Genomic DNA, 115,343 nt, shown 5'->3' with positions numbered 1-115,343 from the left:
CGCCGGGCTGGTTCGTCGTCTGTGCGGCGAGCTGCTCTAAGCGTCAGGCTGGCCGGTTCACCCGTACGGCGACCCGCTTCACCCCTACGGGGGAGGTCCGGTTGGGGCTCTGGGCGCGAGCCTGGAGACATGACACAGAAACAGCTCCACCAACCAGTCCGTCATCCATCTCAACAGACCGACCTCACCGTTCGGGTGGGGCTCGTGGCCACCTCGGCGTGGTCGCTGTTCCTACTCATCATGTCGGTCCTCTGGGGAACGGGAGCCGCCCCGGCTGCCTTCGCCGGAGACGAGGAAGGGGCATTCACCTCGGTGATCGCCTCGCTTCCGGTGCCGATCGTGGCCGGCCTCGTCGGCTTCGTCGCACTGCTCAGCTTCGTCAGCGCGGCCGTCCTGCTCACGGTTCCTCGACTGCGTGCGCAGCTGCGCGAACGTGCCGGGGTCCGGGTGGTCGGCCTCCTCGCGCTCTTCTTCACCATCATCACGACGGTCCTGTTCACCAACACCCTGCTGCTGGCCTACCTCGGCTACGTGCTCAGCATGCAGTTCCCGCCGATCTCAGGACCGGTGATCTGGCAGGCGGTGATGCTCCTCGGGCCGCTGTTGTGGCTCATCGTCTGGGCCGCCGCCGAGCATGCCCATCGGCGCTCCACGAGCCGAGTCGCAGGCGGGCTGCCGGCGGCGGGCGAAGGACAGGGAACGGTCGGGTACGTGCGTGCGACTGCGAGCCTCGACGAAGACCGGGGCGCTGTCCGCGGCGCGGGTCACGACGAAGACCGGTCGGCTGCTGTCTCCACGAGCGCTAAGGTCGCCGTGACTCTCGCCGTCATCGTCCCCGGCTTCTATGCCCTGACCCGGATCCTGTGGGCCATCGGCATCCCGGTCGGGCTGAGCGACACCCTCTACGAGGAAGGCGTGCGGACGGGGCTCTGGCACTCGGGATTGGCGCTTGCCCTGGCTGCGGTGGCGGGGATCCTCCTCACCCTCGGTCTGGTGCAGAAGTGGGGAGAGCGCCTGCCGGCATGGCTCGGTCCCCTGAGCGGTCGGCGCGTACCGATCACGCTGGCAACGATCCCGGCGACGATCGTGACCCTGGCGCTCTTCACCGGCGGCGTCGGGATGATGCGCACCGTGGTCGCCGGGCCGTCCGGGATCTTCGCCGACAGCTGGTGGGCGACGGTCGGACCGACGCTGCTGTTCCCGGTCTGGGCCGTCGCCCTCGGCTGGGCGACCTTCGCCTACCGGCAGCGCCGCCTGGCCACCGAGTCCCGCAGCTGAGGTCTGAGCAGCTCCCGGGCCGACCTCATCGCCTGGCCCAGAGGCTGAGCGCCGCCGCGACGGCTTCGTGCGGTTCAGCGCCCGAGCACCGAAACAACGGCTGAGCGCCGAGACACCTGTGCACGCACAGTGGTCTCGGCGCTCAGGCGTTGTCTCGGCGAGATCGCGTCACGTGAGGCGGGGACCGTACGTGGCGAGCAGGTTGCCTTTGCTTGTGCGCTGCACTTCGCGCAGGTCCAGGCGAGTCGTCGCTCCGCCTGCGAAGAGTGAACGTCCGCTGCCTGCCATGACCGGATGGATGGCCAGCGTCAGCTCATCGACGAGCCCCTCCTCGATGAGCTGACGGACCACCGACATGGATCCTTCGACCGCGATCTTCCCGCCGTCGGCCGCCTTGAGGTCCCTCACGAACTCGACGAGGTCACCGTCGATGAGGCTCGAATTCTCCCACCGGAGATCCTTGGGGGTCAGCGTCGATGAGGCGACGTGCTTGGGCGTCGCGTTGATGAAGTCGGCGAATGGAGCGTCGTCGCCCTCGGTGTGATTGGGCCAGTAGTTCTCCCACTCCTGATACGTGACCCGGCCGAGGAGGCAGTCATCGACTCCGTCGATGGCCGTTGTCATCCATTCGCCCATCTCCTGGTCGAAGGAATCGAACTGGAAGGTGAACGGGTCCGATGCGATGCCGTCGAGAGACTGGAACAGGGCGGCGATGACGGTGCGGCTCATCATGTACTCCTCGTTGAGTGGGGTGCGGATCAGTGCAGAGCAATTCTCGAACAGAGACTCTCTGACAGCGATCCTTTGATGGTTTATAAAGTGAACTGCTATTTCAATAGTGAACCGTCGTGGCTAAACTGTCAATCATGAAATCGTATGGACAGTACTGCGGCCTCGCCCGTGCGGCCGAGTTGCTGGGGGAGAGGTGGTCGCTTATCATCCTCCGCGACCTCCTCGTCGGGGCGAAGCGCTTCAACGAACTGCGTCGGGGAATCCCCGGAATACCGTCGAACCTCTTGACCACCCGCCTGCGAGAACTCGAATCGAGCGAGATCGTCGAACGCAGTCTCGAGGGACGTCACGTCGTCTACCGGCTCAGCGACTACGGGTGCGACCTCGGGCCGGTGCTCATCGAGCTCGGCCGGTGGGGCTCCCGCCGCCTCGGTGCCCCGCGAGAAGGTGAGGCACCGACGCACAGTTCCCTGGCCGCCGCACTGATGACGTCCCGCACCGAGGCTGCGGTTGAGCCGTTCACCGTCGAGGTGACCGCGGGGCCGGCCGTCGCACACGCCGCCGTGTCCGGTACCGGTGTCGACGTGGCCGAAGGCACCGATCCGCACGCGCAGCTCTTCCTCGGCGGAGCGGGACTGCGGGATCTGCTCGCCGAGGGTGATGCTGAGTCGGCGCTTGCGGCCGGAACCGTGACAGTCGCCGGTGATGTGCGCCTGTTGGCCGAGTTCGTACGGGCCTTCCGTGCCCCACTCGACGAGGTCATCAGCAGCTAGACGGCAGAGTGAGGTCCCTGCAGAGTGATCCCGGCTGCGGCGTGAGCCCGCCGAGGCGAGTCACGGCAAGCTTTGGTCGATCCACCGCGGTCTGGCGCGGGCAGAACGCGGTGGATCGACCAAACAATGACGTGTTGCTGGTGCGTCGCGCCCGCAACGCCTTGCTGGACGCCCGCAACGAGGAATCGTGCGCCCGAAGTGTCATACCGTGCGCCCGCGACGACGAATCGAGCGCTGGACCCGTCGGCATGACGGGTCCAGCGCTCGGTTCGGACCTCCGACCGACCGCGCCGGAGCACTCAGCTCCCCGACGCAGTCGCAGCCTCACATCACCCGAAGCGGCCGGAGATGTAGTTCTCGGTCTCTTCCTTGTCCGGGTTGGAGAAGATCGCCGAGGTCTCGTTGAACTCGATGAGCTTGCCCGGCTTGCCGGTGCCGGCGATGTTGAAGAACGCGGTCTTGTCGGACACGCGTGCGGCCTGCTGCATGTTGTGCGTGACGATGACGACCGTGTACTTGTCCTTGAGGTCGTTGATGAGGTCCTCGATCGCCAGCGTCGAAATCGGGTCGAGGGCCGAGCACGGTTCGTCCATGAGCAGGACCTCGGGTTCGACGGCGATCGCGCGGGCGATGCACAGGCGCTGCTGCTGACCGCCGGAGAGTCCGGAACCGGGCAGGTTGAGGCGGTCCTTGACCTCGTTCCAGAGGTTCGCTCCGCGCAGGGCACGCTCGGTGAGGTCGTCGGCCTCGGACTTCGACAGGCGCTTGTTGTTCAGGCGTACCCCGGCGAGCACGTTCTCCTTGATGCTCATGGTCGGGAACGGGTTCGCCCGCTGGAAGACCATGCCGACCTCGCGGCGGACGTTGACGGGGTCGACGCCGGCGCCGTAGATGTCGGTGCCGTCCATGAGGACTTCGCCGGAGACGCTGGCACCGGGAATGACCTCGTGCATGCGGTTGAGTGTGCGCAGCACCGTGGACTTGCCGCAGCCGGAGGGCCCGATGAACGCGGTGACCGAGCGGGGCTTGATCTGCATCTGCACGCTGTCGACGGCCCGGAAGTCACCGTAGAAGATGTCGAGATCCTTGATGTCGATCTGCTTGGACATTGTGTTTCCTATCCGTGGATATTGATGAGTCTAGAGGAACGAAAGCTGCCCATCAGCGTCCGGCCTTCGGAGCCAGCACCTTCGCGATGATGCGGGCGAGGAGGTTGAGCACCATGACCAGCAGGACGAGCACGAGGGCTGCGGCCCAGGCGCGCTCGGAGCTGGCGAGGGCGGCGGCTCCGGGGGAGACGGGGCGCAGCTGCGAATCGTAGATGAACGTCGGCAGTGTCGACATCCAGCCGGAGAAGAGGTTCCAGTTGAGGGTCTTCGCGAAGCCGGCGGTGACCATGATCGGAGCGGTCTCACCGATGACGCGCGCGATGGCGATGGTGACACCCGAGAGGATACCCGACACCGAGGTGGGCAGGACGATCTTCATGATCGTCTTCCACTTCGGCACGCCCAGGGCGTAGGAGGCCTCTCGCAGATCCATCGGCACCAGCCGGAGGATCTCCTCCGTGTTGCGCACGACGATCGGGATCATCAGCACCGACAGGGCTACAGCAGCGGTGAAACCGGTCTTCGCGATTCCTGCTGAGGCGGGCATGATGAGGTTCGCGACCGTCGAGAACAGGGCGAAGGCGAAGAGGCCGGCGACGATCGAGGGGATGCCGGTCATCACGTCGACGAGGAAGGTGATGGCCTTGCCCAGGCGGTTCTTGTTCGCGTACTCGACGAGGTAGATGGCGGTGAGGACGCCGATCGGGATCGAGATGATGCACGCGGCCACGGTGATGAGCACGGTGCCGACGATCGCATGATAGAAGCCGCCGGCCAGAGTGGCCTCTCCAGCGACGTACTGCTGATCGAGCACACCCTTCATGCCGAGCATGGTCCGGGTCAGCAGGTCGCCGCTGATCGCGGCCCCGCCCTTGGACACGGTCAGCCAGAGGAGCGAGACGAGGGGAACGCACGCGAGGATGAACGTCGAGGTGACGACCGTGGTCGCGACCCGGTCGACGGCCTTGCGGCGACCTTCGTAGGAGGCGGAGAGCACGAACACGGCGACCATGTTGATGAGGCCGGCGAGGACGGCGACGACGGGGATGTTGAAGCCGCCGAAGGCGATGAAGCTGATGACGATCGCCGCAAGGATCGAGGCCGCTGCGATGACCCACGGGGTCGCCTTGGGCAGCTGCTTCGACGTCAGCTTCGCGGGCTTGGAGACGACAGTTTCTGCGGTGGTCATTCTTCTCAGCTTCCCTTCACCGAAGTACGGGCGACGATGGCGCGGGCTCCCATGTTCACCAGCAGGGTGATGACGAAGAGCACGAGGCCGACCGTGATGAGCTCGGACAGGCGCAGGCCGGCGGCCTCCGGGAAGTTCTGCGCGATCTCAGAGGCGATGGTCTGGTTGCCGCTGACGACGAGTGAGGCGGTGAGGACGCCGGGGGAGAGGATCATGGCCACGGCCATCGTCTCGCCCAGGGCGCGGCCGAGGCCGAGCATGGTCGCCGAGACGATGCCGGACTTGCCGAACGGCAGCACGGCCATGCGGATCATCTCCCAGCGCGTGGCACCGAGCGCCAGGGCCGCCTCCTCCTGCAGACGTGGGGTCTGGAGGAAGATCTCACGCGTGAGCGAAGTGATGATCGGCAGGATCATGATCGACAGGACGAGCGAGGCGGTGAGGAGAGTGCGCCCCGTCTGCGACACCGAGCCGTCGGCGGCCGGTGCGAAGATCGGGATCCAACCGAACCACTGCGACAGCCACAGGTAGAAGCCGGTGAGGTTGCCGGCCAGGGCGATGCCCCACAGGCCGTAGACGACCGAGGGGATGGCGGCGAGGAGGTCGATGACGTACCCGAGCACAGGGGCGAGCCTGCGCGGCGCCATGTGCGTGGTGAACAGCGCGATGCCCAGGGCGAAGGGGGTCGCCACAACGAGCGCGATCGCCGCGGAGATGAGCGTGCCGACGACCAGCGGCCAGACGTAGGAGAAGAACCCCTTGCCGCCGGTGATCTGCGAGGGATCGGTCAGCTGCGCTTCAATAGTGTCCTTCGACTGCGCGAGCAGGAACAGGGCTACACCGGCGAGGATGACCAGGATCAGGATGCCGGCGATGAGTGTGGCGGCTGAGAAGATGCGGTCACCGGGACGGACGACGGCCTTGGATGCTCGCCCGGCGGGTTTCGAGGCCGGCACCGGCTGCTCGGCCTCGGGTTCGGAGCCCGGCCCTGTTGGGCCTGACTCGGTGGTCTGTGTGCTGGTCGGCACAAGTACTCCTCACGTGACTTGTGGTGGAACCCGGATGGTCCCACAGGCACCGAAGAGCGGCGCAGGGCCTCTGCGCCGCTCCCGGTTGGCTATTCTTCGAGGTCAGAGACCACGTTCATGGAATTCGGAGATGCTCACTCTGCGACCTTGATCGAGTCGATGACCTTCTCGATCTGCGAGCGGAGGTCGTCCGAGAGCGGAGCGGAACCGGCCGAATCGGCGGCCGACTTCTGTCCTTCTTCCGAGACGACGAACTTCTCCCAGGCCTTGACCATGTCCACGGTCTCCTGATCCTTGTAGGAGGAGCAGACGAGGTGGTAGGAGACGAGCACGATCGGGTAGGCGCCGGACTCGGTGGTGTCGCGGGCCAGGTCGAAGGCGAGGTCGCCTTCGCTGCGTCCCTCGACCTTCTCCGAGGAGTCGACGACCTTGGTCGCGGCCTCGGGGGAGAGCTCGACGAACTCGTCGCCGACCTTGACCTTGGCGGTCCCCAGCTCACCGACGGCCGAGGCATCCGCGTAGCCGATGGCTCCGTCGGTGTCCGAGACGGTCTGGATGACGCCGTCGGTGCCCTGAGCGGCTTCGCCGCCGTACTCCTTCGGGAAGTTTCCGTCGACCTCGGCGTCCCAGTCCTTCTCGGCGGTGGCCTTGAGGTACTCGGCGAAGTTCTCGGTGGTTCCCGAGTCGTCGGCGCGGTGGACGGCGGTGATCTTCGTGTCGGGCAGATCGGCGTCCGGGTTGTCCTTCTTGATCGCCTCGTCATTCCACTTCGTGATGTCGCCCTTGAAGATCTTCGCGATGGTCTCGGGGGACAGGTTGAGCTCGTCGACGCCTTCGACGTTGAACGTCACGGCGATCGGGGAGATGTAGACCGGGAACTCGTAGGCTCCGTCGGCACCGCAGGCTTCCTTGCCGGCCTTCACTTCGTCGTCATCGAGGTGCGCGTCGGATCCGGCGAACTGGGCGTTGCCCGCGAGGAACTGCTCACGACCGGCACCCGAACCGTCGGGGGAGTAGTTGACGGTCACGCCGGAGTTCTGTGAGGTGAAGTCGGCGGTCCAAGCATCCATGGCCGCCTTCTGCGAGGAGGCGCCGATGCCGGTGAGGGTGCCCTGCAGGTCACTGTCGCCGCCGCTGGCTTCCTCTCCGGTCGCCGAGGCTCCGCCGCAGGCTGAGAGAGTGAGAGCGCCGACCGCGAGAATCGCTGCGGAGGGGGCGAGATGCTTCATCTTCACGAAGATGCCTTTCATGTTGTGGAGACAGCTCGAGAGTTCTCGATTGTTCGCTGTCCACGCTAAGGATCACGCGTGAAGTGCAAGGAGTTGGAACGTGAATGGAAGATGAATGACGGCTGAAGGATCCGCGCAGTTCCGAGTGCTCGGTCACAGTCCGGGCTGTATTCGTGAAAGGATCGTTGCCGTCAGGACTCTGCCATCGCCGAGGCGGCCCTACCCGGCCGCTCAGCCGTCGATCGGGCGGACGCGTTCGATCTCGACGATGCGCGGCACCGGACCCGGACGCACGTAGGCGATGAGGACCTCGCCGGGTTTGAGGTACGGGTCCTCCTTCGGCAGCTTTTCGACGACCCGTTGCGGGGCGTGCGAGCGGTAGACCTCGAAGATCGTCGGCAGCACCGGACGGTGCGTGCAGAAGATGACGGGCTTGCCCTTCTCGAGGATCTTCTCGACCCACCGCGCGGTCTTCTTCGGGTTCGCCGCCGTGGCCTTCTCGGACAGCGTCGTCACCTTCTTGATCGACCTTCCCGTCGCCGCCGACAACGGAGCCAGGGTCGCCATGCACCGCTTCCACGGGCTGGAGATGAGTTTCTTCGTCTCCCACGCACCGAGCAGTCCGGTCAACGCCATCGCCTGCCGCGTGCCGAGCTTGAGGAGAGGGCGGACATGCTCGGTCTCGTACCACTTCGACCGCGGGAACGCCTTGCCGTGGCGGACGAGGATGAGCGGCCACGCCGACAGCGCGTCCGTCGAATCGTACTTCTCCAGGGCATCGAGCTGATCTCGATCGGCATAGGAGGTCAGCTTCGTCCGCGCCTTCTCGATCGGCAGCCACTGTGCCCGGTCGACCTCGCGTTCGTTCATCGGGGCGAAGGGGAGATCGCCCTTGACCTGGGCGGACCAGTAGAAGACCTTTTTGAGCTTCTTCCCTCCGACCATGTATTCGGCAGTGGGCAAGGGGATGCCCAGGTGGATGTCGAATCCCGTCTCTTCCTTGACCTCGCGCACGGCCGCCTCAGGCAGGGTCTCACCGGGTTCGACCTTGCCCTTGGGCCAGGACCAGTCGTTGTACTTCGGACGGTGGATGAGGACGACCTCGAGGCCGTCGGCCCCGTGCCTCCAGCATACGGCTCCGGCTGCCAGCACATCGGCGTCGACGCGAGACGACGCCTGCGCGGTATCGACCGGAGAGGGACCACTCACGCTTCGTCACCGATCCGCCGACGCTTGCGGTGCCGGCGGATGAGCTCCGTCTGATAGTCGATGAGGACGTTGCCGTCGGCATCGTGGGTGCGTCGGGTCCACTTTCCGTCACCGGCGAGCTCGAACGCCGAGGTGGTGTCCGCGAAGGCGAGATCGAACAGGTCGATGATCTCCTCCCGGTGGTTGTCCTGGACGATCTGCACGAGGGTCTCGACCCGCCGGTCGAGGTTGCGGTGCATCATGTCCGCCGAACCGATGTAGACGATCGGGTCCCCGCCGTTGCCGAAGACGAAGGCACGGGAATGTTCGAGGAACCGACCGAGCACCGAGCGGACGGTGATGTTCTCGCTCAGTCCTTCGATTCCCGGTCGCAGTGCGCAGATGCCGCGGACGAACACCTCGACGCTCACCCCGGCCCTCGAGGCCCGGTAGAGGGCATCGATGATGGCCTCGTCGACGATGGAGTTGACCTTGATCCGCACCTGCCCGGCACCGCCTGCCTCGGCGATGGCGATCTCGGATTCGATGAGTTCGACGAGCCCGGTGCGCACCTGGGTGGGAGCGACGAGGAGGCGTGAGTACTCCGAGCGCGGTGCGTAGCCGGAGAGCTGGTTGAACAGCTTCGTCAGATCATCGGCGACGGCTGTGTCCCTGGTCAGCAGGCCGAAGTCCTCATAGCCGCGTGCGGTCTTCGGGTGGTAGTTGCCGGTCCCGACGTGGCAGTAGCGGGCCAGTCCCTCGGCCTCTTGGCGGACGACGAGGGAGAGCTTCGCATGCGTCTTGAGCCCGACGATGCCGTAGACGACGTGGACGCCGGCGCGTTCGAGCTTGCGCGCCCACGTGATGTTGGCCTCCTCGTCGAAGCGGGCCTTGATCTCGACGACGGCCAGGACCTGGATGCCGGCCTGTGCGGCATCGACGAGGGCATCGATGATCGGCGAATCGCCGGATGTGCGGTAGAGCGTCTGCTTGATCGCGAGCACGTTCTTGTCCGCGGCGGCCTGTTCGAGGAATGCCTGCACGCTCGTGGAGAACGAGTCGTACGGGTGATGGAGCAGGATGTCGCGGCTCGACACGGCCGAGAACACGTCGACCTGATCGCTGGATTCGCGCAGCGAGAGGTCCTTGTTCATCTGCGGGACCATCTTCGGATAGTGCAGATCATCGCGCGGGACGTCGGCGATGTCGGACATGCCCGAGAGGTCGAGCGGCGTCGGCAGGTGGTAGATCTCGGATTCGTGGATGCCCAGTTCGTCCTTGAGCATCTCGAGGACCCGCGGGTGGATGTTCTCCGTGATCTCCATCCGCACGGCCGGTCCGAAGCGGCGGCGCAGCAGCTCCTTCTCCAGGGCTTTGAGCAGATTCTCCGCGTCGTCCTCTTCGACCTCGAGATCTTCGTTGCGAGTGACGCGGAAGGTCGAGTGGTGGATGACCTCCATGCCTTCGAAGAGCGTGCCGAGATGTTCGGCGATGATGTCCTCGAGGGCGACGAAGCGGGCTGGGACGTCGCGTCCGGCGGGTCGGTCGGTCGCCTCGGCGACGTTGAAGAACCGGGGCAGGCGCGGGGGCACCTTGACCCGGGCGAAGAGCTCCTTGCCGGATTCCGGATAGCGCAGGAGCACGCCGAGGTTGAGCGAGAGCCCCGAGATGTAGGGGAACGGGTGGGCGGGATCGACGGCCAGGGGCGTGAGGACGGGGAAGACGTGACCGAAGAAGAATTCGTCGACGCGGGCGCGTTCGTCCCCGGTGAGGTCCTCGACCTGGACCTTCGTGATCGACTCTGCGTCGAGGCGGGGGCCGATGTCGTCCTTGAGCAGGGCCGCGTGCCGGCTCATCAGTTCGTAGGCGCGCACGCCGATGTCATGCATGACCTGCGCGGGCATCCGACCGGTCACACTCGGCACGGCCAGGCCGGTGTTGATGCGACGTTTGAGACCGGCGACGCGGACCATGAAGAATTCGTCGAGGTTGGTCGCGAAGATCGAGAGGAAGCGGACCCGCTCGAGCAGTGGGATCTCCGGGTCGGAGGCGAGGTCGAGGACGCGTTCGTTGAACGCGAGCCAGCTGAGTTCGCGATCGAGGAAGCGGTCGGTCGGGTCGGGCAGACCCAGCTCCTGGCCGGCTGCTGCGATGTCGTACAACGCTCTACTCCTTCTCGCCTGTCGTGCCTGCGGGGGCGTAGGCCACGTGCGCGATCGCGACGTGGAAGCCCAATCGCTCGTACAAGCCTAGCGCCGGAGCGTTGTCCGATTCGACGTAGAGTTCGACGGCCCGGGCGCCGTCGGCGACCATCCGTCGCAGACCTTCGACCGTGAGCGCTTTGCCCACCCCTTTGGCGTGGATGTGCGGGTCGACCCCGACGACATAGACCTCGCCGAGGCGGCCCTGCGATTCCGTGTCCGTGATCTTCGTCTGGTGGAATCCGATGACCTCGCCGTCGCGGACGGCGAGGATGACCGTCTTCGGGTCGAAATCGGGGGCGGTGACGATGGCATCGATATCGGCTCGGGTCTGCGCACCCTGTTCGGGGTGCCAGTCGAAGGCGGCATTGTTCACGGCCAGCCAGCCGTCTTCGTCTCCCGGTGCGAACGAGCGGATCTCCACGCCGTCGGGGGCGTCGGTCTCCGGCAGGTCGGCCAGGCTCAGACCTGCGTCGGTGCGCATCTGGTAGAGCACGCGATCACGGCCGAGCCCGTGTTTCTTCGCGAGGTGCGCGGCGGCCGGGTGGTCGCCGTGGGACCAGCACCAGGCCTCGGGCTGTTCGTCGAGGATCGTTCTCAGCAGCTCCTCGCCGAGGCCGGTGCCGCGGTGTTCGGGAGCGATGAGGAATTCGGCAGCGTGCCGTTCTCCCTGCAGGGCGCGGATGCCGAAGCCGATGAGCTCGGCGTCGGCGTACACGCGCCACACGCTCGAGGTGGTCTGCGCCTCGTGGGAGGTGTCCTCTCCGGTGGCGATGGCGATGAGCCCGCCGGAGATCTCGGCTGCGCCGTCGGCGGCGGCCACGCGGTCGAGGAACGCCTGCTCCGCCTCGGTGAGGGTGTCGATGGGCGTGCCCGTGACCGCTCCGCTGGCCGTCATTGTCATACCTTCACGTCCTCCGTGCTCGTCGTCTCTCCCGTGTCGGCCGTGCCTGATTCCGCGGAGTCGGCCGGGTCGTTCTCCTCGCCCTCATCCTCGTCATCGGTGACGCTGTCGGCGCTGAACCGATAGCCGACGTTGCGCACCGTGTGGATGGCGTTCTCGAGGTCTTTGCCGAGTTTCGCACGGAGGCGTCGGACATGCACGTCGACGGTGCGGGTGCCGCCGAAGTAGTCGTCGCCCCATACGGCCAGGAGGATCTCGTCGCGGGTGAAGACGCGTTCGGGGTGCATCGCGAAGAACTTCAGCAGCGCGAATTCGCGGTAGGTCAGGTCGAGGCTGCGGCCGCCGAGGTCGGCGGTGAACGCGGTCTCGTCGATGCGCAGGGTGCCGGTGACGACGATCATCGGCTCACCATCGGCATTCCACGGACCGCCCTCGACGCCCTCGCCGAAGTACCCCTGCGTACCGGCCTCACGAGAGGTGGCGACCGGTCCGCGCCCGGAATCGAGGGGACCGCGAGCGGTGCGCACCGGTCCTCTGCCGGTGGCGGTGCCAGCGGGGGCACCGGGAAGATACGAGCTGCCGAAGCGCGCCCCACCTGAGTAGGGGCCGGGGGACGGAGCCTGCCGGTGACGGTCACGGGCCACGCGGAGCCGGGCCTCCACCTCGGCGGGGCCGGCGGTCGTGAGGATGAAGTCCGAGACACCCCACTTCGCCGAGGCGGTCGCCAGTCCGCCCTCACCGAGCACGACGATGACGGGAGCGGTGACGCTGCGGTGGGTGAGCACCTCGGCGATCCGCGGGGCCAGGGACAAGTCGATGCAGGCGTCGGCGATGACGACGTCGGCGTCGAGGGACTCGCGATCGGCGGTGGTCAGGGCCTCGGCGCCGAGGCGGCTGACCTGGTGGCCGAGGTACTGCAGCGATTCGGGGGCGACGGGGGATTCGAGGCGAGCCGTGGGGCAGATGTGCAGGATCCGCATGTGCTGCCTCCACCTCCTCGGCGTCTGTCGTCTGAATAGAAGTATAGCGAGTGCGAAATCGCGAAGCCGCGACCGGATGAGGCACGATAGTGCTGTGATCAGATGGATTCGAGTAGCCGTCGCCCTGGTGCTGGTGCTGGCCCTGAGTACCTCCGTGTACTGGGGTTACACGCTGTTCCTGCTGGCGACCGGGCTCATCGTCCTAGGCGTCGCCTACGGGTGGCCGCGCCTGACGGACTCCCCGCAGCCGCGGGCGACGTCGATCATGCTCGCCCTCTTCGGGGTGGCCGGTCTGTTCGCCGCCTGGAACGACGACACCGCGCCCTACCTCGACTGGCTGCCGGTGCTGGCGGGCCTGGGCCTGCTGTGGACGTTCGTGCAGAACCTCACTCGTGGAATCGGTGCCTCGGACGCGGTCGCCAACGTGTCCGCGCAGGTCTCCGGCCTCGTCATCGTCCTGTCCGCGAGCACCTGGGTCGCGGCGATCACGGTGCCCGGCGACAAGGAGGCCATCGTCGTCGGCCTCTACGCTCTGCTCATCGCCCAGTGCATGACCGCACTGCCGTGGCCGGCGATCTACACCTCACCCCTGGCCATCGCCATGGCGACTGCTGTCGCCGGGATCCTCTCCGTGCTCGTGTTCGAACATGCGATCTCATGGCCGACCGCGCTCGTCCTCGGCATCGTCATGGGTCTGCTCGTCGCCGCCGTCGACCGGATGCTCGGACTCGTCGCCTTCGCGAAGTTCCAGGCGGCCAGCCTCGAGGCCTCGCAGAACATCGAACTGAAGAAGAACGTGGAGAAGGCGCGCAGCTTCGCCGTCCAGCTCGCCCTGGGCGCCGCCCCGATCGCCCTCGGCGGTGTCGTCGTCTACGCTCTCGAACGCATCGCTCTCTGAGCACCCATCCAGACGGGACTGTGCCGGTCGTCTGTGCCGGCGGACCGGATGCACATCGAGTTGCCGGGAACTGTAGACTGAGGGCATGGAAAATCTCGTTGCTCTCGAAATCGTCTTCTCCAGCCTCGTCGGCATCGCCGCACTCGGTGCCCTGGGCGTGGGAGTCAAGGTCGTCACCGCGCTGTTCAAAGACAACCGCTGAGACCGATGATCGAACTTGACGCCTCGGTCCATCCGGAGCTCGTCCCCCTGTCCTGGCTGATCGGGTCGTGGGAAGGCGTCGGAGTCGTCGGCTACGCGGATACGCCTGAGAAGCAGTTCGGCCAACGCGTCGACTTCGTCGCCCACGAAGGCACCCCGTACCTGCAGTACACCGCGCATGCGTGGCTGCTGACCGAGGGCGGGGAACTCGAATCGACCCTGACTCTCGAGACCGGCATCTGGCAGCTGGTGCGTCAGCGCGATGAGGGCGACGTCGGCCCGGGCATGATGGTGCCCACCGCCGACCAGAGCTTCACCTCTGCCGCTGCCGTCGAGACGCTGCGCACCAACGACGACGCGTTCGAGCTCGAAGCCGAGATCGTTCACCCGCACGGAGTCATGGAACTCTACGCAGGCACCGTCAAGGGCCCGCGCATCGACCTCGCCACCGATGTCGTCGCCCGCACGAAGACCTCGAAGGAGTACACCGCCTCGACGCGGATGTACGGACTCGTCGGAGGCGAACTGATGTGGGCCTGGGATATGGCGGCCATGGGCCATGAACTCGCCTCCCACTCCTCCGCCAGATTGAAGAAGCTGTCCTGAGATGACCGAACACGCGTCGCCGAATTCCGATCCATCCGATTCGCCGTCGCCGGAGACTCCCGACACCCCCGCCGATGCGGTGCGTCGTTCCTCGCTCGCCCGCGGGCTGAGCTCGACCGCGGTGCTCGGAGCGGGAGATCTGGCACAGACGCCGATCCACTACGGGGCATCGCTGCGTGAGCAGCGCGTCCTGGAAGAGAAGGACGGTCTGGTCGACCTCGCCCATCTGCGGGTGCTGCGCTTGAGCGGACCCGACCGTCTGACGTGGCTGAACTCGATCACCTCGCAGAAGATCGACGCTCTGGCCCCAGGTGTGTCCACCGAGACCCTCGTGCTCGACCCCAACGGCCGCATCGAGGGCTGGCTGAAGATCGTCGACGACGGTGAGGCCCTGTGGGCCATCAGCGACCTCAACACCGACGACACCCTCGACTTCCTCCGCAGGATGGTCTTCATGATGCGGGTCGAGATCGAGGACCTCAGCGACGACTACCAGTGCTTCGGAGCTGTCACCGCGCTGCCGGAGAAGCTGCCCGTGACGAAGCTGTGGTCCGACCCCTGGCCGCACATCGGCACCGGTTCCGCGTCCTACGCCGAGGTCGACCTCGGCCTCGAGGTCGCCGGCACCGACCATCCCGGACTCGAGACCCCGTTCGTCATCGGCATCGTCAGACGCACCGATCTCGCCGGGCTGTCCGCGAACGATTTCGCCATGGCAGGGTTCGACGCGTGGGAGGCGCTGCGGATCGCCGCCTGGCGACCGGGGCGCAATGAGATCGATCACAAGTCCCTCGTCGGTGAGCTCGACCTGCTGCGCACGGCCGTGCACCTGGCCAAGGGCTGCTATCGCGGCCAGGAGGCGGTGGCACGTGTCCACAACCTCGGTCAGCCGCCTCGGCGCTTGGTCTTCGTCCACCTCGACGGGTCCGGGCACATCGCCCCGGACCCCGGCACCGAGGTGCTCGCGGAGGTCCGCGGATCCGAACGGTCCGTGGGAACCCTGACTTCGGTGACCGTGCACTGGGAGCTCGGCCCGATCGGGCTCGCCGTGGTCAAACGCAACCTCTCGCCCGAGGCGCCGCTGAGCTTCGAGATGAGTGACGGCGACCGTGTCGTCGGTGCCCAGGAGACCATCGTGGTCCCCGTGCGCGAGCACGAACAGCAGCTGCCGGGGCGCAATCGCGACGTCGATGCACGCGGTCGCAACCGCTGATTCCCGACTGCCGCGTCGCTGCGGATTCCGCACCTGTCTACGAGCGAATCGTGCTGTTCTGCTCACCCCGCGGACGGCAAGTGACAAAAACCGTCGCGAACCCCTATTCTTCCCTGTATGACAGCTTTGGAAATTGGCGGCGAAGCTCTGCCGCAGGAACGTCAACTCGTCACCGAGATCCCCGGACCGAAGTCCCGTGAACTCGAGGCGCGTCGCAAGTCAGCCGTGGCGACCGGTGTCGGTTCGAGCCTTCCCGCCTATGTGGTGGCGGCCGGAGGTGCGATCCTCAAGGACGTCGACGGCAACCAGCTCATCGACCTCGGCTCGGGCATCGCCGTGACCACGGCCGGCAACTCGAACGCTCGTGTGGTCGAGAATGCGAAGGCCCAGATCGAGGCCTTCACCCATACCTGCTTCATGGTCAACCCGTACGAGAGTTACGTCGAGGTCGCCGAAGCCCTCAACCGTCTCACCCCGGGCGACCACGAGAAGCGCACCGTGCTGCTCAACTCCGGCGCCGAGGCTGTCGAGAACGCCGTGAAGATCGCTCGCGCCCATACCGGCCGCGATGCCGTCGTCGTCTTCGACCACGCCTACCACGGCCGCACCAACCTGACCATGGCGATGACCGCGAAGGCCGCTCCCTACAAGGCCGGCTTCGGTCCCTTCGCCGGTGAGGTCTACCGTGCACCCATGTCCTACCCGTTCCGTGATAACGACGCGGCCGGCACGAAGATCAGCGGTGAGGATGCCGCCAAGCGCGTCATCACGATGATCGAGAAGCAGATCGGCTCCGAGTACGTCGCCGCGATCGTCATCGAACCCATCCAGGGTGAAGGCGGCTTCATCGTCCCGGCCGAGGGCTTCCTGCCCACGCTGGTCGAATACGCCCGCGAGAAGGGCATCGTCTTCGTCGCCGACGAGGTCCAGGCCGGCTTCGCCCGCACCGGCAAGATGTTCGCCTCCGAATGGGAAGACATCGTCCCCGACCTCATCACCACGGCCAAGGGCATCGCCGGTGGCCTGCCGCTGTCGGCTGTGACCGGTCGCGCGGACATCATGGATTCGGTCGGACCGGGCCGCCTCGGCGGAACCTATGGCGGCAACCCCACCGCATGTGCCGCCGCCCTCGGTGCGATCGCCGCCTATGAGGAGGACGGACTGGCCGATCGGGCCGGACACATCGGCGAGATCATCGTCGACCGTCTGACCAAGCTGCAGTCGAAATACCCCGAGGTCGGCGACATCCGCGGCCGCGGAGCCATGATCGCCGCCGAGTTCGTCGAGCACGACTCGATCGAGCCGAACGCGGATCTGGTGAAGAAGATCGCGGACTACTGCGCGAAGAACGGCGTCCTCGTGCTCACCACGGGAACCTTCAGCAACATCCTGCGCTTCCTGCCGCCGCTGACGATCTCGGACGAGCTGCTCCACGACGCCTTCGACGTCATCGAGGCGGGCCTCGCCGAACTCCTCCCCGCCTGACCCTCCGCCCAATTACTACCTGACGGCGGCCCAGCAACCTCGCGCGAGGTTGCTGGGCCGCCGTCAGGTAGTTCGGGAGGGCGTGGTCGGCGCCCTGCAGGTGTAGCACAATAGAGGCCATGACTACAGCGATCGACGGCTCGAGCATGAGCGTTCCGGCCCGCGTGTGGCGGTTCCTCAGAGGACCGCGCTTCATCGACCTGCCGATCCGACTGTTGGCGCTGATCATGGGCCTGACCATCCTCGTGCCCGGGTCGTTCGAGATCGCCGAACCCCGCTACGCCGCGTTCCTCATCCTCGCCTACGGGTTCATCGTCCTCGCCGCATTCCTGCCGCTTTCCATCGTCATCGCGGCGACCGGGCTCGGCATGGTGTTCTCCCAGCTCTACCCGGACCTGGAGAACATGTACCCCGAGGCGCTCATCCTCGCCACGGCGGTCCTCATCAGCCGTCGCCGCTGGATCGGGTTCGCGCTCGGCACCGTGGGGCTGGCCGCCTACCTCTTCGCCTCCACTCAGCTGGGGTCCTATGACGCGGGATTCGAGGGATTGACCGACCTCGGCTACGGCTGGCTGACCTACGCTCTGCTTGGTCTCTCTGCCAGCTTCGTCGAGGTGCGGATCCGGCGCGAGATCGACCGGAGGGAACGTGCCGCAGTCGACCACCAGAAGACTCTCGACGCGATGCGTGCACGGTTCACCAGCGATATGCACGATACGATCTCGCACTCCCTGACCACCGAATCCGCGATCATCCGCACCTTGGCCAAGGAGACCGACTCGGAGAACGCCGCGCGACTGCTCGCCGAGCTCTCGCTCGTCAATGCCGAAGCGACCAAGAGACTGCGCCAGCTGGTGACGAGTCTGAGCACATGGGAAGCCGAAAGCTGCACCGGGGATCGGCGCAGCTCCCGCATCCGCTTCCGCGCCGAGGCCGAGCAGCTGACGACCGCGATCGAAGACGGCTGCACGGCCGGCTCCGTGCCGCTGACGACCAGTCTGTCGCCGCTGCCGGCATATTCCTCGAGCATGCTGGGACACCATTTCCGCGCCGTCATGCTCGAGCTGGCCACGAACGTCATCCGCCACTCCACTCCGGCCACTCCCGCCTCGATCGAGGTCGAGATGCGCGGCGAGGACGGCGACCGGGCTGAGCTGGTCTGCCGCAGCATCAACGAAACCCCCGCCGCACTCACTCAGGCACCGCGATCACTGACCCGACGTGCGACCGCGGTGGGCGGGCGGTGCCGGGTCGCGACCGATGAGGAGGAGCGAGCCGTCGTCGAGGTGGCTCTGCCCGTCCGATTCCTCGCGCCGTCGGCGGGGATCACGTCCGCAGGTCCGTCCGCCGGGTCGGCGTCCGTGACGGCGGCTGGCACCCGTGCGGCGGTGGATTCGGACGCCGTGATGATCGACGTCATCGGTGACGACGTGCTGTCCGCGCCGATGAACGACAGTGGGGCTTCCGCCTCGGCGATGGACGAAGGAGACCAGGAGACAGTGGTCGAACGCGGCCTTGGAGGCGGACCGGGGCATCCCAGCGAGTCGACCAGCGAAGGCGGATCGATCACCCACGGCGGCGATCGGCCCGCCCGCGATGACTCCGCCGGCGATCGGAATACGGTCGACGCGTGACGTCGATCCTCGTCGTCGACGACGATTCCTGGACGACGCGCGCGGTCACCGCGGCGCTGCGGGACGCCGGCGACTTCGCCGTCCTCGACCCGGTCCACTCCGGCGAGGAGGCCGTCGAGTCCTTCACCGCGCACCGTCCCGACCTCGTGCTCATGGACGTCAACATGCCGCCGGGAATGAGCGGCGTCGACGCGACGGGGGCCATCCTCGAGCGCGACCCGGACGCCCGCGTGGTGCTGCTGACCACCGTGGCGCCCGGGCCGGGCATCGCCCGCGGACTCGAGGCCGGTGCACTCGCCGTGGTGAATAAGACGGCCGGCGAGGAAGAACTCGTTTCGGTCGTACGCGCCGCCTCGGCGGGGGAGTCGCCCGAACTGCTCAAAGGCCTGGCCGAGGACATCAGCATCAGCGGCGATCACCTGCCCGAGGCCCCGCTCTCCGCGCCGCAGCTGACCGACCGGGAGCTCGAGCTGCTCACCCTGCTCTGCCAGGGGCACGGCTACGACGAAATCGCCGAGGCGCAGTTCGTCACGATGTACACGGTGAAGTCGCACGCGAAGAACCTGCGCACCAAGCTGGGCGCGAAGAACCTCGCCCAGCTCGTCGTCCGCGCCCTTCAGTTCAAGTACTACTCACCGGAATAGGAATCCCCCGCCGAGGCGGCCGCCCCGTGCCGCGAGCCCGTGAACACGGGGCCCGCCGCCTCGGTGGGCGATCGTCGCCGCCACCCGCAGCCGCCGGCCCGCCTATTAGAGTGGGACCCATGACAGACGCCGCGAGTCCCCGCCTGTCCCACTTGATCCGGGACACCGAGGGCTTCCTCCTGCCACTCACCGAGGCGACCGACGATGTCGTCGTCACCCGGGTCGAGTTCGACTTCGACCTGCACGCCGATACTCCGACGCTGACCGGCACCGTCGTGCTCATCACCGAGGCGGTCGCCGGCTCCGGCCATCTCGACGCGCTGATCGAAACCCACCGCGGGGCGGCGGCGCTGATCCTCTCGCCCGGAACCCACGATCACCTCACCGACGCCCCCGCGAATCGCCAGGGAGAGTCCGCACCGGTGCTCCTCGAACGGTCCCCGGCCGTGACGTGGTCCGAGGTGCTCGTCCATCTCCGCCAGCTCCGCGAGGGGGCCGCGAGCACTCTGGCCTGGCCTGATGTCGATGACCTCAGCGCGCTGGCCGCGGTCATCGCGGAAACGACGGGCGCATCGATCACCATCGAGGACCCGGCCTCCCGCGTCCTCGCCCATGCCAACCTCGGCGACGAGCTCGATGAGATCCGCCGCGAGACGATCCTCTCCGGTGCGATCCCGGGCTGGCGCATCGCCGAACTCGAGGAGTCCGGATTCCTCGACACCGTGCGCCGCTCGACCGACGTCGTCGAGCGTCCCGCCGACGGTGCGACCCCGGCACGGTCGGTGATCGCACTGCGCAGCGAGGGCGAGCTCATCGGCACGATCTGGGCCGCCTATCCGGAGTCCGTGGCTCCCGAATCGCTGCGTGAGGTGCTCCGCGACGCGGCCCGCGCGGCACTTCCGGTCATGCTGCGCACCCTGCGGCGCTCACCGTTCGAGAAGCGCATCCGCCGTGAAGCGCTTGGGTCGATCCTCCTCGGCGCCGCTGACCTGGGGCCGGCCGCGACGCTGCTCGCACTGCCCTTCTCCGGGCACTACGCGGCTCTCGCCTTCGCCGAGGTGGCCCCGGAGCGGGAACCGGCGCTGCGGTTCCATCTGCGTGCGGCCTTCGCCGATGCCGTCCTCGCTCACGACGACCGCACCGGCCGGCTCGCGGTGCTCGTCCACATCGACGGTCACTTCACCGCGGCCGAGGTCAAGACGCGTGTGCTCGCGGCGCTCAAGCGATCGCTGCCGTCGTCCGGGATGCTCCTCTTCGGGGTAGGGTGCACCGTCGAGAGACTCGATCATGTGCACCGGGCGTGGAAGGAGGCAGTCGACATCGTCGATGCGCTGCTCAGCCGCGGCACTCGGGCACGGGGCCGGGCGGCGGACACGAGCCATCCTCCGGAGCGGGGGCCGGCAGCGGAGCGGGGGCACTCACCCTCAGGCAGAGATTCGTCGACCGTCACCGCTCAGGCGATCGGTGCCACGGCCGATGACGTCGCCGCCGAGCTCATCGGACTCACGGCGGCCGACGCCCTCCGCGCCGCGGATTCGCAGCTCCCGACGAGCGGTGTGGGTTCACAGAGTCCGATGTCAGGCACCGCGCCGCATACGGTTCACCCACCGTTCGGGTCGTCTGCCGTGAGCCCGCAGATCTCGGCACCGGCGCGGGCGCTCGCCGCCCACGATGCGGAGCACAACGGGCAGCTGCTCGAGACGCTGCGGGTCTACTTCGCCACCGTCGGCAATTCCGCCGAGGCATCGCGCCGACTGCACGTGCACACGAACTCCCTGCGCCATCGACTCGGCCGGATCGAGGAGATCACCGGACTGTCGACCTCCGAACGTGCCGAAAGACTGTGGCTGGAACTCTCCGTCCTCGTCGTCGACAGGGAGACCGCTCTCGGCAGCGAACGACGCGGCAGCGAACGCAGCGGCAGCGAACGAGGCGGCAGCACACGACCCTGATTGTCGGTTCATCACAACTGTGCCGCGAGAACGTTGGCGCAATAGTGTCCGAACCTTATGGAGCTGGCGTTCTAGAGTGCACTCATACCGCTGACGAAGGACATGATGCACACCAGACACGACGCTTCCTCAATCTCCGCCCGGCGGGCGCGCGCGATCACCACCATCGCCGACACGTCGGACCAAACCGGCGCTCCCGCCCTCAGTGACGCACACCCCGTCATCGGTCTCATCGACCTCGACCACATCGACGCAGCTTTTGCGCAGCTGAGCTCGGCCTTCGCCTCCGACCACGAGGTCCTCCATGCCGTGGCCTGCAAGGCCGTGCCGCTCCGCCCGCTGCTGCGCCTCTACGCCGAGGCGGGGGCCGGCTGCGAGGTCGCCAGTCCCGGCGAGCTCGAACTCGCTCTCGCCGCCGGGTTCACCCCCGACCGGATCGTCTTCGATTCACCCGCGAAGACCTGGACCGAACTGCGTCGAGCCGTCGAACTCGGAGTGTCGATGAACATCGACAACCTCGAGGAACTCGCTCGACTCGACACGCTCCTCGAGGAGCGACACACGACAGCCGCCGCGCCGGGGACGGCAGCCCCCGCCCTTGCCTCGGAGGCGACCCCCGCCCCCGCTTCGGCGGGGACGACGACGTTGACACCGGCCGTGGGTTCCGCGTATCCCGCCCCCACCTCGGCGAGGATCGGCATCCGTATCAACCCGCAGTCGGGCACGGGCACGATCGGCGCGCTGAGCACCGCCACCCAGACGTCGAAGTTCGGCATCGGCCTCACCGACGAAGGATCCCGTGCCGCCGTCATCGAGGCCTATCTCTCCCGGCCGTGGCTGACCCAGGTCCATGTCCATTCGGGGTCGCAGGGCATCGGCCTCGAACAGGCAGCCGAAGGTGTCGCCGTGGCCGTCGAACTCGCGGCAGAGATCAACACCAGAGCAGGCCGACGGCAGGTCACCTGCATCGACATCGGCGGGGGACTGCCCGTGAACTTCGACGGCGAGGAGGTCACCCCGACCTTCGCCGACTACCGCAGCGCTCTCGAGACCCGGATCCCCGAGCTCTTCGACTTCGACATCGTCACCGAATTCGGCCGTGCCCTGCTCGCGAAGGCCGGCACGATCCTCACCCGCGTCGAATACGCGAAGACCACCGGCGGCCGACGCATCGCGATGACCCACGCGGGCGTCCAGGTCGCCACCCGCACCGCCTACGCTCCCGCGGACTGGCCCCTGCGCATCCTGCCCTTCGACCCGCAGGGCCGCCCCAAGATCGCCGAGGCGGTCCCCACCGACGTCGCCGGCCCCGCCTGCTTCGCCGGAGATCTGCTCGCCCGCGATCGGATGCTGCCCGGCCTCGACGCCGGCGACCTCGTCGCCGTGCCCGACACCGGCGCGTACTACTTCTCGAACCCCTTCTCCTACAATCTCCTCCCGCGCGTGCCCGTCTACGGCTACCGCATCACCGCCGCCGGTGGTGGAGCCGACCCGAACCGGCCGGCCCCGACCGGCACTGACCAGACCGGACCCAGCCCATCCCCGGCCGCGGATGAGCGTCGTGCCGGGGGCCGCCTCGGCGAAGGGGCGCCGCAGTTCTTCCTCATCCGGGCCGGGCAGACGATCGACGATGTCCTCGCCGAGGCGGGGGAGCCGGAGCTCACGGCATCGCCCGCGGGCGGGCCCTCCCGCGCTGCAGGGGAGGACGGTGAGTGCCACGCAGACAAACAGGGCGCATTTGTCCGAAGTTGAGGTCACAGCGACTTAGGATGAAGTGTGAGCAGGATCTCACCTGCAGATATCCATAACCGAATCACTGAAAGAACAGAGGGACAGGGATGTTCACCAACCCCACATTGCGCAGAGGGTGGCACCGGTGTCTCGCCGGCGTCGCAGCACTGGCGCTTGCCGGATCGCTGGCCACCGCGCCGGCCCAGGCGGCGACCTCCGAGGCCCCGGGCGATAACGTGCTGCGGATCGCCACCGACGGCTTCATCGACTCTTTCAACCCATTCACCTCCTTCTACCTGCTGCCGACGAACACGTTCCGGTACATGTACGAGAACCTCGTGGCCAACGACGCCAAGGACGGCTCGGTCACCGAGGGCCTCGCGACCGAGTGGAACACGGACGACGACGGACTGGTCTGGACCTATCAGATGCGACCGGACATGAAGTGGTCCGACGGTGAACCGCTGACATCGAAGGACGTCGCCTGGACGTACACCCAGATGATGGAGAAGGACGAGATGGCCGTCGCCAACGGCAGCCTCGTCGAGAACTTCGACAAGGTCGAGGCGCCGGACGACGACACCCTCGTCATCACCCTGAAGAAGCCGCAGGCGAACAACCCGGGCCAGGAGATCCCCATCGTCCCCGAACACGTGTGGTCGAAGATCGACAAGCCCGGCGATTTCAAGAACGATAAGGATTCCGTCGGTTCGGGTCCGTTCCAGCTCGAGAGCTATGAGGCGAACAAGTCGGTCACGCTCAAGGCGAACCCGAACTTCTGGCGCGGCAAGCCGAAGCTCGACGAGATCCAGTACCGCTACTATACGAACTCCGACGCTCAGGTGCAGGCGATCCGCTCCGGCGAGGTCGACTTCATCACGGGCTTGAGCCCCGAACAGTTCTCCGCCCTCGACGGGGCCGAGAACGTCGACCTCAACGACGGCCACGGCCGCCGCTTCAACGGCATCTCGATCAACCCGGGAGTCGCCGATGCCAAGGGCAAGGAGTTCGGCACCGGGGCGAAGGCACTGAAGGACAAGAAGGTCCGGCAGGCGATCCGCGCCGGCATCGACGTCGAGACCCTGCGCAAGCAGGTCATGCAGGACTACGCACAGCCGGCGACGAGCTTCATCCCCGCCGTCTACCCGAACTGGGCGCTCAAATCCGACAACCCGGTCATCAGCGGCTTCGACGTGAAGAAGGCGAAGAAGCTGCTCGACGACGCCGGTTGGAAGGAAGGCGACGACGGCATCCGCGAGAAGGACGGAAAGACGCTCACGCTGCGTTTCCTCACCGACGCCGACGCTCCGATCGAGCAGAGCACTGCGAAGTTCCTGGCTCCGTGGATGAAGGACATCGGCATCGACCTGAAGAACGAATCGACCGACGTCGACACCGTGTCCGAGCGCACCACCAAGGGCGACTACGACATGTACTTCTCCGGCTGGTCGATCAACCCCGATCCGGACTACCAGCTGAGCATCAACACCTGCGGTCAGCGCCCCGACGCCGAAGGCAACGGCGGCACCAGCCAGGACGGCTGGTGCAACAAGGAGTTCGACAAGCTGTATCAGGCCCAGCACGTCGAACTCGACCAGGCCAAGCGCCAGGATCTCGTGCAGAAGGCTCTGGCCATCCACTACGAGGAGGCCCCCTCGGTGACGCTGTGGTACCCGAACCAGCTCGAAGCCTACCGCTCCGACCGGTTCGACAACTTCACCAAGCAGCCCACCGACGGCGGAGCGATTGCCAACCAGGTCGGCTACTGGGGCTACGCCTCGGTCGAACCGGTGAGCGACGAGGACGCCGCGGGCGGCGGCGGAATCGGCACCGGCGGATGGATCGGCATCGTCGCAGGCGCGATCATCGTCCTCGGCGGAGGCGGTTGGCTGCTTAGCCGTCGCAAGAAGTCCGACGACCGCGAGTAGCAGCCCGCGAGCAGCGGCCCGGACGTCGCAGCAGCGGCGTCCGGGACCAGGGCCCCTCGGGACCTAGCCTTTCGGGACACAGGCCCGGACCCTCCCCTTCAGTACCAGGAGCACCGCAGTGAGCACACCCACCCACGACGATCCCCGACCGGGGGACCCGAACCAGGGTCCCACCGGAGCGGGCACGGGCCCCGCGGGCAAGGACACTGGCCCTTTGACCGGGGGAGCAGCCTCGGCGACGGGATCGACCGCCTCCGCGACGGGATCAGCCGGCGCCGCCCAAACCGGCCCCGACCGGGACATGGACGAACCACCGGCGGGCGGATCGTTCACGCGGTACTTCCTGCGCAAGCTCGGCGGGGCGGCGACGTCGATGATCCTCGTCGTGCTCCTCGGCTTCTTCGCATTCCGCCTGCTGCCCGGCGACCCGGTGCTCAAGATCGCCAAGGAACGGCCGATGAGCCCGGCCCAGATCGCGGAGCTGCGCAGTCAGTACGGTCTCGACAAACCCGTCATCGTCCAGTTCTGGGACTACCTCGTCGGCATCGTCACCGGAGACCTCGGCGAGTCCTACGTCTACCGGAAGCCCGTGGCCTCGCTCATCGGCGAATACCTCGGACCGACCCTGCTGCTGACCGCCACCGCCGCCGTCATCGCGATCGCCCTGGGCCTGTGGCTCGGTCAGCTCTCGGCCTGGCGGCGCAATTCGCTCTTCGACAAGGTCGCCTCGTCGACCTCGCTGATCTTCTGGTCCGTGCCGACGTTCTGGCTCGGCCTCATCCTGCTGATGATCTTCGGCGGCACCCTGCAGTGGCTGCCCACCGGCGGCATGGTCACCCCGAGCCTCGAACCGTGGTCGGCAGCCGCGGTCGTCGACGTCATCAAACACCTCATCCTCCCGGTCATCACCCTCGTCGCCGTCGTCTATGCGCAGTTCCTCATGGTCATGCGCGCCTCCCTGCTCGAGGAGATGAGCGAGGACTACCTCACGACCGCCCGTGCGAAAGGCCTGACCGAGGACGAGGTCCGTCGCAAGCACGCGGTGCCCAATGCGCTGCTGCCGACGGTCACCGTCGTCTTCCTCCACATCGGCGGGCTCATCGCCGGCGCCGTCACCGTCGAGGCCGTGTTCTCCTGGCCGGGGCTCGGCAAACTCACCTTCGAGGCGATCCGCGGCCCCGACCTGCCGCTTCTGCAGGGCACGTTCGTCGTGTTCTCGGCGATCATCATCCTCATGAACCTCGCCGCCGACCTCGTCTACCGATTCCTCGATCCCCGCGTCAGGAGGGCCTGATGAGTGCAGATACCCCCGCCGAGGCGGCCCCGAACTCCCCGTCGGACGGCTCGGATCCGCGTGGCTCGGATCCGCGCGGCTCGGATCCGCGTGGCTCGGATCAGCATGGTGCCGCCCCTGCCGTCGACGGAGCGAAGCTCGTGCGCGAACGCCGGCTGAACAACGCGAAGAAGAACTGGGCGCTGTTCCGCTCCGACATCCCCGCGATGGTCGGCGCGGTCGTTCTCCTCTTCTTCGTCATCATCGCCGTCGCCGCCCCGCTCATCGCGCCCGAGTCGATGCTCGACGTCACCAAGCAGCTCGACGTCCCCCGCTACGCCCCGCCGAGCCTCGAACACCCCTTGGGCACCGACGACCTCGGCCGCGAGATGTGGGTGCGCATCCTCTGGGGTGCGCGCGTGTCCATCCTCGTCGGCGTCGCCGCGACCGTGATGTCGATGGTCATCGGCACGATCATGGGCCTGGCCGCCGGTCACTTCACCGGGCTCTTCGGCGGCGTCATCATGCGCATCGTCGACTTCTTCATCGTGCTGCCGTCCCTGCTGCTGGCGATCGTCCTGTCCTCCGTCCTCGAACGCGGGGTGTTCACGATCGCCGTCGCCATCGGACTGACATCGTGGGCCTCGACCGCGCGCATCGTGCGCTCGCAGACGCTCAGCGTCGAATCCCGGCTCTACATCGAAAGGGCGCGCATCCTCGGTGCCGGGCATCGGCACATCCTCTTCCGGCACCTGCTGCCGTCGGTGATGCCGCTCGTGCTCGCGAACACGACGCTGACGGTCGGTGGGGCGATCATCGCGGAATCGACTCTGTCCTTCCTCGGCCTCGGGGACACGAGCAAGGAGTCGTGGGGCACCATCCTGAAGAACTCGATGGACGTGTCGGCTGCGACGTCGGGCTACTGGTGGTACGTGCTCACCCCCGGCGTCGCGATCCTCCTCGTGGTGCTGGCCTTCACCATGGTCGGCCGTGCGCTCGAGGCCATCATCAACCCCGCCCTGAGGAGCCGCTGATGACCGATCTGAGCTTCGAGAACGTTTCGATCACCTACCGGTCGTCGTCCGACCGCGGCGACGTCGTGGCCGTGGAAGACGTCAGCCTCGACCTGCCCGCGGGAGCCACCCTGGGCATCGCCGGGGAGTCCGGATCGGGGAAGTCGACGCTGATCATGTCGGCCCTGCGCCTGCTGCCCAAGTCGGCCCGGCTGGACGGGCGGGTCCTCCTCGGCGGGCAGGATTTGAAGGACCTGAACTTCGGTCAGATCCGCGCGGTCCGGTGGGCGCAGGCGTCGATCGTGTTCCAAGGCGCCCTGCATTCGCTCAACCCCGTCCGTGAGGTCGGCAAACAGATCATCGAGGCCCTCGAACACCATGCGAAGGGCACGTGGACGACCCCGGAGAAGCGCCGGGATCGGATGTTCGAACTCTTAAGCGAGGTCGACCTCGACCGGTCGAAGGCCATCGCCTATCCGCACGAGCTCTCCGGCGGGCAGAAGCAGCGGATCATGATCGCCATGGCGCTCGCATGCGAACCGGACATCATCATCGCCGACGAACCGACCACGGCGCTTGACGTCATCGTGCAGAAGCAGATCCTGTCCGGGCTCGCGGCGCTGGTCGCCGAGCGCGGGATCTCGCTGCTGATGATCAGCCACGACCTGGCCGTGCTCTCTGCGGTGTGTGCGAAGCTCGCGATCATGCGGCACGGGAAGCTCGTCGAGTACGGGCCCAGCGACGACGTGTGCCTGCGACCCCAGGAGGAGTACACGAAGCAGCTCGCCGGTGCGTTCCCGCAGATCGGCGACCCCGAATCCCGGCTGAATCCCAGGACGCTCAAACCCGCCGAGGTGACCCGGGCGGAGCCGTTCACCATGACCGACGAGGTGGTGCTCGAGGCGAAGGACCTCAGCGTCTCCTTCGACACCCGGCATGGCCGGGAGAGAGCCGTCCGCGGCGTGGACCTGGCGCTGCACAAGGCGGAGATCCTCGCCGTCGTCGGCCAGTCCGGTTCGGGGAAGACGACCCTGGCGCGGTCGCTGCTGGGGCTGCAGGACGTGGAGCCGGGTTCGCAGCTGTCGTTCGCGGGCAAGCCGCTGCCGAAGAAGGCGAAGGCGCTGCGGACGTTCCGGCGGCAGGTGCAGATGATCCTGCAGGACCCGTCGGGTTCACTCAACCCCAAACGCAGCGTCTACGAGGCGGTCGTCGAAGGACTGCGCGTGCAGGGGATCAAGGATCGCGAGTACGAGAGGGTCATCGGTGCCCTCGAAGCCGCCGAGCTCACCCCGGCCGCGGACTACCTCGAGTCGATCCCGCAGGAGCTCTCCGGCGGACAGCGGCAGAGGGTCGTCATCGCCGGGGCGCTCGCCTTGGATCCGCAGGTGCTCATCGCCGACGAGCCGGTGGCGTCCCTGGACGCCTCGGTGCGCGGGGAGATCCTGTCCCTGTTCCTCGCGCTGAAGAAGAACCTCGGGATGAGCGCACTCATCATCACCCACGACCTGGGTCTGGCCTGGAACATCGCGGATACAGTGGCAGTGATGAAGAAAGGCGAGATTGTGGAATACGGTGATGTCGACACGGTGCTGAAAGACCCACAGCACGCCTACACGCAGGAGCTGCTCGCCGCGGTTCCGCGACTGGGAAGTCAGAGTCTGGTGAGGAATGAGTAGCCCGGAAACAGTCGAATCTGACGCAGTGGCAGATGGTGCGGGTGTGAAGGTGTCGAGCCCATACCTCGGCACCGCACCCCTGCGGCCCGGTGACACCGTGCGTCTCATCGCGCCGTCCGGGCCCACCGACGAGGAGTCGCTGCTGCGCGCGATCACCCAGCTCGAATCCTGGGGGCTTCGCGTCGTCCCGGGTGAGAACGTCCGCGCCCGGCATCCTCGGGTGAAGTATCTCGCCGGCACCGACGAGCAGCGCCGCAGCGACCTCGTCGACGCCTGGTGCGATCCGGACACCGATGCCGTCATCGCTCTGCGCGGCGGATACGGGGCGATGCGTCTGCTCGACGGCATCGACTTCGACCTCATGCGCCGACATCTGCGACGCCGAGACGGCCGGCCGAAGCTGCTCACCGGGTCCTCGGACATCACCGCCCTCCACCAGGCCTGGGAACACCACCTCGGGGTGGCGACCCTGTTCTGCCCGATGGTCGGCAACGACCCGTTCAAGAGTTCGACCGTGGTCCCAGACGAGGTGGCTTCCTGGCTCTTCCACCCCTGGGGCGGCCGCGAACTCGGTTTCCCGGCGGACCCAGCTGGTGCAGGCGAGGACGTTGCTGGCGCCTCCGCACCCGCCCACCCGTCGCTTAAGTGGGCGAAATGGTCGGATGAATCCGCCGGTGAGCCGACCATTTCGCCCACCCAAGACGGTGCTGCCGCGACCCGCCGGCTGAGCCGGGCGCGGACGTTGGTCCCGGGGACGGCGCAGGGCCGCCTCGGCGGGGGGAACCTCAGCCTCGTGGCGGCCGGGATCGGCAGTCCGGAACTGCTCGGTGCGAGCCGGTGGCGGGAGACGAACGGGCCGACGATTCTCATGCTCGAAGATGTCGACGAGGAGTTGTACCGGCTCGACAACCTCATGGTTCAGCTCGTCCGCGGCGGATGGTTCGCCTCGGCCGAGGCGGTGGTGCTCGGATCGTGGGAGGACTGCGCGCCGGTCGACGAGGTCGAGGCGCTGATGATGGACTACCTCGGCGATGCGGGCATTCCGATCATCAGCGAGATGGGATTCGGGCATGACCCGGATGCCCCGAGCGTGCCGCTCGGCGTCGCTGTCACGCTCGAAGCGCCGGCGGACGGGCAGCCGCGGATGTGGGTGGACCCGGCGGCCCGCACAGGCAGCGCGTGAAGAGCGCGAGCATTTGACTAGTACGACGACCACGAGACTGACAGGAGCGCGATTATGAGCGAACTGGACTTCGACGGACTGCCGGGGGTGCGCTTCAGCGCTGTGGCCTTCGACATCGACAGCGGGGAGAATGTGTTCGCCCACCACGAGCACGACGAACTCGACACCGCCAGCATGGGCAAGGTGTTCCTGCTGCACACGGCGCTGCAGATGTACAAGGACGGCACTCTCGACCTGGAGGAACGTCTGCACCGCCGGCCGTCTGAACGGGTCGACGAGTCCGGGATCTGGTACCTCATGGAGCAGGACGATCTGAGCATCTTCGACGTGGCGCTGCTCATCGGGGCCTTCAGCGACAACTTCGCGACGAATGTGCTCATCCGTCGTGTCGGCCTCGAGAACGTTGCGGCGCAGGTGGAGAAGCTCGGGTACTCGAACTCGAGCCTGCACGACTTCCTGCGCTGGCCGCGACCGGCGAAGGCGCCGCGGACCCTGTCGACCGGTACGGCCGCGGAGATCAGCGATTTCATGGCCCGCCATGCGAAGGACGAGTTCTGGGATGAGTCGACGAACGAGATCTTCCGTCGCTGGTTGGGCGCCGGCGCGGACACGTCGATGGTCGCCTCGGCGTTCGATCTCGATCCCCTGGCCCACTACAACTACCAGCGCGACGTGTGGGTGTGGAACAAGACGGGCACGAACGGGACGATCCGGGCCGATGCCGGAATCGTCATGACGCGGCAGCGGCGCGTGGCCTATGCGGTCTTCGCGAACTGGGAGCCGGGCACCGACCGCGTCGTCGACGTCATGCCGATCATGCGCGAGGCCGGCGAGGCCATCCACCGATTCCTCTAGGTCGCCGGGTCGGGCCGGTCGAGTCGGTCGGGTCTCGAGTCGGTCCGGTCGGGTCCACCATGTCGCGCACCGCCGGTGTCTCGCGCACCCAGTCCGTCTCTGCGTAACGCTCACTTATCGGTACGGTCGAAGAACACGTCTCCACCGACGCGAGTTTTGACCGAAGCGATCAGTGACAGACCGGAGCACGCGATCAGCGCTCCGTCACACCCTGCCGGCACCCGATCAGCACCCCACGAGCGGCACCCCACCAGCAGCACCCCACGAGCAAGGAGAAGCACATGAGCATCGACGTCTTCGACGGACACAACGACCTCGCCTGGTTCCTGCGCGAAGAGCGCGACTACAGCGTCGAGGGCCTCAATGACCCGGCAGTCTCGCCGTTCACCACGATGGATCAGCTGGCGGCCGGGAACGTCTCCGCGCAGTACTGGTCCGTCTACGTCCACTCCTCGATCACCGGGGCGGATGCCGTCAAGGCGACGTGGGAGCAGATCGACGCGGTCAATCGCGTGGTCAGCGCTTATCCCGAACGACTCGCCTACGCCCGCACTGCCGCCGACGTCCGCGCCGCTCGCGCCGCCGGGAAGGTCGCTTCCCTCATGGGTGTCGAGGGCGGCCAGCAGATCGACGAGTCGCTTGCGCTGCTGCGCTCGTACGCCCGCGCCGGTGCCCGGTACATGACGCTGACCTGGTCGACGACGCACTCCTGGGCCGACTCGGCCACGGACGACCCGCACCACGGGGGCCTGAGCGAATTCGGCCGCGAGGTCGTCGCGGAGATGAACCGGATCGGCATGATCGTCGACCTCTCCCACGTCGCGCCGTCCGTGATGCACCAGTCGCTGGATATCAGCACGCTGCCCGTGATCTTCAGTCACTCGTGCGCGTACGGCCTCAACCCGCACCCGCGCAACATCCCCGACGAAGTCCTCGATCGCGTGCCCGGAAACGGGGGAGTGGCGATGATGACGTTCGTGCCCTCGTTCGTCTCGAACGAGCGTCGCGAATGGGTCGAAGCCGGGGAGAACGGCACCGCCCCCGAGGTGACCGTGGCCCAGGTCGCCGACCACTGCGATTACGTACGCGAGAGGATCGGCATCGACCACATCGGGCTCGGCGGCGACATCTGCGGAGTCGATGAGCTGCCGACCGGACTCGGCGACGCGGGTCAGTACCCGAACCTCTTCGCCGAACTCGGCGACCGCGGCTGGTCGGAGGCCGACCTGCGCAAGCTCGGCTTCGACAATGCGCTGCGCGTCCTCGACGCGCACGAGGAGGCGTACACCGCCTTCCTCGGCACGCCGGCACCTACCGGCACGCCCTCAGCCGACGGCACAGCCGCCTCGGCGGGGTGGGAATCATGACCCGGCTGCTCGTCATCGTCAATGACATCGAGTCTCAGCCGGGGCAGCTGACGCGGTGGATGATCAGCGAGAACGTCGAGTTCGACCTGCGCATCGGGGGTGTCTCGCCGCTGCCGGGGCCCGATTCGCTCGGTGAGTATGACGGGCTGGTCATGCTCGGCGGCGGGTATATGCCTGATGAGACGGACCGGGCGCCGTGGCTGGCCGATGAGGCCGCGCTCGTGCGGCGCGCGTTGGAGACGGATCTGCCGCAGTTCGGAATCTGTCTCGGCGGGCAGCTCATCGCGCACGTCATCGGCGGTGACGTGCGCGCACAGACCGGGGCGCCGGAGAAGGGGTACACGAGGATCGATGCTACCGCCGAGGCGGTCGACGACCTCGTGTTCTCCGCGATCCGACCGCGGACGTCGTTCGTCGAAAGCCATGTCGATCGCATCGTCTCGCTGCCGGGGGAAGCGACGCTGCTGGCGCGCAGCGAGGCCTGCGAGTTCCAGGCGTTCCGGGTCGGCCGGGCCTGGGGGACGCAGTTCCATCCCGAGGCGACACGAGAGAACATTCTGCGATGGGATGCGGAGAAACTGCGGACACTCGGGTTCGATAAAGCTACGCTGTTGGATGAAGCGAAGGAGCTTGGGCCTGAGAGCGAACGTGACGCGAAGGCACTGTTCACTGCGTTTCTCGATGTTGTGCGGAGCTGAGGCATACTGGGTCAGGCTCTGACCACCGTCGGAGTTGCCAGGACTGCCAGGACTGCGGTGAACCTGCCGCGGCGAACCGGCTGCGGCGAACCGGCCGCTGACGACACGGAGGAATCATGAGCGACAAGGGATCGACGACCACGGTCGAATCAGGTGAGGGGCGGCAGCCCGAGACCCTCAAGCGGGTCATGGGGCCGAAGCTTCTCCTCCTGTTCATCGTCGGCGACATCCTCGGAACGGGCGTCTACGCGCTCACCGGCCAGGTGGCGGGGCAGGTCGGCGGTGCCGGCTGGGCGCCGGTCATCCTCGCCTTCGCGATCGCCCTCATCACGGCGTTCTCGTATATGGAGCTCGTCACGAAGTACCCGGAGGCCGCGGGCGCCGCGCTGTATACGCACAAGGCGTTCGGGATCCACTTCGTCACCTTCCTCGTTGCCTTCGCCGTCCTCAGTTCGGGCATCACCTCGGCGTCGACGGCCTCGAATGTGTTCGCGGCGAATATGGTCGCCGGCTTCGGCTGGGACATCTCGGGCACCGGCGTGATGTGGATTGCGCTCGGATTCCTCACCCTCGTCGCAGCGATCAACCTCCGCGGTGTCGGCGAGAGTGTCTGGTTCAATGTCTTCCTCACTCTCATCGAACTGACCGGTCTGCTGCTCGTCATCGTCGTCGGCTTCTTCGCGCTGGGGTCCGGCAGCGCCGACTTCTCGCGGGTGATGATCTTCGAGACCGCCGACGACAAGAGCGTGTTCCTCGCGATCACCGGTGCGACGGCGCTCGCCTTCTTCTCGATGGTCGGGTTCGAGGACTCGGTGAACATGGTCGAGGAGACGAAGGACCCGCGGATCTTCCCGAAGATCATGCTCTCGGGACTCTCGATCACCGGTGTGATCTACGTGCTCGTGTCCATCGTCGCGGTCGCGGCGGTTCCGATCGGTCAGCTCTCCGAGAGCGAGACCCCGCTCCTCGACGTCGTCCGGGCCGGTGCGCCCGGGATCCCGATCGACGCGATCTTCCCGTTCATGACGATGTTCGCCGTCGCGAACTCCGCACTCATCAACATGCTCATGGCCAGCCGCCTGCTCTACGGCATGGCGAAGCAGAACGTGCTCCCGCCGGTGTTCGCGAAGGTGCTGGCCGGCCGCCGGTCGCCGTGGGTGTCGATCATCTTCACGACGCTCATCGCCTACGCGCTCATCATCTCGGTGACGACGATCCTGCCCGAATCGGTGACTGCGTCGCTGGGCGGCACCACCTCGCTGCTGCTGCTCGCGGTCTTCGCCGTCGTCAACGTCGCCGTGCTCATCCTGCGCAAGCAGAAGGCTGCGCACGAGCACTTCAAGGCGCCGACCTTCCTGCCGTGGATCGGCGTGTTCAGCTGCGCGTTCCTCGTCGGTCCGTGGGCACGCCTCGATGACCTCATCCAGTATCAGATCGCGGTCGCGCTCGTCGGCATCGGCGTCGTCCTGTGGGTCATCACCTGGCTGTGGAACCGTTCGACGAAGGGCACGAGCACCCGCTTCCGCAATCCCGAGGAACTGACGTGAGGCACACCCTCGCCGAGGTGGGACACAGTCCCATCGCCCGACCGGCACGTACCCCGGCGGGCACGTACCCCGGCGGGCACCGGCAGGTTCCCCACCGGGGGCCAGCGGGCGTTCGCCGAGGTGCGGCACCGTTATCCTGGGAGGCGGGGCCACCGCCCCGCCCACTCCGTTCTGTTCCGTCCTGTCAGCTCAGATCAGCGAAGGTGAATAAATGAGCATTCTCGTCGGTTACGTCAACAATCCCGCCGGTCATGCGGCGCTCGACTCCGGAATCGCGCAGGCGAAGAAGGACGGCAAGGAGCTCGTCGTCGTCAACGCCTCACGGTCGGCGCAGCGGAATGACTCCTACCGCCTCGGCGAGGGCGAACTGAAGTCCGTGAAGGACTACCTGTCCCGCTCAGAGGTCGAATTCCGGGTGCTGACGATGGGCAGCGAATACGATCCGGCCGAACAGATCCTCGACACCGCCGCCGAGGTGGGGGCCGAGCTCATCGTGCTCGGCACCAGGAAGCGCACGCCGGTAGGGAAGTTCCTCCTCGGTTCGACGATCCAGAAGGTCATCCTCGATGCCGAGGTTCCGGTGCTGTGTGTGAAGGCCGCGCACTGAGGTCATTCGCTGAGGGCGCCGGCGCGCCCGACGCCCCGCGCACTGAGGCCATCGGTGGGCTGATCAGCCGACCGAACTCATGATGAGGTCGGCATTGACGTGGGCACCGGCGAGGACGCCGCTCGCGGCACTCGCCACGACCATGGCCGACATATCCGCGCTGTTGCCGATCGCCCACACGCCCGGCACTGCGGTCTGGCCGGCCATCTGCGTGGGTATGTAGGTTCCCATTCCGCTCGGATGATCGTCCACGCCGCCGCCGAGCTGGCCGAACAGCTCGGTGTTCGCACGTGCGTAGCCGCCGACGGCGAGGGCATCGAAGGTGAGGGTTTCGGTACCACCCGCACCACCCGCGCCAGCCGCAGCATCTGCGGACCGTCGCCGCAGCGATAGGACGGTGCCGGCGTCGGTGCGGTCCACCTCGGCGACGTGGGCGTCGATGTACTCGATGCCGAGCGAATCGAGCATCCTGGCTTGATCGGCATCGGGACCGGGAGCATTGTGTCGGATGAGGGTGACATCCTCGCTGAGCTGGGAGAACAGCATCGCTTGGTGGTAGGACATCGCGGTGGTCCCGATGATGCCGAGGCGCTGCCCGCGGACCTCGTATCCGTGGCAGTACGGACAGTGCAGGACGGTGTCGCCCCACCCCTCGGCGAGGCCGGGGATGTCCGGCAGCTCATCGGTCAGTCCGGCGGCGATGATGATCCGCTGGGCGCGGATGACGACCCCCGCCGAGGTGGCCAGTTCGAACCGATGCCCCGGACCCTCCTCGGGGGCCTGGGTTGGGCTTGCGTGAGTGACGGTCGCGTCGAGGAAGGCCACTCCGTAGCCTTCCGCCTCGGCGCGGCCCTTCGCGACGAGCTCGAGAGGATCGATGCCCTCGTTGCCGAGAACGTTGTGCGCATGCGCGCTCGGCGCATTGCGGGGCTGACCAGCGTCGATGACGATGACCGAGCGCAAGGATCGGGCGAGTGCCACCGAGGCGGCCAAACCGGCAACACCGCCGCCGACGATGGCCACCTCGACGGTCCGGGTGTCTGTCGCAGGGGAGTGCGTGTCGGTGGTGATCTGTGCTTCGGTGTCGGTGGGCGATTCAGTGTCGATGGGTGATGCGGGAGCGTTCGGTGATGTGGGGACGGTCGGTGTTGTGGGGGACATAGTTCTCCTGAAGTGTCATTCGTGGCTGCCGCGGATCGGTTGTTGCCATGAATCCGTGGCTGGCGTGGATCGGTGTATGGACAGTCTGACGCTAGGTCGCGCGAATCTGCAAGAGGGTTTGCGGAAATGGCAACATATCCTCTGCTGTTGGCGTGGCCCGCTGGTGTGGGCCGGCTTCCTGAGTCGTTTCGGGGCGCTTCTTGCGATGCCGGGGCGGGTTCCTTCCGGTGCTGCGGAGCTGTGGACGGGTTTCTTCCGGCGGTGCGGAGCGTGTGTCCTGCGACGCCTGGGTGCCCGCCCCGCGCCGCTGCGAACTGTCGCTTCCTGTCGCGCCCAGAAGTCGTGTCAGTGTCGAAATGTAGTCTGAAAGGAGGTATTGGAGACCGTGTCTCCTCGGCTATTCTCTTCCGGGATTCGCTGCGATTTCGCACTTATTCCGCCTGGCGGGCCAGCGCGATGGCGTGATGGCTTTATCGGCTTCGAGGTCTGACGCTTTCGGTGGGGTCAGGGAGCTCTTCACTTCTCGTCGACCCTCAATCTCATGTAAGCCGCACAAAATCGTAAGCGATCGTAGAGAAGAACTTGAAAAGAAGAAAAATAGTACAAAGTATAGACTCAGTTCGAATTCTATATTAGAATATAAGTAGCCGAAGACATCAACGATGATGAACGGACACAGAGAACATGGCTCTCATCCCCGACCGTAGGCACGACGAGCAGAACGACGACGATTCCAGCTCGACTTCGTCGACCCCACTTCACCCAGACTCACCGGCTCCGGACATTTCCGCAGGGTCAGGACCCGCCGCGCCGTCCTATCGAGAACTTCTCGAACGGGCCGGCCTCGATCTCACCGGACATCCCCTGGCCGACCGCTTCGACAGCATCGCCGACGAGGCGGACGACGAAGACGCCGCGGTCACTCCATCGACGCTGCAGGGAAGCGACCTGCGCGACGCAGAAGGGCTGTGGTCGCGCAAGTCCGTTCAGCCCAGCACCGAAGAAGACGTCAAGGCGTGCATTGCGGAGATCGACGCACACCAGACCGCATGGTTGAAGAAGAAGCGCGAAGCAGGCGAGTCACCGGAGCAGCGCGAAGCGCGAGAGTTGCGTGAGGCGCGCGAAGAACGCGAAGCGCAGCAGTTCCGTGAGGACTGCGAACGCGAAAGCGCCGAGCTGGACGCGCGGTTCGAACGGTGGGACGAGGAGAAGCAGAAGGCGCAGGAAGCAGCACGCGCGGCCGAGCTCGAACGTGCCGAGCGCCACCGAGCCGTGGCAGCGAACACCGCTCCGACGACGGACGGGCATCCCCTGCTCGATGAATATCGCTGGTCAGACCTCGAACACATTGCCCCGGAAGTCACCGGCAGCGTCGAACAGCTCCAGCGTCTGCTGGGCGAGCTCAGCGACTTCTCGCGGCCCATGGGGCCCGACGACGCAGTGACGGTGCTCGACGGACTCGAGACACTTGATCGGCTGACCGAGTCTCTGTCAGTCGTCACTCTCTCGGTCTTCGACCGGGTCGGAACACCCCGCGACTACGGAGCCAAGACGACCAAAGCGCTGGTCCAGAATCGCCTGAACCTCTCCTCGCAGGAGGCTCACCGCAGGACTCAGCTCGCGGAACACCTGGGCAAGCGGACCGCCATGAGCGGCGAATCGATCGAACCGCAGTTCGCGACGCTGTCGGCGGCACTGCGCAACGGCACGCTGTCGTCGAACCAGGCGTCGACCATCATCAAGTGCCTGAAGAGCCTTCCGCCGACGGTCTCCGAAGACGACAAGCTCAAAGCCGAACGGCTGCTCGTCGAAAAGGCGCCATCCGTCCGCGTTCGAGACATCCACGCTCTCTTCGAGGAGATCTGCGGTTGGATCGACCCGGACGGTCGGAAGCCGAAAGAGGCGGCCGACCGGGACGACTTCAACGTCAACCTGCGCCAGCTCAAGGACGGAACCTGGACCCTCAAAGGTCGACTCGACGCAGAGACTGGAGGAGTCCTCAACGGGCTGCTCACCTCCCGTATCAAGACCGACGCAGCAGCGGACGAGGAAGACGATGCGCCGCAGGTGGACGGCGGTGCAGATGGAGCAGCCACCACAGGAGGTGGCGTCGACAGCACTGTTGCGCCGGGCACGGAAGGCGCTGCCTGCTACGCGGCAGAAGCCGGGGTGCTCTCCGACATCACCGCTGCGGCCACCTCCGGAGCCACGGCGTCGGACAGCGACCAAGCCATCGTCGACACCTTCGCCGAAGTTCTGCGTGGGGATCGTTCCGACTGCCTCGACCCCTCGCTCGACTTCTCTCAGCCGCAGGTCGGCGAAAACGGCGAGATCCCGCAGGGCGCGGGCGTCAGGGAAGACGGCACCCTGGTCGCGATGGCCGCGCAGCAGCCGAGCGTTCGCCGCCGGATCTACGAACGCTTCTCCAGCCTCGTCGGTGGTATCGAGATGAACCGCATCAAGGCGGGCGCCGCCTACGCGCTGGTCGTCACGGCCAAGGCCGAAGACCTCGCGACGCAGACCGGCAAAGCGGCCACCGGGGTCGAGGCACCATTCCCGATCAACTCGGCCGCACTCGAAGGACTCAACGGTTCGGTGTTCTTTCACCTGATGGGCAAGAAGACCAAATCGTTGGCACTCGCGACCGAACGGCGACTGGCGACCGAGAAGCAGCTGGCGATCCTCGCCAGCCGTGACCAGGGATGCTCATTCCCCGGCTGTGACACTCCTCCTGGACGGTGCGAAGCCCACCACATCGTCCCTTGGGCAGACGAAGGCGAGACCGACGTCAACAACTTGACGTTGGCATGTTCAGCCCATCACCACCTGATCGACAAGTCCGATTGGTACTGCATCATGCTCAGGGACGGTCGCCCAGCATGGGTGCCCCCGGCATCGGTCGACCCGAGTCGGACACCGGTACTGCACGCGCGGTTCATCGCACGGGAGATCGCAGAGACCCTCTTCGGCTGACCGCCCGCGGGACTGCGCACGGTCGCAGTCCCGACACCGGATCGAGCCTCAACCCAGCGCCCGCGTCGGCGCCGGGTAAATGGTCGACCCGCCAGCTGAAATTCCCACCGACCGTGCCGACGAGCTCGGCTGTACTTCCGGCCACAACCGGAATGATCCCGTCTCGCGCACTGTTGCTCGAGTATGAAGCTTTCCATTCTCGACCTCGTCCCCGTCCGGACGGGGCAGACCACGTCCGATTCGTTCGCTGCATCGAAGCAGATCATCGACACCGCCGACAGGCTCGGGTTCACTCGCTACTGGGTGGCCGAACACCACAACATGCCTTCGATCGCCTCGACGATGCCAGGGCCGGAACTCATGCACCTCGGTCAGGGCACCGAACGCATTCGGCTCGGCTCCGGTGGTGTCATGCTTCCGAACCATGCGCCCCTGGCCGTGGCCGAACTCTTTGCCTTACTCTCCGCGGTCTACGGCGATCGCATCGACCTGGGCATCGGACGTGCGCCCGGTACGGATCCGATCACGTCTGCGGCCATGCGGGGCCACCTCGGCGAAGGTCGGATGGTCGATCGGGAAGGACAGACCATCGATCCTGTCGAACAGTTCCCGCAGCATGTGATCGATACCCTCAGCCTGATGCGGCCAGAAGGCCTGCGGGTGCCTATGCACGGCGGCCGCGAGCACGGACTCAAGGCGACACCGGACCCGGTGCCGGGCACTCAGCCGCTGCCATGGCTGCTCGGGTCCTCCGGATACTCCGCTCGACTGGCCGCCCAATTGGGCATGCCCTACGTCTTCGCGAACCACTTCGCAGCGGGGGCGACGACCGGGATGAAGATCTATCGCGACAATTTCACCCCAGGAGCCTACGGAGACCAGCCGCAGACCTTCGTCACGGCCAACGTCGTCGTCGCACCCACCGCGGAGGAAGCACAGCTGCGCTCTGAACCCTTCATGTTGCAGATGTCTCGCCTGCGCACGGGCGGCCCGATGGAGAAGCTGCGCCTTGTCGGTGATGACGTCCGCTCAGTCATGACCGATCAGCAGCGCATGGTCGGCGAAGAGCTGTCGGCCAACTGGATCGTTGGTGATCTGGAATCCGCCGCCGCTCAACTGGAAGAACTCGCGGCACGATTCGACGTCGACGAGATTATGATCCAGCCGGTCGCCGGTGCGATGGACGGTGAAGACCTGCGCGAGGATCCCGGTCGGATTCAGACCCTCGAACTCCTGGCCGGAGAATTCCTCAAGGGCTGACGTTCGGACACCGGCGAACTGCCCGGCGCCGTCGTGCGCCGCCGCCGATGCCTTCGGATGTCTCTGAGCGCTGCAGCCGATGCCACCAGGCGGAAGCTGCAGCGGGGAGCGCGCTTGTCGTCCGTTCGGTTCCCTGCTGAGGTCAATCGGTACCTTGTTGAGGTCTCAGCTCAGCATCGAAACGGGCAAGTGGACTTCAAACCTGCGACGGAGCACGCTATCCTGTCACAGTGTCATGAATGCCGCCAGTCGTCGGACAGCCGACAGAATTGACACCGTGCACCGTCTCGACACCAGCGAGGTTGCCCGTCACGGGAGACCCTGCCGGTGACGAGGCCAGTACGCCGAATGCGTTCGCGCATCTTCGGAGACTTCCCCCACGCGGGCCTGCCGCCCGCAGACCGAAAGAGAAATAATGCGTACCAAAATTGCTGTTTCGGCAGCACTTGGGGTCGGATTGGTTTTCGGCTCCGGTGCTCCCGCACTCGCGAGCAGTCTGACCTCGACCGACGCCGCAAAGTCAGCCGAGATCTCAGCCGATGTCGTCCCCGGTCAGGAACTCGAACGAATCAGTGACGGGAAGATCGAGAAAGGCGAAACCGCCTACGTCGACGTCACCGTGGCCACCCTGTGGACCGACACGGACGCACCCCGCAAGGTCGACAAGCCTGCCCTCGGACACCCCGTTGACCTCGATAAATGGAACAAGAATCTCAAGAGCACCGATGTGCGCCGGGACCTGACCGGCAAGACCGAGACACAGGCACCCTACGGTTCGGAAGTCATCGTCCTCGACACCAAGGGCAAATGGTCCTACGTCAGTGTCAAGGACCAGAAGACCCCGAAGAACAAGAAGGGGTACCCCGGCTGGCTGCCGACGAAACAGCTCGTCGAGAACGACCGCTTCACCAAGCTCCGTGAGGAGCAGCCTCGCGCCGTCGTGACGAAGCCCAAGAGCGAACTCGAAGGCATCGAGTTCACCAAGGACACGGGAGCTGACCCGAGCTTCAACGTCGATCTGCCCCTCATCGCCCAGGACGTCGATGATGTTCGCGTCGCCCTCCCCGGCGGCGGTGCCGCGTGGATCGACGCCGATGATGTCGACGTCTACGATGTCGGCGAGAAACCGGCGAAGCCCAGCGGCAAAGACCTCGTGAAGACCGCGAAGCAGTTCGACGGACTACGATACCTGTGGGCCGGCGTCTCCGCATACGGATACGACTGCTCCGGGTTCACCTACAGCATCTACCGAGCACATGGCATCGACCTCCCGCGCGACTCGGGGGAGCAGGCGAAGGTCGGCAAGGCCGTATCCTCGAAGAACCTCAAGGCCGGCGACTTGCTGTTCTTCTCCACGAGTTCGGGAACCGTCCACCACGTCGGCATGTACATCGGCGACGGCAAGATGATCCACTCGCCGAACGCGTCGAAGGACGTCTACGTCACCGACTGGAAGAAGTGGGATACGGGCAACGAGTTCTCCGGAGCTCGCCGCATTCTCTGACCACGCATCTGTTCACGCAGCAGACGAACTCGAAGGCCGGCATCCGATGAACGGATGCCGGCCTTCGGTGTATGCGCGGACGAGCGGCGGCTGCCCGCCGGTGCGCGAACAATGATCTGGCACGTCAGGTGGACAGGCGGCGGTCAGGCACGTCAGGTGGACAGACGGCGGTCAGGCACGTCAGGTGGACAGGCGGCGGTCAGGCACGTCAGGTGGACAGACGGCAGTCGGGCACGGCAGGTGCGCCGACAATAGTCGGGCACGACAGGTGGGCAGGCGGTCGTCGGACGACGTCCAGCGCGATATCAGTGGCGGGAGCTCTGCGTCGACTTGAGGAAGATCGCGCGAGCCAGATCGTCCCGACGCTCGATGACCAACCGACGCAGAGCCGCCGGAGCCTCCGCATTGGCATGCAACCACACATCGGTCTTCTCGACGACGGCATCCTCGTCGACAGACCAACGAGGGTAGAGGCCGAGCACCAGGCGGCGAGCGATCTCGATCGAATTGTTCGTCCAGAACCCCAGCAGTCCGGCGAAGTACTCATCGACATAGTCCTCGATGAGCGGAAGCGCACTCGGCGCGATGAACCCGGAGATGATCGCCGAGAGCACGTCATTGCTCAGTGAACCCGCCTCGCGGATGGCCTCCCACGCCCGAATCTTGACGATGGGCAGCGGCAGGGCGGCGCTCGCCGTCTCCGCATGGAGCCGACCCGACGAACTCGGATCCGACTGATTCTCCCGCGCGATGTCCGTCTGGTCCGCCCAGCCGAGACACACAAGCGCCGTCAGCGCATTCCACCGCAGCGCATGATCATTGATGAGACCACGGAACGGCAGCGCCGCCGCCGAATGTTCGGCACGACCATTTCCAGCCCCACGACGATTTCGAATCGCACGACCGTCAACAGTGACACCGGCCCCACGACCGCCTTCCGTGGCACCGGCCCCACGACTCCCATCGGTCGCCGAGCTCTCACCGGCAACGCCTGAGTCCGATTCGTCGCCGTGGGTCTCCTGATACATTCGGTCGATCTCCTCACCGACCGGCACCGCGAGGATCTGAGCAGCAAAGCCGCGACCCATCGCCACCGCCGAACTCCCGGCCGAGCACCGCGCAGTCCGTGACGTCAGCGCAAGTACGAGATTCGCCAGATGCAACTGGGCATCGGACCCGGACTTCGCCGCCGCGAGAGCGTCGAGCGCAGCACCGAGCAGACCACTGATCGCGGCATCGAAATTCCGATCAGCCACCCACTGATCGATGCAGGTCAGCGCGGTCTGACTCAGCCCTGCCATAATCCCCGCATGGCTCTCCTTGCCGAGGCTGCGGGCATACGCCGTGAGGTACTTCTGCACAGGCATGAGTCCGTCGCGCACCGCATTGTCCAACGCCGACCACACCAGCGCCCTCGACAGCGGATCGGTGATCCGCGACGCCGAGGTGACCGCCGCCTCGATCGAGGCAGGATCGAGGCGCACTCGCGCATAGTCGAGATCGTTGTAATTGAGGAGCGTGATGACCCCGGCGCTGCGCCCGATGAGCGGCTCAACCTCGGCGGATTCGGTCGCGAAATCGAACCGGAACGTGTCCACGGGGATGATCGCGCGACCGGACCTGCCGAGCGTGGCGATCTCGATGGCGTGCGGACGGAGGAGAGAGGCACCCTTGGCCGAGTCGGCCTGCCTGATGGTCGCGCTCGTGATCGATTCGGACCCCGTCCGTCGCCGAGGCGGCTGACCGCGGACATCATCGGCACTGCCACTGCCACCGGCGCCAGCACTGACACCAGCACTGGCATTGTCGTCGGCGGCGGCGCGCAGCCGTGCACCTGCGCTCGAGGAGATGCGAACACCGCTTCGGGCCCCGGAAGGGACCGCACCGGTAGCGGGACCTGTACCAGCAGATCCACTCGCACCAGCAGACCCACCCGTACCCGCAACCGACGCGTCTGCGTCGGTCGTCAGGTCCAAGGTCAGCTCGGATACGCCCGAGGTCCCCAGCCATGCACCTGCCCAGCTCGCGATGTCACGGTCGGGAGCCGCCTCGGCGAGGCATTCGAGGAAGTCCGCGAGTTCGGTATTGCCGTACTCGAAGCGCTTGAAATACAGCCGGGACCCGGCGAAGAACGCCTCCCGGCCGACGAACGCGACGAGCTGCTTGAGCACGGACGCACCCTTGGCATAGGTGATGCCGTCGAAGTTGAGCTTCGCGGCCTCGACATCGGGGATGTCGGCGACGATCGGGTGCGTCGTCGGGTACAGATCCTGCGTGTACGCCCACGCCTTGCGCCGCAGCGCGAACGTCACCCAGCCGTCGGTGAACCGGGTCGCCTCGGCCAGCGCGAGCCCGCCCATATAGTCAGCGAAGGACTCCTTGAGCCACAGGTCATCCCACCACTTCATCGTCACGAGATCGCCGAACCACATGTGCGCCATCTCGTGCAGGATGACGTTCGCGCGCGACTCGTACTGCGCATCCGTGACCTTGTCACGGAAGATGAGCGAATCCGTGAACGTCACCAGCCCCGGATTCTCCATCGCGCCGAGGTTGTACTCCGGAACGAAGATCTGATCGTACTTGCCCCACGGGTAGGGGTAGTCGAACTCGGCAGTGAAGAAATCGAGCCCGGCCTTGGTGACACCGAAGATGTCATCTGCGTCGAGATGATCGACGAGGCTGGCCCGCGTCCACGCGCCCAACCTGATGACCTCGCCGGTGTTCGGATCCGTCCACGTCTCCGTCGCACCCTCGTAGGGCCCGGCCGTGATGCAGGTGATGTAGCTCGACTGCTTGAGCGTCGGAGCGAAATGGTGGGTGACGGCACCCGATCCTGCCGCCGGCTCCTGGCTCGTCTCCTCCCGGTTCGACAACACCTGGAAATGTGCAGGCGCCGTCACGGAGAAGACGAACCTCGCCTTGAGGTCGGGCTGATCGAAGTTCGCGAACACGCGCCTGGCATCGGTGGGCTCGTACTGCGTATAGAGGTAGACCTTGCCGTCGGCCGGATCGGCGAACCGGTGCAGACCCTCACCCGATGTCGAATAGCGGGCGCGAGCCTCGATCGTCAGGGTGTTCTTCCCGTCGCGGACAGGGAAACTGACACGGGTGCCGTCGAATGCCTCGGCGGGGTTGAGGCTCTCACCGTTGATCTCAACCAGGCTGACGGAATCTGCGATGAGGTCGATGAATGTCGAACCTGCCGAACGAGCTTTGAAGTCGACGACAGTGCGGGAGAAGTAGGTATCGTCCTCGGTCTCGGCGTTGCTGACATCGATATGGACGGTGTAGGTCTTCACCTTGAGCAGCTGTGTGCGACTCTGCGCTTCGTTCCGGGTGAGATTCGTTGTCATTCAATAGCCTCCTCGGCGCACCGACTTTAGCATGCCACATTTCCGGTACTCTGAGTACAGCAACAGTGAGTGGCAGAGGGGACTGATGGCGGAGAATCGGGTCGGCGAACTGCCGCGGCGGGCGGTCAATGTCGCCGGTCACCGCCTCCGCCTCGGGCTCAAGCGCCTGTGGGCGAACTCGGGCCAGCTGATCCAGATCCCCATCGCCGCCACCGCCGCTTATACCTTCTGCGTCTACGTCCTCGGCCACCCCTACCCGTTCCTCGCCGCCGTCGCCTCAGCCGTGGGCATCGGTCCCGTCGCCGACCGTCGCCTCCGTCGAGCACTCGAGATCGGCATCGGCGCGACCTTCGGAGTGCTGGTCGGGGAGCTCCTCGTCAACGTCTACGGCACCGGCATCTGGCAGCTCGCCCTCACCCTCATCATCGGCCTGGTCATCGGCACGATCCTCAATTCCGGCGGCATCTTCATCACCCAGATCGCCGTCCAATCCGTCTACGTCGTCGTGGTTCCGGCGACCGCCACGAGCTCCCCTTTCCCACGCACCCTCGACGCCCTGACCGGCTCCGTGTGCGCGATCCTCTTGGCTTTCCTCATCCCGCGCGACGCCCGCAAGGCACCCCGGCGACTGGCCGCGGACATGCTCGAGGAGATCGACGTCGTCCTCAAGATGATGCGGCGGGCGCTGCAGAACTCCGATTCCGCACTGGCCAACCGAGCTCTCGAACGCGCCCGCGAGACCCAGGACATCATCGACTCGTGGGGCTCGTCGCTGCGGATCTCCCGCGAAGCCGCGAAGATCAATGCCCGGGCCCGTCGCCATGCCGCCGAGGTGACCCGACTCTCCCGCGCCCACAAATTCTCCGACCGGGCGATGCGTACCATCCGTGTGATCGCCCGCCGAGTCGTGGGCATCACCGAGCTCGACGTCGACAAGCCCGTCATCGCCGATTACGTCGGATCGTTGGCCGACGGAGCGAAGAAGCTCGAGATCGCCCTGCGCAGAGGAACGGACCGATCCCTCGCCGAGGCGGCCCTGTCCGAAGCCGCGAGCACGCTGGATCCGCGGGCGAAGTCCGATTGGGACATCCACGACGAATCCCTCGTCCTCCTGCTCCGCACCGTGGCCGTCGACCTCCTGCAGGCCGCGGGCCTGACGAGGGAAGAAGCCCAATCACGGATGCCACCCCTGGACGGCAGCGCCGACAACGATGACGGGCAGGTCGCAGAGTAGAGACTCAGCTGCTTTCGACGACGAAGACGGCGTTCGTGCCCGGAGCCAGTGCCGTGAAGCGATGCGGCTGGTCGCCGGGGTACGTGAGATAGTCGCCGACACCGAGTTCGAAGGATTGTCCGACGACATCGATGCGTGCCGCCCCGCTGCCGAGGATGACGTGTTCGACCGTTCCCTGCGGATGCGGCTGCGACATCCGCGGCTCACTCGGCTCGGCCTGGATGAAGTAGATGTCACGGCGGGCGTTCGTCGGTGACGGTGAGAGCAGTGTGGCCACATAGTTCGCCGTCGTCGAGGGCAGGCTGGGCATGTCGCCGACATGCTGGAGGGCCACCTCGTGCGGGGGAGGGTCGAGCAGACGCGCCAGCGGGATGTCGAGCGCGGCGGCAAGCGCCCACATCGTCTCCAGGCTGGGGTTGCCGCTGCCCGTTTCGAGGCCGGACATCGTCGACTTGCCGATCCCCGCTCGCCGGGCGACCTCCGACAGGGACAGACCCGCCCGCAGCCGCTCGCGCTTGAGCGCGGCGGCGATCTGCTCGCTGGGTGACAGAGCCGAGCCGGTTGTCTCGGACGAGCCCGGTTCGGATTCGGATTCCGGTTCGGGCTGAGATTGAGAACTCATGTGTTCAGCATACCGGCAGTGCTGTTCGGGTTGACGAACGAATGTGTGGGGTGCAGTGTATAGAACATGAGTTCATTATTTCGCACGATCGGAAGGGTGCTTCCCGGTCGCCGGCGGGCGCAGGAGGGCGGGCGGTCGCAGGAGCGCCAGCCCCCGATCGAGCGCGTACTGCCAGGCTCGACTTACCGTGCCATCGCCATCGTCACCGTGACGATCATCGCGGTCGCGCTGTCCTATGGTGCGATCTCGGCGGTCTCGGGCTTCGTGTGGTGGCAGACGCTGCTGCTGGCGATGTTCGCCCTCGGTGGTGCCGCCGAGTTCACCTTCGTCGGCGTCATCGCCGCCGGTGGTGCTCCGATCCTCGCGGTGCTCGCCGGGCTGCTGGTCAATTCCCGGAACTTCGCCTTCGGCGTCGCCGTCGGCCCCTTCTTCCCCCAGGACTGGCGGGCACTCATCGCCGCCCACTGGGTCAACGACGAATCCACCGCGATCTCGCGGACCGGGCACAACGACCGCGCACGCTGGCACGCTTTCCTCCTCATGGGTGCGGCCATCGCCATCATGTGGCCCGGCGGTTCCATGCTCGGCCAATGGCTGGGCAACGTCATCGACGCCGACTTCCTCGGCCTCGACGCTGCCTTCCCGATCATCCTCTTCTGCCTCATTCGAGGCGACCTGAAGAACCGCGCCACCCTGTCACTGACTCTCGTCGGCGTCCTCATCGCCGTGCTCCTCACCCCCGTGCTGCCGTTGGGGTTGGGCGCGGTGACCTCGCTGTCCGTGTTCGTCTTCGTCGCGACAGGTTGGGCGGTGCGCTCTCTGATCCGCCGGCGCCGAACCGCAGACCATCACCGAGGCGGTGCAGGCCACCCGGATAGCGGAGACGAGAATACCCCCGGTGACGGAGGCGTGGGACTGGCCGGCGGGGGCGCAGTCGCCTCGGGTGGCGACGACGCTGCATATCGGCAGAGCCCGGAACATCCACCGAACCCGGATCGACCACAGCACCCGGAACGATCCGTCGATGCAGGGGAGGGACGATGATGAGCGCCGGCAGCTTCCTCATCGCGCTCGCAGCGCTGAGCCTCGGAACCTACCTCATGCGCTTCGCCGGGGTGAAGCTCGGCGGCGCCATCGCCACGAAGGGTCGCCGCGGTCAGCCGGTGACCAGCGGCGGCGCGGGCACCACCTCAGCGGGGGTGGACGATTCGGGCACCTCGACCGAGCGCGTGACGATGTGGATGGACCGCGCGACGGTCGTGCTCATCGGCGCCGTGTTCGCCACGACGGCGATCTTCGACGGCCAGGACCTCGCCGACCCGGCCCGCCTCATCGGCGTCGGGGCCGGGGTGCTCGCCGCAATCGTGCGGGTCCCCATGCTCCTCGCCGTCGTCATCGGCATGGGGATGTGCGCACTCATCCGCACGACGGGCATCCTCTGAGAGTGCGGTGAGTCGGGGGTGGGCAATCGCCCAGGATCGCCAGCCCGGCCTGACCCGAGCGGGCGGGAATTGCTAGGCTGGGGGAATGGAATACATTGCGGGCTTTCAGAGTCTCGTCTTTCTCGCGCTGACGGTGGCCGCCTTCATCGTCCAGCTGTGGGCGTTCATCGACTGCCTGCGCTTCAAAGACGAGAACTACCGCGCCGTGGACAAGCAGAGCAAGAAGTTCTGGGTCATCCTCCTCGGCGTCGGACTCGCGCTCGCGCTCATCGCACTCCCGCCGATGGGTATGCGCATGATCTTCCTCAACATCATCGCCCTCGTCGCCGGCATCGTCTACCTCACCGACGTCCGCCCGAAGGTCAGGGCCGTCGACCCGCGCTACCGCAACCGCTGAGGCTGTACGCACCGTGACCGCACGAGACGCGATGACCGCACACACCGCATGAGCGACGACCTCAGCCTGCCGGGTCCCGACACCGGTTACATCGCCACTTTCGGCGCAGGCCTTCCGCACACCCTCTTCAGCCACGGTTTCGCCGGTGCCATCCGCGACACCCGCCCCTTCGGCACCGGCATCTCCGGCACCCGCCATTTCCTTCACCTGCCCGGCCACGGCGGCCGACCCTCACCCGGCCCCGGATGGACCTACCCTCAGATCGCCGAGTCGCTCGCCGACGCCCTGCGCGCCACCTCGGCGACGCAGGCCCTCGGGGTATCGATGTCCGCCGGCGGTCTGCTCTACCTGCTCAGCACGGCGCACCCCGTGATCGCGGACCTTGAGAAGGTCGCCCTCGTCCTGCCCGCCTCCTTCACCGGATTCCCCGCCGAGGTGACCGCTGCCAACCGCTCCTACCTCGAGCGACTGCGCGGTCTTGTCGCCGGTGAAGATGTCGACGGCATCGTCGATCTCATGCTCACCCGGGAACCCGCCGAGGTGGCCGAGATGCTCCCCGCGCGGGCGTGGACGAAGGCGAAGGCGGAGAATCTCGTCCACACGGACATGTCCGACGGGCTCGGGCTCGCGCTCGAGACCGCTGTCGACGACACTGCCGATGCCGCTGAGAATCTGCGGACCTTCCCTGGCGAGGTCCTCATCCTCACCCACGAGGCCGACGCGGCTCACCCGGTCCCCATCGCCGAGGCGATCGACGCAGCCATCCCGAACGCTCGCCTCGAGGTGCTCCCTCCGGGGTCGATCCTGTGGCGCGGACGCCACGAAGTGCGCCGCATCCTCGGCGATTTCCTCGGTTAGTCGTTGGCTAGACTGTCCCCGTGCGCATCTCCGTCCTCTCCCTCCACACGTCACCCGCCGCTCAGCCCGGCCAGGGCGATGCCGGAGGAATGAACGTCTACGTCGATCAGTCGGTGCGCGCTCTCGCCGAGGCGGGGCACAGGGTCGACGTCTTCACCGCAGATCCCGGCGGGCTGGACGGGTCCGGGGGCAATGACGGCGACCGGGTCAGTACGGGCACCGGGGCCGATGTGGGAACCGGGGACGACAACGGCACAGGGGGGCACGACAGCACCCGTATGGAGATCGCCGAATCCATCACCCTCCACCACCTGCCGACCGATGCGATGACGAAGGACGAACTCGCCGACGCCATCGACGAGCTCGCACAGCTGCTCAACGACCACCCGGACTTCCGTGCCGCCGAGTTCATCTGGGCCCACTATTGGATCTCCGCCGAGGCGGCCCTGCGCGCCCGTGAGATCACCGCGGAGTCCTCGTTGGCTCCGAGCGAACCCGCCCATGCCGACCGAGCGTTCGAACCGGATCGCGTCCGTGTGCCCATCGCCGTGAGTATGCACACGATCGGTGCGGTGAAGAACCGCGACTCGGAGACCAACCACGAGCGGCCCCAGCGCCTGCAGGCCGAAGAGCGGATCGCAGCGGAAGCCGACCTCCTCGTCGCCGGCACCCCGGTCGAGCGGCGCGACCTCATCAGCGAAGTCGGTGCCGAACCGGACTCGGTCGTCATCGCCCGCCCCGGCGTCGACCACACTCTCTACCGGCCCGGTGAGAAGTCCGCCGCCCGGCAGCGACTCGGCTTCGGCGACGACGAAGCGATCGTCCTCTACGTCGGGCGGATGCAGTTCATCAAAGGCACCGACGTCGCCGTCGATGCCCTGGCCGAGCTGCGTGAGCGCGATCCGCACCTGGCCTCCCGCACCCGGGGGATCCTCCTCGGTGCGGCCTCCGGAGTCGATCCCCGGACACCGGCGGGCGCCGGTGGCCGGCCCGCGACGGTCTCCTCGACGTACCTGCGTTCACTCACTTCCGCCATCGCGGCAGAACCCAGCGTCGAGGTGCGGCTGCCCGTGCCCGCACACGTCCTCGTCGACTACTACCGCGCCGCCGATGTGCTCATCGTGCCCTCCCGCAGCGAATCCTTCGGCCTCGTCGCCGCCGAAGCCGCCTCCTCCGGACTGCCCGCAATCGCCTCGGCGGTGGGTGGACTGCCCGAGATCGTCGAGCACGGACATTCGGGACTGCTCATCGCCGACCACAACCCGCGCCACTGGGCGACGGCGATCGAGACCCTGCTGCGCGATGAGGAGCTGCGCCGCGAACTCGGTGCCCACGCTGTCGACCGAGCCGAGCGCTTCGACTGGGGGTGCACTGTCGCCGCCGTCCTCGACGTCCTCCCGGACCCCGACGCTGTGACCGCCCACAAGGCGACGGCGGATGCAGGGTCGCGGCCGAGATCCGCAGCGCTGGGAGCGTACTGAAGGAGTTCGGCGCGTGCTGAAGGACTAAAGTCGATGGTGAGCACGAGAGTCGAACGAAAGGCGTGAGACCATGAGCACCGACACCGAGGCGATCCTCACCGGCGTGCGCACGTGGGCCGAGAGCAACGACGTGCCCGTCGACTCCGTCGAGGACTCCGAGATCGTCGTCACCCTGCCCGGCGAAAAGAAGCTCAAAACGAACGTCGCCATCAGCGTCTTCGCCCGCACAGCCCACCTGCAGGCCTTCGTCATCCGCCACCCCGACGAGAACGCCGCCGAGTTCAACCGGTGGCTGCTGCAGAAGAACCTCAGGCCAGGACCGGTCGCGTTCGCGATCGACAGCCTCGGCGATGTCTATCTGCGCGCCAGCGTGCCCAGGGAGCACCTGCTCGATGAGCTCGACAGGCTGCTCGGAGCCATGCTCGCCACTGCCGATTCCTCGTTCAACGAACTCCTCCTCATCGGATTCCGCACCGGGATGAAGAGGGAATGGGCGTGGAGGGTCAGTCGCGGAGAGTCGACGCGCAACCTCGCCGCATTCGAGAAGGAACTCAGCGGCGACGACAACGAGTTCCTCGGCACCTTCGGTCAGGGTGAGACCGAGTTCGCCGAGGCGGAGCCGGACACCACGAGCATCGCCGACCGGCCGCAGGAAGCCGAATCCGCAGGTGATGCTCGCTAGGTGAGTGGGAGTTTGAGACCCTCGTGGCTGGCGACGTAACCGAGTCGTGCGTAGAAGCGCTGCGCATCGCCACGTGACTTGTCGGTCGTGAGCTGGACGAGCCGGGCACCGAAGCGGCGACCGCAGTCATGCGCCCATTCGAAGACCGAGGTGCCGAGGCCGATTCCCTGTGCGGCGGCACCGATGCGCACCGCTTCGATCTGCAGACGCAGAGTGCCGCGACGCGACAGGCTCGGCATGAGACTGAGCTGGAGCGTGCCGACGACTTCCGTATCCTCTTCGACAGCGACGAGCAGCTGGTTGGGGTCGGCGTTGATGAGTCCGAAGGCACGAGCATAGGCGGCCAGATCGTCAGAGTCGGACGCGTCGGTGTCGCCTGTGTTCGTGCGGCCCGCGGCAGTATCGGCAGTGCCCTCGCGGGCGGCGCCGAGCACGTCGTCGCGCAGCAGTGCCACGAGGGCCGACAGATCGGACTCCACCGCGCGCCGGATCGTGAACCGTCGGCCCGTCACCTCGAGTGATTCGCCGGTGAAGGACTCGAATCCCCGGCTCGGAGCCGCCTCGGCGCTCATCGGTGTGCTCATCGTTCGGTGCTCCCATCGATGGATCCGGTGCTTCCGCCGGTAGATCCGGTGTCTTCGGTAGCGGACGCGGAGGCGCCCACGGAGACGCGCTCGGGCGCATCGACCGGTGCCTTGACGTAGGGTCGGCGGGCGAAGATCGAGGCGAGCAGCGCACCGGAGACGTTGTGCCACACGCTGAACACCGCGCCCGGCAGAGCCGCCAGTGGCGAGAAGTACGTGGTCGCCAGGGTCGATGCCAGTCCGGAGTTCTGGAGTCCGACCTCGAAGGACATAGCCCGACGCGTCGGGGTGTCGAGGCGACAGGCCGCGGCCACGCCGTAGCCGACTGCCAGGCCGAGCACATTGTGCGTGACGACGGCCAGCAGCACGAGCACACCCGCAGTCGCGATCGACCCGGCCGAACCGGCCACGACTACGGACACGATGTAGGCGATGGCGATCGATGCCAGCCACGGCAGCACCGGGGCGATCGCATCGACGAATCCGGACGCGAAGACGCGGACGATGACACCGACGATGACGGGCACGAGCACCGTCTGGCAGATCGAGACGAACATCGACCAGAACGGCACGTCCATGTACGAGCCGGCCAGCCACAGGGTCAGCAGGGGAGTGAGCACCGGGGCGAGCAGCGTCGACATCGTCGTGATCGATACCGACAGCGCGGTATCGCCCTTGGCCAGATACGTGACCACGTTCGATGCCGTACCGCCGGGAGCACAGCCGACGAGGATGACGCCGACGGCGATCTCGGCAGGAAGACTGAACACCGAGACGACGAGAAGGCCGAGCAGCGGCATCGCCACGAACTGAGTGATGACGCCGAGGACAGCGACCCACGGGCGTTTGGCGATGCGTGCGAAGTCCGGCAGCGTCAGCGTCAACCCCATGAAGAACATGACCACACCCAGAGCCCAGGTGATCGACGGCGCCAGGGGAGTGAAGGCGTCGGGGAGGAGGAACCCGAGTACGCCGGCGATGACGACGAGCACGGGCAGGGCCGTGACGGCGATGATCGAGCTGCGGTCGGCGGCAGGAGCGTCGGCGCTCCCAGGGGATGTGCCCCCTGCAGATGTGCCTCCAGCCGGCCGGTTTCCCGGGGGCATATTTCCAGGGGACTGCGGTGTCGGTGCGTCGGTCATGGCGACAGGATACCTTCCCTGTTTTGATATGCGAGACGCTGGACCGAATGATGGTCATCATCGCAGTCGTGCAAAAATGGTGCCATGACGTATAACCTCATCCTGCTGCGCCACGGCGAGAGCGAATGGAACCAGAAGAATCTGTTCACCGGGTGGGTCGACGTGCCCCTCACCGACAAGGGCCGTGCCGAGGGCCAGCGTGCCGGAGAGCTCCTGCGCGAGAAGGACCTCGTCCCCGACGTCGTGCACACCTCACGCCTCAAGCGGGCGATCCTCACCGCGAACCTCGCCCTCGAAGCCGCCGACCTCTCCTGGCTCGACGTCCACCGCAGCTGGCGACTCAACGAACGCCACTACGGAGCCCTCCAGGGGAAGAACAAGAAGGAGATCCGCGAGGAGTTCGGCGAAGAGCAGTTCATGACCTGGCGCCGGTCCTTCGACACCCCGCCGCCGGCGCTGGCCGACAGCTCCGAGTTCTCGCAGGCCGGTGAGGCCCGGTACGCCAACCTCGGCGATTCGCTTCCCCGCACCGAATGCCTCGCCGACGTCATCGACCGTCTCTTGCCCTACTGGTACGACGTCCTCGTCCCCGAACTCACCGTCGGCAAGACCGTGCTCGTCGCTGCCCACGGCAACTCGCTGCGTGCTCTGGTCAAACACCTCGACGGCATCTCCGACGCCGACATCACTGGGCTGAACATCCCCACCGGCATCCCGCTGCACTACGAGCTGACCGAGGACTTCACCCCGGTCAAGCCCGGAGGCACCTACCTCGATCCCGACGCCGCCGCCGACGCAATCGGCCAGGTCGCGAACCAGGGACGCTGAGGCTAGCTGAAGCTGGGGCGACAGCGACGATCGCCGAGGTGGAGGAACCACCTCGGCGATCGTCGTCTGTGCGTCGTGCGGGCCTCAGTTCTGGAAGCGCGCCTCGCTTCTGCGGGCCCGCCTCACTTCTTCGACAGGTACGGCTCCCAATTGCCGGTGAGCAGGTATTCGACCTTCTGCGAGACCGAGACCGCGTGATCGCCGAAGCGCTCATAGTAGCGCGAGAGCAGAGTGACGTCGGCGATGTGGCGCGGGGCCAGTGAGGCGGCGGGTGCCTCGGCGAGCTTCGCGAAGACGCTGAGGTGGAGCTCATCGAGCTCCTCGTCGATCGCGTTGATGGTGGGCACATCGGTCAGGCCGGGATTCGAGAGCAGCCGCTGCGTCGCCTCGGCGATCTTCTCTCCGGACTCACCCATGCGGGCGAAAGTCGACTCGAAGCTCTCGGGAATCGCCGACTCGGGGTAGCGGATGCGCACCTGCTGGGCGATGTGCCGGGCGAGGTCGCCCATCCGTTCGAGCGACGCGGACATCCGCAGCGAACCGATGACGGCGCGCAGGTCGGCGGCGACGGGAGCCTGGAGGGCGAGCATCTCCGCGGCCTGCTGGTCGAGGGTGAACTGCATGTTGTCGATCACGGCGTCGGCCTCGATGACCTGTTCGGCCAGTTCGAGGTCGTTGGACCGCAGCGCCTGATTAGCGAGCCGAATCGCTTCGAGCGCCTTGGTGGACATGCCGACCAGCTGGGTGGCCAGATCGTCCAATTCGTTCTTGAAGACTTCGCGCATTGACGGCTCTTCCTTACTCTCGATCGTGCGAGGGGGTTTCATCGGGATGACTGCTTGCGCGCGCATCCGGTCCTCAGCCGATCATGGACAGGCGGTCCGATCACGGACGGGCAATCCGGTCACGGACCGGTGAACCGGTCAGCGGCCGAGGGTGGGGGAGCGCAGGCACACAGACGTCAGCTTCCCACGAACGAATGAACGTCACCTGTCGGAAAGGTGAATTCCTCGGCAAATGGGCCGCGGCAAGGTGAATTCGGTGCGCCGAGACGGTGGACAGCACCTAAGCTTGAGGTTGTGGATCTCTTGGTAGTGGCGGTCCTGACCGGCGTCGTCGGCCTGGGCCTTGGCATAGCGGGCATTCTGGCGTTCCGATTCAGCGAACGCTCCCGCGATGCTGCCGATCTGCATTCCGAGGACGACCTTCCCGAAGGCATCGCCGAGGTGCTCGCCGTCCTCCCGTCGGCCGCGATCGTCATCGACGCCGGCGACGATGTCGTCAAAGCCTCTCCGGCAGCGTATACGTTCGGCCTGGTCAGAGGCCATTCTCTCGCCTCACCCGAGATGCTGCGCGTCGTCGGCCGGGTGCGTGCCCGAGGCCTCATCGAGGAGATCGACCTCGAACAGAAGCGTGAGAACTCCGATTCCGTGCTTCGCTTCCTCCACGCCCGCGTGGCACCGCTGGGCACCTCCTTCGTTCTCGTCCTCTGCGACGATCAGACCGAATCCAAGCGCGTCGACGCCGTCCGCCGCGACTTCGTCGCCAACGTCTCCCATGAGCTCAAGACCCCGATCGGAGCGATGGCCCTCCTCGCCGAGGCGGTCACCGACTTCGCCGACGATCCCGCCGCGGTCGAACGCTTCGGCGGGCGCATGCAGCGCGAGTCGAAGCGGCTGACCCAGCTCGTCCAGGAGATCATCGACCTCTCCCGCGTCCAGGATCACGCCGCTCCCGCGACCACGGAGAAGATCTCCGCCGCCGAGGTGGTCGACGATGCCGCCGATCGTGCACGCACGCGTGCGGAGGGCAAGAACATCCACATCGAGATCTCCCCGCCGTCGGATCTGCTCATCGAGGGCAACTACGAGCTCCTCGTCAATGCGGTGCGCAACCTCATCGACAACGCCATCAACTACTCACCCGACGGCACCCGCGTCGGCGTCGGGGTCGACCTCGTCGACGAACGCGTCGAGATCGCCGTCACCGACCAGGGCATCGGCATGTCCGCCCAGGACACCGAGCGGGTCTTCGAACGCTTCTACCGCGTCGACCCGGCACGGTCCAGGATCACCGGCGGCACCGGTCTGGGCCTGAGCATCGTCAAGCACATCATCGCCACCCACGGCGGTGAGGTCCGGGTGTGGAGCCGGCTCGGCAAAGGGTCGACTTTCACGATCGTGCTGCCTCTGGCGGGCACCGCACCCGAACACTCAGCCAGCGATTCGGCCCCCGACGGGGTGCTCATCGAGCATTCCGCAGACCCGGCGCCGGCAGCGGTCGCGACCGGGGAATCTGAGGAGGGCTCCGATTCGGACGGCGCTGCAGCCTCGGCGGGCGCCGCCTCGGCGAGTGAGAACGACGTCGGCGATGACGGTGGAGAGGACAACGCACCCTCCGCCGGTGATAATAATGGAGACGGCGACGTCGCCCGGGCCGACCGTGACGGTCCGACTGAGGAACTGACCGATGAAAGCGAACAAAGGAAGCTCACAACGTGACTCGTATTCTGCTTGTCGAGGATGAGGATTCGTTCTCGGACCCGCTGTCGTACCTGCTCGGGAAGGAAGGATACGAGGTGACGGTCGCCGACGACGGGCTCAAGGCGCTCGCGGAATTCGACCGCAGCGGCGCTGACCTGGTCCTCCTCGATCTCATGCTGCCCGGCGTCTCCGGCACCGAGGTGTGCCGTGAGCTGCGGGCGAAGTCGAACGTGCCGATCATCATGCTCACGGCCAAGGACTCGGAGATCGACAAGGTCGTGGGGCTCGAACTCGGCGCCGACGACTACGTCACCAAGCCCTACTCCTCCCGCGAACTGCTCGCCCGCGTGCGTGCGGTGCTGCGGCGCAACGTCGAATCCGACGGCTTCGAGGACGAGTCGGTGCTCGAGGCCGGGGGAGTGCGCATCGACGTCGAACGCCACGTCGTTTCCGTGCGCGGCGAGGAGCTGTCGATGCCGCTCAAGGAGTTCGAGCTGCTCGAGATCCTCGTGCGCAACTCCGGTCGGGTGATGACCCGCGGTCAGCTCATCGATCGCATCTGGGGCGAGGACTACGTGGGAGACACGAAGACCCTCGACGTCCACGTCAAGCGTCTGCGTGCGAAGGTCGAAGAGAATCCCTCGGAACCGCGACTGCTCACGACCGTCCGCGGGCTCGGATACAAGTTCGAAGCCTGAGAGGCAGACGCCTGATCCGACAGTGAATGCGAAAGGAGCCGCTCACATGATGTGAGCGGCTCCTTTCGTCTGTTCCGGAAGTTTACCTGTTCCGGCTGACCGTCTGCTTCGGCAGGCGACCGTGTGATCAGCCGTTGGCCGTTGCGTCGTCGGTCGAGGTGGCCTCGTCGGACGACGTGGCATCGTCGGTCGAGGTGGCCTCATCGGAGGACGTGGCATCGTCGCTGGGGACGCTCGAGGGCGACTCGGTCGGCACATACTCCTCGTAGTAGGGCAGGGAGTCCGAGAGCACCTGGGTGCGGATCGTCTTCTCTTCGCCGCCGACCGTGACGGTGATGTCGACGAGGTCGCCCGGCTGAGCGTCGAGCTTATCGACCGTGACGACGTCCTTGGATGTGGTCTCGGGACTCTTCGGATCCTGGACGAAGGCCTCGCCCGCCTTGACGGATTCGTCCACTGTGGTGCCCGAGGCCTCGATGGTCACATCGGCGGTGGAGTCGCCCTTGTTGAGGAGGGTGAAGAACAGCTGCGCCGGGCCTTCGCCCTTCTCGTCCATAATGAGCATCAGTCCGCGGACCTCGACATCACCGACCGTGCCCGAGGCGCCGTCGCCGCCGTTGTAGTGGTATTCGGCGGTCTGGTGGGGAGACAGCAGGCTTGCACATCCGCTGACGGGGATAACGAGAGCGAGTGCGGCAACGGCGAGCGCCGCGCGGTTGTGCCGTTTCATTATGCTCCTTGAAGTGGCAATACAAGATCAGTCTGTATACTACCCGCTTTTTGACCTGCTGTAGAACCGGGTCCGATCTGCAGACGAAGTCCGCGAACGGTGGCCATGGACGGGGAGTGGTCGGTGGTGCTCGGGTGGCTCTGGGTGTCGCTCGGAAGCTTGTCCAGGGTCGCGCGTGTCGTGAGTTCATGGGAAGTTCATTCCTCATCACGGGCGGGGGAGATCATCGACGGATCCCGCGCCGACGGCAGGGTGCCCGATGCCGACATCCCCGCTGGCGAGGCGGTTGAGCGGCTCCCTCGGCCGATCATGAGGCGCGGAGCCTAGCATGAAGATTCATTACTCTGAGTGATTTCTGTGGCGCGCCTCATGGTAAACTGGGATTCCGCGAAAGGGGTTTGAAGAGAATATGAGTTTCCAGGTCGGCGACACTGTTGTCTATCCACATCACGGTGCAGCGACAATCCAAGAAATCAAGAAGCGATCCATCAAGGGTGAGGAGAAACTGTATCTCAAGCTCCAGGTCGCCCACGGCGATCTCGTGATCGAGGTGCCGGCCGAGAACTGCGATCTCGTCGGTGTGCGAGATGTCGTCGGTGAGGAAGGCGTGGAAAAGGTCTTCAACGTCCTCCGCGCGGAATTTGTCGAGGAGCCCGCCAACTGGTCCCGCCGCTACAAGGCCAATCTTGAGAAGCTGCAGTCCGGCGACGTCATCAAGGTCGCCGAGGTCGTCCGCGACCTCTGGCGCCGCGAGCAGGATCGCGGCCTGTCGACCGGAGAGAAGCGCATGCTCTCCAAGGCCCGTCAGATCCTCGTCTCCGAGCTCGCGCTGGCCGAGAAGAAGGAAGAGTCCGAGGCAGAGGCCCTGCTGGACGAAGTGCTCGCATCCTGATCACTTGTGTCACCATCCCGGCCGCAGGGTCGGGAGCTCGTCTTCGCGGCGGGGAGCCGAAGGCTGTCGTTCGGCTGCACATGCGGAGCGTGTTGGCCCGCACTCTCGCGACGATCATCTCCTCGGGAGTCGCCACCACAGTCGTGGTGGCGACTCCCGAGGATTTTCTTTTGCGCGCACGAGAGGGAATCGTCTCGGTAATTGCGCGGATGAATTCCGATATTCCAATCACAGCCGTAGCAGGCGGAAAAGGCCGTACCGTGTCGGCGCAACTCGCCTTGAAACATATCGGCGCTGCCGACCTCGTGCTCGTCCATGACGCGGCGGGGTGTCTGACCCCGCCCGATGTGTTCCGTCGCGTGCATGCAGCGCTGCTCTCCGGCGCCGAGGCGGTTGTTCCCGTTCCGCCCATGGCCGATCCTGTCCGGCGGGCAGGTGTTCACCCCGCGACGGAATCAGACCCAAGCGGGGGCGCCGAAGCGCGTGCGGCTCTCACTTCGGACGTGAGCGTTTGGTCGATCCACCGTGATTCTGACGCCTCAGACCGCGGTGGATCGACCAAACAATTCGGTTCCGGCAATGTCTATGGGCACCTTCGGGCCCCACGCACTGGTGCGGGGAGACCTCGATCGGGCACACCTGCGACGGGTTCAGGCCCCGCAGGGGTTCCGCACCGAGACTCTGCTGCGCGCTTACGACCATCATGTGGTCGGCGTGGCCGACGATGCTGCGCCCGCCGGGGTCGCCGAATCCGACGAGGGGTTCGCTGAAATCGCCGACGCCCTCGTGTACCCGAACCGAGAGACGGGCGCCGAGGGGCTCGTGCTGAGCCATCCCGGCTGAGCGCCCCGATCAGAGAGGCAGGTGGACGATGAGAGTCCTCTTCCAAGGAGCCGGCGCCATCGGCATCGCCGGAGCCGCACTCTTCACCGACGACCACCACGTCGCCGTCGTGTCCCGTACTCCTGCACCGAGGCCGCGAGCGGTCTATCCGCGACGGGTGAGCGTACTCGATTCGAGCGGTACCCAGTGCCCGGTTGGGCCGGCTGGGCGCGGACCCCGCGACGGTGACCTCGGCGACGACATCGACGACGCCTCCGGTTCGTGGTCCGGTGCACCCGCTGACACCGAAGTCTCCGGCCAAGCTGCACGCGGATGGTCGGTGACGGAAGTGGCGTCGACGAGGCGGGTGACGGTCACCGACTGGGTGGGGGCGCGGGAGGCCGGGCGGTGGGACCTCATCGTCCTCTCCACCCGTCCGGGCGACCTCGACCCGACGGTCGCCTCGGCGATTCGGACGACCCGTGCGCCCGTCATTGCGATCACCAGCCAGGTCGACGGGGACCTGGATCGTGCGAGGACGCAGTTCCCCGACGCCGAGGTGGTCGTCTTCGGTCCCGCGTTCGTATCCGAACGCGTCGCCGACGGTGAGGTCGAGACCGGGCGAGAGGTGCGTTATTGGGCACCGCCTGGAGCGCCGAGGTTCCTCATCAACGGGCGGCGCGAGACGGTCACGCACTTGGCTCATGGGCTCGGCCGGCTCGTCATGCCCGTGCCGCACGCCGTGATCGCGCTGCCGCCGACGGTGTTCATCCCCTACGTCGCGGAACTCACTATCGGCGACGGGAATTGGGCCCAGCTGACGTCGCACCTCGATCGACCGGCGAGAGCAGCCGCCGAGGCGGTGCGGGCACGCAGCGGCCTGCCCGTTCCCACGTCCGCAGGTGTCGCTCGGGCTGTATCGGTGCCGCTTGCTCGGGCGGTGCTCGGGACGATGGAGACCCTGCTGCCCATCGACGTCACCAGCTATGCGGGTCGTCACTTCGGCCGTCACGTCGGGCAGACCCGGGACATGCTCACCGGTTGGGCGGCGGCTGCCACGGCACCGACAGCTCTGCGCGAGCAGATCGCTGCCCTCGACGCCTCAGCCGCAGGTGCGATCGGCTGAAGTGACGAGCTCAGCGCGGCTCAGCCCGATTCGGTCTGACTCAGTAGGACTCAGCCTGCCTCAGTTCGATTCACCTGATTCCGTTCGATTCGGTCGGGCTCAGACCTTCGCGTCGGGGTGGCGCTTCGTGACGATGAGGCCGACGAGGTAGAGCGCGAGAACGAAGATGAGCGTCCCGATGATCTGGAAGCGCACGGATGCGACGGTGAGACCGAGACCGATGATCACGGCGATGCCCGCGAGCGTGAGATACGACAGCCACGGGTAGCCCCACATCCGCAGCGGCAGGGAGTCCCCGGCCGCCTCGGCGCGACGACGGAGCACGATCTGCGAGACCAATGTCGCGACCCACGTGACGATGAGCGTCGAACCGACGATGTTGAGCAGGACTCCGAGCACCTCGGCGGCCCAGAAGTAGTTGAGTGCGACGGCCACGAAGCCGAACGCCGAAGTGGCCAGCACCGCGGGCACAGGCACGCCGCGGCGGGTCGTCCGGCCGAGCCCGCGCGGCAGCATGGATCGCTGCGACATCGAGAACGCCATCCGGGAGGCGCCGTAGATGTTCGCGTTCATCGACGACAGCAGGGCGATGACGATGACTGCGGCGAGCAGGGACGCGATGAACGGCAGGCCCGCGGTCTCCAGCACGGCCACGAACGGCGATTCAGCGAGGCGGTCGTCGGTCCATGGCAGAACGAGGACGATGATCGCCACGGATCCGATGTAGAGGAAGAGGATGCGCCACACGATGGTCCTGATCGCCTGGCTCACGCTGCGCTCGGGGTTCGCGGTCTCGGCGGCGGCGACCGCGACGATCTCGATGCCGCCGAAGGCGAATGCGACGACGAGCAGGCCCGCGGCGATGCCCGAGATCCCGGTGGGCATGAACCCATCGGTGAAGATCTGCGTGGGCGGATCGGCCGGAGTCCAGCCGAGGAGGTACGCAATGCCGAGCACGAGGAAGAGCACGACGAAGGCGACCTTGAGCAGTGAGAACCAGAACTCGAACTCACCGAAGCTGCCTGAGGTGGTGAGGTTGATGGCAGTGAAGACGAGCATGATCGCCAGGGCGATGACCCACTGCGGGATCGCGGGTACGTAGGCTGCGGCGATCTGCGCGGCAGCGGTGGCCTCGGCAGCGACGACGAGGCACAGCTGCACCCACCACAGGGCACCGACGGCGAAAGCGGCGGCAGGTCCCATCGCCTTGCCCGCGTAGTGCGAGAACGCTCCGGGGTTCGGATCCGCGGCGACGAGTTCGCCGAGGGCCCGCATGACGAAGATGACGATGAGGCCGGCGACGACATAGGACACGAGGACAGCTGGGCCGGCCGCCTGCACGCCGGCACCGGAACCGACGAAGAGGCCGGCGCCGATCGCCGAGCCCAGGCTCATCATCACCAGGTGGCGGGGCTTCATCCCCACCTTGAGGCCGGTGGCGTCTGCGGAGGTGTCGGAAGCGCCGCGAGCCGAGGCGGATGGCGCGTCGGAGGGCTGCTGTGAGTTCGAATCAGGCACGGCGTCGAGTCTAGCCGTCGGCGTCGGAGACACTGGCCGCCGGGTGTGCCGGACGCGATGCGGCCCCCGGCTCATTCGAACCGAGGGCCGCATGCTGCGCCAGACTGATCACTGACCGAAGGCTCAGTGACCGCGTTTGATCCATTCTTCGAGCGAGGGGCGTTCGGCTCCGATCGAGGTCGCATCGCCGTGCCCGGTGAGCACGACCGTCGCGTCGGGGAGTTCGAAGAGCACGTCGCGGATCGACTCGATGATCGTTTCGAAGCTCGAATACGACCGACCGGTCGCTCCGGGGCCGCCGTTGAACAGCGTGTCACCGGAGAACAGCACCGGACCGACCGCGCGACCGGCACCGGCCGTGGCAGGTGCCGGCAGTCCCGTCTCGACGAAGAAGCACGTGGAACCGGGGGAGTGGCCCGGAGTGTGCAGAGCCTTGAGCCGGACACCGCCGACGGACCAGGTATCGCCGTCGGCGATCCGCCCGTCCGGGCGGTAGCTGTCATAGGTCATGTCCCACAGGACATAGTCGTCGGGATTGAGGTACACGGTGGGATTGCCCACCCGCTGCGCGAAGTCACGGACGACTCCCACATGGTCATCGTGACCGTGTGTGAGCAGAACGGCCTTGACCTCTCTCGATCCGACCGCCTCGGCGATGGCATCGATGTTGTGAGCGGGGTCGATGACGATGACCTCGGAATCGTCGCCGATGATCCACACATTGTTGTCGACATCGTGGGTCTCACCGTCGAGGGAGAACGTGCCGGAGGTGACGAGATGCTCGATGGCTGTCATCAGAACTCCACCACCGATCGCAGAACTTCACCCTTGCCCATCTTCTCGAATGCGGCCTCGACGTCGCCGAGTCCGATCCGTTCGGTGACGAACTTCTCCAGTGGGAATCGTCCCTGCTGGTAGAGGTCGACGAGCATCGGGAAATCCCTGTCGGGCAGGCAGTCGCCGTACCACGAGGACTTGAGCCTGCCGCCGCGGCCGAACACGTCGAGCAGCGGCACGGTCAGCTCCATCTCCGGTGTGGGCACGCCGACGAGGACCACGGTGCCGGCGAGGTCGCGACCGTAGAAGGCCTGCCGCCAGGTCGCGGGAAGTCCGACGGCGTCGATGACGACGTCGGCGCCGAAGCCGCCCGTGCGTTCCTGGATCGCGGCGACGACCTCGTCCTCGCTCATGCCCTTGGTGCTCACAGTGTCCGTAGCGCCGAGGTCCTTCGCCCATTCGAGCTTCTTCTCGTCGATGTCGAGCGCAATGATCGTTCCGGCCCCGGCGAGAGCCGAACCGGCGATCGCTGCACAGCCGACACCACCGGCACCGATGACCGCCACGGACTTGCCGCGGGTGACTTCACCGGTGTTGATGGCGGCACCGATGCCGGCCATCATGCCGCAGCCGAGCAGACCGACGACGGCGGGATCGGATTCGGGGACCTTCGTGCACTGGCCGGCGGCGACCAGGGTCTTCTCCGCGAAGGAGCCGATGCCGAGTGCGGCCTCGAGCTCGGTGCCGTCGGGCAGCGTCATCTTCTGCGAGGCATTGTGCGTGGCGAAGCAGTACCACGGCTCTCCGCGCTTGCATGCGCGACACTCTCCGCAGATGGCGCGCCAGTTGAGGATGACGAAGTCTCCGACCTCGACGTTGGTGACACCCTCGCCGATCTCGGAGACGACTCCGGCGGATTCGTGGCCGAGCAGGAACGGGTAGTCGTCGCTGATCCCGCCTTCGCGGTAGTGGAAATCGGTGTGGCAGACGCCGCACGACTTCACATCGACGATGACCTCGCCCGGTCCCGGATCCGGGATGACGATGTCGGTGAGTTCGACCGGGGCTCCCTTGCTGCGAGAGATGACGCCCTTGACGGTCTGTGGCATTGCGGCTCCTAGTGTTCGAGGGGCGTCGACCGAGGCCGGTCCCGCCCGACGGAAAGTCCGTGCAACCCCCACCCTAACGAGGCCGTGCCCCGGCGACCAGCACGGTCCGGGAATTGACTTCGCACCACGGCCGATACGGCGGCTGTCCGGGCATCGCGGAACCCTGCTCGCGGCGCCGGGCGGGAGCCCGCGGCCGTGCCCGGCGGTGAGGCTGCGGTGGTGCCTGCCGGACGCGGCGAATCGTTGCCGAAATGTCGCCTGCGTCTCACTATGTGAAGTACCATTGGTCGGTAAACTCGACCGTAGTGGTCTGCATCACCTTGGAGACCACCCGTGGTGATAGGGCCACGCAGCCACACTGCAAAGGAGGAGTCATGGCCGGCGAATGGAAACGCACCAAATCCATCGAGCAGAGCATCCGTGACACCCAAGACCCCGAACATCAGCTGAAGAAGAACCTCGGCGCCCTCGACCTCGTCATCTTCGGAGTCGGCGTCTGCATCGGTGCCGGAATCTTCGTCCTCACCGGGCAGGCGGCCGCGACGAACGCCGGACCCGGCATCGCGCTGTCCTTCCTCATCGCCGGCGTCGCCTGTGGGCTCGCGGCGCTGTGCTATGCGGAGTTCGCTTCGACCGTCCCGGTCGCCGGCAGCGCCTACACGTTCACCTTCGCCACGATGGGCGAGCTGCTCGCCTGGATCATCGGCTGGGACCTCATCCTCGAGTTCACCGTCGGTTCGGCTGCACTGGCGACCTCATTCAGCCAATACCTCGCCGTCGTCCTCGACGGCACACCGCTGGCGATTCCCGAAGCGATCGCGACAGCTGAGAACGGCTGGGTCAATCTGCCCGCGGGCCTCCTCGTCCTCGGCCTGACTGTCGTGCTCGTCACCGGCATCAAGCTCTCGAGCCGAATCAACATCTTCGTCACCATCCTCAAGGTCCTCGTCGTCCTCGCCGTCATCATCGTCGGTCTCTTCTTCGTCAAGGTCGCGAACTGGGTGCCCTTCATCCCGCCGGCCGAGGAGCCTGCCGACACCGGCGGCTCGATGCTGCACCTGCCCATCGTGCAGGGACTCTTCGGTCTCGAACCGAGCGTCTTCGGCGTCGGCGGCATCTTCGCCGCGGCCGCCATGGTCTTCTTCGCCTTCATCGGCTTCGACGTCGTCGCGACCACCGCCGAGGAGACGAAGAACCCGCAGAAGAACCTGCCCATCGGCATCTTCGGTTCGCTGGCGATCGTCACCGGCCTCTACATCGCCGTCTCGCTCGTCATCACGGGTATGCAGAACTACAAGGACATCGACCCCGAGGACGGCGCCCCGCTGGCGACGGCGTTCGTCAATGTCGGTCTGCCCGTGATGGGCAGCCTCATCGCGGTCGGTGCCTGCATCGGCCTCATCGTCGTCTGCATGATCCTCTTCATGGGGCAGACGCGTGTGGGCTTCTCGATGGCCCGCGACGGCCTGCTGCCGCAGTGGCTGGCGAAGACGAACCCGAAGTTCGGCACACCCTACCGGTTCACGATCATCACAGGCGTGATCATCGCGATCATCGCCGCGTTCGTGCCGCTGTCCACGCTCGCCGAGCTCGTCAACATCGGTACGCTCTCGGCCTTCGTGCTCGTCTCGATCGGCGTCATCGTCCTGCGTCGGACTCGCCCCGAGCTCGAGCGACCGTTCAAGGTCCCGTTCGTCCCGGTGCTGCCGATCATCTCCGCGATCATCTGCTTCTACCTCATGCTCAACCTCAACATGGACACGTGGATCCGTTTCCTCGTGTGGCTGGCCATCGGCCTGGCCGTGTACTTCCTGTACTCGCGCAAGCACAGCAGACTCAATAAGCCCGCTGAGCCGGTCGAAGCATAGCCGCGGCTCCTTCGCCGAGGCGGCCGTGACCATGGTCCGCCACCTCGGTGAGGGGAAGGGCTGGACCCCGACGGGCCGCCACGGTGCGGGGAAAGAGCCCGACCGGCCACCTCGGTGGGGGGAAGTCGCACGGCGAATGAGAAAGGCGGTCCGACCCCTGATGACAGGGATCGGACCGCCTTCTTCGTGTCACGCCGTTGGAGCGGGCGGGGTGCTCACTCCTCGTCGGGGTGCTTGCGCAGGTGCATGATCGCGGCGCCGAGGCCGCCCCAGACGGTGACCATGGCGATGACCATCATGATGATTGCTGAAGTACCCATGTCAGGCTCCTGTGGTTTCGTTGCGGAGATTCTCTTCGGCCACGGAATCGGCGATCGCCGATTCCGCCTCGGCGATGGTCTGCTTCGGCCATCTGATGAGCGTGAGCACGATCGCTGCCACGATGATCAGGCCGATCATGCCCCAGCCCATAATTCCGGTGACACTGACCGGGTAGTCCTCGTACCCCTCGGTGGCGTAGGCGATGATCTGGTGGATGAGCATATAGGCGAGCACCAGAGTGGTCAGCCCGCCGAGGATGATCATCCAGGTCCAGCCGACCTTGAAGCTCGAGATCGCATTGAGGTGGTTGCGCAGCACCGGCAGTTTCCTCAGTGCCCACCCGATCGCGATGAGACCGATGACGGCGCCGCCGACGATGCCGATGTTGTTCGCCCAGGCATCGATCGTGTCGAGCACGTAGAGGCCGGTGACCGTGGGAAGCAGCACGATCGAGATGATCGCCATGACGCCTCCGACGAGGAGGATCGAAGCCTTGTTCCCGATCCTGAACTTCTCGCGCAGCGCCTGGATGGGCACCTGGACGATCGAGACGAGCGAGGTCAGGCCGGCGAAGACGAGGCAGGCGAAGAAGGCGAAGCCGAAGAGTCCGCCGCCGGGCATCTCCGAGATCAGCGTCGGGAAGGCCATGAACGCCAGCCCGATCCCGGAGTCGGCCACCTCGGAGACCTCAGTGCCCTGCGCCGCAGCCATGAATCCGAGTGCGGCGAAGACGCCGACACCGGCGAGGATCTCGAATGCGGAGTTCGAGAAGCCGACGACGAGACCGGAACCGGTGAGGTTCGTCTTCCTCTTCAGGTACGAGGCGTAGGTGATCATGATGCCGAAGCCGATGGACAGGGAGAAGAAGATCTGCCCGTAGGCCGCGATCCACACCGTCGGGTCAGTCAGGGCCGAGAAGTCGGGCGTGAAGAGGGCATTGAGTCCCTCGGCGGCACCCGGCAGGAACAGGGCGCGGATGACGAGAGCGAGGAAGAGGATCACGAGCAGCGGAATGAAGATCTTCGAGAAGCCCGCAATGCCGTTCTGCACACCGAGGAGCAGGATGCCCAGGGTGATGACCCAGACGATGATGATCGGGATGAGCACGCCGGGGACGAACTCGAAGGAGATGCCCGGATCGGTCAGCTTGAGGAAGTCCGACTGGAAGAAGGAGGCCGCATCGTCTCCCCACGCCTGGTTGAGGGAGAAGAACATGTAGCAGCCGGCCCAGCCGATGATCGCCGCATAGTAGACGCCGATGACGAAGGCCACGCCGGTCTGGAACCAGCCGATGGGCTCGGCGATCTTCGAGGCCATCCGGAACGACAGGGGTGCCGAACCGCGTGAGCGGTGGCCCATCGCATAGTCGAAGAAGAGCAGCGGGATGCCCGCCGTCAGCAGTGCGACGAGATAAGGGATGATGAAGGCGCCGCCACCGTTGTCATAGGTGACATAGGGGAAACGCCAGATGTTGCCGAGGCCGACCGCCGAGCCGATGGCCGCGAAGATGAACGCGCCGCGGGTGGCGAAGACCTCCCTCTGGGGTGATGTCTTGGCAGACATAGTGTCCTTTCTCGATCGGTCGCGGGGTTTCGAGACCGAGTTCAGCTCCCGCAGTCTCGTCTGTGAGGCGGGTGAGTTCGTGCGAAGTCCGGATTGCGAGAACGCCTCTCACGTCGGCCTTCATTGCTTGCGTCCACATTACTGGGAATTGGCTGTGTATTGTGTGCCGCGTCACGTGAGGTGCGTAACAGTCCTATGTCGAAGGCAGGGAAACCGCGAATTCGGAGCGGCCCGGTAGACTTGAGGACGTGACTATCTCGCTCTATAACACCGCCAGCCGCAGGACCGAAGAACTGCGTCCCGTCAACGACGGGCACGTCGGGATCTATGTCTGTGGCGCCACGGTGCAGGGCGAGCCGCACATCGGTCATCTGCGTTCGGCATCGGTCTTCGACACCCTGCGCCGCTGGCTGCTCTACAGCGGGTATTCGGTGACGATGGTCCGCAATGTCACGGACATCGACGACAAGATCCTGTCGAAGTCCGTCGAAGAGGGCCGCGAGTGGTTCGCTCACGCCTACAAATACGAGCGGGCGTTCACCGACGCCTACAACGCACTCGACGTGCTGCCTCCGAGCAATGAGCCGCGTGCGACCGGCCACATCACCGAGATGATCGAACTCATCTCCCGCCTCATCGAGGCGGGCCATGCCTATCCCGCTCTCGACGGCAGTGCCGATGTCTACTTCGACGCCGCCTCGTGGGCCGACTACGGTGAGCTGACGAACCAGAAGCTCGAGGACATGGAGTTAGCCGAAGGCGCCGAACTGCGCGGGAAGAAGGACGCTCGGGACTTCGCGCTGTGGAAGGCGCACAAGGACACTGAGCCCATCACCGCCTCGTGGCCGTCCCCCTGGGGGAGGGGTCGTCCAGGCTGGCACATCGAATGCTCGGCGATGTCGACGAAGTATCTGGGGTCGAACTTCGACATCCACGGCGGCGGCCTCGACCTGCGCTTCCCCCACCATGAGAACGAACTCGCCCAGTCAAGGGCGGCCGGGGATCGGTTTGCGAACGTCTGGATGCACTCCGGACTGCTCAACGTCGGTGGGGACAAGATGTCGAAGTCGCTCGGCAACTCGGTCTTCGCCTCCGACCTGTTCGAGTCCTTCAGCCCGCTGGCTCTGCGCTACTTCCTCACCGGGGCGAGCTACCGGTCGATCCTGGACTTCTCGCCTGAAGCGATGGAACGCTCGGCGGCCTCGCTCGAACGGCTGTCGAACTTCCTCCAGCGGGCTCGGCAGTCACTCGGCGCGAGCGCTCCGGCCCTGCCGGATGTCAGCGACGGGTATGCGGCCCGCACGGTCGATGTCCCTGTTGAGTTCGCCGCGGCCCTCGACGACGACCTCGGCATTCCGCGGGCACTGTCCGTGGTCTTCGCGGCGGTGAGCGAGGGCGCGAAGCTGCTCGATGCGGGAAGCGATCCGGAGACTCTGGCGAGGATCGTCGCCGAGGTCGAACTCATGCTCGACATCCTCGGCGTCAACCCCAGCGCTGCGGTCTGGGCCGGCTCGGACGCCGATGAGAAGGCGGAATCGGCACTCGACTCCCTCGTCGCCACCCTGGCGAACAAGCGTGCCGAGGCCAAGCGGGACAAGGACTACGCGACTGCGGATGCGATCCGCGACGAACTCGCCGCGGCCGGCGTCATCGTCGAGGACACGGCCGACGGGTACCGCTACCACCTCGGCGAGGGCTGAGGACCACGAATCTCGGTCACGGGCACACGCCCGCGGCCTCTACGCACCTGATAGGAATCACATGGCTTCCAATCCCCGCTCCGGCGGTTCGAAGAAGGGTCCGACCAAAGGGTCGGGCGGTAAGAACAAGCGCGGACTGCGCGGCAAGGGCCCGACGCCCAAGGCCGAGGACCGCGTCTACCACAAGGCGCACAAGGCCGCACAGAATCGCAAGTCCGCCAACGCCTCGGCGCAGGCGAAGCGGAAGAAGAAGGAGCTCGGGCCGAATATGGTCGCCGGGCGCAATTCTGTGCTCGAGGCGCTGCGCGAGGGGGTGCCGGCGACCGCGATGTACGTCTCCGGTCGCATCGACTCCGACGATCGTGTCCGCGAGTCGATCACCCTGGCCACGCAACGCGGCATCTCGATGCTCGAGGCGAGCAAGCCCGACCTCGACCGGCTCACCGACGACGCGATCCACCAGGGCATCGCCCTGCAGGTCCCGCCGTACGAGTACGCCGACCCCTCCGATCTGCTCGAATTCGCCGCCGACCGGGCCGAGACCCCGCTGCTCGTGGCTCTCGACGGGATCACCGATCCGCGCAACCTCGGCGCGATCGTCCGCTCGACCGCGGCCTTCGGCGGTCACGGAGTGATCATCCCCGAACGGCGCGCCGCGTCGATGACGGCGGCCGCGTGGAAGACCTCGGCCGGTGCCGCGTCTCGAATCCGCGTCGCCCAGGTGGTCAACCTGGCCCGGGCGATCGATGAGCTGAAGAAGCAGAACATCTTCGTCGTCGGCCTCGACATGGACGGAGATGTGGAGCTGCCCGAGCTGAGCTTCACCCGTGACCCGCTGTGCATCGTCGTCGGCTCCGAGGGCAAGGGACTGTCCCGACTGATCTCGGAGAAGTGCGACCAGATCGTCTCGATCCCGATCGCCGCGACGACCGAATCCCTCAACGCCGGTATCGCCGCGGCCGTCTCACTCTACGAAGTGGCGAGAGCCCGCCGCGCCTGAAACCCCCATTTGCTACCTGACGGCGGCCCAGCAACCTCGCGCGAGGTTGCTGGGCCGCCGTCAGGTAGCAATTAGGGGGTGAGGGTGGTGCGGTAGTCCTGTTCACTGAGTCGGCCGACGACCGAGTGGCGGCGGCTGTAGGCGAAGTAGACGAGCGCGCCGACGGCCATCCACACGCCGAAGACGGCCCAGGTCGTCCCGCCGAGGTTGATCATGAGGAACGCGCACGCGAGCGCACCGAGGGCCGGGATGACCGGGCCGAAGGGGACCGTGAACGACCGCTCGAGGTCAGGTCGCTTCACGCGCAGGTAGATGACGGCGAGGTTGACGAGGAAGAACGCGAACAGAGTGCCGATGCTTGTGGCGTCGGCGAGCTCGCCGAGGGGAATCAGCGCCGCAGTGATCGCGACGAGCCCGCCGACGATGAGGGTGCCGGCCAGAGGAGTGCCGGTGCGCCGGGAGACGACGCCGAAGATCTTCGGCACCATGCCGTCGCGCGCCATCGTCAGCAGGATCCGCGACTGTCCGTAGAGGACGGTGATGACGACGGAGAAGATCGCGAGCACCGCAGCCACCGCGAAGGCGAGGACGGCGAGGTTCGAACCCGTGATCTCCTCGACGATCTGGACGAGCGGAGCGTTTGCGCCGGAGAACCACTGCCACTGCCTGGCCCCGATCGCGGCCACGGCCACGAGCACGTACATCGAAGTGACGATGAGCATCGAGAAGATGATCGCCCGCGGCAGATCGCGGCGGGGGTTCTTCGCTTCCTCGCCGGCCGTCGAGGCCGCGTCGAAGCCGATGTAGGAGAAGAACACGCTCGAGGCGGCCGCGGTGACTCCGGCGGCCCCCATCGGCAGCATAGGCGCGAAGTTGCCGGCCTTGAACGCGGTGAAGGCCACGATTGCGAAGAACACGAGGATCCCGAGTTTGACGAACACGAGGATCGTATTGACGATGCCGGATTCCCCGGCCCCGCGCATAAGCAGCACCGTCGCCAGGGCCACGACGACGAGCGCAGAGATGTTGATGATGCCGCCGGGATCGTCCGCCACCCCGGGCCCGGCGGTCAGGGAGGCGGGCAGTTCGAGTCCGAACACCCGCAGAGTCTCATTGACGTAGTCGGCGGCGCCGACGGCGACCGCGGCGACCGAGACCGCGTATTCGAGGACGAGACACCAGCCGCAGACCCAGGCCACACCCTCGCCGAGGGTCGCATAGGAGTACGAATAGCTCGATCCCGACACCGGCACCATGCCGGCCATCTCGGCGTAGCTGACCGCCGAGAGCAGCGCGGTGACTCCGGCGAGGACGAACGCCAGCCATACCGCGGGTCCGGCCACGGGGACGGCCTCGCCGAGGATGACGAGGATTCCCGTGCCCAGGGTGGCGCCGACGCTGATCATCGTCAGCTGGAAGACGCCGAACGTCCGCCGCAGGTGGCCCGATCCCTCGGCGTCGGTCTGTGCGTCCGCGACCATCGATCCGATCGATTTGCGCCGCCCCAGTTGGCGCAGCACCCCCGCCGAGGTGGCTGTCGGTGGTGCGGATGGCGTATCAGGATCGGTCATATGAATATTTTTGCATAATGTTGCATATCCTCTCGGTCGGGTTCCCCGCGATCACGGGGAACGGTCGCCTGCCGCGTCGCCGATCTCACACGAACAACGCCGCCTGGCAGGCCCCGAACCGGCCTTGTCACACGTCGGGGGTGAAGCGGCCGTCCTGAGCCATCCACCCGCCGTCGACGAGCTGCGAGTGCCCGGTGATGTAGCTCGAGGCGTCCGAGGCGAGGAAGAGGACGGGCCCGGCGATCTCGTGGAGACGACCCCAGCGGCCCAGGGCGGTCTTGTCGGCGTAGGCGTTCCACCATGTTTCGTCGGCTTTGATCTGCTGCGTCAGTGGGGTGTCGAACGGTCCGGGCAGGATCGCATTGACCCGCACACCCTGTCCGCCGAGCTCGCTGGCCAGCGTCTTCGTCAGCTGTACGACCCCAGCCTTGGCCGCCGCGTACAGACCCTGACCGGGTTCGATGGCCAGCGCCCTGAACGACGCGTAGGTGACGATGGAGCCACGGCCCCGAGCAGCCATCTCCCGGCCGAAGCCGCGCATCAGCCGGTAGGTGCCCTTGAGGTTGATGTCGATGACCCTGTCGAACTCGTCATCGGTCGTCGAGATCAGTCGCTTGCGCACGTTCGCCCCGGGGGTGACGACGAGGACCTGCGCCTCGGCCTGAGCCGCGACGAGAGCGTCGACGGAATCAGTACCCGTGATGTCGACGGCGACGGCTTCGGCGGATCCGGCCCCGCGGTCGGCGACGAGTGCGGCGGTCTCCTCGGCTCCCGCGAGGTTGAGATCGGCGGCGACGACGTGGGCTCCGGCGTCGGCGAGACCGATGGCGCTGGCCTGGCCGAGTCCGGATCCGGCGCCGACGACGACCGCGGTGCGACCGGTCAGGTCGAACAGACCGGGAATCGACGGGTTGTTCTCATTCGTGGGCATCGGTTCGGTGGCGGTCATCAGGGGTCCTTCCGTGGGGTTTCGTCGGCGAGGGACGACGTCGTCCCTCCGCTGAGATCAAAGCTATGCCCGCCGAGGCGGTTCTGCCGCGATCGTTTCACCCTGTGGAACATGGACGGGGCGGATCTCCGCTTCCCTCCGTGGGAGCCGCCGATTTCGGCAGGGCTTCCCGCCGGCGGGGCCGTGCAGCGGGGCGGGCCACCTCGGCGAGGGTCAGAACTTCTCGCTGTCGACGTAGCGGATCTCATCGGGGAGGTTCGCGAGATAGTCGACGATGAAGTAGGCGATGGCTTCCATGGTCGGAACGTCGCGCTGGCGGGCACGGGCCATGGTGCGCCGGTGCTCGGCGAATTCGTAGAAGATCTGTCCCGGTTCGAGCTTGCGGGTGAGGTTCTGCGGGATCGCCTGGATGAGCGGTTTGTAGACCTCGTCGAGCCAGCGTCGGGCGGCTTCGGATTCGTCGAGCTCGTCCACCTCGGCGATCTCGGGCGCTGACCGGAACGAGTCGAGGTCGTTGAGCATCGCTCTGGCCTGGTTCTCGTTCGCGCCGATCCCGGTCAGGCGGAGCAGACGCCGGGAGTGGTGGTTGGGTTCGACGACCTTCGGTTCGACGAGCAGGCTGATGCCGTCGATGTCGGTCGTCACGGTCAGCTCGCCGAGGTCGAAGCCCAAGTCGTTGAGGCGGCGGATGCGCTCATCGATGCGCCAGCGTTCATTGACGCTGAACTCCTCGACTCGGGTCAGCTCCGTCCACAGAGCCTGATACGACTCGCACAGCCGTTCTCCTGCGGCCATCGGGTCGGTCTCGGGATCGACGAGCCCCGCGGCCTGCAGGTCGAGGAAGTCCCCGGCGATGTTCATCCGCGCGATCCTCAGGTCCATGTTCCGCTGTCCGTCGGAGAGCTGATCGTGCAGCTCCCCGGTCTCGGCATCGACGACGTACGCGGCATAGGCGTCGGCGTCGCGGCGGAAGAGGGTGTTCGACAGTGAGACGTCTCCCCAGTAGAACCCGACGAGGTGGAGCCGAGCGAGCAGCACGGCCAGAGCGTCGACGAGGCGGCCACCGGTGTCCGTGGCGAGATCGCGGGAGAACAGGGCCCGGTAGGGGAGGGAGAATTCGAGGTAGGCGGTGATGAGTGCGCCGTTGAGCTTCTGCCCGTCGGCAGTGGTGCGGCCGCTGACGACGGCCCGCGGTTCGACCAGAGGTACGTCGAGGTTGCCCAACGCCCCGAGGATGTCGAACTCCCGCATCGCCTGCTTGTCGTCGGTCTCCTTGATCGCGAGGACCTCATCGCCGATCTCGACATAGCGCACGACGTGGCGGGAGATGCCGCGGGGGAGTCCGCCGAGGAGGTTCTCCGGCCACTGCGCCAGCGGCAGATGCCACGGCAGCTCGGCGAGAGCGGTGCGATCGGCGTGGCGGACCGTGTGGATCTCGGGCGCCGTGCCCGGATCGGCCGCCGTGCCCACGGACGGCGGCTGGGACGGGGTGCCCGGCACGGGTTACTGGTCCGAGATCGAGGCCACGAGCGCCTCGGCGAGTTCGGGCTTCTCCACTCCGATGAGCCTGCCGTGGTCGAGGAAGGCGATCCGGTCCCCGAGGACCTTCGCATCCTCGAGGTTCGAGGTCGCATAGATGGTGGTCAGCTCGAACTCCTGCTGGAGCTCCTTGATCAGCGACAGGGTCTCGGCCTGCTGTTCGGGCACGAGGTTGACCACGGGCTCGTCCATGATGAGCACCTTGGGGCGGCGGACGACGGCGCGAGCCAGCGCGACGGTCTGGCGCTGCAGCTGACTGAGGTCGCCGGGTACGGAATCGAGGACGTCGGTGAGTCCGATCGTCTCCATCACGGATTCGACGCGGTCGGTGATCTCCTCGGCCGGCAGCCCGTCGACGCGCAGCGCGAAGCCGAGATTGTCGCGCACGCTCATATGCGGGTAGAGGGCGTAGCTCTCGAGCGCAAGGGTGACGTCGCGGTCGTTGACTGCAGTGTGGGTGATGTCGACGCCATCGATGAGGATGGTCCCGGTCTTCGGGCTCTCGAGTCCGTGGAGCATCCGCAGGATCGTCGATTTCCCGGACCCTGACGGGCCGTAGAGGACGAGGAATTCGCCTGTGTCGACGAAGAGGTTGAACGGATGAACGGACTCGGATGTCGTGTTCTCGTAGACATGACTGAGGCCATTCAACGACACCGTTGACATAAGTCCTCCTCTTAGGTAACTCGTTGAGCAGCTGGTCGTCGGTGACCTGGCGGGGATGCTCAGTCACTCTCATCCTACGTGGTGGGCCGGTCGGGTGCTCAGTCTATTCGACAAAGCGTAGAGTGATTCTCAGCACGATGGCTCTGCGCCGACGCACACAACAGCCGAAAGTAGACTGGCACGCATGAAGGTCACGCTCGACGAGGTCGCCGCCCGGGCGGGAGTCTCCCTGGCCACGGTCTCCCGCGTCCTCGGCCGTCGTGGGGCCGTCGCGGAGTCCACGCGGGCGAAGGTCTTCGAAGCGATGAATGAGCTCGGCTATTCGCGTTCGACCCTGCTCCATGATGCGCCGAGGCGGCTCGTCGCCGTCAGTGCCCCCGGCAATCCCGAATACTGGCAGGTCCAGGTGTGCACACGTGTGGCCCAGTCCCTGCAGGACCATGATCTGCTCGTCACCCGCCCCCTGGTGGAGACCGACCCCGAACCGCTGCAGGTCGCCATCGACGCCGGGGCCGTTGCCCTGGTGACACCGACTCTGACGAGCCTGCACACCGAGATCCCCTGCATCCGCGTCGATGAGCAGTCCGCCAGCGCAGACCAGTCCGCCGAGCAGTCCGCCGACCCGGTCGGCTCGGACATCATCGCCGCTCGGCTCGATCTCGGCGGCGGAATGACCACCGCGTTCGAACATCTGCGTGCGATCGGGCACCGGCGGATCGGTCTGATCTGCAACGACAGCGGCGAGCTCGCCGTGCAGCTGATCCGCCGCTTCCTCGCCGAACACCCCGCCCGGAACCTCGGTCTCGACCTCGAGGACTGGATCGCGCGGGTGCCGAAGTCGTTCTCCGGCGGCTCGCGAGCGATCCTCGAGCTCAAGGATGCCACCTGCACAGCCGTCATCGTGCAGTCGGCGCTGCAGCTGCACGGCGCCCTCTACGGCCTGCGCAATCGGCACCTGCAGGTGCCGCGCGATATGTCGATCGTCGGATTCGGGGACTCCCCGACGATGAAGTTCACCGGTCCTCCGGCCACGGTCCTCGGTCTCGACATCGAGGGGCTGTCGAACGCGCTGGTCGCGGCGACGCTCAATACCTTGCGGATCTCGACGACGGGTCTGCCGACGGTGCCGCCGGTGTTCCGGCCCCGTCTCATCGCCCGCACCTCGACGACGGCGGCCCGCCAGTGAACGGACAGAGCAGTACGGGCACAGGGCCCAATGATCACGCGGGTACGACCGCCGGCCGGACGAACACCCGCCGGACGAACACCGGCCGGACGAATGAGAACAGCCTCGGCCACGCGCTCACGCCCGAGCATCGGCACGTCCGTCTCGCCGAGATCGCCGGTACGGCCGGGGTCTCGAAGGCCACGGCCTCCCGTGCCCTGCGCGATCCCGACTCGGTCTCGGCGTCGTCGAGGCAGAAGGTGCAGCAGGCGCTGGCCATCCTCGGCGCGGCCGGTCACGGCCCCGAACCGCAGACCGCCGGGCGGTCGCGCACCTCGGGGCCTGCGGGCGGAGAACCGCTCATCGCTCTCATCAAACCCGCGGTGTCCGCGGGCAATGTCGACCCCTATGCGCGGTTGGCCGAGATCCTGACGAACCGGATGTTCGGCCTGCGCATCGCCGTCGTCCACATCGAAGCCGTCGCGGAGCACAATGAGACCCTCGCCGAGACGATCCTCGACGACGGGCGCGGCGGTCCGAAGGTGTCCGGGGCCATCGTCGTCGGCGGCGGTGCCGCCGGAGTGCTCGCCGGGATGCTCGCCCACCGCGGGCTGCCGCTCATCCGCATCTCGAATGCCCGCCACGACGACGGGATCTCGCGCATCTACCTCGACGCGACCGGTGGCATCGACACTGCCGTGGCCCACCTCGTCCACCTCGGACACCGCCGGATCGGACTCGCGGTGCTCCGCGATTCCGCCGCACCCGCCCGCATCGCCGGATTCCGCCGGTCGATGGCCGGCATCCTCCACATCCCCGCCACCCGCGACCAGGCTCCCGTCGTCGAAGCAGCAGGAGGAGCGATGGCCGGCGTCGCCGCCGCCGACGAACTCATCGACCTGCGCTGCACGGCCGTCATCGCCTGCGCCCCGTCGCTGTCCTTCGGCCTGCTCGAGGCCGCCCAACGCCTGCGCCTCGACGTGCCCCGCGACCTGTCCGTGCTCACGGTCGGCGACGTGCCCGATGCCGATGTCATAGAACCCCCGCTGTCGCAGGTCGTCTACGACTGGTCGACCGTCGCACAGTCCGCGATCGACGAGATCCGCACGATGATCGCCGCCGGCGACGATCGCGTCCACATCGACTACACCGTCAACCCCGATCTCGTGCTGCGCGCCAGCGCGGTTCCCCCGCAGCGTCGCTGAAGGCGAGGCGGTGCGGAGGAACGCGAATACCCTCGCCGAGGTGGCCGACCGGTGATCGCGGATCAGCCGGTGACTGTCCTCTCCGAGACCGTCGGGCGAGGGACGGAAACGGACGCGCAGCATCCGCCGAGGTGGTTCAGCTGTGCTCAGCGCCGAGGTGGTCTGCGCGTTCGGCTGCGAGTCGGCTGAGGAGATCGGCCACGGCGTCGGGTCCGGTGATCCGCCACCTCGCCCGAGTCGGAGCGGTGCCGACCTTGACGGTCAGGCCGGCTTCGAGAGTCCGGCCGGTTGTGTCACTCAGCCTGGATGTGGGCGCCTGGTCAGAGTCGAGAGTCTGATCAGCTGAGAGATCGGCCAGGGCGGTGAAGGCATCCTCATCGGTGACGTCGTCGCCGAGATAGGCCATCGCCGTCGGCGCACCCGCCCGCGCCAGGAGCCTGACACCGTCGCCCTTCGTCGCCTGCTTGACCGCGAGCTCGGTGATGTCGTGGCCCTCGATGACGCGGATGTCGGGGAACTCCTCGGCGACCTGCGTGGCATGCTCGTGCAGCGCCGCGGCGACCTCGGGATCGAAGCCGCGGGTGTGTACGGTCCGCGAATAGGGTTTGCGCTCGACGAGCAGGTCGGTCAGAGTCTCCGATGCCGTCGGCGGAAGAGCGTCTTCGAACGCTTCGATGTGTGCGTCGATGGCCGCAAGCCTCTCCTGCTCGGCCGCGGTGAGTTCGGGGGAGTGCGAGACTCCGGTGCCGGCAGGGTCACGTCCGGTGTCCGAGCCGAGTTCCGCCTCGGCGCCGTGGGAGCCGATCATCCATACCGACTCCGGTGTCTCGGTCAGCTGTCGCAGGGTCGCGATGTCGCGGCCGGAGACCAGTGCCACCCGGGTGCGCGGCAGCCTGGCCAAGGCCGCGATCGCCGCTTCCGATCCCGCGGTCATCCGCGAGGTCTCGGGATCGTCCTGCAGGGGTGCGAGCACCCCGTCGAAGTCGAGGGCCACCAGCAGGGAATCGGCGATGGTGAGATCACGCAGATCCACCTCGGCGGGGGTGGACAGGGCAGGGACGAGCACGGTCGGTTTCGATGTCACTCAGCTTCTCCTAGCGGGCAGTGGAGATGTCGTCTGTCCACTCGGCATCATCGGGTCGGTCGGCCCGATCGGAGGGCGCGGCCGGCACATCCGGGGGAGGCGCGGTCCGGTTCTTCTGCACCACCGGCCGGTCGGGAACGATGACCTCGGGATGGTGCTTGATGTGCTCGAGTTCGGCGAGGAAGTTCTGCGACCACCGGCTCACGGTGTCCGTGGCGACCCGCTTGCGCATCTGCTTCATCCGACGTGAGCGGGTCCTCTCGTCCATCTGCACGGCCTCGAGGATGCCCGCTTTGAGGTCGGCGATGTCGTGGGGATTGACCATCACCGCGCCCTTGAGCTGTTCGGCCGCGCCGGTGAACTCGGAGAGCACGAGGGCTCCGTCATCGCGCCTCCGGCAGGCCACATACTCCTTCGCCACGAGGTTCATGCCATCGCGCAGAGCGGTCACGAGCATGACATCGGCGGCGAGGAAGAACGCCGTCATCTCATCGCGCGGATACGAATGATGGAGGTAGCGGACGGGGATCGACCCCACGTCGACCTGTTCGCCGTTGATCCGCCCGACAGCCAGTTCGACGTCGTGGCGGATGATCTTGTACTGCTCGAGCCGCTCCCGCGAGGGCGTGGCGATCTGAATGAGCACGACGTCATCGACGTTGAGCCGTCCCTCGGCGATGAGCTCCCCGAACGCTTTGAGTCGGTGGCGGATGCCCTTCGTATAGTCCATGCGATCGACGCCGAGCATGACCACCCGCGGATTGCCGACCTCCTCGCGGATCTGCTTCGCCCGCTCGAGGATCTCCGGGTCGCGAGCGAGCTCCTCGAGGTAGGGGGTGTCGATCGAGATCGGGAACGACTCGGCGCGGACGAGGTGGGCAGGAAGGAAGTCGCCCGGCGGGACTGAGACCGTCGACCCCTTCGTCGAATACCCCAGACGCCCGCGGACAGCGCGCCGGAAGTTCGCCGCGTCCCCCGGCCGCTGGAATCCGATGAGGTCGGCGCCGAGGAGGCCGCGGAGGATCTCATCGCGCCAGGGCAGCTGGGCGAAGAGCTCATAGGGAGGGAACGGGATGTGGTTGAAGAAGCCGATCGCGAGGTCAGGGCGCAGCCGACGCACCATCTGCGGAACCAACTGGAGCTGATAATCGTGGACCCACACGGTCGCGGACTGCGCAGCCACCTCGGCGACCTTGTTCGCGAAGCGCTCATTCACCCGCACATACGCGTCCCACCAGGTGCGGTGGTACTCGGGGGGAACGATGACATCGTGATAGAGCGGCCACAATGTGGCGTTGGAGAACCCTTCGTAATACCTGAGGACATCCTCACTCGTCAGGGTCACCGGGGTCAGGTGCATGCCGTCGATCGTGAAGGGCTCGAACTCCTCGTCGGGCACCCCCGTCCACCCGATCCACGCACCCTCTTGGGACTTCATCACCGGAGCCACCGCTGTGACCAAACCCCCAGGTGAAGTACGCCATTGCGCTTTGGGATCATCGGGGTCGCGGTCAACGGGCAGGCGATTGGCCACGACCACGAAATCGCTGCCTTGGGTGGGGAACTCGGTGCTCGGCTCGGCAGAGTCGACGGTGCTCATCTGCGCCTCCTCCTGTGTCTGTCCTTGGAATGAACTGTACCCGCTCGACTAGGCTTGGCCAGGTGATGGTTCAGGAACTGGGGGGCTACCGCCTCATCGAGGAGCTCGGCTCGGGCGGCATGGGTGTCGTCTACCTCGGTGTCGACGGCGGAAACAACCCGGTCGCCGTCAAGGTCCTCCACCCGCACATCGCCAACGATGAGACCGCGCGCAAACGCCTGGCCAGAGAGACGAGGACCCTGCGGCGCATCCGCCACCCCCGCATCGCCGAGGTGCTCGACGCGGAGCTCGACTCCGCACAGCCGTTCATCATCACCGAATTCGTCGACGGGCAGACGCTGTCCGACGACGTCCGCGACAACGGCCCCTTCGCCGAGGACGAACTCGTCCACTTCGGGCACGCGCTGCTCGACTCTCTCAACGCCGTCCACGATGCCGGCGTCATCCACCGCGACCTCAAACCTGCGAACGTGATGATCATGGACGGAGAGCCCATGGTCATCGACTTCGGCATCGCCCAGGTTGCCGACGAGGTGCGGGTGACCGCGACCGGGCTGGTCATGGGCACACCGGGCTACCTGTCGCCGGAGATCGCCGACGGGAAGTCCTCGAGCGAGAAGACCGATTGGTGGGGGTGGGCCGCGACGATGGCCTTCGCCGCGACCGGCCGCAACCCCTATGGCACCGGGCCCCTCGAGGCGGTGCTCGGACGTGTGGCCATGGGTAAGTTCGACCTCGACGGAGCGCCGAAGAACTTCGTTCCCCTCATCTCCGCGTGCCTCGACCCGAAGCCCGAACGTCGCCCCTCGGGGCAGATGATCCTCGACGCTCTCGTCGACATCGAATCCGGTCGGATGCCGCAGCTCGGCTCCGGACCCAGCGGCGGTTCCGGCCGGGGAGTCAGCCGTTCCCCGAGCGGAACCGCGGTCATGCCCGCCGTCGATGACGGTGGTGCCGGGGTCGGTGGCGGTGCTGGTGCACTCGGTGCCGCCGGTGGGGCGCTCGCCGGGGGAGCGGCTGGTGGTGCGGCTGGGTACGGTGCGGCTGAGTACGGTGCGTCCGGGTACGGTGCGAACGGATATGGCGCGGCCGACGGTCGGAGCGGAGCGAACGCGGGCTCGGGCTACCCGGGTTCTGCCTATCCGGGCTCGGGTTATTCAGCCTCGGGCTATCCAGGGGCCGCGAACGGAGGCGCGGGTACCGGCGGCCCAGGTACCGGCAGTCCGGGTGCCGGCAGCCAGCCGCAGTACCCGGGCGCCAGCCGTCCGACCAATCATGCCGGTTCCGGCCACCTCGGCGGTTCGGTGCGCGGACCCGGACAGAGGCCCAACCCCACGCAGCAGGGCACGGCGCCGCCGGTCGGCAACCCGAACGGCAGCATCCAGGCCGCACCGGGATCTCCGATGGCCGGCGCCGACCTCGGCCGGGCAGGATTCGTCCAGCCGGGCAACGGGCAGGGGGCGTGGTCCGGCCAGGGTGGTCCCGGTTCCGGCAGTCACGGTCCCGGCAGTCAGATCATGCAGCCGGGTGGACCCGGCGGGCAGATCGCCCAGCCCGGCGGATCGGGCGGGCAGGCCATGCAGCCCGGCGGGCAGGCCATGCAGCCGGGCAGGCAACCCGGGCAATCCGGTTATCCGTGGACCCCGACGACCTATCGGCGGGTGCGCAGCGGCGGATGGGTCGTCTTCGGTCTCATCGTCCTCGCCGTGGCCGTGATGCCGCTGGGTCCGCTGGCCATCTGCCTCGTCGCACTGATCTGGTCGGTTCTCGCGCGCACGGGCACACGTCTGGAGCGGAAGGTCCAACGGTACAGGTTCGACCGCGGACTGGAATCGGGCGGATTCGGGCGGGCGCTCGCCTCGGCGCCGGGAGCAGTGCTGGCTTCGGTCCTGACCTCGATCGCCTCGTTCATCCTGCCGGCGATCGCGGCCATCGCCATGCTCGTCCTCACGCGCCTCGACATTGCCGGCATCGTGCCCAGCGGTGCCTCCGAACAGTGGTCGGTGTGGGCCGCGGGAGCAGCCGGTTCGCTCGTGCTGTGGGTCGGTCCCGGAGCATCCAGCCTGCGCTACGGCTCGAGGGTGGTCGTCTCAGGAGCGACGCGGAACCACCTCGGGCGGCTCATCGCATTGGCGGTGACGACGCTGCTCGTCGTGCTCGCAGTCATGGTCATCCAGTCGGGTGCGGCCATGTCCTGGTGGCCGCTGCCGTTCAACCCATTCGACTACCTGCCGGGACCGGTGTAGTCAGCGGTGTGGTCTGCCGGAGGCACCTGGGGCGAGGGACGCTCTGCCATGATCGTCGTGAACAGGGGACGGGCTGCGCCGCTCTCTAGTTGAACCTTGAATATTACTGGGAGTCGGTGCGGAGCCAGTTTCGGTACAGTGGTGCCGTCGGGTCGCCACAGCCGCCCCGTACCCGTCGGGCCGCAGGCCGTACCGATGTCAGACGATCCAACGTGAGGAACAATGGCGAAGAACAGCTCCGGAGACGATAAGCGCAAGCAGGCGCGTGAGAACGCCCGCCAGATCGCAGCGAATCAGGCGAAGAAGGAGAAGACCGCCAAGACGATTCTGTACGTCGGCATCGTTGTCGTCATCGTCGCCGTCGTGGCCGTGGTCGCCGTGCTCATCTTCCAGCAGAACAAGCCGGCGGTGAACCCCACGAACTACGTCTCGAACGGCATCACCGTGTCCAAGGACAACACCCTGGTCCAGCCGCAGAAGATGCCCGAAGGCGAGCAGTCCGACCTCCCGGCCCCGACCGAGGCCGGGGCGAAGGACAGCGCTGCCACTGTCACCGTCTACCTCGACTTCCAGTGCCCGGGTTGCAAGGCCTTCGAAGAGTCGAACTCCGGCATGCTCAAGAAGCTCGCCAACGAGGGATCGGTCGTCATCAATTACAAGCCCGTGTCGTTCCTCGACCGGATGTCCAGCGGCAACGAGTACTCGACCCGCTCGGCCAACCTCGCTGCCTGCGTCGTCGACAGCCAGCCGGACAAGGCCATCGATCTCTTCGATGCGCTCTACGCCCAGCAGCCCGAGGAGGGCACCGACGGCCGTTCCGATGAAGAGCTGCTCAAGGTGGCCAAGGACGCCGGCATCGACACCTCGGCGAAGCTCAAGGCCGATTCCGAACAGACCGTGGAGTCCTGCGTCACCGACCAGACGTTCAAGAAGTTCGTCGAGCAGTCGAGCCAGGACGCCCTCGACGACAAGGTCGAGGCCACCCCGTGGGTGCTCATCAACGGCAAGCACACCGAGAACACCAGTGACCCGCAGGCTCTCGCCACCGAGATCCTCAAGGCCACCGGAGAAGTCAAGGGCTGATCGCCGAGGCACTTCACGCAAGCGCATCGTGCGCGAAGGCCGGCCCCGCCGAGGTGGGGCCGGCCTTCGCCGTTCCCCGCGAGGTTGGGCGGGGGCCGGTCCTCGACGTTCCCCGCGGGGTGGATGGGAGCCGGCCCTCGACGTCCCGCCGCGGTTTTGTGGCGGGCACGGACCATGGACTACTATCGTGTAGGCGCAGATGCTCGGTCTGCACCACGCCTCCTTAGCTCAGTTGGTAGAGCACCGCTCTTGTAAAGCGAAGGTCGTCAGTTCGAGTCTGACAGGGGGCTCCACCCACCAGGGCAGATGTCGTGAATACGGCATCTGCCCTGAGTCGTTTTCGCCTATCACTCGTCGTTTTCGCCATGTGGTGCGGTGCGGATGCAACAGCCGAGAGCGGATCACGCGGAAAAGGCACAGGTTTCTCCGAATCACTCACCGAAGAACGTGAGTCGTTCGGAGAGACATGTCCCTCAAACGGCCTGCTGCCAGGCGGCCGCGCAGATCAGCCCAATCGACGCTGAGCAGCCCAGTTCCGCCCTGGGCTGCTCAGCACAGGGCGGGCCGAAGCGTGGAGAACTCTGCCCGCGTCGACCGCAGACGGAAACACTCCGAGGCGTCCTATCCGCCGCCGTCGCGTCTGAACACGAGCATGAGGGAGCGCATGCTCAAGACGAAGCCGCCGAAGAGCAGCACGAAGCCGAAGAACGAGTACAGGTGGATGTCCTTCGTCAGCAGCGGTCCCTCATCGCTGGTGATGAGCATGATCGCACCCACCACGGCCGCTCCGGCGAGGACGGCGACGATGAGCTGTTGGAACAGGCTGGTGAGGAAACTGCGGTCGGAGGGATTCTCGAGCACCCGCATGTTCATCGAGAACCGCCCCTGCTCGAGATCCTCGGTGATCTTATTGATCCGCCGCGGCATCCGGTCGATCATCGGCATCAGCTGCAGCATCCGCCGCTGGAACTCATCGGTGAACTTCGTGCCCTTGAGCTTCGAGCGCACGAGCCTGTTGCCCTCTCGCCTGGACACGGCGACGACGTCGAAGCCGGGGTCGATCGTCAGCAGGGCACCCTCGACCGAGGCCATCGCGCGGAAGGCGGCGCTGATCGGTGCCGGCACCGAGAACCGATGCGAGAGCACGAGATTGAACAGGTCGTCGAAGAGCTTCTGTCCCTGCGCCGCCCGGGTGCCTCCGCCGTAGCGCAGCAGGAGTGCCCCGACGGCGCGTTCGACCTCCCGGTCATCGAGCCCATCGGGACGACCGAGCAGTTCGATGAGGGCATCGGTGGCACCGGCACTGTCGTTCTGGTCGATCGAATAGAGCATGAGGCCCAACGAGGTCTGCGTGCCCGGATCGAGGCGACCGACCGCACCGAAGTCGAGCAGACCCAACTTCCCCTCGGGAGTGATGAAGATGTTGCCGGCATGCAGATCGGCGTGGAAGATCCCGTCGCCGATGATCTGCTCGAGCGTAGCGCCCAGCAGGGTGGTTGCCAAACGCGATCGTTCGGCAACGCTGAGATCGGCCAGCAGCGCGCCCGCCCGTGATACCGGCTGGCCGGGCAGCCGGTCCATGACGAGCAGACGTTCCCCGCTGAGCTCGGGATAGCCGTGGGGAACGGTGACCTCGAACTTCCCCGAACGCTTGAGAGAGGCTTCGATGCTGGCCATGTTGTCGAGTTCGATCCGGTAGTCGAGCTCCTCTTCGAGCGTGGTGGCGAACCCAGCGGCCAGTGACCGCACGCCCAGATCCCGGCCCCACGACGTGGTCTTGTTCTGCCACGCCGCCAGCCGCAGGATGATGTCGAGGTCCTGGGTGACCTGGTTGAGCGCCTTCGGCCGTTGCACCTTGACGATGACCTCAGTGCCGTTGAGCAGGGTCGCTTCGTGCACCTGCGCCACCGAGGCGGCCGCCAGCGGGGTGGAATCGATCCGGGCGAACACTTCGCCGATGGGTCGGCCGAGCCGCTCCTCGATGGCCGGTTCGATGACCGACCAGGGTTCGGGAGTGACTTGGGTCTGGAGGGTCTCGAGCTCACGGACGAAGACGGGAGGGAGGATGTCTCGGCGGGTCGAGAGCATCTGTCCGAGTTTGACGAAGGTCACCCCCGCCTCGGCGAGGGATTCCTTGAGGGCTCGCGCTGTCTTGACCTCGCGGCCGGGGGAGTCGCCGCCGAAGCCGCGCAGCTGGGAGCCGAGACCGTGCCTGACCGCGATCGACACGACCTGGGCGTAGCGGCGGGTGCGCCGACGGCGGGACTTCCACCCGAAGAACAGCGACTGCGGCCCGGGCAGAGATCCCGTGGGGAAGGCCGCCTCGAGCATAACGAGGGCACCGACGCCGAGGGCGAAGATCCAGCCGAGCGCGAGCACCGTGAACAGCAGCGCCACACCGGGGGAGACGTCGAGGCCTGTGGAGTTCTGACCGGTTCCGGCCCGATAGAGGTACTGGACGGTCACGGCCACGAGGGCGCTCATGGCAAGGCCGACGGCGAGAGTGCGCGGCCAGCCGGTGGGGACTCCGACGACACGACGGACCACGGTGGCGGCGAACCACGACTGCAGGAAGAGGAAGACGAGCGCGGCCAGGCTCACCAGCACGTACCCGCCGACGTCCAGGGCTCCCATCGATGACTCTCCTGATCCTGTTCGGGCGCTCGGCTTCGGGCCGTGAGCCGAACATCGTCGAATCGGTCACCTCCAGCCTAGACCGTTGGGCTGCTCCTGCGGGCGGGCGTGGTCCCGAGGGTCGGGGACGGGGTCAGGTGCGGCGTCCGAAGCCGGGGCGGGCTCAGGTACGGGACCAGAGGCGGCGACGGAGTTGGAGACAGGTGCTGCGCCGGGGCCGAGCGCGGCGCTGGAGTCAGGTCCGGCACCGAAGTCGGCACCGGAGTCCGTGCCGGGGTGAGCGTCAGACCCGGCGGCGCCGTCCGGGCAGTCCGATCTGACGTGCCCAGACGAGCACCCAGACCGCTCCGAGGAGGGCGAAGAGTCCGGGGAAGAGCACACCGAACCTCAGCGTGGTCAGGGTGATGATGAGGGAGAGCAGGCTCGGCCCGCCGAGCTTGCCGCCGTTGTTGAAGATCGCCCAGATGCCGAGGAAGCGCGGCCGCCCCACCGCCGGTGACAGGTCCGCCCCGATCGTCATGTTCACTCCGGCGCCGAGGCCGTTGCCGAAGGCCATGACGGCGGCAGCGATGACCATTCCCGACAGATCGGGGAGGGTAACCATGATGATGAACCCGGCCCCGAAGATGGTCAGGCATGCGACGAGGGTGGCGATCCGCCCGAGGTGGTCCTTGATGTAGGCGCCGAGGAACATGACGATGAGTTCGAGGCCCGCGCCGAAGGCGATGACGAGCGAGATCGAGGACTCGTGCAGGCCGATCTCCACACCCCCCAGCTGGATGACCACGGGCTGAGCGGCGCGTGCGGCCGCGAGGGTGATGATCGTGATGCCGACGAGCACGACTGACTTCCAGCGCACATCCAAGGACGGGCGGCGTTCCCGTTTCGGCCTCTTCCCGCGAGCGCCCGCAGCCGCCTCGGTGCGGGAATGTTCGCCGGAGGAGTTCCGACCGGGGCCGGTCGGATCGATCGACGGCCGACCGGGGGCCGCCTCGGCGGGAGAATCCTTCGCCGAGGCGGCCCGCGGGTGATCGTCGAAGCCGGGGATCCGTGCGATCGGCAGCGCCATGATGACGATCGCGGCGACGGCGGTGACGCCGGAGAAGACGAACACCGACCAGATCGGCAGGAACAGCATGAGCCCGGCGCCGACCATCGGGCCGACGAGGTTGCCCACCCGCTGCGTGCCGCCGAGCGCGGTCATCGCCTTGGCCAGATCGGCCGCGGGCATGACCTCGGCGACGACGGCCTGCCGGGCCAGGCTCCACACGTCGGAGACCGGGGCGAAGAGCATGAGCGCGATCGTGTAGACGAGCAGCGAGTACGGGGAGTGCCATACGAAGGCCGCGACCACGGCGGTGAGGACGACGACGGCGGCGAGCGTGGCCACGAGCATCGCCCGGAAATCGCCGAGGCGGTCGATGAGGATCCCCGCCGGGACCGTCGCGGTCAGCGACACGGCCCCCATGATGCCGACGATCGCCGCCGCGAACGAGGCGGTCGAACCCAAGGTGAGCGCGCCGAGGACGAGGATCGGCATGATCGCACCCAATCCGACGGCGAAGAGCAGGGACGGCGCGAGGACCGGCCACAGGATGGGTTTGAGCACCCGTCAAGTCTAGTTCGTCATGGTGTCGACCCGGACGCAGCGCGATCCCGCACGAAACACAGCCGTCGGCTCACTCCACGGGGACAGCCGCCGGCAGACGCACCTCGAAGCAGGCTCCTACCTGCGTGTTCGAGACGCCGACGGTGCCGGCATGGGCTTCGACGATCCCACGCACGATCGCCAGCCCGAGCCCCGCCCCGCCGGAGAGCACGTCGCCGCCACCGATGGGTTCGTCGGGAGTCCGCGACGGAGTCCCACGCCACCCGGTTGTGAAGATTTCGGTGAGAGCTTCGGTGGGAATGCCGCCGCCTGAGTCAGAGACGGTGAGCACCGCCTGACCGTCACTGTGACGGCTCGTCTCGAGCACCACCTCGGCGCGGTCAGGGGAGTGTTGGAGGGCATTCATCAGCAGATTCTCGACGACGCGGGTGAGCTCCTTGGGGTCGCCGATGACGGTGAGGTCCTTGAGTCCGCGGGCTTCTACGGTGATCTGCTTGGACGCCGCCACCAGGCGCAGATCTGCCACCGCATCGGAGACGAGGTCATAGAGGCTGACCTCGATGCTCTCGAGTTCGAGGCTGCCAGACTGGATTCGGGAGAGCGCGAAGAGGTCATCGACCATGCGGGAGAGCCGATCGACCTGCACGCGGATGTTCGCATAATAGCGGTCGGGGTCGTCGACCATTCCGTCCTCGAGGGCCTCAGCCATTGCCTTGAGGCCGGCCATCGGCGTCCGCAGGTCGTGGGCGATCCACGCGATGAGCTCCCGCCGGGAGCGGTCGAGGGCGGCGACCTCATCGCGGGTGTCAGCAAGCCTGACGCTCGTGGCCACAAGCTCGGCTCGCAGCTGTGCAGTCTCCGAGGCGTCCCGCTCATCGGGGACCTCTCCGAGGCGGCGTCCCAGTCCCACCTCGGCGGCCAACGCCCGCAGCTCCCGGTGCTCACGAGCGACGATCCGCCCGAGGATGAGGGTGACCAGGGCGGTAGAGACGAGTGAGGCCGCGGCCACCGTGAGGAAGACGATGAGGTCGTGTTCGGAAAGGTACATCGCCGAGGCGATCGCCACCATCCCGGCGAGCACGGAGATCAGCGTCGTCGCCACGATGATCGTCAGCCGCACCGTCAGGGTGCGGCGTCTGGCCAGCCACAGGGCGAAGACCCCGAGTGCGCCGACGAGGAGGGAACAGCCGATCGCGACGAGGAAGATGATCGTGAGATCGGGAAGCGGTAAGGGCATCAGCGCACCCCTTCGGTGTCACCGTCAGCATCGACATCACCATCGGTGTCGACGTCAGCGTCGAAACGGTAGCCGGCACCCCACACCGTGGTGAGGAATACGGCGTGTGAAGGATCGTCCTCGATCTTCTCCCGCAGTCGGCGCACCGTGACGGTGATCGTCGACAGGTCGCCGACCTCCCAGCCCCAGACGGAGCGCAGCAGCGTCTCCCGGTCGAAGACCTGATTCGGATGCTTGAGGAAAAAGGCAAGAAGGTCGAACTCCCGGGCCGAGAGCTCGAGCGGTCGGCTGTCCCGGCTGACCTTCCGGGCCGAGGCATCGAGCTGGAAGGGGCCGAGCGCGAAGGGCGCTTCGGGAGTCGCCTCGTCGACCGTGCGCTTGAGGATCGACCGAACCCGGAGGACGAGCTCGCGTGGGGAGAACGGCTTGGTCAGGTAGTCATCGGCCCCGGACTCGAGCCCGTCGATGCGGTCCTCCGTGGCCGAGAGTGCTGTGAGCATGAGCACGGGAGTATCGGTGAAGCCCCGCAGGCGCCGGCACACCTCGGTCCCGTCGATGCCCGGCAGCTTCCGGTCGAGGACGACGAGGTCGGGGCGGACGTCGCGGACGGCGTCGATGGCTTGGAACCCATCGGTGACCTCGTCGACGAGGAACCCGGCTGTATGCAGATAGTTGCGGGCCACCTCGGCGACGGTAGGGTCGTCCTCGACGAGGAGGATCCGGCGGTCGCGCAGGGTGGAATCGGGCGGGGTGTCGGTCATGGTTCCAGTGTAGGAACCCGCACGGTCCGCAATCGAGGAAATGCGGGTCGTCGCGGGCTTTGTCCGTATTTCGTAAGGATTCGACCGCGTCTGTGCCGGTCCGGAATCCTTAGTGTCGGAGCATGCCGAAATCACCACCGCGCAGCGCTCTCATCGATCTCGTCCTCCCGTGCCTCGATGAGGCCGCCGCCCTGCCCGGAGTGCTGGCGGGGCTGCCGCCGAACGTCCGGCCGATCGTCGTTGACAACGGTTCGACCGATTCCTCCGCCGAGGTGGCCCGCGCGCTCGGCGCCCACGTGATCGACGAACCCCGGCGCGGGTTCGGATCGGCCGTATACGCCGGAGTCCTCGCGGCCACCGCCGAGGTGGTGGCGATCTGCGATGCCGACGGGTCGTTCGACCTCGCCGAACTCGACCGAGTGACCGGACCCGTCCTCGCCGGGCAGGCGGACCTCGTCCTCGGGCGCAGGCACGCGGCGGAACGGCATGCCTGGCCACTGCATGCCCGGGTGGCCAACCGCGTCCTCGCCGGACTCATCCGGCTGCGCACCGGCATTGTCGTCCACGATCTCGGACCGATGCGGGCGATGCGCAGGCAGGTCCTGCTCGGCCTCGACCTTCATGATCGGCGCAGCGGCTATCCGCTCGAAATGCTGCTGCGGGCCGGGAGCGCAGGCCTGCGCATTCGTGAGGTCACCGTGAGCTACTTCCCCCGCATCGGGCGGTCGAAAGTGACCGGGACGCTGCGCGGAACCCTTACCGCAATCACCGACATGGCCCGCCTGATCGGACAGGAGAAGCGATGACCACGCTCATTATGCTCGCCAAGGAATGCGTGCCGGGGAAGGTCAAGACCCGTCTCCACCCTCCGCTGAGCCTCACCCAGGCCGCCGAGGTGGCCGCGGCCTGCATCGACATCACCACGACCGCCGTCGACTCCTGTACATGGACGCGCACGATCCTCTGCTTCGACGGCACGTCCCTGCCCAGGGACTTCACCGGGTGGGAGATCATCGAGCAGGTCACCGGCGGGCTCGATGAGAGGATTGCCGCCGCCTTCGATGTCTGCACGGGTCCGACCGTGCTCATCGGCATGGACTCCCCGCAGCTCGATCGTCGAGTCCTCGACCGGTTGAGCGCCGAATGGCCCGAGGACTGCGACGCCTGGTTCGGTCCGGCTGCCGACGGCGGGTTCTGGGCGCTGGGCCTGCGCGAGCCCGACGGTGAGTTGGTCAGAGGCGTGCCGATGTCCCGGCCGGACACGGGCGCCATCCAGCTCGACCGGCTGCGCACTGCGGGACGGCGCACAAAACTGCTGCCGACGCTGCGCGACATCGACACGATCGATGACCTGCACGCGGTCGCCCGTCTGCTGCCGTGGTCGCCGCTGGCGAAGCTAGTCGGGAGTCTTTCCGAGAGTGAGGAGTCGGCGGAGCTCGCCCTCGACGCCGAGAGTCGGCAAGCATCATGAGCCAAGCGGTCGCAGCGACCAGCTTCGGCCACGGTGGTGCCCGACCCTATGAGCGCGCCCTCGTCCGCGGAGGGCCGCTGCTGCTCACGGCGGCCGGTGTTGACGAGACGCCGACGCTCATGGACGTCGATCGCTACACCGGGCCGGCCGATGCCGCCGACCTCACCGTGATCGCCCGCGCAACGGGGGCAGTCATCGACCTCGGCTGTGGGCCAGGGCGAATTGTGCGTGCGGCGATCGCGGCGGAGCGGTTCGCTCTCGGCATCGACATCTCCGCCGCTGCCGTGGCGATGGCACAGGCGGAGGGGCTGCCTGTGCTCTGCCGTGATATCGGTGACCCGCTGCCACTCGAGGGTCAGTGGAACGCGGCACTGCTCCTCGACGGGAACATCGGCATCGGCGGTGATCCCGCGCGACTCCTCGAGCGTGCCCGTCGACTCATTGACCCGAGCGGACTCGTCATCGTCGAAACGGCCCAGGAGCCGGACGAACACAGAGTATTCCTCGCCGAAGTCCGAGACAGCGGCGGCCGCACGAGTGCAGCTTTCCCCTGGGCACAGGTCGGCAGTCGGAGTCTGACTCGCATTGCCGAGAGTCTGGGGCTGCAGGTCGAAGAGAGCTGGTCCTATGGCTCCCGCGCCTTCCTCGCACTGCGATCGGCGAGTCGGCGGTGAGGTTTACCGGGACCGGCGGACTGCGATGAGGCCGACGATGAGCACGATTGCGGAGACCGCCAGAACAACGACCCACAGTGCCAGCAGGTTCTGGGCATAGTCGCCCGGCAGGATCGTCGGATTAGCGACCCCGCGCCGTTGAGCCCAGATCTCGGGAGCGACGATCACAGAGACCAAGCAGGCGGCGACGAGCAGCGACCGGGTGATGGCCTCGTATCTCGACCCGGCGAACGCAGAGCCAGCCGACTTCGGACGGACGACTGCAAGGAGACGGTGGCCGGATCCGCGGCGTCGCACGTCCGGTGCGCCGGTGGCAGTCGGCGACGGAGCCGGCCTGCGTGAAAAGAGCAGACGAGCGACCACCGTGACAGCCGGCACGAGGACGAAGTCATGGGCGATGACGGCGGCGGCCAGCCATAGTCCGAGACCGATGATGTTGTTGATGCGAAGCCCTGTGAGCACGAGGACGACCCCGTAGATGGTGAGGCAGATTCCGGCGAGGATGAGGACTGCGCGGAAGCGGTTGTCATTGGTCGTGGGAGTCCGTACGGCCGTAGGTGTCCGAACCGAATCGGCTTGGTTGCGTGTCATTCGAGTACCTCGATCGTTCTGATCCATTTCGTCTGCAGCACCCCCGGTCGCCCCGGGGCGATGATCCTCGCTGGGTATCCGTGGTCGAGGTCGAGGACCTCACCGTTGAGCTCTAGTGCGATGAGGGTGAGGTCGTCGGAGGTGAACTCCGGGCCCATCTCGCTGACCGCATAGCCGCCTCGCGTCTGCAGGCTCGTGATCCGCAGTCGCGAATGTGAGTCGAGCCCGACCCGTGCCAAGAGGTCACGGATTCGCACGCCGGTCCACCTCGCCGAGGTCGACCATCCTTCGACGCACGCGATCGGAATCGTCGCCGTCGTCTGCTCCATCTCCTGGAGGTCGGCGCGGCTGAATCCGTGCACCGTCGCTCCGTCCCGGACCGTGAGGGTCCACGCCGGGTCGACGGCGGTGGTCAGGACATCGGCAGCGGCGGCTGTGCGGTTGACAGGAAGCCCCTGGGGCCCATCGCCGTAGTTGCGGGGGCCGAAGAGATTGAGCCCCGAGAGCAGTCGCGTCGACTGCCCTGCAGTGAACACGGTGATCGCGCCGACCGCTGTGAAGATCGACGCGAGGAAGAGGCGCCGATCGAAAGTGACGTCGCTGTCGACGGCAGCGACGGATTCGCTGCTCGCAACGTCGCGGCCATGTACAGGCACCGTGCGTACGGAAGCTTGAGGCCGCCTCGGCGTGGGATTCGCACGCCAGTGGGCGCGGATCGTCGGCAGCTGGAAGGCGATGTGCGCGAGCAGCGCGCCAACGATGATCCATGCGAGCGCGTAGTGGACGGTGCGGAAGGAGAACGGCCACGCATACCAGTGGTATATGTTCATCACCCCGATCGTCAGTTCGAGCAGGCTCGCGGAGACGAGCACGCCGACGAAGCCGCGTTCGAGGGCGTGGAGCCCTGAGCGGATCGGCGGCCAGACGAAGAGCCGCGGATAGACCGTCCACAGCTTCGCCAGCAGCAGAGGGACGCAAGCGAGCCCCGCTGCGACGTGCACACCTTGAGTGACTTGGTAGAGCGCGGCCGGACGGGTGGGAAAACGCATCCACGGCAGCGGATCCTGGAGGAAGTGGCTGAACAGGCCGGTGGCGAAGCAGAGTGCGAAGGCGAGTCCGAGCAGCCGGCCGATGACGACGGTGGTGCGGGGTCCCCGCACGACGTCGTCATCCGGTACGCGGAGGCGCTCATGCACGGTTTGGCGGAGTGCGGTGAGGCGGTCGTCCGGTGCAGAGGGGCGGTCTTCAGGCGGCGGTAGCGGCATTCCCCGACACTAAGCTGACCGAGCTCCGCGGCGCGTCCGGATTTCCTTACGGTTCGAGGACAGACAAGTCCCGGGGGAGAAGCGCTGCGCGTGTGACAGGCGCTGTACGGGGACACGCGACCTGTAGGGGACAGGTGATCTGTGCGAGGCGGTTCTGTCATCGTCTCGTAAGCAGATTCCCGGCACCCCGGCACCGCTGCCGCGACACAATGGCGAGGGAAGCCGGCCGACGAACCCGGTGGGGCACGTCGACGACCCCAGCAGGGAAAGGAACCCAGATGGACGAGACAGACGACACACGCCCGCGCATCGCCGTCATCGGCGGGTCGGGACTCTACGAACTCCTCGATCAGGACTCCCGCATCGACGTCGAGATTGCGACTCCGTACGGTTCGCCGTCGGGCACGATCACGGTCGGTGACTTCGCTGGCCGACGGGTCGCCTTCGTCACTCGGCACGGAGCCGGGCATGCGCTCGCCCCGCACGAGATCAACTATCGGGCAAATATGTGGGCCCTGGCCTCCCTCGGGGTCCGTGTGGTCGTGAGTTCCTCGGCCGTCGGCGGGATCAGCACCGAAGTGGGTATCGGCGGCTTCGTCATCCCTGACCAGATGCTCGACCGCACGACGACACGCGAGTCGAGCTACTCCGGCGAAGGACTGCTCATCCATCTGCCCTTCTCCGATCCCTTCACCCCCGAACTCGTTGCCATCGCCCGTGACGCCGTCCGGACACTCGGCGAGGAGATTCCCGACTTCGGCACGATCGCGGTGATCGACGGCCCGCGGTTCTCGACGAGGGCGGAGTCACGGGTGTTGCGCCGCGACGGCGCCGACATCATCAACATGACCCAATACCCGGAGGCCGCGCTCGCGCAGGAACTCGGCATGGGCATCGTCAACCTCTCGTTCGTCACTGACTCCGATGCCGGCGAGACGCATGACGACGCGGTCGACGCCGACACGGTGCTCCACCGGCTCAGCGCCGCCCAGCCGCGGATCCGCGCGGCGCTCGCCGCCATCGTGGCCGTGATCGACCCCGACTACACGCCGCCGAGGCTGGTCCCCGAGGCGGTCACCCGGCGGATCCTCGCCCGTCCCGTTGTCCCGGCTGCTGCCCCGGCCGGCGAGTGCGCCGGCGGAGGGAACACGTCAGCTGCCGAGGAGGTCGCCCGATGACGTCGTCCCCTCCGCATCTGCTCGTCACCGGAGGCGCAGGCTTCATCGGCGCCGAGGTGGTCGCCGCGGCTCTGCGCGCGGGGTGGCGGGTGAGCGTCCTCGACAGCTTCCGCGCCGACGTCCATTCCACCGCCCTTGATGCCGACGAGATCCTCGGGCGCTTCGGCGACGAGTTCGCCGGAATGCTGATGTCTCCAACCGGGGCATCGCAGACCGAGCCGGCTCGCCTGCGCATCGTCCGCGGCGACGTCGCCGAATCCGCTCTGCTCGATCGGCTGCTGCCGGATATCGACGCGGTCAGCCATCAGGCCGCGAAGGTCGGCCTCGGCGTCGACTTCGCCGACAGCCCCGACTACGTCGCGAGCAACGATCTCAGCACAGCCATCCTGCTCGCGGCGATGACCAGACACGAGATATCCAGCCTCGTCCTCGCCTCCTCAATGGTCGTCTACGGAGAAGGTGCCTACCGGGACGAACACGGTCCGGTCGCGGCGGGACCGCGGTCCGTCGCTGACCTCGACGCCGGTCGCTTCGATCCCATCTCACCACGCACGGGCCGACCACTCGAACCCGAGCTCATCACCGAGGATGCGCCCGCCGATCCCCGCAACGTCTACGCCGCGACGAAGCTCTCGCAGGAACATCTCGCCTCCGCATGGGCGCGGGCGAGCGGAGGACGCGCCGCGTTCCTCCGCTATCACAACGTCTACGGACCCAACATGCCGCAGGGCACGCCGTATGCCGGCGTCGCCTCGATCTTCCGCTCGGTGCTCCAAAACAGCGGACGTCCCCGAGTGTTCGAAGACGGCCGGCAACGGCGGGACTTCATCCACGTCGGCGATGTCGCACGAGCCAATATCGCCGCCCTCGAATGGGCGGGAGCACAGGAGCCCGGGACGGTGAGAGCCTTCAACGTCGCCAGCGGAGACGTCCACACGATCGGGGACATGGCCGAGGCACTCGCCTCGGCTCTCAACGGGCCGACACCTGTCGTCACCGGGGAATACCGCCTCGGAGATGTCCGCCACATCACCGCCTCGGCGCAGCGGATCCGCGAAGAACTCGGTTGGGCTCCGCAGATCGGTTTCTCTCAGGGGATGACCGAATTCGCCCACGCCCCGATGCGGGACGCCGTCGATGCGATGCGCGACGACGTCGACGCTCGGCAGACCGGCGGCACCCGGGTGTGAGGGACGGTCCCAGACCCATGCCGGAACGAGAACACACCTCGCCGATCCGCGCCAGCCGGGCCGAGACATGTGCAGGCAGGACCGAGACTCGCGCGGGCCGAGCCGAGGTCATCGGCGCCGCTTCGGCTCTCGCCCTCATCGCTGTCGCGATCGCGGTTCCTCCGTTGACGGGCTGGGAGGTCAAAGCGCTGTCATTTCCGCCGCTGTTCGCCGAGCTGCGCCCGCGATTCGGACCGGGCAGCATATTCGCCGTGGTGATCGGCGTGGCCGTGGCCCTCGGTGGGTTCGGCCTCGCACGCCGAACGGGGTGGTGGGCGCTGCTGGCACTGATGACTCTCACCTCGGCGGCATGGATGCTCAGCCTCGACGCGATCGACGGGTTCGGCCACCTCGGCGGGATCCTCGACAGCGCCGAGGAGTACCTGCCGAGCGCGCGGGCCCTCGCCGCCGATGGGCTCCTCTCCTCTGTGCCCGACCTGCTCACCGGGTACGTGGCACGGATCCCACTCGCGGCACCGGACAATCTGCCCGTTCACTTGGCCGGGCATCCACCGGGGGCCGTGCTGTTCTTCGCACTCCTGCTCTCTTGTGGGGTGTCCTCGACGTGGGCGATCGGATTGGTCGTGACCCTGCTGGCGGCGACGATCCCCGCCGCCGTGATGTCGACCCTCCGCAGCCTCGGCGCCGAGGCGGCCGCGCGCAGCATCGCGCCGTTCCTGGTGTGCGCCCCGGCTGCCATCTGGCTGGCCGTCTCAGCCGATGCGGTGTTCGCAACCACGGGGGCGTGGGCGGTGGCGGTCCTGGTCTGGGGGACCGTTCGGCCCGAGCAGCGGCAGGCGACGAGGTTCATGAGTGGGCGAGCGATCCTCGGAGGCCTTGTGTCCGGAGTCCTGCTCGGTCTCGGCACATATGCGAGCTATGGGTTCCCCCTCCTCGGACTCGTCGTCCTCGCCGTGTTCGTCATTGCGCGGAACCTGCGCTCGCTGCCCTGGCTCATCGGCGGGGGGCTCATCGTCGTCGCGCTCTTCACCCTCGGCGGTTTCGAATGGTGGGAGGCCTATCCGGTGCTCCGTGACCGCTACTTCGACGGATTCGCCGCCAGCCGGCCCCCGGTCTACTGGCTATGGGCGAACCTCGCGGCGCTCCTGTGCGCGACCGGCCCCGCCCTCGGCGCAGGCATCGCAGTGATGGGCACTGCGCTGTTGGACCGCAGTCGGGCGCCGCTGAACAAGGGGAGCGGTCGGAATGTCGTCTTCATCCTCTCTGTGGCGGCCGTCGGCATGGTCGTCGCCGCGGATCTGTCGAGCATGAGCCGGGCGGAGGTGGAGCGGATCTGGCTGTTCATGGTGCCGTGGCTGCTCGTCTCTCTGGCCGCGGTCTCGGAGCGGTCGCGGACCTGGCTGCTGTCCACACAGCTTGCCTTCACCCTCGTCCTCGTGCACCTCATGCAGAGTGCGTGGTGACTCGGCTCAGTTCGTCCTAAGCTGTCCTCAGTCCCGATGAACCATACCGCGAAAGCACCTGACATGACCTCGACGTCCTCCGCACGCTTCCGCCTCGTCCCGATGCGTCCTCGCGATCCGGGGGAGGAGGGCCGGGCGGCGAGCACGCTCGAACTCTTCTTCGACCTCGTCTTCGTCATCGCCGTCTCGATCGCGTCCTCGCACTTGCATGACACGGTCACGGCCGGCCGCCTCGGCGAGGGTGTGACGAACTATCTGCTCGTGTTCTTCGGGATCTGGTGGGCGTGGATGAACTTCACCTGGTTCGCCACCTCGTTCGACACCGACGATTGGCTCTACCGGGTGCTGACGATCGTGCAGATGGGCGGGGTGCTCATCCTCGCCGCCGGCATCGGGCCGGTGTTCTCCGACGGGGACTTCCGGCTCCTCATCGCCGGCTACGTCCTCATGCGCATCATCATGATCTCGCAATGGCTGCGCGCGGCCCGCGGCGCCGGGCCCACACGGTGGACGACGATCGTCTACGCCTGCGGAATCGGGATCGCGCAGGTCCTGTGGGTGGCCTGGCTGGCCATCGACGACCCCGTCATGCGGGCGGTCGGCCTCGGCCTGCTCATCCTCGCCGAGGTGGCGGTGCCGGTCGTCGCCGAGACCCGAGGCAATACCCCGTGGCACCCGCACCACATCACCGAACGCTACGGCTGCTTCACCATCATCGTGCTCGGCGAGAGCCTGCTGGCCTCGGCGGACACGATCTTCGACGCCCTCGCCGAGGTCGAGGAGATCGTCCCGCTCATCTCACTCGGCGTCCTCAGCCTCACCGTCACCGCCGCGATGTGGTGGATCTATTTCTGGCCGCCGCACCACCGGGCGATCGGCAGCCTCGGCGGGTCATTGAAGTACGGGTACGGCCACTACTTCATCTTCGCCGCCGCCGGTGCGTTCTCGGCCGGAGTCGGCGTCGAAGCCGACTCCCAGCTCGGAGACAGCGCCCTCGATCCGGTGCTGGCGACGTTCACGGTCTCGGTGCCCATCGCCGTGTTCGTGCTGGGCGTGTGGCTGCTCGCGATCCGCGCGAACGCGAACGGCATCGTCAATACCGTCGTCCCGGTCTGTGCGGTCCTCGTCCTCCTCGACCCGATCATCCCGATCCCGACGTTCCTCACGACGTTCTTCATGATCATCATCGTCATCACCCTCATCGTCATCCCGCCGAAGGGCGGAGGCTCGGAATACGACGCCGAGGTGGTCACCGGGTGAGCGACGACCGGCAGATGCGGGGGCGGGAATCCTCCGCCGAGGTGGTCGCCGGGTGAGCGACGACAGTCGCCTGTCGTCGTGACCTACCGATGCGTGGACGAACGTGGGACGCTGGAGACATGAGCTTCCACGGTGCCCCCAACATCCACAGTGCCCCCACGATCCACAGTGTCGTCCCGCCCTATCTCCTCGATGCGATCGCCGAGCGCGGTCCCGAGAAGTTCCCCCGCGCCGCGGCCGCCGCCCGCAGCTGTCGGATGTCCGATGAGAGCTGCCGGAACCTGCGGGTGGCGGGCTTGCGCTACACGCCGCCGGCCGACCTCGGCAAGGAGACCTCGGCACTCGCCACACCTGCCCCTGCCGGGCTGCAGCGCCTCATCCATGATGCCGAGAACGCCGAGGTGCTGCCCGGCACTCTCGTCCGCTCCGAAGGTGAGGACCCGGTGAGCGACGAACGGGTCAACGAAGCCTATGACGGTCTCGGCGCCTCTTATTCTCTGTTCTCCGAGGTCTTCGATCGTGATTCCCTCGACGGCAAGGGGATGCCGCTCATGGCCAGCGTCCACTACGGCCAGGACTACGACAACGCATTCTTCGACGGCCGTCTCATGGTCTTCGGCGACGGCGACGACGAGGTCTTCACCGGGTTCACCGGATCCGTGTCGATCATCGGCCACGAACTCTCCCACGGCGTCATCAGCCACACCGCCGACCTCGAGTACTTCGGGCAGCCGGGCGCGCTCAATGAACACTGCGCCGATGTCTTCGGAGCACTGGCCGACCAGCACGACAACAGCCAGAACGCCGAGGACGCCGACTGGCTCATCGGGGCCGGCATCTTCACTCCCGAGGTCACCGGTCGTGCCCTGCGTTCGATGATCGAGCCCGGCACCGCCTATGACGACGATGTGCTCGGCAAGGACCCGCAGCCGGCGCACATGGACGATTTCGTCACCACCGATTCGGACAACGGCGGCGTCCACCTCAACTCCGGCATCCCCAATCGTGCTTTCGCGCTCGCTGCCGTCAGCGTCGGCGGACCGGCCTGGGAGAGCGTCGGCCAGGTCTGGTACGGGGTTCTCACCGGCGAGGACATTACGAAGCAGACCGATTTCGCCGGCTTCGCAGAGCTGACCATCGCCGAGGCGGCCGACCAGTTCGGAACCGGATCCGACGTCCACGACGCGGTCGTGACCGGGTGGGAGGCCGTGGGCATCTCCCATGCGGGCTCGGGCCGCGGAAATCAGGGGAGCAGCTGGTGAGCGAGGATTCCGACGGCGACGAGGGCTTCGGGCGGGTGCTCGTCGAACGCTCCGGAGGGATCGGCGGATTCCTCCTCGTGTGGGACCTCGACATCGACGCCAGCGCGCGACGAGATGAGATCGGACCCCGCGTCGCCGAACTGCCGTGGACCGGGCACAACTCCGAGTCAGCGCCTTCCGGGGAAGCGGCAGCCTCCGGCGTGACAGCAGCAGGATCGGCAGAGGCAGGGGCGGCAGAGGACGGTTCGAGTCGAATGTCTGTCGGTGCCGACCGTTACGCGTATCTCATCGAGAGTCGTTACGGCCATGTGCGCTTCGGTGAGGGGCAGATGCCCGAGGAGTGGAAGCGGCTCGTCGACACGGTGCGCGAGAGCACCGAACCCGAACGGCGACGCCCCGGCTGACCCCTAAGCTTGATGCCATGACCGACGAGAAACCGACTCCGACCAGTGCCGCTCGGACGACCGCAGAGCAGAACGTCCGCGACCTCGAATCCGGGATCCACACGGACCTGAAAGAGACGATGACCTACGGGTCCTATCTCGATCTCGACCGACTGCTCGGCGCACAGCACCCCGTCAGCAGCCCCGAACACCACGACGAGATGCTCTTCATCATCCAGCATCAGACCACCGAGCTGTGGTTCCGCCTCGTCATCCACGAACTCCTCGATGCCCGCCGGCTCATCGCCGCCGATGAACTGCAGACCGCGCTCAAACGCATCGCCCGGGTCAAGCACATCCAGAAGACCCTGACCGAACAGTGGTCCGTGCTGGCCACGCTCACCCCGAGCGAATACGTGGGCTTCCGCGACCAGCTCGGCCGCGCCTCGGGATTCCAATCCTGGCAGTACCGGGCCGTGGAGTTCCTGCTCGGGAACAAGAACCGCGGCATGCTCCAGGTCTTCGACGGCGAACCTGAGGCGCGAGCAGCCCTCGAGCAGTACCTGAACGAGCCGAGCATCTACGACGAGTTCCTCGCCTGCCTGTCCCGCCGCGGACTCCCAGTGCCCAAGCGCCTGCTCGACCGTGACAAGTCCGAGGCGCACACCTTCGACGAAGAGCTGGTCGAGACATTCCGAATCATCTACGAGAACCCGCAGAAGTACTGGCAGGAATACGAAAGCTGCGAAGAGCTCGTCGACCTCGAGGAGAACTTCCAGATCTGGCGCTACCGGCACATGCGCACGGTGCTGAGGATCATCGGCATGAAGCGCGGCACGGGCGGGTCGAGCGGGGTCGGCTTCCTTCAGAAGGCCCTCGAGCTCACCTTCTTCCCCGAACTCTTCGACATCCGCACCGGCATCGAGAACGGCCCCGGGATCAGCCCCGAAGGGGTGTGAGCAGAAGATTCAGCCGAGCAGCAGCTTGCTGACCTGCGCGAAGTATCGGGACTCGGGGTCGATGACATCGGCATGGTTCGCCCCCGCCAGCTCCGTGCAGACGGCCGGGAAGACGCGAGAGAATTCGACGTTCACGACCCCGTCGGCATCCCCGTGGATCGAATGCACGTCAACGCGCTCCGGGATGAGCGCGGCGCGCGAGCGCGGATCGTGGCGCAGATAGGCGGCGAGGTCCTCCTCGGGGCGCAGCCCCATATAGTCGAGCACCGCCCCATCACCGAGCCCGTCCGCCACCTCGCGCAGCAGGTCCGTCACCGGAGCCAGCGGTCGCAAGCGGATCCGCGGTCCCTCTGCCGGCAGATGGGAAGCCCAGGCGAGGACGAGGCAGCCGCCGGCCGAGTGCCCGGAGACCATGAGGTTCTCGCGCGCCGCGCCGTTCACGCCCCAGCCGGGCAGCTCTGCGCACACCGAGTCGATGGCCGCAGTGACATCGTCGAGTAGGCGCGGCTGTCCGCCGACCCGCCGGTATTCGACGAGCGCGACGAGCACCCCGGACGCGGCCAGCGCTCGAGCCAGGGGGCGAGCGTGAGCGAGGTCCGTGCGGGGACGGAAGTAGCCGCCGTGGACGAAGACCACCGTCGCTGAGGCGGCCGCCGGGTCGCCGTAGACCTCGACGAACTGCTCCTTCGCCGGCCCGTACACGTGCCGGAACGCGGGCACCGCTCGACCCGCACCGACCTGGGAATCGCCGCTCGGTGTGAGGGGTTCGCGGTCTCCGGATCGGTGAGTCGGATCGAGCGATGCATCGGCACCCGCGCTCGGACCACCGAGCTTCGCACCCGCCTCGGCGAGTTCGACGATGCGCGCACTCTCGTCGCTCACTTCTCTGCCCTCACTCCGCCGTCCTCATGTCGATACCCTCACTCGGTCGCACCGCAGGCACCTTCATCCGGCCGTCCCTTCAGCCCGTTCGACGAGGTCACGGACGCGAGTGAGTTCGGGCAGCTTCGGATCGAGCTTGTCGCCGGAGGACTCTCCGCGCAGACGCCGTCCGACCCACGGACCCAGGTACTGCTTGGCCCACCGAGACTCCTCGCTCATCACCTCACGGATCGCCCGCGTCGGTCGAGCCGGAATACCGAAGCCCTCGACCGGCAGGGAATGACCGGACTCGAGGGTGGCCAGAGCCTGCTCGGCGACGAGGTGATGGCCCTTGGGGGAGAGGTGGATACGGTCATCGGCCCACATCTCCGCAGCGTAGAGCGAACGCAGCCCCCACACATCGATCATGTGGCAGCCGTGCCTCTGCGCGATCGACCACAGATGCGCATTGTAGACACCCACTCGCGGTCGCACCGCGCGGATGAGCGGAGTGCTGAACTCGGTGTCGAAGCCGTTGCACATGAGCACCTCGATGCCGGCCTCACGCAGCGCGACGACGGCGCGTTCGAACTTCGCAGCCAGGGCATCGATATCGGCCTTCGGTCGCAGGCAGTCGTTGCCCCCGGCGCACAGGCTCACGAGGTCCGGCTTGATCTCCAGGGCACGAGGCACCTGCTCGTCGATGATGCGATCGAGGAGCCGACCGCGGATCGCGAGGTTGGCATAGGACACGTCCGGACAGCCCACCGCGGATTCGGTGAGCATGAGTGCCAGGCGGTCGGCCCACCCGCGGAAACGGTCGTCGGCACGCGGGTCCGGATCCATCAGCCCTTCGCTGAACGAGTCTCCGACAGCGACGTATGAGGTGATGGTCTCGAGCATCAGGGATCCCTCTCTCTTCGGTCGATTCCACCAGACTATACGCCTGGCCTGACACGGGTCGTGTGCCCGGGCAGGGTTCCCCGTGGGCACCCTCAGGTGGCGTAGACTCGACACCGCATCCAAACGTCGCCGCCGACCCCTTCGCAAGGAGCACTATGTATCGTTCGGTTCCGGTCCCCACCTCCACAGATCTCGTCATCACCAACGCACGAATCGTGCCCGTGGCCGACGAGAACGGGCGCCGCACCGAAGCGATCGAGTCGGGCACGCTGACCGTCCGCGACGGCCGCATCGCCGAGGTGGTGCCCGGGTCGGTCGACACTTCCGCGCTGACCGCCGGAACCGAGGTCATCGACGCCGACGGACGCTGGGTCCTGCCCGGTTTCATCGAAGCCCATGGCCACCTCGGCGTGCATGAGGACGGTGAGGGCTGGTCCGGCGATGACACGAACGAGATGACCGACCCCAACGGGGCGGGACTGCGGGCGATCGATGCGATCGATCCCACCGACCTCGGGTTCAAGGATGCGTTGCGCGGGGGAGTCACCTCGGCGCTCATCAAACCCGGATCCGGCAACCCCATCGGCGGTCGCACGGCCTTCGTGAAGACCTGGGGCCGGATCGTCGACGAGATGCTCGTGACCCAGGACCTGTCCGTGAAGTCCGCGCTCGGTGAGAACCCGAAGCGCGTCTACGGGGACAAGAAGGTCACCCCGTCGACGAGGATGGGCACCGCGAAGATCATCCGTGACGCCTTCGTCGAGGCCCGGAACTACCAGGCCAAACGCGATCACGCCGAGGCCGAGGGCACCCCGTTCGCCCGTGACCTCGTCAAGGAGACCCTCGTCGAGGTCCTCGAGGGCACGCTCGCGTGGGACCAGCACTGCCACCGTGCCGACGACATCGCCACCGCCATCCGCCTGGCCGAGGAATTCGGGTACCGCCTCGTCATCAACCACGGCACCGAAGGCCACAAGATCGCCGACTACATCGCCGATAAGGGCATCGACGTCATCCTCGGGCCCCTCATGACCACCCGGTCGAAGGTCGAACTGCGCGACCGCACCCTGGCCACTGCTGCCTCCTTGGCCAACGCGGGCGTGCGCATCGCCCTGACCACCGACCATCCCGTCATCCCGATCAACTTCCTCATCCATGAGGCTTCCCTGGCCGTGAAGGAAGGACTCGACCCGGTCGTGGCCATCGAGGCCCTGACGATCAACCCCGCCGCGATCTTCGGACTCGACGACCGCCTCGGCAGCCTGGCCGCCGGCCGCGATGCCGACATCGTCATCTGGTCCGGCGACCCGCTCGACCTCGACTCCCGCGCCGAGACCGTGTTCGTCTCCGGCCGCCGGGTCTTCGACTTCGACGTGCAGACGGGAACCGCGGACATCGCCGACCCACACGGCCCGACACTCATCAGCGAGCCGTGAGCGACGACGACCTCGAAGACGCCACCACCGCCGAGGCGCGGGTCGATGACCCGACCGCGCCCGGTCCCGTCCACGGTTCGTCCCCGTCCCCGAGCGCGAACGGCAACCCGGAGGCCGGATCCCAGGCCCTGAGGGAGCTGCTCGAACGCACACGCCTGCAGAGACTGGCCGAACTGCGGGAGACCCCGAGCGGCACCCGACCCGAGGACGTCGCCAAGGCAGCGGCCGCGAAGGCGGCGAAACCGAGCCGGAGCGGAGGACGGGCGAAGCCCAGGACCGACCACCTCGGCGCATCTCAGCGGATCGCCCAGAAGGTCGCCCGACGCACCGTCGGCAAACTCGTCTCGGGCACCACCACGACGAACACCCAGCCGGTGCCGATCGTCACTGCGCTCAAGGGCACCCCGTACCAGGCGCCGGTGCAGGCGACCGAGCCGAGCGAGGACGAGGCACGGATGATCCTCGACCTCGCCGCCGACATCGCGGCGATGATGATGCGCGCCGGTGCCGGCACCAGCGATGTCGAGGTCTCGGTCATCGCCGCCTGCACCGCCTGCGGTCTCGCCACCGTCGAGGTGGACCTGACGTCGAACACCCTCGTCGTGCACTATTCGACCTCCGACGGCAGGCTGCTGACGGTGATGCGGGTCAACCGCGGCGAATCCACGCACTATGCGAAGCTCGCCTCGGTGCACAAACTCGTGACCGACCTCGTCGATGGTCGACTCGAGTTCAACGAGGCACGCAACCGCCTCGACGCGATCCGGTCCCAGCGCCGGCCGTTCCCACAGTGGTTCACCACCGGTGCCTGGGGGATGATGGTCGGTGCGCTGGTCCTCCTGCTCGGGGGAGGCCCGATCGCGGTGCCGTTGGGCATCGCCATGGCCATCCTCATCTTCCAGGTCGGCAAGTGGATCGGCCGGACGCATCTGCCGTCGTTCTTCATCACGGCGCTCCAAGCCGCGGCGGCGACGCTCATCGCCACGATCGCCGGTGACATCGGGATCATCGCCTCACCGCAGTACCTCGTGGCTGCCGGCATCGTTCTGCTGCTGCCGACGCAGTCGCTCTATTCGGCCGTGCAGGACGCGTTGACGAACTTCCCGCTCACCGCCGCCGGGCGCGTGGTCGGAGTGTTCATGACGCTGGCGGGCATCGTCTCCGGCATCGCCTTGGGCGTCGTGTGCGGACAGGCGATCGGGCTCAGCCATATCGAGGTGCTCGTACCGAAGACGAGTCCGCATGTGGTCACCGCCATCCTGTCGATGTTCGCGGCCACGGTGGTCTCGATGTCCGGTGCCGTGGCGATGTCGGCCAGACGGCGCTTCATCCTGCCGGCCGCCCTGGTCGGACTCGCTTCGCACATCACGATGATGTCGCTGACCCTGCTGCACATCGACAATGTGCTCGCCAGCCTGCTCGCGGCCACCGTCACCGGGTTCCTGTCCAGGCCGTTGGCGCTGCGACTCGGCGCACCGGCGATCGTGCTCATGATCCCCGGCATCTACACCCTGCTGCAGGGGCTGTCGATCTTCACCGCTGTCTACCAGATCGCTTCGGACTCGGAGAACGTCTCCTTCGCCGTGGGGCTGTCCTCGCTGTTCACCGCGATCCTGGCGAATGCGGCCCTGGCCGTCGGGGCCGTGTTCGGCAGCTATCTTGCGCTGCCGCTGAAGAACCTCAAGAGCCGCAGCTCGGCGGAGGAGAAGGTCGAATCGGTGCGCAGCGGCGAGCCGGCGACCGCGGTCATCGACACCGTCCAGACCGGCGGGACGAAGACGCAGACGGGGCCACAGGCAGGGGCGCAGACCGACTCGTGAGGGCTACGCCCTGAGGGCTCAGTTCTGAGTAATGAGGGCTCAGCCCTGCGGCGGCAGCGCCCAGTCGATGGGCGCGATCCCCTTCTGCCCGAGCAGCTCATTGACCCGTGAGAACGGGCGGGAGCCGAAGAACCCGCGGCTGGCCGACAACGGTGACGGGTGCGGGGATTCGATGATGGCCACCTCGGCGGTGCCCGATGTCAGCAGCGGTGCGAGATTGCGGGCATCCCTGCCCCAGAGGATCGCGACGAGGGGCTGATCCCGTTCGGTCAGCGCTGTGATCGCGCGTTCGGTGATCTCCTCCCAGCCCTTGCCGCGGTGGGAGGCCGGTTGGCCCGGGGCGACGGTGAGTGCCCGGTTGAGCAGCATCACTCCCTGCCGTGACCACGCACGCAGATCTCCATGGGCGGCCGGGGCGATGCCGAGATCGGCCTCGAGCTCCTTATAGATGTTGCCCAGCGATCGGGGGAGTGGACGGACCTCAGGGTCGACGGCGAACGACAGGCCGATCGGATGCCCCGGCGTCGGGTAGGGATCCTGACCGACGATGAGGACCTTCACCTCGGCGAGCGGTTCGGCGAAGGCGCGGAACACATTCGACCCGGTGGGAAGGTACTCGCGGCCGGCGGCGAGTTCGGCGCGGAGGAAATCGCCCATCGCATGGATACGGTCCTCGACCCCGGCCAGGGCCTCGGCCCAATCGGGGGACATGATTTCGGTCATCGGAGGCGTCGACGTCATGGGCACGAGTGTAGCGAGGCCGTGCCGCAGCGGTCGCACTGGTGCGGGAGGCGGGACTCTTTCGCCGGGCTCGGGCGCGAACGTCAGGGCAGCCTCGGCGAATGGAACTGGGCACACCGCCGGTTCGCCCGGATTGTTCGGTCGATCCACCGCGGTCTGCCTTGATGAAATCACGGCGGATCGACCAAACAATGACCTTCGGCGGGCAACGCCGCACATTTCGTCGCGCCGCCTCGGCGAGGGAATCCATCTGACAGTCGGAGGGCCTCGCGTGTGCACTCAACTGCACTCACCCGTGCACGTGTGCACGGACCGCAGACCTGGTGTGCAGTATCGCCCATCGGTCCACCGTTCTTTCCGGACGGGGCGAGGCGATAAGCTCGTGGCAGGAGTTCATCGTTGAACGAAAGGACGAGAATGTCGGATTTCCCCGAGGCCAAGAACTGGAAGATGCTCATCGGCGGCGAGTGGGTCGATGCCGCTGACGGCGACACCACCGATGTCATCACCCCGATCGACCGAAACGTCGTCATCGCGAAGGTGCCCAACGGCAAGGAGGCCGACGCCGATCGTGCCGTCAAGGCCGCGCGGAAGGCCTTCCCCGAGTGGGCGGCTGTGCCATTCAAGGAACGCCAGAAGAAGCTGCTGGCCTGCGCGGATGCGCTCGAAGCCGCCTCGGAGGAGCTGGCCCAGCTGACCGCGATCGACACCGGAAACGCGATCCGCACGCAGGCCCGCCCCGAGACCATCACCCTGGCCGACCTGTTCCGCTACATGGGCGGCGTCGCCGGAGAGGTCAAGGGCAACACTCTGCCCGCCGGTGACGGACAGCTCCAATACACCAAGCGCGTGCCGCTCGGGGTCGTCGCCGGCATCCTGCCGTGGAACTCCCCGCTGATGATCGCGGCGTTCAAGACCCCTGCCGCGCTCGCAGCCGGCAACACCATTGTTCTCAAGTGCGCCGAGGATGCGCCGCTGACCATCCTCAAGATGGCCGAGATCATCGCCGACATCCTCCCCGCCGGCGTGCTCAACGTCGTCACCGGCAAGGGCTCGGTCATCGGTGAGGCCCTCAACGTCCACCCGGACGTCGACAAGGTCTCGTTCACCGGTTCGACGAGCGTCGGTCGTCACGTCGCCGAGGTGGCCGGCGGCCGCCTCGCACATTCGTCGATGGAGCTCGGCGGCAAGTCCCCGAACATCATCTTCCCCGACTCGAACGACGACGACACCCTCCAGCAGGTGCTGCTGTCGACCCGATTCGCCCGCCAGGGACAGTCCTGCACGATGGGCTCGCGGCTCTTCCTCCACGAGGACATCTACGACGACTTCCTCGCCAAGCTCGTCGATGCCGTGTCGAAGATGAAGGTCGGCGACCCCCGCGATGAGGACTCCGACATCGGCTGCATCATCAACCAGAAGCAGTACGACCAGGTTGCGTCCTACATCGAGATGGGCAAGTCGATGGACGGCGTCGAGATCGCCTACGACGGCTCCGATTCCCTCGAAGTCGGCGAACCCGGCTTCTACCACGCACCCGTGATCTTCTCGAAGGCGAAGAACGACTGGCAGACCAGCCGCGAAGAGATCTTCGGCCCCGTCCTCTCGGTCATCCCGTGGAAGGACATCGACGAGGTCATCGACATGGCCAACGATTCCGACTTCGGCCTCGCCGCCTTCGTCTTCACGAAGAACGTCGACGCGGCACTGACCATGGCCAACCGCATCGAGTCCGGCTGGGTCCAGGTCAACCAGGGCGGCGGCCAGCTCGCCGGCCAGTCCTACGGCGGCATGAAGACCTCCGGCTTCGGCCGCGAAGCCTCGCTCGAGGGCATGCTCGAGGGCTTCACCCAGATCAAACAGGTCAACATCCGCATCCGCTGATCGGGCCAGGCCCGTCACCGAGGTGGGACACCCTCCCCGAGGTGGGGGCACCTTCCCCGAGGTGGTCCGCCCGGTCAGGACCGGGCCTCGCGTCCGGGGACGGAACCCCCGCCGAGGTGGGCCACCTCGGCGAGGATTCCCGTGCTTCACCCCGTCGCAGCGCACATCACCCAGGTGTGCTGGGACGGGGTGATGCCGTTCCTGCCGAGAGTCGCGAGGGGCCTCACAGGGACGACGGCGCGCCGGAAATTTCGGTCGCGCGTCTCGGGCGATAATATAGAAGAACAGTCACCTCTCGAAGGAGCACATCCCCTATGCCGCCGAACAACGACACCTCAGAACTGAGCGAGCTCGAGGTGGCCGTTCTCGAATTCGAGCGGCGGTGGTGGAAATACGGTGGAGCCAAGGATCACGCGATCCGTGAGCGCTTCGACATGTCGGCCACCAGCTACTTCCAGATACTGAACTCGCTTCTGGACAACCCTGCCGCTCTGGCCAGCGATCCGATGCTGGTCAAGCGCCTTCGCCGGATCCGCACCACGCGGCAGAGCGAGCGCGCCCAAGCCCGCGTCTCGAGGTAGATATGACCGACGAATTCGACGAGATCGAGCCCGGCCGGCGCAGCGGCGCCCATCGACAGGAATCCGCAGCGTCGTCGAACATCGGTGCCATCTCTCTGGTCATCGTGCTCGCGCTGGTCGCGGTCCTGCTCGTCGTGGCCGCCATCAACATCATCTTCTCCTCGATGGGCAATCCCGAGTCGAAGGTCGCCGACCCGCCGGCCTCGGAGTCCGCATCATCTGAGCCCTCGCCGAGCGAGAGTGAAGTCAACGTCGCCGACGATTCGATCACCGTCGATGTCCTCAACGGCTCCGGCGTCTCCGGTGCTGCCAAGAAATTCTCCGAGGCGGTCGAAGACAAGGGCTGGAAGCTCGGCCAGGTCGGCAACTACTCGACGAATCTCACCGACTCGACCGTGTACTACAACGGCGCGGACAACGCTTCACAGGCCAAACTCGTCGCGAAGTCGCTGGGGATCTCGGCCACCGAAGCCTCCTCGGACTTCGACGCCGACGTCACGGTGGTCATCTGCTCGGACATCGCCGACCGCGGTCCCGAATCAGGTGGAGAAAGCACGGAGGGCGCAGACTCCTCCGACGGATGAAGTCCGCCGCACTCCCCGCGTGAACAGGACAAAAAGCCTTAGGTAACGAATCTATAACAGTGTTGAGCGACCCCGGGTGAGATGCGCGGCTGCGGTAGAGTGGCACCAGCTAGGCAAGCACAGCACCTTGTGTTCTATTCGTGCTTCACCGAGATTATTCTCCCGAGGTCAATGAGAGAAGTCGCGGGGTCGGTTGAGTTTTACTAGCTTCCGCAGACCGATGCGGTCGCCCGATCGCGGATGATCTGCGGGATTTCAATGGCACTGCACTGTATGGAGAAGTAATGGCACAAGGTACCGTCAAGTGGTTCAACGCTGAAAAGGGCTATGGATTCATCACCCTCGAAGGCGACAACCAGGACGTGTTCGTTCACTGGAGCGCAATCCAGATGGACGGCTACCGCTCTCTCGAAGAGGGCCAGCAGGTTCAGTTCGAAGTCGGAGAAGGACAAAAGGGTCCTCAGGCGGAGTCCGTCACCCTCCTCTGAGACTGGCTGCTGACAAGCACAGTTTTCTGATCCGCCGCACGACGATGTCCGAACGACCCTCCGGTCGACCGGCGTCACCGTGAGCGGGGAGAGCGCCGAGCAGGCAACTGCTCGGCGCTTTTCAGTGCCCGGGTGCGGCGGCGCCCGGGTGGATGGGACTGGCGAAGAGACTCACGTTGTTCCGAACTACTCACCGAAGAACGTGAGTCGTTGAGAGAAACATGTGCCTCAACCGCCTTGGAGCTGGGATGCCGTCGCTGATAGGCCACGCGAAGGAACTCCGACGCTCGGTGGCCCGCCGCGGCAGTCTCGTTGCCTTTGCGTCACGCGAATGAGCCCAGTCGACGCCGGACAGCCCAAGTCCGGAACTCGGCGCCTCACACATCGGACTGCTCAGCTCAGGGTGGGACGATTCGCCGAATGCCTATGCTTAGAGGTGCCCTGCGGTGCCGGCGGGGCGGCACCGATCATCGTTTCGCGCTGGGCCGAACCGCCTCGGCGACGGTTCCGTACCGGCCCTCAAAGCGTCTGCTGCGACGCTCAGGACGGCCGCTTGGGTGCCCGCAGACCCCGAGAATCCGCGGAAAACGGTCGCGTTCCTGCTTGGTCAGCTCCCGAAGGTGCGGTGACGTGACCGCGATCGCCGGGCGTGATCACCTGTGGCGCCAAGCGACGACTATTTGCACTCGCATGGTGAGAGTGCTAAATCTAGTACTGGTGAAAACCGTTGGGTTCCCACCAGTCGTCTCGAGAGCGTGGTCCTTATGTGGAATGGAACATGCGGACACACTCTCTGCCGTCGCGGGCGCTGATGACTGCTCTGGATTCCCACTCCACTCCATCAGGGAGGATCTAAGCCACTATGGCAAAGATGATTGCATTCGACGAAGAAGCTCGTCGGGGACTCGAAGCTGGCCTCAACCAGCTCGCGGACGCGGTCAAGGTGACCCTTGGACCCCGCGGTCGCAATGTCGTGCTCGAAAAGCAGTGGGGCGCACCGACCATCACCAACGATGGCGTCTCGATTGCCAAGGAGATCGAACTCGAGGACCCCTACGAGAAGATCGGCGCCGAACTCGTCAAGGAAGTCGCCAAGAAGACTGACGACGTCGCAGGCGACGGAACCACCACCGCTACCGTGCTCGCACAGGCTCTCGTCCGCGAAGGCCTGCGCAACGTGGCAGCCGGTGCTGATCCGCTCAGCCTCAAGCGCGGCATCGAGAAGGCAGTGGAAGCTGTCACGGGTGTCCTGCTGAACAACGCCATCGACATCGAGACCAAGGAACAGATCGCCGCCACCGCAGGCATCTCCGCTGGAGATCCCGCTATCGGTGAACTGATCGCCGAGGCCATCGACAAGGTCGGCAAGGAAGGCGTCGTCACCGTCGAGGAGTCCAACACCTTCGGACTCGAGCTCGAGCTGACCGAGGGTATGCGCTTCGACAAGGGCTACATCTCCGGTTACTTCGTCACCGACACCGATCGCCAGGAAGCTGTCCTTGAGGATCCGTACATCCTCATCGTCAACTCCAAGATCTCGAACGTGAAGGACCTGCTGCCCGTCCTCGAGAAGGTCCAGCAGTCCAACAAGCCGCTGTTCATCATCGCTGAAGACGTCGAGGGCGAAGCCCTGGCCGTCCTGGTGCTCAACAAGCTCAAGGGCACCTTCAAGTCCGTGGCCGTCAAGGCACCGGGCTTCGGCGACCGCCGTAAGGCGCAGCTGGCCGACATCGCCATCCTCACCGGTGGCCAGGTCGTGTCCGAGGAAGTCGGGCTCAAGCTCGACAGCGTGACCACCGATCTGCTGGGAACCGCCCGCAAGGTCGTCATCACCAAGGACGAGACCACCATCGTCGAGGGCGCAGGAGACGCCGAGGAGATCGCCGGAAGGGTCGCTCAGATCCGCGCCGAGATCGAGAACTCGGACTCCGACTACGACCGTGAGAAGCTGCAGGAGCGCCTGGCCAAGCTGGCCGGCGGTGTCGCAGTCATCAAGGCCGGAGCCGCCACCGAGGTTGAGCTCAAGGAAACCAAGCACCGCATCGAAGATGCTGTGCGCAACGCCAAGGCTGCTGTGGAAGAGGGAATCGTCGCCGGTGGCGGCGTCGCCCTGATCCAGGCGGGCAAGGCTGCCTTCGGAGACCTCGCACTCGAGGGAGACGAGGCAACCGGTGCGAACATCGTCAAGGTCGCCATCGAAGCCCCGCTCAAGCAGATCGCCACGAACGCCGGCCTCGAAGCCGGTGTGGTCGCCGACAAGGTCGCGAACCTCGAGCCCGGATTCGGCCTCAACGCCGCAACCGGTGACTACGAGGACCTGCTGGCCGCCGGCATCAACGACCCGGTCAAGGTGACCCGCTCTGCCCTGCAGAACGCCGCCTCGATCGCCGGTCTGTTCCTCACCACCGAGTCGGTCGTCGCCGACAAGCCCGAAAAGGCCGCAGCAGGTGCAGACGCAGCTGCCGGCATGGACGGCATGGGTGGAATGGGCGGCATGGGCTTCTGATCTGACGCCAGCGTCAGAGCAGCCCCGCTGTTCGATCGGCCGTGTCGGCGCCCGCAAGGGTACCGGCACGGCCGTTTTCATGCCCTGTGCGCAGATGGCAAGTGCGATTCTGGTTCGCAGGTGCCATGTGCGATTCCGGTTCGCTTGCGCTCGGAGTTTCGCGCCGTCGTCGGCAGCGTTCTTCCGCGAAGCATTGTGACACCGTCATGTCCCCGCCTAGGCTGGGCGCATGACTTTCACCGGCACCGATGCCTGCGGAAACAGCCCGAAGAACGTCTTCGTCGCCGAGTTCGAAGAGAACCTCTTCAACGGAGTCAGCGATTCCCTCGCCGAGGCGGTCGCTGAGGACTGCGTGCTCCAGATCGTCCGACCCGAAGGAGTCCGGACCGCCACCGGCCGTGACGAGGTCGTCGGCGCGTTGCTGGAGCTCTCGGCGCATTCGCCCCAGGTCGGCCACCTCGAAGCCGCGATCACCCACGGCAAGGCCGCAGCCGCTTGGGGATACTGGCAGGCCGAAGCGGACAGCGTTGACCTCAGGCACTTCTCCCACACGATGTGGTTCACTACGCACAAGGCGCACGACTTCGGCCAGATTCGGGTCTTCCAGATCTGAGCGGTCGATCGGGGCCGCTGGATACCGGCGTCAGTCCCAGGGGTTGTCGCGGTGGTTGCGACGGCCCTCTCGGCGCCTGCGCCGCTCGTCCCGTCGGGAGATCTGACCGGGCGAATACGGCGGGTGAGATGGATGCGGCGGCTGCAGTCCTCTGCCGTAATCGGACTCGTAGTCATCGGCCGACTGTTCGGCCTTCTCGAGTTCGCGTTTGGCCTCCGCATCGCCGAGGTGGGCCCTGGCCCTGCGTGTGAGCTCCCGCTTGCGCTCTCGGATCGTCTCCTGCTTGTGACCGATGCGAGAGAAGAATCCCAGCAACATCGGAATGATGACGAAGATCGGCCAGAAGAAGATGAAGTCTCCGCGAGCGATCGAGGTGAACGCCCAGATGGCCACGGTGATTCCACCGGGGCCGGCGATGAGGCCGAGTGCCGCCCGGCGCACTCGATCCCGGTAGTAATGCTGTGCCGCGGCGTCGATCTGCTCAGGCGTGATCGGAACACGGTCGGCCTCGAGCCGGGCCAGAGCCTGCGCGCGGCCGGCATCATCGAGCTCGTCCGGTTCGACCTCGGACGGGTCGGCGAGGACGAGGTCCTCGATCAGCACTGGGACCTCGCCGAGGGTCTTGACC

Annotated in this window: 98 protein-coding genes, 1 tRNA gene and 1 pseudogene (1 of these 100 cut by a window edge); 63 read left to right on the top strand and 37 right to left on the bottom strand. The window is 66.6% G+C overall.

Going from position 1 to position 115,343, the window contains the following annotated elements:
* Positions 1-129 precede the first annotated feature (129 nt).
* Positions 130-1,278, top strand: coding sequence for a hypothetical protein (locus tag GUY23_RS15630; RefSeq protein WP_166973951.1), 1,149 nt, complete (start codon positions 130-132; stop codon positions 1,276-1,278).
* A 168-nt stretch (positions 1,279-1,446) separates the two neighbouring features.
* Here the strand turns inward: GUY23_RS15630 and GUY23_RS15625 are convergent, their stop codons facing one another.
* Positions 1,447-2,007 (bottom strand): dihydrofolate reductase family protein, encoded by a 561-nt coding sequence (locus tag GUY23_RS15625; protein WP_166976274.1) that lies wholly within the window; start codon positions 2,005-2,007, stop codon positions 1,447-1,449.
* Between the two features lie 137 nt (positions 2,008-2,144).
* Between GUY23_RS15625 and GUY23_RS15620 the strand changes: the two genes are divergently transcribed.
* Positions 2,145-2,783 (top strand): winged helix-turn-helix transcriptional regulator, encoded by a 639-nt coding sequence (locus GUY23_RS15620; RefSeq protein WP_166973948.1) that lies wholly within the window; start codon positions 2,145-2,147, stop codon positions 2,781-2,783.
* A gap of 329 nt (positions 2,784-3,112) precedes the next feature.
* On the opposite strand, the gene pstB is transcribed toward GUY23_RS15620, so the two are convergent.
* From pstB to GUY23_RS15580, 8 genes are all read right to left on the bottom strand, one after another.
* Complete coding sequence (pstB, locus tag GUY23_RS15615; protein ID WP_166973945.1) at positions 3,113-3,892, bottom strand: phosphate ABC transporter ATP-binding protein PstB; 780 nt, start codon at positions 3,890-3,892, stop codon at positions 3,113-3,115.
* Positions 3,893-3,944: 52 nt separating this feature from the next.
* On the bottom strand, positions 3,945-5,081 hold the full coding sequence (gene pstA, locus GUY23_RS15610) for a phosphate ABC transporter permease PstA (RefSeq protein ID WP_166973941.1): 1,137 nt from the start codon (positions 5,079-5,081) through the stop codon (positions 3,945-3,947).
* 5 nt (positions 5,082-5,086) lie between these two features.
* Positions 5,087-6,037: a phosphate ABC transporter permease subunit PstC gene (gene pstC, locus GUY23_RS15605; RefSeq protein ID WP_166976271.1), complete on the bottom strand. Its 951-nt coding sequence runs from the start codon at positions 6,035-6,037 to the stop codon at positions 5,087-5,089.
* A gap of 206 nt (positions 6,038-6,243) precedes the next feature.
* Complete coding sequence (gene pstS, locus GUY23_RS15600; protein WP_166973938.1) at positions 6,244-7,344, bottom strand: phosphate ABC transporter substrate-binding protein PstS; 1,101 nt, start codon at positions 7,342-7,344, stop codon at positions 6,244-6,246.
* A 225-nt stretch (positions 7,345-7,569) separates the two neighbouring features.
* A complete protein-coding gene (locus GUY23_RS15595; RefSeq protein WP_166973935.1) occupies positions 7,570-8,547 on the bottom strand; it encodes an NUDIX hydrolase in 978 nt (325 codons plus the stop codon).
* Positions 8,544-10,688 carry an RNA degradosome polyphosphate kinase gene (locus GUY23_RS15590; RefSeq protein ID WP_166973932.1) on the bottom strand — a complete coding sequence of 715 codons (2,145 nt, stop codon included), beginning with the start codon at positions 10,686-10,688 and terminating at the stop codon, positions 8,544-8,546. Before GUY23_RS15590 ends, GUY23_RS15595 begins: the two co-directional genes overlap by 4 nt.
* Positions 10,689-10,692: 4 nt before the next feature.
* A complete protein-coding gene (gene mshD, locus GUY23_RS15585; RefSeq protein ID WP_228282442.1) occupies positions 10,693-11,625 on the bottom strand; it encodes a mycothiol synthase in 933 nt (310 codons plus the stop codon).
* Positions 11,626-11,627: 2 nt separating this feature from the next.
* Complete coding sequence (locus GUY23_RS15580) at positions 11,628-12,611, bottom strand: winged helix-turn-helix transcriptional regulator (protein WP_166973926.1); 984 nt, start codon at positions 12,609-12,611, stop codon at positions 11,628-11,630.
* Positions 12,612-12,705: 94 nt separating this feature from the next.
* Here GUY23_RS15580 and GUY23_RS15575 point away from each other — a divergent pair, with 94 nt between their 5' ends.
* The 18 genes from GUY23_RS15575 (at position 12,706) to GUY23_RS15490 (ending at position 35,122) form a co-directional block, all read left to right on the top strand.
* Complete coding sequence (locus GUY23_RS15575; protein WP_228282441.1) at positions 12,706-13,509, top strand: ammonia permease; 804 nt, start codon at positions 12,706-12,708, stop codon at positions 13,507-13,509.
* A gap of 207 nt (positions 13,510-13,716) precedes the next feature.
* Positions 13,717-14,316 (top strand): FABP family protein, encoded by a 600-nt coding sequence (locus GUY23_RS15570; RefSeq protein WP_166973923.1) that lies wholly within the window; start codon positions 13,717-13,719, stop codon positions 14,314-14,316.
* 1 nt (position 14,317) lies between these two features.
* Positions 14,318-15,529 carry a CAF17-like 4Fe-4S cluster assembly/insertion protein YgfZ gene (gene ygfZ / locus GUY23_RS15565; RefSeq protein ID WP_166973920.1) on the top strand — a complete coding sequence of 404 codons (1,212 nt, stop codon included), beginning with the start codon at positions 14,318-14,320 and terminating at the stop codon, positions 15,527-15,529.
* Positions 15,530-15,646: 117 nt separating this feature from the next.
* Entirely contained in the window at positions 15,647-17,014 is a 1,368-nt protein-coding gene (gene gabT, locus GUY23_RS15560) for a 4-aminobutyrate--2-oxoglutarate transaminase (RefSeq protein WP_166973917.1), read from the top strand.
* Between the two features lie 119 nt (positions 17,015-17,133).
* Positions 17,134-18,648 carry a sensor histidine kinase gene (locus tag GUY23_RS15555; RefSeq protein WP_166973914.1) on the top strand — a complete coding sequence of 505 codons (1,515 nt, stop codon included), beginning with the start codon at positions 17,134-17,136 and terminating at the stop codon, positions 18,646-18,648.
* Positions 18,645-19,292 (top strand): response regulator transcription factor, encoded by a 648-nt coding sequence (locus tag GUY23_RS15550; RefSeq protein WP_166973911.1) that lies wholly within the window; start codon positions 18,645-18,647, stop codon positions 19,290-19,292. The genes GUY23_RS15555 and GUY23_RS15550 overlap by 4 nt, the downstream gene beginning before the upstream one ends.
* 119 nt (positions 19,293-19,411) lie before the next feature.
* Entirely contained in the window at positions 19,412-21,244 is a 1,833-nt protein-coding gene (locus GUY23_RS15545) for a PucR family transcriptional regulator (protein ID WP_166973908.1), read from the top strand.
* Between the two features lie 102 nt (positions 21,245-21,346).
* Positions 21,347-22,996, top strand: a complete 1,650-nt coding sequence (locus GUY23_RS15540; protein WP_228282440.1) for a type III PLP-dependent enzyme domain-containing protein — start codon at positions 21,347-21,349, stop codon at positions 22,994-22,996.
* Between the two features lie 86 nt (positions 22,997-23,082).
* Positions 23,083-24,903, top strand: a complete 1,821-nt coding sequence (locus GUY23_RS15535) for an ABC transporter substrate-binding protein (RefSeq protein WP_166973905.1) — start codon at positions 23,083-23,085, stop codon at positions 24,901-24,903.
* Between the two features lie 118 nt (positions 24,904-25,021).
* A complete protein-coding gene (locus tag GUY23_RS15530) occupies positions 25,022-26,197 on the top strand; it encodes an ABC transporter permease (RefSeq protein ID WP_228282434.1) in 1,176 nt (391 codons plus the stop codon).
* A complete protein-coding gene (locus tag GUY23_RS15525) occupies positions 26,197-27,210 on the top strand; it encodes an ABC transporter permease (protein ID WP_228282432.1) in 1,014 nt (337 codons plus the stop codon). The genes GUY23_RS15530 and GUY23_RS15525 overlap by 1 nt, the downstream gene beginning before the upstream one ends.
* Positions 27,210-28,865, top strand: coding sequence for an ATP-binding cassette domain-containing protein (locus GUY23_RS15520; protein ID WP_166973903.1), 1,656 nt, complete (start codon positions 27,210-27,212; stop codon positions 28,863-28,865). The genes GUY23_RS15525 and GUY23_RS15520 overlap by 1 nt, the downstream gene beginning before the upstream one ends.
* A 25-nt stretch (positions 28,866-28,890) precedes the next feature.
* The gene (locus GUY23_RS15515) at positions 28,891-30,048 is read left to right on the top strand and encodes a S66 peptidase family protein (protein WP_228282430.1); all 1,158 of its coding nucleotides are present in this window, start codon (positions 28,891-28,893) and stop codon (positions 30,046-30,048) included.
* 54 nt (positions 30,049-30,102) lie between these two features.
* Entirely contained in the window at positions 30,103-30,903 is an 801-nt protein-coding gene (locus GUY23_RS15510; protein ID WP_166973897.1) for a serine hydrolase, read from the top strand.
* A 281-nt stretch (positions 30,904-31,184) separates the two neighbouring features.
* Positions 31,185-32,270, top strand: a complete 1,086-nt coding sequence (locus GUY23_RS15505) for a dipeptidase (protein ID WP_166973894.1) — start codon at positions 31,185-31,187, stop codon at positions 32,268-32,270.
* Positions 32,267-32,968 (top strand): type 1 glutamine amidotransferase, encoded by a 702-nt coding sequence (locus tag GUY23_RS15500; RefSeq protein WP_166973891.1) that lies wholly within the window; start codon positions 32,267-32,269, stop codon positions 32,966-32,968. The genes GUY23_RS15505 and GUY23_RS15500 overlap by 4 nt, the downstream gene beginning before the upstream one ends.
* 116 nt (positions 32,969-33,084) lie before the next feature.
* Positions 33,085-34,515, top strand: a complete 1,431-nt coding sequence (locus GUY23_RS15495; RefSeq protein WP_166973888.1) for an APC family permease — start codon at positions 33,085-33,087, stop codon at positions 34,513-34,515.
* Positions 34,516-34,726: 211 nt separating this feature from the next.
* Positions 34,727-35,122: a universal stress protein gene (locus GUY23_RS15490; protein ID WP_166973885.1), complete on the top strand. Its 396-nt coding sequence runs from the start codon at positions 34,727-34,729 to the stop codon at positions 35,120-35,122.
* 63 nt (positions 35,123-35,185) lie between these two features.
* Here the strand turns inward: GUY23_RS15490 and GUY23_RS15485 are convergent, their stop codons facing one another.
* The gene (locus tag GUY23_RS15485; protein WP_166973882.1) at positions 35,186-36,283 is read right to left on the bottom strand and encodes an NAD(P)/FAD-dependent oxidoreductase; all 1,098 of its coding nucleotides are present in this window, start codon (positions 36,281-36,283) and stop codon (positions 35,186-35,188) included.
* A 684-nt stretch (positions 36,284-36,967) separates the two neighbouring features.
* Here GUY23_RS15485 and GUY23_RS15480 point away from each other — a divergent pair.
* From GUY23_RS15480 to GUY23_RS15470, 3 genes are all read left to right on the top strand, one after another.
* Positions 36,968-39,256: an HNH endonuclease signature motif containing protein gene (locus tag GUY23_RS15480; RefSeq protein WP_166973879.1), complete on the top strand. Its 2,289-nt coding sequence runs from the start codon at positions 36,968-36,970 to the stop codon at positions 39,254-39,256.
* A 183-nt stretch (positions 39,257-39,439) separates the two neighbouring features.
* Positions 39,440-40,516, top strand: a complete 1,077-nt coding sequence (locus tag GUY23_RS15475; protein ID WP_166973876.1) for an MsnO8 family LLM class oxidoreductase — start codon at positions 39,440-39,442, stop codon at positions 40,514-40,516.
* 415 nt (positions 40,517-40,931) lie between these two features.
* Positions 40,932-42,020 carry a C40 family peptidase gene (locus GUY23_RS15470; protein ID WP_166973873.1) on the top strand — a complete coding sequence of 363 codons (1,089 nt, stop codon included), beginning with the start codon at positions 40,932-40,934 and terminating at the stop codon, positions 42,018-42,020.
* A gap of 305 nt (positions 42,021-42,325) precedes the next feature.
* Here the strand turns inward: GUY23_RS15470 and pepN are convergent, their stop codons facing one another.
* On the bottom strand, positions 42,326-45,376 hold the full coding sequence (pepN, locus tag GUY23_RS15465) for an aminopeptidase N (protein ID WP_166973870.1): 3,051 nt from the start codon (positions 45,374-45,376) through the stop codon (positions 42,326-42,328).
* A gap of 85 nt (positions 45,377-45,461) precedes the next feature.
* Here pepN and GUY23_RS15460 point away from each other — a divergent pair, with 85 nt between their 5' ends.
* On the top strand, positions 45,462-46,610 hold the full coding sequence (locus tag GUY23_RS15460; protein ID WP_166973867.1) for an FUSC family protein: 1,149 nt from the start codon (positions 45,462-45,464) through the stop codon (positions 46,608-46,610).
* A gap of 4 nt (positions 46,611-46,614) precedes the next feature.
* On the opposite strand, the gene GUY23_RS15455 is transcribed toward GUY23_RS15460, so the two are convergent.
* Positions 46,615-47,232 carry a helix-turn-helix domain-containing protein gene (locus GUY23_RS15455; protein ID WP_166973864.1) on the bottom strand — a complete coding sequence of 206 codons (618 nt, stop codon included), beginning with the start codon at positions 47,230-47,232 and terminating at the stop codon, positions 46,615-46,617.
* Between the two features lie 66 nt (positions 47,233-47,298).
* On the opposite strand from GUY23_RS15455, the gene GUY23_RS15450 reads away from it, so the two are divergent.
* From GUY23_RS15450 to GUY23_RS15425, 6 genes are all read left to right on the top strand, one after another.
* Complete coding sequence (locus tag GUY23_RS15450; RefSeq protein ID WP_166973861.1) at positions 47,299-48,276, top strand: AzlC family ABC transporter permease; 978 nt, start codon at positions 47,299-47,301, stop codon at positions 48,274-48,276.
* Positions 48,273-48,674 (top strand): AzlD domain-containing protein, encoded by a 402-nt coding sequence (locus GUY23_RS15445; RefSeq protein WP_228282427.1) that lies wholly within the window; start codon positions 48,273-48,275, stop codon positions 48,672-48,674. The genes GUY23_RS15450 and GUY23_RS15445 overlap by 4 nt, the downstream gene beginning before the upstream one ends.
* An 85-nt stretch (positions 48,675-48,759) precedes the next feature.
* Complete coding sequence (locus tag GUY23_RS15440; RefSeq protein ID WP_166973858.1) at positions 48,760-49,071, top strand: DUF2516 family protein; 312 nt, start codon at positions 48,760-48,762, stop codon at positions 49,069-49,071.
* A 48-nt stretch (positions 49,072-49,119) separates the two neighbouring features.
* Entirely contained in the window at positions 49,120-49,929 is an 810-nt protein-coding gene (locus tag GUY23_RS15435; RefSeq protein ID WP_166973855.1) for an alpha/beta fold hydrolase, read from the top strand.
* Positions 49,930-49,949: 20 nt separating this feature from the next.
* Complete coding sequence (locus tag GUY23_RS15430; RefSeq protein WP_166973852.1) at positions 49,950-51,410, top strand: glycosyltransferase; 1,461 nt, start codon at positions 49,950-49,952, stop codon at positions 51,408-51,410.
* Between the two features lie 70 nt (positions 51,411-51,480).
* Complete coding sequence (locus GUY23_RS15425; protein ID WP_166973849.1) at positions 51,481-52,092, top strand: YbjN domain-containing protein; 612 nt, start codon at positions 51,481-51,483, stop codon at positions 52,090-52,092.
* Here GUY23_RS15425 and GUY23_RS15420 read toward each other — a convergent pair.
* Positions 52,089-52,676, bottom strand: coding sequence for a GNAT family N-acetyltransferase (locus GUY23_RS15420; RefSeq protein WP_166973846.1), 588 nt, complete (start codon positions 52,674-52,676; stop codon positions 52,089-52,091). The two genes, GUY23_RS15425 and GUY23_RS15420, sit on opposite strands and share 4 nt — an antisense overlap.
* Positions 52,673-53,818: a bile acid:sodium symporter family protein gene (locus GUY23_RS15415; protein ID WP_208085376.1), complete on the bottom strand. Its 1,146-nt coding sequence runs from the start codon at positions 53,816-53,818 to the stop codon at positions 52,673-52,675. The genes GUY23_RS15420 and GUY23_RS15415 overlap by 4 nt, the downstream gene beginning before the upstream one ends.
* Positions 53,819-53,902: 84 nt before the next feature.
* On the opposite strand from GUY23_RS15415, the gene GUY23_RS15410 reads away from it, so the two are divergent.
* Complete coding sequence (locus tag GUY23_RS15410) at positions 53,903-54,646, top strand: phosphoglyceromutase (protein ID WP_166973843.1); 744 nt, start codon at positions 53,903-53,905, stop codon at positions 54,644-54,646.
* 122 nt (positions 54,647-54,768) lie between these two features.
* Here the strand turns inward: GUY23_RS15410 and phoU are convergent, their stop codons facing one another.
* Entirely contained in the window at positions 54,769-55,431 is a 663-nt protein-coding gene (gene phoU / locus GUY23_RS15405) for a phosphate signaling complex protein PhoU (RefSeq protein ID WP_166973840.1), read from the bottom strand.
* A gap of 294 nt (positions 55,432-55,725) precedes the next feature.
* Between phoU and GUY23_RS15400 the strand changes: the two genes are divergently transcribed.
* Together GUY23_RS15400 and GUY23_RS15395 are read left to right on the top strand one after the other, a co-directional pair.
* On the top strand, positions 55,726-57,147 hold the full coding sequence (locus tag GUY23_RS15400) for a sensor histidine kinase (RefSeq protein ID WP_166973837.1): 1,422 nt from the start codon (positions 55,726-55,728) through the stop codon (positions 57,145-57,147).
* Entirely contained in the window at positions 57,144-57,827 is a 684-nt protein-coding gene (locus GUY23_RS15395; RefSeq protein WP_166973834.1) for a response regulator transcription factor, read from the top strand. Before GUY23_RS15400 ends, GUY23_RS15395 begins: the two co-directional genes overlap by 4 nt.
* 127 nt (positions 57,828-57,954) lie before the next feature.
* Here GUY23_RS15395 and GUY23_RS15390 read toward each other — a convergent pair whose 3' ends face one another.
* On the bottom strand, positions 57,955-58,557 hold the full coding sequence (locus GUY23_RS15390) for a hypothetical protein (RefSeq protein WP_166973831.1): 603 nt from the start codon (positions 58,555-58,557) through the stop codon (positions 57,955-57,957).
* Between the two features lie 409 nt (positions 58,558-58,966).
* Here GUY23_RS15390 and GUY23_RS15385 point away from each other — a divergent pair, with 409 nt between their 5' ends.
* From GUY23_RS15385 to GUY23_RS15370, 4 genes and pseudogenes are all read left to right on the top strand, one after another.
* Positions 58,967-59,449, top strand: coding sequence for a CarD family transcriptional regulator (locus GUY23_RS15385; RefSeq protein ID WP_135539215.1), 483 nt, complete (start codon positions 58,967-58,969; stop codon positions 59,447-59,449).
* A pseudogene (locus tag GUY23_RS15380) lies at positions 59,443-59,826 on the top strand (IspD/TarI family cytidylyltransferase); the annotation flags it as partial. The gene GUY23_RS15385 and the pseudogene GUY23_RS15380, both read left to right, overlap by 7 nt.
* A gap of 202 nt (positions 59,827-60,028) precedes the next feature.
* A complete protein-coding gene (locus tag GUY23_RS15375) occupies positions 60,029-60,292 on the top strand; it encodes a 2-C-methyl-D-erythritol 4-phosphate cytidylyltransferase (RefSeq protein ID WP_166973828.1) in 264 nt (87 codons plus the stop codon).
* 28 nt (positions 60,293-60,320) lie between these two features.
* Positions 60,321-61,397, top strand: coding sequence for a hypothetical protein (locus GUY23_RS15370; protein WP_166973825.1), 1,077 nt, complete (start codon positions 60,321-60,323; stop codon positions 61,395-61,397).
* Between the two features lie 99 nt (positions 61,398-61,496).
* Here the strand turns inward: GUY23_RS15370 and GUY23_RS15365 are convergent, their stop codons facing one another.
* From GUY23_RS15365 to GUY23_RS15355, 3 genes are all read right to left on the bottom strand, one after another.
* A complete protein-coding gene (locus tag GUY23_RS15365) occupies positions 61,497-62,816 on the bottom strand; it encodes an amino acid permease (RefSeq protein ID WP_166976255.1) in 1,320 nt (439 codons plus the stop codon).
* Between the two features lie 222 nt (positions 62,817-63,038).
* A complete protein-coding gene (locus tag GUY23_RS15360; RefSeq protein ID WP_166973822.1) occupies positions 63,039-63,710 on the bottom strand; it encodes an MBL fold metallo-hydrolase in 672 nt (223 codons plus the stop codon).
* Complete coding sequence (locus GUY23_RS15355; RefSeq protein ID WP_166973819.1) at positions 63,710-64,801, bottom strand: S-(hydroxymethyl)mycothiol dehydrogenase; 1,092 nt, start codon at positions 64,799-64,801, stop codon at positions 63,710-63,712. The genes GUY23_RS15360 and GUY23_RS15355 overlap by 1 nt, the downstream gene beginning before the upstream one ends.
* A gap of 374 nt (positions 64,802-65,175) precedes the next feature.
* Here GUY23_RS15355 and GUY23_RS15350 point away from each other — a divergent pair, with 374 nt between their 5' ends.
* The gene (locus tag GUY23_RS15350; RefSeq protein ID WP_166973816.1) at positions 65,176-66,669 is read left to right on the top strand and encodes an amino acid permease; all 1,494 of its coding nucleotides are present in this window, start codon (positions 65,176-65,178) and stop codon (positions 66,667-66,669) included.
* 215 nt (positions 66,670-66,884) lie between these two features.
* Here the strand turns inward: GUY23_RS15350 and GUY23_RS15345 are convergent, their stop codons facing one another.
* Entirely contained in the window at positions 66,885-66,989 is a 105-nt protein-coding gene (locus GUY23_RS15345) for a methionine/alanine import family NSS transporter small subunit (protein ID WP_139468130.1), read from the bottom strand.
* Between the two features lies 1 nt (position 66,990).
* On the bottom strand, positions 66,991-68,553 hold the full coding sequence (locus tag GUY23_RS15340) for a sodium-dependent transporter (protein ID WP_166973813.1): 1,563 nt from the start codon (positions 68,551-68,553) through the stop codon (positions 66,991-66,993).
* 248 nt (positions 68,554-68,801) lie between these two features.
* Between GUY23_RS15340 and cysS the strand changes: the two genes are divergently transcribed.
* Complete coding sequence (cysS, locus tag GUY23_RS15335; protein WP_166973810.1) at positions 68,802-70,253, top strand: cysteine--tRNA ligase; 1,452 nt, start codon at positions 68,802-68,804, stop codon at positions 70,251-70,253.
* Positions 70,254-70,314: 61 nt separating this feature from the next.
* Positions 70,315-71,253 (top strand): 23S rRNA (guanosine(2251)-2'-O)-methyltransferase RlmB, encoded by a 939-nt coding sequence (gene rlmB, locus GUY23_RS15330; protein ID WP_166973807.1) that lies wholly within the window; start codon positions 70,315-70,317, stop codon positions 71,251-71,253.
* Between the two features lie 71 nt (positions 71,254-71,324).
* On the opposite strand, the gene GUY23_RS15325 is transcribed toward rlmB, so the two are convergent.
* The 4 genes from GUY23_RS15325 to GUY23_RS15310 all read right to left on the bottom strand — a co-directional run bounded on the left by GUY23_RS15325 (position 71,325) and on the right by GUY23_RS15310 (position 75,978).
* Complete coding sequence (locus GUY23_RS15325; RefSeq protein WP_166973804.1) at positions 71,325-72,824, bottom strand: amino acid permease; 1,500 nt, start codon at positions 72,822-72,824, stop codon at positions 71,325-71,327.
* Positions 72,825-72,951: 127 nt separating this feature from the next.
* Positions 72,952-73,773, bottom strand: coding sequence for an SDR family NAD(P)-dependent oxidoreductase (locus tag GUY23_RS15320; protein WP_228282425.1), 822 nt, complete (start codon positions 73,771-73,773; stop codon positions 72,952-72,954).
* A gap of 213 nt (positions 73,774-73,986) precedes the next feature.
* Positions 73,987-75,273: a DUF4032 domain-containing protein gene (locus GUY23_RS15315; protein ID WP_228282423.1), complete on the bottom strand. Its 1,287-nt coding sequence runs from the start codon at positions 75,271-75,273 to the stop codon at positions 73,987-73,989.
* 3 nt (positions 75,274-75,276) lie between these two features.
* Positions 75,277-75,978: an ABC transporter ATP-binding protein gene (locus GUY23_RS15310; RefSeq protein ID WP_228282421.1), complete on the bottom strand. Its 702-nt coding sequence runs from the start codon at positions 75,976-75,978 to the stop codon at positions 75,277-75,279.
* A 184-nt stretch (positions 75,979-76,162) separates the two neighbouring features.
* Here GUY23_RS15310 and GUY23_RS15305 point away from each other — a divergent pair, with 184 nt between their 5' ends.
* Together GUY23_RS15305 and GUY23_RS15300 are read left to right on the top strand one after the other, a co-directional pair.
* Entirely contained in the window at positions 76,163-77,164 is a 1,002-nt protein-coding gene (locus GUY23_RS15305; protein WP_166973801.1) for a LacI family DNA-binding transcriptional regulator, read from the top strand.
* On the top strand, positions 77,161-78,348 hold the full coding sequence (locus GUY23_RS15300) for a LacI family DNA-binding transcriptional regulator (protein WP_166973798.1): 1,188 nt from the start codon (positions 77,161-77,163) through the stop codon (positions 78,346-78,348). Before GUY23_RS15305 ends, GUY23_RS15300 begins: the two co-directional genes overlap by 4 nt.
* A 136-nt stretch (positions 78,349-78,484) precedes the next feature.
* Here GUY23_RS15300 and otsB read toward each other — a convergent pair whose 3' ends face one another.
* Both otsB and GUY23_RS15290 read right to left on the bottom strand, forming a co-directional pair.
* Positions 78,485-79,432, bottom strand: a complete 948-nt coding sequence (gene otsB, locus GUY23_RS15295; RefSeq protein WP_166973795.1) for a trehalose-phosphatase — start codon at positions 79,430-79,432, stop codon at positions 78,485-78,487.
* A 10-nt stretch (positions 79,433-79,442) separates the two neighbouring features.
* Positions 79,443-81,032 carry an alpha,alpha-trehalose-phosphate synthase (UDP-forming) gene (locus GUY23_RS15290; protein ID WP_166973792.1) on the bottom strand — a complete coding sequence of 530 codons (1,590 nt, stop codon included), beginning with the start codon at positions 81,030-81,032 and terminating at the stop codon, positions 79,443-79,445.
* A 65-nt stretch (positions 81,033-81,097) separates the two neighbouring features.
* On the opposite strand from GUY23_RS15290, the gene GUY23_RS15285 reads away from it, so the two are divergent.
* The 3 genes from GUY23_RS15285 to GUY23_RS15275 all read left to right on the top strand — a co-directional run bounded on the left by GUY23_RS15285 (position 81,098) and on the right by GUY23_RS15275 (position 84,654).
* Positions 81,098-83,278, top strand: a complete 2,181-nt coding sequence (locus tag GUY23_RS15285) for a serine/threonine protein kinase (protein WP_166973789.1) — start codon at positions 81,098-81,100, stop codon at positions 83,276-83,278.
* A 222-nt stretch (positions 83,279-83,500) separates the two neighbouring features.
* Complete coding sequence (locus GUY23_RS15280; RefSeq protein ID WP_166973786.1) at positions 83,501-84,361, top strand: DsbA family protein; 861 nt, start codon at positions 83,501-83,503, stop codon at positions 84,359-84,361.
* 217 nt (positions 84,362-84,578) lie between these two features.
* Positions 84,579-84,654: transfer RNA gene (locus GUY23_RS15275), tRNA-Thr, on the top strand.
* Between the two features lie 328 nt (positions 84,655-84,982).
* On the opposite strand, the gene GUY23_RS15270 is transcribed toward GUY23_RS15275, so the two are convergent.
* The 4 genes from GUY23_RS15270 to GUY23_RS15255 form a co-directional block, all read right to left on the bottom strand.
* A complete protein-coding gene (locus GUY23_RS15270) occupies positions 84,983-86,995 on the bottom strand; it encodes an ABC1 kinase family protein (protein ID WP_166973783.1) in 2,013 nt (670 codons plus the stop codon).
* 283 nt (positions 86,996-87,278) lie between these two features.
* Complete coding sequence (locus GUY23_RS15265) at positions 87,279-88,604, bottom strand: MFS transporter (protein ID WP_166973781.1); 1,326 nt, start codon at positions 88,602-88,604, stop codon at positions 87,279-87,281.
* Between the two features lie 70 nt (positions 88,605-88,674).
* On the bottom strand, positions 88,675-89,841 hold the full coding sequence (locus GUY23_RS15260) for a sensor histidine kinase (protein ID WP_166973778.1): 1,167 nt from the start codon (positions 89,839-89,841) through the stop codon (positions 88,675-88,677).
* The gene (locus GUY23_RS15255; protein ID WP_166973775.1) at positions 89,841-90,602 is read right to left on the bottom strand and encodes a response regulator transcription factor; all 762 of its coding nucleotides are present in this window, start codon (positions 90,600-90,602) and stop codon (positions 89,841-89,843) included. The genes GUY23_RS15260 and GUY23_RS15255 overlap by 1 nt, the downstream gene beginning before the upstream one ends.
* Before the next feature lie 122 nt (positions 90,603-90,724).
* Here GUY23_RS15255 and GUY23_RS15250 point away from each other — a divergent pair, with 122 nt between their 5' ends.
* Genes GUY23_RS15250 through GUY23_RS15240 form a run of 3 tightly spaced genes read left to right on the top strand, consistent with a single transcriptional unit; the run spans position 90,725 to position 92,747 of the window.
* Complete coding sequence (locus GUY23_RS15250) at positions 90,725-91,408, top strand: glycosyltransferase family 2 protein (RefSeq protein ID WP_166973772.1); 684 nt, start codon at positions 90,725-90,727, stop codon at positions 91,406-91,408.
* Entirely contained in the window at positions 91,405-92,073 is a 669-nt protein-coding gene (locus GUY23_RS15245) for a TIGR04282 family arsenosugar biosynthesis glycosyltransferase (protein WP_166973769.1), read from the top strand. Before GUY23_RS15250 ends, GUY23_RS15245 begins: the two co-directional genes overlap by 4 nt.
* The gene (locus tag GUY23_RS15240; protein WP_166973766.1) at positions 92,070-92,747 is read left to right on the top strand and encodes a methyltransferase domain-containing protein; all 678 of its coding nucleotides are present in this window, start codon (positions 92,070-92,072) and stop codon (positions 92,745-92,747) included. Before GUY23_RS15245 ends, GUY23_RS15240 begins: the two co-directional genes overlap by 4 nt.
* Positions 92,748-92,750: 3 nt before the next feature.
* Here GUY23_RS15240 and GUY23_RS15235 read toward each other — a convergent pair whose 3' ends face one another.
* Entirely contained in the window at positions 92,751-93,338 is a 588-nt protein-coding gene (locus tag GUY23_RS15235) for a hypothetical protein (RefSeq protein WP_166973763.1), read from the bottom strand.
* Positions 93,335-94,603, bottom strand: a complete 1,269-nt coding sequence (locus GUY23_RS15230) for a molybdopterin-dependent oxidoreductase (protein WP_166973760.1) — start codon at positions 94,601-94,603, stop codon at positions 93,335-93,337. Before GUY23_RS15230 ends, GUY23_RS15235 begins: the two co-directional genes overlap by 4 nt.
* 278 nt (positions 94,604-94,881) lie before the next feature.
* On the opposite strand from GUY23_RS15230, the gene GUY23_RS15225 reads away from it, so the two are divergent.
* From GUY23_RS15225 to GUY23_RS15195, 7 genes are all read left to right on the top strand, one after another.
* Entirely contained in the window at positions 94,882-95,781 is a 900-nt protein-coding gene (locus GUY23_RS15225) for an MTAP family purine nucleoside phosphorylase (protein WP_166973757.1), read from the top strand.
* Positions 95,778-96,971, top strand: a complete 1,194-nt coding sequence (locus tag GUY23_RS15220; protein WP_166973754.1) for an NAD-dependent epimerase/dehydratase family protein — start codon at positions 95,778-95,780, stop codon at positions 96,969-96,971. Before GUY23_RS15225 ends, GUY23_RS15220 begins: the two co-directional genes overlap by 4 nt.
* Before the next feature lie 17 nt (positions 96,972-96,988).
* Entirely contained in the window at positions 96,989-98,434 is a 1,446-nt protein-coding gene (locus GUY23_RS15215; RefSeq protein ID WP_166973751.1) for a hypothetical protein, read from the top strand.
* 63 nt (positions 98,435-98,497) lie between these two features.
* Entirely contained in the window at positions 98,498-99,694 is a 1,197-nt protein-coding gene (locus tag GUY23_RS15210; protein WP_166973747.1) for a low temperature requirement protein A, read from the top strand.
* 119 nt (positions 99,695-99,813) lie between these two features.
* The gene (locus tag GUY23_RS15205; RefSeq protein WP_166973744.1) at positions 99,814-100,956 is read left to right on the top strand and encodes a M4 family metallopeptidase; all 1,143 of its coding nucleotides are present in this window, start codon (positions 99,814-99,816) and stop codon (positions 100,954-100,956) included.
* The gene (locus GUY23_RS15200; RefSeq protein WP_166973741.1) at positions 100,953-101,360 is read left to right on the top strand and encodes a hypothetical protein; all 408 of its coding nucleotides are present in this window, start codon (positions 100,953-100,955) and stop codon (positions 101,358-101,360) included. Before GUY23_RS15205 ends, GUY23_RS15200 begins: the two co-directional genes overlap by 4 nt.
* A 17-nt stretch (positions 101,361-101,377) precedes the next feature.
* Entirely contained in the window at positions 101,378-102,298 is a 921-nt protein-coding gene (locus GUY23_RS15195; protein WP_166973737.1) for a tryptophan 2,3-dioxygenase, read from the top strand.
* Positions 102,299-102,307: 9 nt separating this feature from the next.
* On the opposite strand, the gene GUY23_RS15190 is transcribed toward GUY23_RS15195, so the two are convergent.
* Together GUY23_RS15190 and GUY23_RS15185 are read right to left on the bottom strand one after the other, a co-directional pair.
* Positions 102,308-103,180, bottom strand: coding sequence for an alpha/beta hydrolase (locus GUY23_RS15190; protein ID WP_228282414.1), 873 nt, complete (start codon positions 103,178-103,180; stop codon positions 102,308-102,310).
* A gap of 63 nt (positions 103,181-103,243) precedes the next feature.
* Positions 103,244-104,062: an SGNH/GDSL hydrolase family protein gene (locus GUY23_RS15185; protein WP_166973734.1), complete on the bottom strand. Its 819-nt coding sequence runs from the start codon at positions 104,060-104,062 to the stop codon at positions 103,244-103,246.
* Between the two features lie 155 nt (positions 104,063-104,217).
* Between GUY23_RS15185 and GUY23_RS15180 the strand changes: the two genes are divergently transcribed.
* Both GUY23_RS15180 and GUY23_RS15175 read left to right on the top strand, forming a co-directional pair.
* Positions 104,218-105,498, top strand: a complete 1,281-nt coding sequence (locus GUY23_RS15180) for an amidohydrolase (protein ID WP_166973731.1) — start codon at positions 104,218-104,220, stop codon at positions 105,496-105,498.
* Positions 105,495-107,318 (top strand): threonine/serine exporter family protein, encoded by a 1,824-nt coding sequence (locus GUY23_RS15175; protein WP_166973728.1) that lies wholly within the window; start codon positions 105,495-105,497, stop codon positions 107,316-107,318. Before GUY23_RS15180 ends, GUY23_RS15175 begins: the two co-directional genes overlap by 4 nt.
* A gap of 39 nt (positions 107,319-107,357) precedes the next feature.
* Here the strand turns inward: GUY23_RS15175 and GUY23_RS15170 are convergent, their stop codons facing one another.
* The gene (locus GUY23_RS15170; protein ID WP_166973725.1) at positions 107,358-108,059 is read right to left on the bottom strand and encodes a uracil-DNA glycosylase; all 702 of its coding nucleotides are present in this window, start codon (positions 108,057-108,059) and stop codon (positions 107,358-107,360) included.
* Between the two features lie 417 nt (positions 108,060-108,476).
* Between GUY23_RS15170 and GUY23_RS15165 the strand changes: the two genes are divergently transcribed.
* The 6 genes from GUY23_RS15165 to GUY23_RS15140 all read left to right on the top strand — a co-directional run bounded on the left by GUY23_RS15165 (position 108,477) and on the right by GUY23_RS15140 (position 114,715).
* Complete coding sequence (locus tag GUY23_RS15165; RefSeq protein ID WP_166973722.1) at positions 108,477-109,943, top strand: aldehyde dehydrogenase family protein; 1,467 nt, start codon at positions 108,477-108,479, stop codon at positions 109,941-109,943.
* Between the two features lie 314 nt (positions 109,944-110,257).
* The gene (locus GUY23_RS15160) at positions 110,258-110,524 is read left to right on the top strand and encodes a DUF3263 domain-containing protein (RefSeq protein ID WP_166973719.1); all 267 of its coding nucleotides are present in this window, start codon (positions 110,258-110,260) and stop codon (positions 110,522-110,524) included.
* A gap of 2 nt (positions 110,525-110,526) precedes the next feature.
* Entirely contained in the window at positions 110,527-111,108 is a 582-nt protein-coding gene (locus GUY23_RS15155; RefSeq protein WP_166973716.1) for a LytR C-terminal domain-containing protein, read from the top strand.
* Between the two features lie 284 nt (positions 111,109-111,392).
* On the top strand, positions 111,393-111,596 hold the full coding sequence (locus tag GUY23_RS15150) for a cold-shock protein (protein ID WP_025780447.1): 204 nt from the start codon (positions 111,393-111,395) through the stop codon (positions 111,594-111,596).
* Between the two features lie 862 nt (positions 111,597-112,458).
* Complete coding sequence (gene groL, locus GUY23_RS15145) at positions 112,459-114,102, top strand: chaperonin GroEL (protein ID WP_166973712.1); 1,644 nt, start codon at positions 112,459-112,461, stop codon at positions 114,100-114,102.
* Between the two features lie 229 nt (positions 114,103-114,331).
* Positions 114,332-114,715, top strand: coding sequence for a hypothetical protein (locus tag GUY23_RS15140; RefSeq protein WP_166973708.1), 384 nt, complete (start codon positions 114,332-114,334; stop codon positions 114,713-114,715).
* A gap of 30 nt (positions 114,716-114,745) precedes the next feature.
* Here GUY23_RS15140 and GUY23_RS15135 read toward each other — a convergent pair whose 3' ends face one another.
* Positions 114,746-115,343, bottom strand: partial view of a DUF1707 SHOCT-like domain-containing protein gene (locus GUY23_RS15135; RefSeq protein ID WP_166973705.1) — the 3' portion only. The gene runs 170 nt beyond the window's last position; 598 of the gene's 768 nt are visible here — the last part of the coding sequence; its start codon lies beyond the right edge, outside the window — the gene reads right to left on this strand; its stop codon occupies positions 114,746-114,748.

The organism is Brevibacterium atlanticum (assembly GCF_011617245.1).
GTDB classification, from domain to species: Bacteria; Actinomycetota; Actinomycetes; order Actinomycetales; family Brevibacteriaceae; genus Brevibacterium; species Brevibacterium atlanticum.
The sequence above is the reverse complement of the archived record's forward strand: the minus strand, read 5'-3'. Positions and strand labels throughout refer to the sequence as shown.

Coding starts and splice junctions, on each gene's coding strand:
- phoU (WP_166973840.1), bottom strand. CDS start 55,431: ATGCGCGAAGTCTTCAAGAACGAATTGGACGATCTGGCCACCCAGCTG.
- GUY23_RS15475 (WP_166973876.1), top strand. CDS start 39,440: ATGAAGCTTTCCATTCTCGACCTCGTCCCCGTCCGGACGGGGCAGACC.
- rlmB (WP_166973807.1), top strand. CDS start 70,315: ATGGCTTCCAATCCCCGCTCCGGCGGTTCGAAGAAGGGTCCGACCAAA.
- GUY23_RS15410 (WP_166973843.1), top strand. CDS start 53,903: ATGACGTATAACCTCATCCTGCTGCGCCACGGCGAGAGCGAATGGAAC.
- mshD (WP_228282442.1), bottom strand. CDS start 11,625: ATGACGGCCAGCGGAGCGGTCACGGGCACGCCCATCGACACCCTCACC.
- GUY23_RS15320 (WP_228282425.1), bottom strand. CDS start 73,773: ATGACCGCCACCGAACCGATGCCCACGAATGAGAACAACCCGTCGATT.
- pstB (WP_166973945.1), bottom strand. CDS start 3,892: ATGTCCAAGCAGATCGACATCAAGGATCTCGACATCTTCTACGGTGAC.
- GUY23_RS15425 (WP_166973849.1), top strand. CDS start 51,481: ATGAGCACCGACACCGAGGCGATCCTCACCGGCGTGCGCACGTGGGCC.
- GUY23_RS15285 (WP_166973789.1), top strand. CDS start 81,098: ATGGTTCAGGAACTGGGGGGCTACCGCCTCATCGAGGAGCTCGGCTCG.
- GUY23_RS15510 (WP_166973897.1), top strand. CDS start 30,103: ATGAGCGAACTGGACTTCGACGGACTGCCGGGGGTGCGCTTCAGCGCT.
- GUY23_RS15485 (WP_166973882.1), bottom strand. CDS start 36,283: ATGTCCCCCACAACACCGACCGTCCCCACATCACCGAACGCTCCCGCA.
- GUY23_RS15555 (WP_166973914.1), top strand. CDS start 17,134: ATGACTACAGCGATCGACGGCTCGAGCATGAGCGTTCCGGCCCGCGTG.
- GUY23_RS15305 (WP_166973801.1), top strand. CDS start 76,163: ATGAAGGTCACGCTCGACGAGGTCGCCGCCCGGGCGGGAGTCTCCCTG.
- GUY23_RS15140 (WP_166973708.1), top strand. CDS start 114,332: ATGACTTTCACCGGCACCGATGCCTGCGGAAACAGCCCGAAGAACGTC.
- GUY23_RS15495 (WP_166973888.1), top strand. CDS start 33,085: ATGAGCGACAAGGGATCGACGACCACGGTCGAATCAGGTGAGGGGCGG.
- GUY23_RS15150 (WP_025780447.1), top strand. CDS start 111,393: ATGGCACAAGGTACCGTCAAGTGGTTCAACGCTGAAAAGGGCTATGGA.
- GUY23_RS15460 (WP_166973867.1), top strand. CDS start 45,462: ATGGCGGAGAATCGGGTCGGCGAACTGCCGCGGCGGGCGGTCAATGTC.
- GUY23_RS15445 (WP_228282427.1), top strand. CDS start 48,273: ATGATGAGCGCCGGCAGCTTCCTCATCGCGCTCGCAGCGCTGAGCCTC.
- GUY23_RS15415 (WP_208085376.1), bottom strand. CDS start 53,818: ATGACCGACGCACCGACACCGCAGTCCCCTGGAAATATGCCCCCGGGA.
- GUY23_RS15580 (WP_166973926.1), bottom strand. CDS start 12,611: ATGCGGATCCTGCACATCTGCCCCACGGCTCGCCTCGAATCCCCCGTC.
- GUY23_RS15470 (WP_166973873.1), top strand. CDS start 40,932: ATGCGTACCAAAATTGCTGTTTCGGCAGCACTTGGGGTCGGATTGGTT.
- GUY23_RS15240 (WP_166973766.1), top strand. CDS start 92,070: ATGAGCCAAGCGGTCGCAGCGACCAGCTTCGGCCACGGTGGTGCCCGA.
- GUY23_RS15250 (WP_166973772.1), top strand. CDS start 90,725: ATGCCGAAATCACCACCGCGCAGCGCTCTCATCGATCTCGTCCTCCCG.
- gabT (WP_166973917.1), top strand. CDS start 15,647: ATGACAGCTTTGGAAATTGGCGGCGAAGCTCTGCCGCAGGAACGTCAA.
- GUY23_RS15630 (WP_166973951.1), top strand. CDS start 130: ATGACACAGAAACAGCTCCACCAACCAGTCCGTCATCCATCTCAACAG.
- GUY23_RS15340 (WP_166973813.1), bottom strand. CDS start 68,553: ATGTCTGCCAAGACATCACCCCAGAGGGAGGTCTTCGCCACCCGCGGC.
- GUY23_RS15215 (WP_166973751.1), top strand. CDS start 96,989: ATGCCGGAACGAGAACACACCTCGCCGATCCGCGCCAGCCGGGCCGAG.
- GUY23_RS15230 (WP_166973760.1), bottom strand. CDS start 94,603: ATGCCGCTACCGCCGCCTGAAGACCGCCCCTCTGCACCGGACGACCGC.
- GUY23_RS15180 (WP_166973731.1), top strand. CDS start 104,218: ATGTATCGTTCGGTTCCGGTCCCCACCTCCACAGATCTCGTCATCACC.
- GUY23_RS15520 (WP_166973903.1), top strand. CDS start 27,210: ATGACCGATCTGAGCTTCGAGAACGTTTCGATCACCTACCGGTCGTCG.
- GUY23_RS15370 (WP_166973825.1), top strand. CDS start 60,321: ATGAGAGTCCTCTTCCAAGGAGCCGGCGCCATCGGCATCGCCGGAGCC.
- GUY23_RS15160 (WP_166973719.1), top strand. CDS start 110,258: ATGCCGCCGAACAACGACACCTCAGAACTGAGCGAGCTCGAGGTGGCC.
- GUY23_RS15535 (WP_166973905.1), top strand. CDS start 23,083: ATGTTCACCAACCCCACATTGCGCAGAGGGTGGCACCGGTGTCTCGCC.
- GUY23_RS15310 (WP_228282421.1), bottom strand. CDS start 75,978: ATGTCAACGGTGTCGTTGAATGGCCTCAGTCATGTCTACGAGAACACG.
- GUY23_RS15210 (WP_166973747.1), top strand. CDS start 98,498: ATGACCTCGACGTCCTCCGCACGCTTCCGCCTCGTCCCGATGCGTCCT.
- GUY23_RS15570 (WP_166973923.1), top strand. CDS start 13,717: ATGATCGAACTTGACGCCTCGGTCCATCCGGAGCTCGTCCCCCTGTCC.
- GUY23_RS15255 (WP_166973775.1), bottom strand. CDS start 90,602: ATGACCGACACCCCGCCCGATTCCACCCTGCGCGACCGCCGGATCCTC.
- GUY23_RS15225 (WP_166973757.1), top strand. CDS start 94,882: ATGGACGAGACAGACGACACACGCCCGCGCATCGCCGTCATCGGCGGG.
- GUY23_RS15165 (WP_166973722.1), top strand. CDS start 108,477: ATGTCGGATTTCCCCGAGGCCAAGAACTGGAAGATGCTCATCGGCGGC.
- GUY23_RS15155 (WP_166973716.1), top strand. CDS start 110,527: ATGACCGACGAATTCGACGAGATCGAGCCCGGCCGGCGCAGCGGCGCC.
- GUY23_RS15245 (WP_166973769.1), top strand. CDS start 91,405: ATGACCACGCTCATTATGCTCGCCAAGGAATGCGTGCCGGGGAAGGTC.
- pstA (WP_166973941.1), bottom strand. CDS start 5,081: ATGACCACCGCAGAAACTGTCGTCTCCAAGCCCGCGAAGCTGACGTCG.
- GUY23_RS15365 (WP_166976255.1), bottom strand. CDS start 62,816: ATGAAGCCCCGCCACCTGGTGATGATGAGCCTGGGCTCGGCGATCGGC.
- GUY23_RS15350 (WP_166973816.1), top strand. CDS start 65,176: ATGGCCGGCGAATGGAAACGCACCAAATCCATCGAGCAGAGCATCCGT.
- GUY23_RS15625 (WP_166976274.1), bottom strand. CDS start 2,007: ATGAGCCGCACCGTCATCGCCGCCCTGTTCCAGTCTCTCGACGGCATC.
- GUY23_RS15325 (WP_166973804.1), bottom strand. CDS start 72,824: ATGACCGATCCTGATACGCCATCCGCACCACCGACAGCCACCTCGGCG.
- GUY23_RS15525 (WP_228282432.1), top strand. CDS start 26,197: ATGAGTGCAGATACCCCCGCCGAGGCGGCCCCGAACTCCCCGTCGGAC.
- GUY23_RS15360 (WP_166973822.1), bottom strand. CDS start 63,710: ATGACAGCCATCGAGCATCTCGTCACCTCCGGCACGTTCTCCCTCGAC.
- GUY23_RS15185 (WP_166973734.1), bottom strand. CDS start 104,062: ATGCTCGAGACCATCACCTCATACGTCGCTGTCGGAGACTCGTTCAGC.
- ygfZ (WP_166973920.1), top strand. CDS start 14,318: ATGACCGAACACGCGTCGCCGAATTCCGATCCATCCGATTCGCCGTCG.
- pepN (WP_166973870.1), bottom strand. CDS start 45,376: ATGACAACGAATCTCACCCGGAACGAAGCGCAGAGTCGCACACAGCTG.
- GUY23_RS15220 (WP_166973754.1), top strand. CDS start 95,778: ATGACGTCGTCCCCTCCGCATCTGCTCGTCACCGGAGGCGCAGGCTTC.
- GUY23_RS15355 (WP_166973819.1), bottom strand. CDS start 64,801: ATGCCACAGACCGTCAAGGGCGTCATCTCTCGCAGCAAGGGAGCCCCG.
- GUY23_RS15620 (WP_166973948.1), top strand. CDS start 2,145: ATGAAATCGTATGGACAGTACTGCGGCCTCGCCCGTGCGGCCGAGTTG.
- GUY23_RS15385 (WP_135539215.1), top strand. CDS start 58,967: ATGAGTTTCCAGGTCGGCGACACTGTTGTCTATCCACATCACGGTGCA.
- GUY23_RS15390 (WP_166973831.1), bottom strand. CDS start 58,557: ATGAAACGGCACAACCGCGCGGCGCTCGCCGTTGCCGCACTCGCTCTC.
- GUY23_RS15260 (WP_166973778.1), bottom strand. CDS start 89,841: ATGCCCTTACCGCTTCCCGATCTCACGATCATCTTCCTCGTCGCGATC.
- GUY23_RS15490 (WP_166973885.1), top strand. CDS start 34,727: ATGAGCATTCTCGTCGGTTACGTCAACAATCCCGCCGGTCATGCGGCG.
- GUY23_RS15290 (WP_166973792.1), bottom strand. CDS start 81,032: ATGAGCACCGTCGACTCTGCCGAGCCGAGCACCGAGTTCCCCACCCAA.
- GUY23_RS15455 (WP_166973864.1), bottom strand. CDS start 47,232: ATGAGTTCTCAATCTCAGCCCGAACCGGAATCCGAATCCGAACCGGGC.
- GUY23_RS15440 (WP_166973858.1), top strand. CDS start 48,760: ATGGAATACATTGCGGGCTTTCAGAGTCTCGTCTTTCTCGCGCTGACG.
- GUY23_RS15205 (WP_166973744.1), top strand. CDS start 99,814: ATGAGCTTCCACGGTGCCCCCAACATCCACAGTGCCCCCACGATCCAC.
- GUY23_RS15505 (WP_166973894.1), top strand. CDS start 31,185: ATGAGCATCGACGTCTTCGACGGACACAACGACCTCGCCTGGTTCCTG.
- GUY23_RS15450 (WP_166973861.1), top strand. CDS start 47,299: ATGAGTTCATTATTTCGCACGATCGGAAGGGTGCTTCCCGGTCGCCGG.
- GUY23_RS15375 (WP_166973828.1), top strand. CDS start 60,029: ATGTCTATGGGCACCTTCGGGCCCCACGCACTGGTGCGGGGAGACCTC.
- GUY23_RS15540 (WP_228282440.1), top strand. CDS start 21,347: ATGATGCACACCAGACACGACGCTTCCTCAATCTCCGCCCGGCGGGCG.
- groL (WP_166973712.1), top strand. CDS start 112,459: ATGGCAAAGATGATTGCATTCGACGAAGAAGCTCGTCGGGGACTCGAA.
- GUY23_RS15545 (WP_166973908.1), top strand. CDS start 19,412: ATGACAGACGCCGCGAGTCCCCGCCTGTCCCACTTGATCCGGGACACC.
- GUY23_RS15280 (WP_166973786.1), top strand. CDS start 83,501: ATGGCGAAGAACAGCTCCGGAGACGATAAGCGCAAGCAGGCGCGTGAG.
- GUY23_RS15435 (WP_166973855.1), top strand. CDS start 49,120: ATGAGCGACGACCTCAGCCTGCCGGGTCCCGACACCGGTTACATCGCC.
- GUY23_RS15420 (WP_166973846.1), bottom strand. CDS start 52,676: ATGAGCACACCGATGAGCGCCGAGGCGGCTCCGAGCCGGGGATTCGAG.
- GUY23_RS15500 (WP_166973891.1), top strand. CDS start 32,267: ATGACCCGGCTGCTCGTCATCGTCAATGACATCGAGTCTCAGCCGGGG.
- GUY23_RS15170 (WP_166973725.1), bottom strand. CDS start 108,059: ATGACGTCGACGCCTCCGATGACCGAAATCATGTCCCCCGATTGGGCC.
- GUY23_RS15270 (WP_166973783.1), bottom strand. CDS start 86,995: ATGGGAGCCCTGGACGTCGGCGGGTACGTGCTGGTGAGCCTGGCCGCG.
- GUY23_RS15345 (WP_139468130.1), bottom strand. CDS start 66,989: ATGGGTACTTCAGCAATCATCATGATGGTCATCGCCATGGTCACCGTC.
- GUY23_RS15235 (WP_166973763.1), bottom strand. CDS start 93,338: ATGACACGCAACCAAGCCGATTCGGTTCGGACACCTACGGCCGTACGG.
- GUY23_RS15480 (WP_166973879.1), top strand. CDS start 36,968: ATGGCTCTCATCCCCGACCGTAGGCACGACGAGCAGAACGACGACGAT.
- GUY23_RS15195 (WP_166973737.1), top strand. CDS start 101,378: ATGACCGACGAGAAACCGACTCCGACCAGTGCCGCTCGGACGACCGCA.